The sequence below is a fragment of the Cryobacterium algoritolerans genome, assembly GCF_004402785.1.
GTDB classification, from domain to species: Bacteria; Actinomycetota; Actinomycetes; order Actinomycetales; family Microbacteriaceae; genus Cryobacterium; species Cryobacterium algoritolerans.
On sequence record NZ_SOFP01000032.1, the window covers coordinates 1 to 85,361 of the forward strand.

The window sequence follows — 85,361 nt, forward strand, 5'->3', positions numbered from 1 at the left end:
CGTGGCGGCCGGGGCCGGCGTGGCGGCCGGGGCCGGCGTGGCGGCCGGGGCCGGCGTGGCTGGATCCGCCTGGGCGCCGTTGCCGAGCGACTTGTCGTCGAGGGTGAACGGCTGGTCGGTCTTCATCCTGGCGAAGAGTTCCGTGGCGAGCTTCTCCGACGGCACCAGTTTCGCCTTGTTGTCGGGATCGTCCACCGACGGGAATTGCACGAAGACGAGCTTGGCCAGGTCGATGTCCTTCAGCGCGAGTGCCATGCTCACCATGGTGGGGATGTTCGCCAGCGAGGTGGAGAGCTTGAGGTTCGTTCCGGCGGCGTTGGCCAGGCCGGTGATCTTGGACACGTCGGTGAGCGTCGAGTTGCTCTTCATCACCCGCATCAACGACGACATGTAAGCCTGCTGCGAAGAAATCCGGGACAGGTCGCTGCCGTCGCCGACGCCGTGGCGGCTGCGCAGGTAGGACAGTGCCGTCTGGCCGGCGACGACGCTCGTGCCGGCGGGCAGGTTGAGGCCGGAATACGGGTCATCGATGGCGTCGTTGAGGCAGATCGGCACGCCGCCGACGGCATCCGCCATCGCCACGGTGCCCTCGAAGGAGATCAGCCCTGCGTAGGGGATGTCCAACCCGGTGAGCGCGGCGACGGTCGAGACGACGCAGCCGAGGCCACCGCGACCGTAGGACGCGTTGACAGCCTCGGCATTCGCTGCGGGGGTGACCTTTCCGGTGGCCGGATCGGTACACTCCGGCTGGGCGACGACGAGGTCGCGCGGGATGCTGACGACGACGGCGCTCTTATGGTCGGCGGAAACGTGCAGGAGGATGTTGACGTCGTTGAGGGTTGCATCCCGCTCGCCGTAGGACTGGCCCTGGGCGGTGGAGTTGTCCACACCGACGACGAGCACGTTGAAACCCCCGGCAAAGGAGGCGGCGGTTGCGGCCTTCGCGGGCTTCTTGCCGTTGGAGATGTCCACCGAGTTCGCGGCGACCTTGGTGGCGAGCTGGCTCACGGCGATGGCGGCGACGGATGCCCCGCTCACCAGTGCGACAGCCAGGCTGATCGCGACCACCTTGAGCAGGGGCTGCCAGAATTCGCGCCAGCGTGAATGGCGCTTGTGTCGGACAAGTCCGGTCGCTTTGGCCTGGCGACGGGCGGCTCCGCGCCCGGTCGGCTTCTGCTCCCGCATCACTGATTCTCCCTGATTCCGATTTTTACACTAATTCGCCACCATATAGTCCGCACCCGTGTGCGCCCTGAAGATTCCTGTGGATGCCTCACAGAGTGCGGCCCGTGAGTTGCGACAGACGTGCGAAACTGCCGGGATGCGCATAAACGGAGTGCACCACATCGCCATCATCGCCAGCGACTACGAGTTGTCCAAGGCGTTCTACCAGGACGTGCTCGGCGCCACCCTCGAGGCCGAGTACTTCCGGGTCGAGCGGGATTCATGGATGGGCAAGCTCGCCCTGAACGGGCACTACCTGATCGAACTGTTCTCGTTCCCGGACACCCCGCCGCGGCGCAGCGGGCCGGAGGCGCTCGGCCTGCGACACCTGGCCTTCGAGGTCGACGACGTGCCTGCGGCGCACGCCGAACTCGCGCAGAAGGGCGTCAAGTGCGAAGAACTCCGGGTGGACCCGAACAACGGGAAGGCCATGTTCTTCTTCCGGGACCCCGATGGTCTCCCGCTGGAGGTCTATCAGAGCTGACGGGGCCGGCAGCAGGGGAGAGGCAAACACTGCCTCTCCCTGACCAGCCAGCGTGTCCCCCGCGCGGCCCGGTGGACCTATGCCGAACTTGCCGCTCGCTCGGCCTTGGCCGCGGCTCGCCGTTCGCTTTCGGCGGCCCTCTGCTCTGCCTCGATCTCGTCGATGAATGCCGTGTGCTTTGCTCCGGGTAGCCAGCCCTTGTTGACGACCCGAACCTGGAAGATGGATGCCCCGACGACGAGAACCACGCCGATGAGAACGGTGAGCACGATACCGACGACGGTGCTCCCGCTGAGCAGGCTGACGCCGATGAGAGTGCCGAACCAGCCGAAGTCTGCATCGCCGAAAGTGCTGTTGGCGAAGCCGAGCTGGCCGAGGACGAGCAGCAGGATGGCCGGCAGGATCGTAATCAGGATGCCGTTGACGAAGCCACCGACCACGGCTCCGATTCGGCCACCGGTCGCGTTGCCGTAGACACCCGCGCCGCCTCCGGTGAAGAAGTGCGGCACCATTCCGGGAAGGATCAGTGCCAGGCCGAAGACCGGACCGAGCCACAAGGCCAGAAGCCCCAGACTGAGGAGCCCGCCGGCGAAGGATGCAAGGAAGCCGATCAAGACGGCGTTGGCCGCGAACGGGAAGACGATCGGGATGTCCAGGGCCGGTCTGGCGCCGGGGACGACCTTTTCGGCAATGCCCTGGAACGCGGGGACAAGCTCACCGAGGATGGTGCGAACACCGTAAAGGATGATCGCGACGCCGACGCCGAACTGCAGGGCCTGGGCGAACGCAGCCATGATGTAGGCGCCACCGTCCGCCGATCCGAAGATCGCGAGGGCTTCCTTGGTAGGCAGGGCGATCAGTCCCCACACGGCGAACACCAGGTAGATCATGACCATGGAGAGCGCTGTCGCCACCATGGAGTCACGAAGGAACTTGAGATTCTGCGGGAAGTTGATGTGCTCGGTCGACTTGCTCCGCTGACCGGTGGCCTGGCCTGCCATCCCAGCGGCGATGTAGCCCAGGGTGCCGAAGTGCCCGATTGCAATGGTGTCATCGCCGGTGATCCGTTTTGTCCACGGCTGGGCAAGCGCCGGCATCACCACCATGATCACACCCAGTAGACCGCCGCCGATCACAATGACCAACCAGCTGAGGTTGGGACCGAAGCCCACCGACAGGACGACGGCGAGCAGCATGGACATGAAAACCATGTGGTGTCCGGTGAGGAAAACATACTTGAGCGGCGTGAAGCGCGCCAGGAGCAGCATCACGATGAATCCGACGACCAGGACGTACGCGCTCGTCGCGCCGTATTGCGCGGCCGCGAGCGCCGTGATGACCTCATTGGTCGGAATCACACCCTGGGCTCCCGTCACTTTGAGGATGAGACCTCCGAGCGGGGTCAGGGACGCCACGACGACTCCGGCGCCCGCTCCGAGGATTAGGAACCCAAGCGCGGCTTTGAGCGCTCCACCGATGACGGCGCCGGCCGGACGGCGCAGGGCGAGGAGCCCGACCGCCGTGATTATCCCCACCAGGTAGGCCGGTACGTTGAGCACCTGCTTGCCGAGGAAGTCAAGTATGACGAGGAACCATTCCATGTTGATACACCCCTTTTGCCTGTCGATTTTTCTTTGTCTGTCGATTTTTCGTGATCAGTGGTGTCGCTGTTCTCAATCGATCGCGGCGGTGAGCTTGTCCTCGATTTCGACGAGGTCGAAGAAATTGTCGATCACGATGACGGTGGCCGAGACGTCGCCGATCTGAGCCGCCAGGTCCTCCGACGTGAGAACGATCTCCGCGTCGCGGGCCATGCCGCGGGCCACACCGATATCGGCCGCTTCGACATCCGCGTCGATGCCGAGTTTGCGCAGCACCTTCTCGGTATTCATCTTGAGCAGGACGGAAGTCCCAATTCCCATTCCACAGACGGCGATGATCTTCATGAGTGCGCTTTCCTTTCGAGGGGTGGATCCTGACTGGACTTCTTATCGATGGCGGCCAGGATTTCGCGCACGCGGGCCGGCGAGTCTGCCTCGGTGAGCTGGCTGAGGGCGTCAGCGTCGGCGAGTACCAGTGCGAGGGCGGACATGATGCCCAGATGGCTGGCATGATCGGGGGCAGCGAGTCCGATCACGAGCGAGACCGGGTCATTCTTCTTATTGCCGAACATGACCGGGGTAGCAAGGCTGACCCAGCTGAGACCGGCGCGGAGCACTGCCGAGGATGGTCGAGAATGTGCAATCGCCAGTCCTGGCGCGATGACGATGTATGGACCGAGGTCTTCGACAGCGGCCACCATCTCGGCCGTGTAGTTGTCGGTCGTAACTCCACTGGCGACAAGGGCCTGTCCGGCGAGGGTTATCGCTGCCCGCCAGTCGGCCGCTGTCGCATGGGTCAGGATGGCGACCTCGGGGAGTTCTTCCGCAAGTTTGACTGATGTGCTGACCGTCATGCCCGGAGCGCCTCCTGGTTGCAGCCCCGGCTCCCCGAGACCCTTACGTTGGCTCCGACGGCGTCGATGCCTTGCGTAGATCATATCCGAAGAAAACGTCTTTTGTCCATAAGTAGACGAAAGTTTCGTTGAGGAGCTCGCGCCCACCCTTAGCCGGAAACAGGACGCGCTGCTCGGGTCAGCAGACTGATCCGTTCGGTGGCGAACAGTGCATCCTGGGCCACAAGCGATGCCCCGAGCACTCCGGCCTTCTCACCGAGTCGCGACGAAGAGACAATGAGGCCCTTGCCGGAGAAGGCGCTGCACCGAGCCAGAAGCGTGTCCCTGATCGCCGAGAAGAACGGCTCGCCTGCCCCGCCGAGCGTTCCGCCGATGACGATGACCTCCGGGTTGAGTAGCCCGGCGACGTCCGTCAGGGAGTCGCCAATCTCGATTCCCGCCTCGGTGAGGAGCCTGACGGCGTCCGGGCTTCCCATTCGTGACAACTCGACGATGTCCGCGCTGGTGCGGATCCGGTAGCCCAGGGCGTTGAGCTCGCGACGAATCGCATACCCGCTGGCCACGGCTTCGAGGCAACCGGTGCGGCCACAACTGCATGCCTGTGAGCCGTGCCGGTACCTATGCGAGAAGTCCCCTGCGCCTCCCCGGGCACCCCGATAGACGCGATCATCGAGGACAAGTCCGCAACCGATGCCCAGACCCATCTTGAGCACGACCAGGTCACGGTATTCGGGCCACCCCAAACGTGATTCGGCCACCGCCATGGTGTTCACGTCTCGATCGACGGCAAAGACGGCATCGTATTCGCTCGGAAAATAGTCCCTGACGAGCACGTCCGCCCACTGCTCGTCGAGCTGCGGCGAGGCCAGGCGCCCCGTGGCGGCATCCACTGGCCCTGGGACTCCGACGCCGATTCCTCGAACGTCGGCGCGGGACTTACCGAGTCCAGGGAGCAGATAGTCGAAGACTTGGCCAGCCCAGGTGAAGACGGTGTCCGGCCCCTCCCACAACCCGATATCGGCCTCATCCTCGACGAGCACCTCCGAGATCAGGTTCGTGACGGCCACCCGGGTGTGCGACCCGCCGATGTCGACACTCAACAGAATTCCCGCGTCCTTATTCACGGCGAAGTTCTCGGACGGTCGACCCCCGCCCGAGTCTCGCTGCCCGGCCACGACGATGATCTGCGACGACAGCAACTCGTCCAGACGTCGGGCGAGCGTAATCCGGGACCACCCCAGTCGCTCAATCAGCTCCGACCGCGTGGTTGCGTCTCCCGACCTGATGAGGTCAAGCGCCACACCGGACCCCGTGGACAGTATGTGCGCCACAATTGCTCCCATCGATTGACTTAAGTCTATAAACATACCAATGTGAGCACCATGACTTCCGTCAGCGCACTCCCCCACCACACCGACGTCGTTTCCGAAACAATGGCGGTGGCCGCGGCCATCGCCATCCCAGCACACATCGTGCAGTCAAAAGGACATGGCCACGCCGGAACAGCCATGGCGCTTGCGCCACTCTCGCACGTGCTGTTCTCCCGGGTGATGCGCCACAGCCCCGCGAATCCACTGTGGCCGGCGCGCGACCGATTCGTGCTCAGCGCCGGTCACGCGAGCCTGCTCCTGTACACGCAGCTGTTCCTCACCGGCTACGGCCTGACCCTCGACGACATCGCGGCCAACCGCAAGCTTGGTTCCCTCACACCGGGCCATCCGGAGTTCGGGCACACGACGGGCGTCGAGATGACAACGGGGCCGCTGGGCCAGGGTGTCGCTTCGGCCGTCGGCATGGCGATAGCCTCCCGGCACGAGTCCGCAACCTTTGGCGGAGGGTCACCGTTGTTCGAGCGTACGGTGTGGGTCGTCGCGGGCGACGGCTGCCTGCAAGAGGGCGTCTCCAGCGAGGCCTCAAGCCTCGCCGGCACTCTCGGCCTGGACAACCTCGTACTCATCTGGGACGACAACGGCATCACAATCGACGGACCAACCTCGGCCGACTTCACCGAAGACGTCAGGGCACGCTATCGCGCCTATGGCTGGCGGGTGCTCTCGATTGCCGACCCCACCGATCTCGGTGAGATCGAGCGGGTCCTGCGCGACGCCGGAAACCGCACCGCCGCCGCCGGTCGTCCCACCCTCGTTGCCCTGTCGAGTGTCATTGGAGCGCCCTCCGTCGTGTTCGGCGGAAAGGCGGCGGCGCATTCCGGTGGGTTCGGCGCCGAGGAGCTCGCCGCCGTCAAGCGCACCCTCGGCTTCCCGCCCGATGCGACACTCGAGCAGCTCGTCACTCCGGAGGCGCTCACCTTCTGCCGGCGAGCGATCGCCCGTGGCCGCACCCTGGAGGCGGAGTGGGCCGACGCGTTCTCGCTGTGGGCGGCCGCCGAGCCGGAATCGGCGCAACGATGGCTCACCGCACAGTCGGAGATCGACACCGCCCCGGCGTTGGATGCCCTGAAAGAGCTCGCACGTGGACTGCCCGGACCGGGCACTTCAATCGCGACACGAAAGACAAATGGACACGTCATTGCGCTCCTGTCCCCGGTTTTGCCGATCTGGGGCGGTTCAGCCGACCTGGCAGGTTCGACGAACGTTGCCGTGCCGGGCGAAGCATTCGCGGCGGGAAACCCGGCGGGCGAGTTCATCCGCTTCGGGATTCGCGAGCACGCCATGGCCGCCATCCTGAACGGCATCGCGCTTCAGGGAATCTGGCGCCCATTCGGCTCGACCTACCTGGTCTTCAGCGATTACATGCGCCCGGCCATTCGTCTCGGCGCGCTGATGAACCTGCCCGTGCTCTATGTCCTCACCCATGACTCGGTCGCGGTCGGCGAAGACGGACCGACGCACCAGCCGGTCGGACAGATCGCCTCCCTGCGCACTGTGCCGGGACTCGCGGTCGTGCGCCCCGCCGACGCCGCCGAAACGATCGCCGCGTGGAGACGATTGGTCGCCCGACCGGAGGGACCCGTCGCTTTGATCTTGTCGCGACAGGATGTGCCTGTGCTCGCGCCGAGATCCGGGCTCGACCGCGGCGTCTGGAATGGCGGCTACGTCGCGTGGCAGAACGGCGGCGGACTCGACGTTGCCCTGATTTCGACAGGGAGCGAAGTGACCCTCGCCATCGAGGCCGCCGAGCAATTGGCAGCCGAGGGAATCTGCGCACGGGTCGTGTCAATGCCGTGCGTCGAATGGTTCGCCAACTCGGGCCAGGCCTACATCGACACCGTGCTTCCCCCTGCAGTGACCGCCCGGGTCGCCATCGAGGCGGGGCGGGGCGACGGCTGGTGGCGTTGGGTCGGAACCGGAGGCGAGGTCATCGGCATTGAAGAGTTCGGGCAGTCCGGCAGTGGCGCCGAGGTGATGAGTCTGCGCGGGATCACCACGAGTAACATCGTCGCGGCGGCCCGGCGGAGCGCCGAAGTGGCGGCCACCCGCCGGAGGTAGCGCCGGACGAGGCTAGGCCGGCAGCAGTTCGACCCTGACCCCGTCCTCCTGCACCAGGATGCGAAGCCGGTCCAGGCTCGGCACGACGATGTCGGCGATCAGGTCGGCCGCGGCGTGGGTTCCCTCGACGCCGATGGTGCTGCAGCCCGCTGCATGGGCGGCCTCCAGGCCGGCCGGGGCGTCCTCGACGACGAGGCAGCGGGCCGGATCGACACCGAGGCGCTGAGCGGCCGCCAGGAACGGTTCGGGGAACGGCTTGCCCCGGCTCGTGTCCTCGATGGTCACGACCGTTGCGACCGTGGGAACGCCGGACGCGGTCAGGCGAACGCGGCAGAGCGCGCGGGTGGCCGAGGTGACGATCGCCCGCCGGTGCTCCGGGATGCTCGTGAGTAGTTCTCCTGCGCCGGGAAGGATCGTGATGTCGGCGGTGTCGGCCAGCTCGAACTCGGTCAATCGGTTGACGGCCTGGTTGACCTGGTCGGCCGGGACCAGCGTGGCAAGCATCTGGCGGGCCGGCACCCCGTGGCGGGCGCCGCGGAACGATTCGCCGAGGCCGGCTTCGTCGGCCCAGCGTCGCCAGGACCGGTTCACGGCACTGGTCGAGTCGACGAGGGTGCCGTCCATATCGAACAGCACGGCCTCGAAAACCCGGCCGAGGAGGGTGTTCGAGGTGCCGGGAGACTGTCGGGGTCCGGTCAGGTCGGTCGGGGCGTTCGTCATGGGTGTCCTTTCCCGGGACCGCGATTGTCGGCTCCGGTCACCCTGCAAGTCTCCCTCACCACCGCGCGGATCGTTTCCCTGGCCTCACCTGCCGGCTCCCCCGCGGGTGCACCGGGGCCCGTGACACGGCCGCCCGAACTACGCTGGACCAATGACCACTCCTCCCCTCGCGGCGAAGAAGCCGACCCGGCGCGTGCACCACGACGATGTGTACATCGATGACTATGAGTGGCTGCGGGACAAGGACAACCCGGAGGTTCTCGCCCACCTCGGGGCGGAGAACGACTACACGGATGCCCGCACCGCTCACCTCGAACTGCTGCGGGAGCAGCTCTTCGAGGAGTTCAAGGGCCGCACCCAGGAGACCGACCTCAGTGTCCCGGTGCGCGAGGGCAGGTGGTGGTACTACACCCGCACGATCGAGGGGCAGGAGTACGGCCTCCACTGCCGGGCCCCGATCGCCGGGCCGGACGACTGGGAGCCACCGGTGATCATCTCCGACGCCGACCGGGCCGCAGCCGGGCTCCCGGGCGAGCAACTGCTTCTCGACGACAACGCTGAGGCGGCCGGGCACGAGTTCTACTCGCTCGGCAGCTTCGATGTGAGCGGCGACGGAAGCCTCCTGCTCTACGCGGTCGACACCGAGGGCGACGAACGGTACACGATCCGGGTTCGCGATCTGGCCACCGGGCAGAACCTCCCCGACGAGATCCTGGACACGGCCGAGGGCGCCCTGTTCGATCCGAGCGGGCGCTACCTCTTCTACACCACGGTCGACGACGCCTGGCGGCCGGACACCGTCTGGCGGCACGAGGTGGGCGGGGCGGCATCCGTCGACAGCGAGGTGTTCCACGAACCCGACGAACGGTTCTGGGTGGGCGTCGGTGTCACCCGCAGCCGCAAGTACCTGCTGATCGAGGCAGGGTCGAGCGTGACCACCGAGGCCCGTCTGCTCGCCGCGGACGATCCGACCGGCGAGTTCACCCTGGTCTGGCCGCGCCGCGACGGTGTCGAATACGACGTGGAACACGCCGTCGTCAATGGCGAGGACCGGCTGCTGATCGTGCACAACGACCACGCGATCAACTTCGAGCTGGTCAGCGTCGCGGCGGCAGATCCCCAGGGCGCACAGCGGATGCTGCTGCCTCACGACCCCGCCGTTCGGCTGGAGGGAGTCGACGCGTTTCGCGACTTCATCACCGCCGAATACCGGCGGGAAGGACTCACCCGGGTGGCCATCGCCCGCACCGACGCCGGTGCCAATGGCGGCGTCGAAGCCGACGTCGACGCCGACGGACTCGACTTCACCGAGCTTGCCTTCGACGAACCGCTCTTCACCGTGGGTACCGGCGCCAACCCGGAGTGGGACCAGCCCACCGTGCGGTTCGGCTACACCAGCTTCATCACCCCGTCCACCGTGTACGACCACGTCGTCGCCACCGGCGAGCGTCGCCTGCTCAAGCAGCAGCCGGTGCGCGGCCGCTACGACCCGAGCCTGGTCGAGCAGCGCCGCGAGTGGGCGGTGGCCGGCGACGGAACCCGCGTGCCGATCTCGCTGGTCTACCGCCGCGACCTGGTCACCCCCGGGATGCCGGCCCCGACCGTGCTCTACGGCTACGGGTCGTACGAGCACAGCATCGACCCCGGCTTCAGCATCCCGCGATTGAGCCTGCTCGAGCGCGGCATGGTCTTTGCGATCGCGCACGTGCGCGGCGGCGGCGAGCTGGGCCGCTCCTGGTACGAACAGGGCAAGAAGCTGCACAAGCGCAACAGTTTCACGGACTTCATCGACTGCGCCAGGCATCTGGTCGATCTGGGCTACACCTCCCCCGATCGGCTCGTCGCCGACGGCGGCAGCGCCGGCGGGCTGCTGATGGGCGCGGTGGCGAACCTGGCGCCGGAGCTGTTCGCCGGCATCCACGCCGCCGTGCCGTTCGTCGACCCGCTCACCTCGATCCTCGACCCGTCGTTGCCGCTCACCGTGATCGAGTGGGATGAGTGGGGCGACCCGTTGCACGACCCCGAGGTCTACGCGTACATGAAGGGGTATTCCCCGCTCGAGAACGTGCGCGCGACGCGGTACCCGCGCATCCTCGCCGTGACCAGCCTGAACGACACCCGGGTGCTCTACGTCGAACCGGCCAAGTGGGTGGCCAGGTTGCGCGAGGTCGGGGCGGATGCCCTGCTGAAGACCGAGATGTCGGCCGGCCACGGCGGGGTGTCCGGCCGCTACGCCGCCTGGCGAGAGCGGGCCTTCGACTTCGCCTGGCTGGTCGACGTCGCGGGCGCGCATCCGACCGGGGAGACCCAGTCGACCGCAGAGACCCAGTCGACCGGGGAGACCCCGCTTCCCGGGTAGCACGGCCGCCGAGGGGCGCGATCGCGTGAGAGCATGGAGCCATGTCGCGCTCCGGGCCTCCAGCGGCATCCGCAGACTGGAAACGGATCATGGGCACTCCGGCCGGGGCAGCGGCCGAGGCCGAAGGCTCCCCCACCGGCGGTGGCTCCGCGCCCGTGTCGATGGGCCTGCAGTTCGAGCTGCGCGAGCAGACCCCGCGCACGAACGAGCGCTGGCGCGGGCCGACGGCTCGAACGGTGACGACGGTGCGGCCGGGGCACGGCGAGTTCCGGCTCGGGGTGCGGCCGGTCATCCTGAGCGCGCGGGGCAGCTGGGTGCGCACCAACGTGGCCTGGAACCAGCTCGGGTTCCACCTGAACCGGCTGAATCTGAACCCGGAGCACCACCGTTGGCTGAGCCAGCTACTGGCCCTGCACCGGGCCGTGCGCGGCGTCTATACGAGCCAGGAACCGGACTGGCTCTACCTCGACGACTTCACCAGCCCGCTGCTCTGGAACCTCCTCGACGAGGCGGGGGCGATCGGCCTTCACCTGGTCGGCAGCAAGAAGGACGCCCGGGTCACCGTGGGCCGCATCGCCGGCCTGGGCCTCGACGCCAGCACCGTCGGGGTCGACGACGGTCTGCGCCTCGCGACCCGGTTGCAGATCGACGGCGAGACGTACCCCGTCGAACACGCCGGCGCCATCGGCAGCCACGGCCTCTACGCCTGGGACCTCGGCTCCCGGCCGGTGTTCACCCTGGCCCCGGCCGCCGGCCCGCTCAGCCCTGAACAGCTCCGCTTGCTCGGGCAGCCGGGCACGGTCGACGTGCCGGAGTCCGACGTCGCCGAATTCCTGACCGTGTTCTACCCGGCGCTGCGGCACGCGCTCCCGGTGACCAGCACTGATGCCTCGGTGCAGTTCCCCGCGGCCGACCCGCCCGTGCTCGTGCTCACCGCCCGGTTCCGGCCGAAGCAGGCGCTGGAGCTCGAATGGCACTGGGACCACCGGGAAGGTGCTCGCGTCGCCCGGGTCCCGCTCCGGCCGGCGACCGTCGCCACCGGCGCCACCGACGTCACCGACACCATCGCCGCCACCGACGTCACCGACGTCACCGACGTCACCGGCGCCACCGACACCATCGCCGCCGCCCCCACCCCCGAAGCCACGATCCTCGCCGCCGCGGCCGACGCCCTCCGGTTGGACGGGCACCCGGCACCCGGCCCGGCGCCGCGCATTCTGCACGGCGTTGAGACGGCCGAGTTCGCCGGGCAGACCCTGCCGAGTCTCCGCCTGGTGCCGGGCGTGCGCGTGGACGTCATCGGCGACCAGCCTGACTACCGCGAACTCACGGAGGTGCCCGAGCTCACCGTCACCACGATCGAGACCGATCAGCGCGACTGGTTCGACCTGGGCGTACTGGTCACGGTCGACGGCCGGAGCGTGCCGTTCGGCCCGCTCTTCAAGGCCCTGGCCACGGGCAAGGCGAAGCTGCTGCTCGTCGACAACAGTTACCTCTCGCTGCGCCAGCCGGTGTTCGAGCGCCTGCATGAGCTGATCGACGAGGCCCGTTCCCTGCAGGAGTGGGACACCGGGTTGCGGATCAGCCGTCACCAGGCCGCCCTCTGGTCCGAGTTCGAGGACCTCGCCGACGAGACCGTGCAGGCCGTCGCGTGGCGGGCCGCCGTGGCCGGGCTGCTCGCCCTCACCACCGGCAACCGGCACGGCGGCGACCAGCCCGGCGACCAGCCAACCGGTGAGCCGCACGCCCTTTCCGAGCCGGGGTCCGTGCCCCTGCCCGCGGGCCTCGAGGCCACCCTGCGCCCCTACCAGCTGCACGGTTTCGCCTGGCTGGCGTTCCTCTGGGAGCACCGGCTCGGCGGCATCCTCGCCGACGACATGGGCCTCGGCAAGACCCTGCAGACCCTGACGCTGCTCGCGCACGCCACCGCACAGCCGCGTACGCCCCTTCGGCGGCCGTTCCTCGTCGTCGCGCCGACCTCCGTCGTTTCCAACTGGCTCACCGAAGCCGCCCGGTTCACGCCCGGCCTCGCCGTGCGCGCCATCACCGCAACCGAGGCGGCGGGCGGGGTTCCAGTCACGGATGCCGCGGCCGAGGTCGACGTCGTCGTCACCTCGTACGCGCTTTTCCGCCTCGACTTCGACGCCTACCAGGCCGCCGGCTGGGCAGGGCTGATCCTCGACGAGGCCCAGTTCGTCAAGAACCGCGCCTCGAAGGTGCACCTCTGCGCCCGGAACCTGGACACCCCCTTCAAGCTGGCCCTCACCGGCACGCCGATGGAGAACAACCTACTCGAGCTGTGGGCCCTGTTCGCGATCGTCGCCCCCGGCCTGTTCCCCTCGGCCCGCCGGTTCACCGAGGACTACCTGCGACCGGTCGAGGCCGGCGCCAACCCGGCCTTGGTCGCCCGGCTGCGCCGCCGCATCCGGCCGCTGATGCTGCGCCGCACCAAGGACGTCGTCGCGCCGGAGCTGCCGCCCAAACAGGAGCAGATCCTGCAGATCGACCTGAACCCGCGGCACCGACGGCTCTACGACACCTTCCTGCAGCGGGAACGGCAGAAACTGTTCGGCCTGATCGAAGACCTTGACCAGAACCGGTTCATCGTCTTCCGGTCGCTGACCCTGCTGCGCATGCTCAGCCTGGACCCCTCCCTGGTCGACGAGAAATACGCCGGGGTGCCGTCGAGCAAACTCGACGCCCTGTTCGAACAGCTCGACGACGTCGTCGCCGAGGGACACCGGGCGCTCGTCTTCAGCCAGTTCACCTCCTTCCTCGGCAAGGCGGCGGCCCGGCTGGACGCCGCGGGCATCGCCTACTGCTACCTCGACGGGTCGACGCTGCACCGTTCAGCGGTGATCGACCGGTTCAAGCTGGGCACCGCTCCGGTGTTCCTGATCAGTCTCAAAGCGGGCGGGTTCGGCCTGAATCTCACCGAGGCGGACTACGTCTTCCTGCTCGACCCGTGGTGGAACCCCGCCAGCGAGACCCAGGCCGTCGACCGCACCCACCGGATCGGCCAGACGAAGAACGTGATGGTCTACCGGATGGTCGCCACGGACACGATCGAGGAGAAGGTGATGGCGCTCAAGGAGCAGAAGGCGGCGTTGACGGGCTCGGTGCTCGACGGCGGCGGGCTGGCGGGCGACGCGGGCTTCAGCGACGCGCTCACGGCCGACGACATTCGCGGCCTGCTCGAGCCCTGAGCTCCGGCCGGGGCGCAGACCACCAGATCAACCGGCCGCGAGTTCCTCGGCGATCCCGGCCGCCCACTCGTCAATCGCGGCCCAGTCCCGGAAGTCCCCCTCGGGCAGCAGTTCGCACCCGGACGGGATACGCCGCACCAGCCGGTCCCGGCGCCCGAGCACGCTCGGGTCGAGGGCGCCGAAGAACACCTGACGCCCGCGCGGACTCAGCGCCTCACCGAACTCCTCGAACTGCTTGGGTTCGGCTTCCTTTATCTTGTCGCGCCCCTCCGGATCCTTCGGTTCGGTGCCGAGCGGTCCACTGCTGAACAGCCAGACCGGTTTGCCGACCAGCTTCGCCAGATTTTCCCGCACGAATTCGGTTGCCTCCTTGCGCCACGAACCCATGTAGACGGCGCTGCCGAGCACGAAGGCGTCGAAGTCCGCCGGGTTGTCAACGGATGCCAGCGGCCGCGCAACGGCGTCACGTCCGGCCTCCCGCAGTTTGCGGGCGATGCGCTCGGCGATCCCCTCGGTCGCACCGTACTTACTCGAGAACCCCACGAGTACCGTCATGATGAGTGCCTCCTGCTTGTCTTGCGTTGGCTTTGCTTCAATCGTAACGACCGGCGCGGGGCCAGGCTGGCCCCGGCCGATCCAGTGGGACGCATGATGATCTTCACCGTCGCGCTCGTCGTTGCGACGAAGCAGGCGGTCGAATTCTTTTCGGAGATCATCCAGACGGCACCCGGATCTGTGCCCGGCAGGTGGCATTTCCTCCCCGCTGGGGCGGCATCCCGCTGCTACGCTGATCAAACGCCAGGCCGGGAGCTACATGCAGTTGAACAATTTCGCACGTCATAGCGGTCCGGTACTGAGGTACTTCGGTCGCTCCGGAATGTGGCTGGTGTGGGCCATGGGCCTGCTCGTCGCCGCCTACACCGGCGCCCTGCTGCTGCACGGCCAGGGTTTCAACATGCTCGTCGACGGCATCCTGTCAATGCTCACCCAGCTGGTGTTGCTGGCAGTCTGCTGGCTGGCGGTCGCCCGCGCCGGGCGCGGGCATCGCGAGCTGCTGCTGGCCGCGGTGGCCGTCACCGGCGTCGTGGCCGCGAACGTCTACGCCCTCTCCGCGCACAGCCGCGGCGAGGAGCTACCGTTCCCCTCCCCGACCAACGTCGGCTACCTGGTGTTCTACGCCCTGATGACGCTCGTGATCGGGATGCTGGTGCACCGCAGCGCGCGCGGCCTGGCCTGGCCTGTGCTCCTGGACAGTGCCGTCGGCACCCTGGGCACGGCATCCGTGCTTGCGGCGCTCCTCACCCCGTTCCTGAACTCCATCGGCGACGCCACGCCGGATGCGACGGGCAGCATCGCCGTTGCCTACCCGCTGTTCAGCCTGCTGCTGGCCCTGGCCGTCGGCGGAGTCGCCGCGTCGCAGAGCTCGCATGCCGACCGCCGCTGGATCCTCCTGATCTTCGGCCTGATGATCTTCGCGTCCACCGACATCGTGTTCGCGATCATCGGTGACCGGTACGTCATCGGGACCCCGCTTGATGCGGGCTGGATGATCGGCCTTGCCCTCGTCGTGGTCTGGCTCGACTCATCCACGCGACCGGATGCCGTGCTCGGCCACGCGGCGAACAGCGCGGCCGCCCTCGCGCTACCCGCGGTGTCGACCGTCGCCGCACTCGGTGTCCTCGTGCTCTCAAGCCAGGTACCGGTCTCCCCCGTCGCGATCGGCCTGGCGGCCGCAACGCTGGGGCTCGCCGCACTTCCACTGATCTCCCGGCAGCTGGTCCTCAGGCGCCAACTGCGCACGGACGACCTCACCGGCCTGCCCAATCGACGGGCGCTGTATACCGCCGTCGCCGGACGAATCGCGATCGACCGATCGCAGCCGCGCGCGCTGATGCTTCTCGACCTCGACCGATTCAAGGAGGTCAACGATAGCCTCGGCCATGACGCCGGCGACCGGCTGCTGATCCAGGTCGGCTCTCGCCTCACCGCGGAGCTGGCTCCCGGCGACTTCCTCGCCCGGCTGGGCGGCGACGAGTTCGCGATCCTGCTCAACGACTCCGGTCAGCTCGAGGCTGAGGCCGCCGCCCTGCGGCTGCGTATCGCGCTGGCGGCGCCCTTCACGCTCGAGGGAATCGCCCTGCAGACCAGCGCGAGCATCGGCATCGCGCTGTACCCCGACCAGGGCGACGACCTCACCGGGTTGCTGCGAAAAGCCGACATGGCCATGTACAAGGCGAAGTCCGGCCACAACGGGCACCATGTCTACCGCAGCGCGGACAACAGCCATGGCGCAACCCGGCTCCGCACGCTGCAGGAGCTGCGGATCGCGCTGACCGATGACCAGTTCGTGCTGCATTACCAGCCCAAGATCGAACTCAAGACCGGCACGGTGAACGGGGTCGAAGCCCTCGTGCGCTGGAACCACCCCACTCGGGGGTTGCTCTTCCCCGACCAGTTCCTCGCCATGGCGGAGGAGTCCGGCCTGATGCACACCCTCACCCAGGTGGTGATGCGGCAGGCTCTCGACCAGGCCGCGGTGTGGCTGGCCGCCGGTCGCTCTTTCACTGTTGCGGTGAACCTCTCGGCCAGTTCCCTGGTCGATGCCGAACTGCCCGAGCGGGTCGCGGCCATGATCGAGAGCCGTGGCCTGCCCGCATCCGCTCTCACCCTGGAAATCACCGAGGAGTTCCTGATGGCCGACCGGGACCGGGCCCGGGAGATCCTGGCCCGGCTGCGCGCCAGCGGCATCCGGATCTCCGTCGACGACTTCGGCACCGGTTACAGTTCGCTCGCGTACCTCCGCGACCTGCCCATCGACGAGCTCAAGCTCGACCAGTCCTTCGTCTTCCCGATGGCGGATGACGCCAGGGCCGCCGCCCTCGTCGCCTCCACCATCGACCTCGCCCATGGACTGGGACTGCGAATGGTGGCCGAGGGCGTCGAGAACGGCGTCGCCTACGACGAGTTGGTGCGCTACGGCTGCGACTACGCCCAGGGCTATTTCATCTGCCGGCCCATTCCGGCGGCGGACCTGGACCAGTGGCTGGCCCGGCGCGAGATCTCGGCGAGCACCGAATGAGCGCCCGGAGGCCGGGAGGCGTCGCAGCCGGCACCACGGCGAAGCCCGGAGTGGATGTCGGCAGGCCGGGCGCCGCCGTCGGCGCCAGGCCGATGCGGCAGCGCTGGTCGCTCTGGCTGATGGGGGGTCTGGTGCTCGCCTACGTGGTCGGCGTCATGTTGCCGGATTCCGGCTTCAACCCGTTCGTCGACGGGTTCCTGGCCCTGGTCTCCGTGTGGGCCTGCGTCGCCGTGTGCTGGGCCGCCGCCTATCGGACGGGTCGGGGCCGGCGTTTCGGTGGGGGGCGGCGGGAAGGCCATGGACGCCCTGAGGTGCTCCTCGCCGCTGCCGCCGTGACCGCCAACACCCTCGCCGACACCGTGGAGCTGATCCAGCGCGGGACCGGCTTTTCCACCTTTCCTTCGTCGGCCGACCCGGCATACCTCCTCTTCTATGCATTCTTGCTGGCCTCCCTCGGCGTGCTCGTTCGGCGGCAGCTGCGCGGCTCCGCAGGGGCGATGATCCTGGATACCATCGTCGGTTCCCTCGGCGCTGCCTCGATTCTGACGGTGTTCCTGTCCCCCGTGCTCAACGCCGCTGCCGCCGAACCGGCGTCCCTGGGCACTGCGGTGGCGATCGCATACCCCATGCTCGACCTGCTCATCCTCGCGGCCGTCGCCGGAATCGTCGCGTCCCACGGGTCCGAGCCGGGCCACCGCTGGATCCTGCTCATCTCTGGATTGCTCATCTTCGCCGGCGCCGACCTGGTGTTCGCGCTGGCCCCGCTCAGCTATGTCATTGGCACCCCCCTGGACGCCACCTGGACAGTCGCGATCGCCCTGATCACCCTGTGGGTCGACCGCTCGGGTGCCCCCCGGTCGACTTCGAGCCGTGCCGGCGGCAGCGTCTCGGCCGTCGCCGTGCCGGCTGTCTCCATCCTGGCCGGGCTCGGCGTGCTCATCCTGGCCAGCCAGGTTCAGGTCTCCGGCCTGGCCGTCGTGCTGGCCGCCTTGACGCTGGGCGTGGCGACCATCCCGCTCATCGGCAGGCAGCAGGTACTCCGGGTGCTCTCCCGCACGGATGACCTCACCAGGTTGCCCAACCGGCGCGCGTTCTACGCCGACGTGCCCGGCCGGCTCGGCGCCATCGACAGCGGCCGGCGCAGCGCCCTTCTCCTCCTCGACCTCGACCGGTTCAAGGAAGTCAATGACAGCCTCGGGCACGATGTGGGCGACCGCCTGCTGGTGCAGGTGGGCGTGCGCCTGGCCGGACAGTTGCGCGCCACCGATCTGCTCGCCCGGTTGGGCGGTGATGAATTCGCCGTGCTGCTCGCGAACTCCGGCCACGACGAAGCAGTCGTCGTCGCCGGCAAGCTTCGCGCGGCGCTGGCCGAGCCCTTCCTGCTCGAGGGGATCACTCTGCATTCCAGTGCGAGCATGGGCATCGCCGTGCATCCAGACCAGGGCAACGACGTCACGTCGCTGATGCGCAAGGCGGACATGGCCATGTACAAGGCCAAGTCGACGAGAAGCGGGCACCACGTCTACCACAGCGACGACGACAGTCACGGCGACGTGCGCCTGCGCACCCTGCAGGAGCTGCGTTCCGCCATCGCCGACGACGAGCTCGTGCTGCACTATCAGCCGAAGGTCGCCCTGGCCACGGGGAACGTTCAGGGCGTCGAGGCCCTCGTGCGCTGGAATCATCCCACCCGCGGACTGCTCCTTCCGGAGCATTTCCTCGAACTGGTCGAAGAGGCCGGGCTGATGCACGCGCTCACCCAGATCGTGTTGTCCAAGGCCCTCGACCAGGCGGTGCTCTGGCGAGCCCAGGGCGAACCGCTGACGGTCGCGGTGAACCTGTCGGCCGGCTCCCTGGTCGACCGTGATCTCCCCGACCGGATCGGCGCCATGATCACGTCCCGCGGGCTGCCCGCATCCGTGCTCACCCTCGAGGTCACCGAGGAATTCCTGTTGAACGACCGGGAGCGGGCCAGGGACATCCTCACCCGGTTGCGAGCCCTCGGCATCCGCATCGCCGTGGACGACTTCGGCACCGGCTACAGTTCGCTCGCCTACCTGCGCGACCTGCCCATTGACGAGCTCAAGCTCGATCAGTCCTTTGTCTTCCCGATGATCAACGATGAGCGGGCCGCCACCCTGGTCTCCTCCGCGATCGCCCTGGCCCACAGCCTGGGCCTGCAGATGGTGGCCGAAGGAGTCGAGAACAGCGTCGCCTACAACGATCTCGTGCGCTTCGGCTGCGACTCCGCGCAGGGATATCTCGTCTCCCGCCCGGTCCCCGCTGAGGAACTGGGAGCCTGGCTCGCCGACCGCAAGGTCACGACAATGGTCCGCGGCGACTCCTGAGCCGACTGGCGTCCGCGGCGTCGCACCCGTCGACCGCGACGGGGGCCGTTAGACCTTGTGAATCCTGACCTGCGGGAGTAGACCGCGACTAGAACGGTCCTATCGAGCCGACCACCTCCACGCCCACCAGCACAACGCCCGGCACCCCTCCGTTGGACCAGACCGAGCCGCCGCAATCCGGCGACACGGTCGTCTCATCGCGGCTTGCCCACGACGGGGCGTGCCCCGGCCCGTCCCAACCGATACCCGATGCCCGATGCCCGGCACGAACACGATCCTGCGCGTCGTCTTCCACACCGTGCAGGCCCACACCGAGGATGGACAGTCGAGCGTGGTCTCCTCACCGCCGGCGTTCGTCGGCCATAAGGCGATCACGAGATATGCGCCCGCCGGCGATTTCGAGGGCTACGTCAGCTATGGCATCGGCGTCGGCCGACCGAAGGCTTCCACCCCGAACACCCGGGTGCGGGTCTACGAGGTTGAGAGGATCGAACAGGAGCTGCGCGCGCTCGGCTGGGGCGCAGCTCGCGGCTCACCTTAGAGAAGCGGGCGCACGCTCTACTGTGCGCCCTCTTCCCGCACCTGTGCCGAGACGCGCGGCGCCCCGCGTATGGCAGACTCGAGCGCATGAATCCGAACGGGCAGAACGCGGTGGTGTCGGTGAGCCGCGATGACCGGCACCGGTTCAGCAAGCCGGCCGTCGAGAGCATCCGTCTGGTCGCGGGTTTCGGCGTGGAGGGCGACGCCCACGCCGGCGCCACCGTGCAGCATCGCTACCGCGTCGCCAGGGACCCGACCGCCGCCAACCTCACCCAGGTGCACCTCATTCCGGCCGAGCTTTTCGCGGAGCTGACGACGCTCGGCCACCGGGTTGCCCCCGGCGAGCTCGGCGAGAACGTCACCACCCTCGGCATCGACCTGATTCACCTGCCCCTCGGTGCCCGCCTTCACCTCGGCACCGACGCCGTAGTGCAGATCACGGGACTGCGCAGCCCATGCTCTGAGATCAACGGCTATCAAAAAGGCCTGATGAAAAAGCTCAGCGGCACGGATTCCGCCGGCCAGGTCGTGCGCAGGGCCGGCGTGATGGGAATCGTCGTGCACGGCGGCACCGTGACCCCCGGCGACGAGATCCGGGTAGAGTTGCCGGCCGGGGACCAACTGCCGCTCGGCGTCGTCTAACCGGACACGGGCGCGCACGCCCGACTCTGCCCGCCGTCGCCACTAGGGTGAAACACATCGGGGGGAATCCAGTGCGACCGAAAGTACAATCCATGACGAAGTCCGCGCTGGCCGCCGCCTTCCGCTGGCACGCCAGCTGGCCGGCCTGGCTGCTCGGGTCCCTGGTCGCGGCGTACACGGTGGGCCTGATCCTGAAGGGCGACGCCGACAGCGAGCTCTTCGATAACGTGTTCGCGACACTGACCCGCTGGGTACCGGCCATCGTCTGCTGGCTGGCGCTGCTCACGGTGGACGGGCGGCGCGGGGAGATGTTCCTCGCCACCGCCGGGATCACGGTGAACGCCGTCGCCGACAGTTACTTCTACTTCGTCGTTCACAACAGCGGCGTCCCGCCGTTCCCGTCACCTTCAGACGCGGGCTATCTTGTCTTCTACACGCTGATGCTCGGGGCACTCGGCGTGCTGGTTCACCGGCAGCTCCAGGGGCTCTCGCGCACCGTGCTGCTGGACTGCGCCGTCGGTGCGTCCGGCACCGCCACCATCCTGGTCGTGATCCTCGGCCCCCTTGCGGAGTCCGCGACCAAAGGGCCCGAAACGCTCGGCGGCACGATCGTGACCGCCTACGCCGTGCTGGACATCCTCCTGGCGGCCACCCTCGCGGGCCTGGCCACCTCGCGCGGCCTCTTCGTCGGCCGGCGATGGATGCTGCTGGTCGCAGGCCTGGCCGTCTTCACCGGCGCCGACATCGTCTACTTCCTCACCGATTCGGGCGCTCTCTCCCTCCCGCGCGCCCCGCTGGAGATCTGCTGGGCCGGCGGTCTCGCCCTGATCGCGCTCTGGGTGTACGCCTCAGTTCGCCCGGAGGGTTCCCGAAGCCGCACTCCCCTCGCCGGCTCCGCCCTGCTCATGCCGGGCCTCGCCACGGCCGCCGGGCTCGCCGTGCTCATCCTTGGCACCCGCACGCACGTGTCGACGCTCGCCGTCGTGCTGGCGGCGCTCACGATGACCCTGGCCACCGTGCCATTGGCCTTCCGGCAGCGGGTACTGCGTCACCAGGCTCGCACCGACGAACTGACCGGGCTGCCGAACCGGCGGGCGCTCTACTCTGAGTCGACGGTGCGGCTGGCGGCTGCCACCAGGTCCGGCACCGCCCTGCTCCTGATGGACCTCGACCGGTTCAAGGAGGTCAACGACAGCCTCGGCCACGACGTCGGAGACCGCCTGCTGATCCAGGTCGGCCTCCGGCTGACCCGCCAGCTCGGCCCCGGCGACCTGCTCGCCAGGCTCGGCGGAGACGAGTTCGCCGTCCTCCTCGCGAAGGCCGACGCACAGGACGCGATCGTGACCGCGAACGTACTGCGTGCGGCCATCGCCGAAATCTTCATGCTGGAGGGCATCGCCCTGCACACCAATATGAGCATCGGCATCGCCTGCTACCCGGACCAGGGCGCCGATCTCAACGGTCTGCTGCGCAAGGCGGACATGGCGATGTACAAGGCCAAGTCCTCGCGGGCCGGCTACCACGTCTACACGAGCGCCGACGACAGCGACTTCGGCACCCGGTTACGCACACTGCACGAACTGCGGGTGGCCATCAAGACCGACCAGCTGGTTCTGCACTACCAGCCGAAACTCGAGCTGAAGACCGGCGAAGTGCGCAGCGTCGAGGCACTGGTGCGCTGGAACCATCCGTGTCGCGGCCTGCTCCAGCCGGTGGACTTCCTGCCACTGGTCGAAGAGGCCGGGCTGATGCACGAAATGACCCACGTGCTGCTCGCTCAGGCCCTCGACCAGGCCGCCGTGTGGATGCTGCGCCGGATCCGCCTGTCGATCTCGGTCAACCTGTCTCCCAGTTCCCTGCTCGACGCGGCACTGCCCGAGCGGATCGCCGCCATGCTCGAGGCCCGCGGGCTTCCTGCCTCCGTGCTCATCCTCGAGATCACCGAGGAGTACCTGATGCAGGACTACGACCTCGCCCGGGCCAGCCTCACCCGCCTGCGGGCGACGGGCGTGCGCATCTCCGTCGACGACTTCGGAACCGGGTACAGCTCGCTCGCGTACCTGCGCGACCTCCCGATCGACGAACTCAAGCTCGACCGGTCGTTCCTGACCCCGATGCAGGATGACCCGCGCGCCGCCGCCCTGGTGGCCTCCACGATCGACCTGGCCCACTCCCTCGATCTCCGCATGGTGGCCGAGGGAGTAGAAACCGCCGACGCGTTGACCGAGCTCTCGCTTTACGGCTGCGACCAGGCCCAGGGGTACTTCATCTCCCGGCCGGTGCCGGCGGGCGAGCTGGTGACCTGGCTCGCGGACCGCGGCGCGTCCTTCCGGACCGAAGACACCGACGACACCGAGGACACCGAGGACGACATACGCGTCTCGATCTGACGCAGCTGTGCCGGGTTGACACCGGCGCACCAGGTTGACGAAGGGGCACTGTCGAATTGACTCCTGTCACTTCCGCCCCTAGCCTGCCAGTGACGGGTCACCCCCGTTCGGGCGACAGTACGCGAACGGGTAGAGATGCCGGCGCGGTCCGAGCAACGACGCGCCGCACCGATCGCTCAAAGAAGAGAGACTCTCCGTGACCTCCGTCCTGCCCGACACCCACACCGAAAGAGGACTGGCCCGAGTGGCCCAGGTCCTCGCCCGCTGGACCGAGAAATGGTTCCCCGACGCCTACGTCTTCGCCCTCGTCGGCGTGTTCCTGGTGGCCCTGGCCGCCCTCGCCAACGGCTCCAACCCGCAGACCATCGTCGAGTCCTTCGGCACCGGGTTCTGGGACCTCACCGCGTTCACCCTGCAGATGGCTATGGTCGTGCTCACCGGCTACGTCGTCGCCACGTCGCCACCGGTGGCCCGGCTGATCGGCACCCTCGCCGCAGTGCCGCAGTCCGCAGCCAGTGCCGTCAGTTTCGTGGCCCTGCTCTCGATGTCGGTCTCGTTCGTGAACTGGGGGCTCAGCCTCGTCTTCGGCGGCCTGCTCGCCCGGGCCATCGCCCGCCGCACCGACCTCCGGGTGGACTACCGGGCGCTCGGCGCCGCCGCGTTCATGGGGCTCGGGGCCGTGTGGGCGCTCGGCATGTCCTCGTCGGCCGCGCAGTTGCAGGCGACCGCCGCGTCGCTCCCGCCGGCCCTGCTCGAGGTCACCGGCATCCTCGACTTCGGCAGCACCATCTTCACCTGGCAATCCCTCACCCTCTGCGCCGTCATCATCGCCCTCACCGTGGCCGTGGCGCACTTCTCGGCCCCGCGCGGCGACGCCATCCGCACCGCGCACGACCTCGGCGTCGACCTGGACGACAGGCCGGAGCCGGCGGCGCCGCGCACCCGCCCGGGCGAATGGCTCGAGTACAGCCGCATCCTGCCCGTCCTGGCCGGCCTGCTCACCCTCGGCTGGCTGGTGTCCCAGCTGCTCACCCTGCCGATCCTCACCGTGGTGAGCAGCCTCAACGGCTACCTGCTGGTGTTCCTCATGCTCGGCCTGGTGCTGCACGGGACACCGCGCAACTTCCTCCAGGCCGTGTCCAAGGCGGTCCCGGCCACCGCCGGCATCCTGGTGCAGTTCCCGCTCTACGCTGCGATGGCGGCGATCCTCACCCGGGCGGTGGGCAACGGCGGCCTCACCGTCTCGCAGCACCTGGCCGAGTTCTTCACCTCGATCGGCGGCGACGGCGGTTTCGCCGTGATCATCGCCCTGTACACCGTGGTACTGGGCGTCTTCGTGCCCTCCGGCGGCGGCAAGTGGCTGGTCGAGGCACCCTACGTCATGCAGTCGGCGACGGATGTCCAGATGAACCTGGGCTGGACGGTGCAGATCTACAATGTGGCCGAGGCGCTGCCCAACCTGGTCAACCCGTTCTTCATGCTGCCCCTACTCGCCGTTCTCGGGCTCAAGGCCAGGGATCTCGTCGGATTCACGTTCCTGCAGTTCATCTTCCATCTGCCGGTCGTGCTCGTGCTCGTCTGGCTGCTCGGCGAGACGTTCGCGTTCGTCGCCCCCGTTCTGCCCTGACCGGGCCGGGGCGCCGAACGCATGGGCTACAGCGCGGTCGCCGCCTCCGCGGCGTGGAACCACGGCGGGTACACGGCGACCTTGGGCCGGTGCGCCGAGGTAGCGAGAATGCCCCGCACCTCATCGCGCACCTTGTCGTTGGCAACGCCGACGAGAGTGACCAGGTCGAACGGGAACGTCTCGGCGACGAGCAGTTCGGCGCGGAGGATCGCATCGGATTCCGCATCCGCGCGCAGACGGCGGAGCAGGGAGTCGCAGCTCTCCGGTGTGGCGCCGATGCGGGTCAGGGTGCCGGCGGCGTCGCCGTCAGTCACCACGACCGCAGCGACAGCCTCGGCCTCTTCCTCGACCGCGGCCGCGACGTGGGCGTCACGGAGCTTCTTGACCGTGCTGACCAGGATGACGAAATCGAAGATCTCGGCAGTGTGAGCGTCGGCGGAGAGGCGGGGATCAGCCGTTCCAGTGAGGAGCCCATCCCAGAGCCGGGCATTCGGCGAGAGGAAGAACGGCACGTAGCCGGCCACGCTCGCGCTGCCGTCACCCGCGACCAGCACCGTGCGGCGGGTGTCCCGGTTCGGCGCCGATGAGATGTCGACGGCCGGGCGCGTGGTCCAGGCCTCACTCGTATCGGCCAGCAGGGCGCCGCTCTCGAGAATGCCGGCCAGGTTGCGAATGTGGGTGAGGTGATAGATGCGCTGCTCGCCGACACTGTCGGCGACGGCCCTGGCCGTGGCGGCCACCTTGACGGACCCGACCGGCTTCGGCGCTCCCAGCGTCACCGTGCGCGGTGACGGCGAGCTCCGCAGCGACGGGGCGCGGGATGCCTTGGCCCGGCTGGCCCGGGGCGCCGGCGCGACCGCCGTGATTTCAGGGGCGGCCTTCGGGAAACACAGGGCGCAGAGCCCGCCTTCAAGTCCGTGGATACATTCGTCGCTCAAGCGCAAAAAACCTTTCGTATTTCGTGGCCCCCACCGCTTCAAGACCCATGCTCGAAGACCACATATCAACGGTACGGGGGTTTCGGGCCGAATGGTGACCGATCTGGGCAATTGGCGGGCAGCACGGGCCGACCCACCGCATCCGGCACCTGTACCTGCTGGCCTGAACCGACACACTCGGTCGCATCCAGACCACAGCGGAATACGATGGGGTCAACACGCCGCGCGGGCAAGGTTCGCGGCTGCGGCACTCCACACCGGAGCGTCGTCCGGGCGCGGTGGCCAACGAAGGCCGGGCAGGAGGCATCGGGTGTCTGAAGCTGAGGTGCCCCTCACCCGCAGCCTGCGCTGGGAACAGTCGACCGACCGACCGCTACTGGTGCTCGGCTTCGCGTTCCTGCTGGCCTATGCCGCGCCGATCGTGGCTCCGGAGATCGGCCCGGGCTGGCGACTGCTGCTCGAGTGGATCGAGATCGGCACCTGGGCGGCCTTCGCCGTCGACTTCATCGTGCGTTTCTCCCTCGCGCACGACCGGCTGCGATTCGTGCGCACCCACCTGCTCGACCTGGTCGTGGTGGCGCTGCCGCTGTTCCGTCCGCTGCGGGCCCTGCGCGTGCTGTCGATTGTGATCCTCTCCGCCCGCCGGGTGAGCAAGAAGCTCAAGAACCGGGTGATGACCTACGCGGCCGTCACCGCGGTGTCGGTCTGGTTCATCGCCGGGCTCGCGGTCACGGATGCCGAGCGCGGCGCCGCCGGGGCGAACATCCACTCGGTCTGGGAGGGCTGGTGGTGGTCATTCGTCACGATGGCCACCGTAGGATTCGGCGACCTCTACCCGGTGACGGCCGAGGGACGGCTCGTCACGGTGGGGCTCGTCGCCACCGGGATCGCCCTGATCGGCACGCTGACCGCGTTCATCGCGGCCTGGTTCGCCTCGGCCAACCGCGCGGCCGAGGAGGAGATCAAGGCCGAACTCGACGTCAGCGAGGACAAACTCGACATCCTCGCGGCCGAAATCGCCGAGCTCAAGGCCATGGTCGCCCGCCTCGCCGCCGGGCGCGGCGGTGAGTCCGGGCAGGCAGCCGACGGGGCGCCCGGCAGGGCCGGCACGGCGAATCCGAGCGCCGATACCGACTGAGACGGAGGCCGAACGCCTCTGGACAGGAGGTTCCCGGTCTGCCTATCCTGAAGATGAGCGAAAGTCCGTTACGGTCTGGGGAGTCGCGGTCCGTAACGAAATTGAGCGACTCTATGCACCCCGATGAACTGTTGCCCCGACCAACCTGCATCTCCTGCTTCGAGATAATGGAGCCTGTGGGCGGTTATTGGTGGTGCAGCAGATGCAAGGAATTCGCCGCCTGACGCGCACCGCACGGCTGGGTACCGACCCGGTTGCGCCAGCATGGTTGCGTGCCGGCACGGCTGCGTGCCAGCACGATTGGGTAGTCTGTGGGGATTCCCCGACCGCCTGCTGAGGCGAAGATTTGGAGTTCCATGTCGACTACCGTTCACGGCGTCATCGCTCGGTCGAAGGGCGCACCCGTTGAGCTCGTCGACATCGTGATTCCAGACCCCGGCCCCGACGAGGTCATCGTCGACATCGAAACCTGCGGCGTCTGCCACACCGACTTCCACTACAAAGAGGGCGGCATCAACGACGACTTCCCCTTCCTGCTCGGCCACGAGGCTGCCGGCCGGGTCAGCGTGATCGGTGCCGGCGTCACCAATGTGGAGGTCGGCGATTTTGTCGTGCTCAACTGGCGCGCCGTCTGCGGAGAGTGCCGGGCCTGCAAGCGGGCCGAACCCTGGTACTGCTTCAACACGTTCAACGCGGCCCAGAAGATGACGCTCACCGACGGCACCGAGCTCAGCCCGGCGCTCGGCATCGGCGCGTTCGCCGAAAAGACCCTCGTGCACGCGAAGCAGTGCACCAGGGTCAACCCGGCGGCGGACCCCGCGGCGGTGGGCCTTCTCGGCTGCGGCATCATGGCCGGGATCGGTGCCGCCATGAACACGGGCCACGTGAGCCACGGCGACTCGGTCGCCGTGATCGGATGCGGCGGCGTGGGCAACGCGGCGATCGTAGGGTCCCGGCTGGCCGGGGCATCCGTGATCATCGCGATCGACCGTGACGCGAAGAAGCTCGTCACCGCTCAGACCCTCGGCGCGACGCACACCATCGACTCCGCCAACCTTGACGAGGACGGCGTGGTCGCGGCCGTGCAAGCGCTGACCGGCGGCTTCGGCGTGAACGTCGCCATCGACGCGGTCGGCCGCCCCGAGACCTGGCGGCAGGCCTTCTACGCCCGCGACCTGGCCGGCACCGTCGTGCTGGTGGGCGTGCCGACCCCCGAGATGATGCTGGAGATCCCGCTGCTCGACGTGTTCGGCCGCGGCGGGTCGCTCAAGTCGTCCTGGTACGGCGACTGCCTGCCCGAGCGGGACTTCCCCATGCTCACCGACCTCTACCTGCAGGGCCGGCTGCCGCTGGACCAGTTCGTCAGCGAACGGATCGGCATCGGTCACATTGAGGAGGCCTTCGGCAAGATGGCCCGCGGCGAGGTGCTGCGCTCCGTGGTCGTGCTCTGATGCCCGCCCACATCGAACACCTCCTCACCTCGGGCAGCTTCAGCCTCGACGGCGGCACCTGGAACGTGGACAACAACGTGTGGATCGTCGGTGACGACGACGAGTGCGTCGTGATCGACGCTGCCCACGATGTTGATGCCATCCTCCAGGCCGTCGGCGACCGCAAGCTGGTGGGCATCCTCTGCACGCACGCGCACGACGACCACATCGGCGCCGTCGCGGGGGTGAAGGCCGCGCACACCGCGCCGACCTACCTGCATCCCGACGACATGGTGCTCTGGGACCGGGTCTACCCGGATGCCCCGCCGAGCCGTCCGCTCGAAGACGGTCAGCACATCCATGTGGCCGGCATCGATCTCGACGTGCTGCACACGCCCGGACACTCCCCCGGCGCGGTCTGCTTCTTCGCGCCGGCGCTGGGCACCGTTTTCAGCGGTGACACCCTGTTCCACGGCGGACCCGGCGCGACCGGGCGGTCGTTCAGCGACTTCCCCACGATCATCGAGTCGATCACGGGCAGGCTGCTGACCCTACCCCCCTCGACCGTCGTGCTCACCGGCCACGGCGAGTCCACGACGATCGGCGAAGAGGCCGGGCACCTTGCCGAGTGGATCGCCCGCGGCCACTAACCCCGGCTGGGTCCGAGTGGATCGCCCGCGGCCACTAGCCCCGGCTGGGTCCGAGTGGATCGCCCGCGGCCACTAACCCCGGCTGGGTCCGAGTGGATCGCCCGCGGCCACTAGCCCCGGCTGGGCAGGGCCGCGGGCGCGAGGCTCACTGCCGCACGATCGACCGCAGGAGCCGCAGTGCAACCGAGAGCGACGCCATGTCGTCCTGCCCGAGCGCGTTGACCTCTTCGAACACGCTCCGGGCCCTGGCGAGCTTTTCGGCGTTGAGCGCCTCCCAGGCGAGTACGCGTTCCTCGGCACCGCCGGCATCCGTTGCGGCGAGCACGGCCGTCGTCATGTCGGCCACCGTTGAATACAGGTCGTCCCGCAGCGCGGCGCGGGCCAGCGCCTGCCACCGGTCCTTACGCGGCAGCAAGGTGATGCGTTCGAGCAGATTGTCAACGCCGAACCGGTCGTACGCTGCGTAGTAGACCGCCGCGACATCCGTCATCGGGGCCTTTTCCTGGGCGGAGATCTTCGCCACGTCGAGCAGCGCGAAGGCCTCGAAGAGTTCGGTCCAGCGGTGGCTGAGGTCCTCGGGGAGACCCCATTCGTGCGCCTTGACCAGCATCGCCTTCAGGCGCAACAGGTCCCCGCCCTGCACATAATCTCCCAGGTGGGCGCGGATCAGGTCGATCTGCGGCTTGTACTGTGCGACGACCTCGGCCACCGGCTGGCTGCCGCCGTGACTGACGTGCCAGCGCACGGCCCGGTCGAGCAGCCGGCGGATGTCCAGGTGGATCGCCGTCCAGTGCTCGGTCGGGAACGACTTCGGCAGGGCGTTGAGCTCGTCGACCATCACGTCGAGTTCGAAGATCTCCCGCAGGGCGACGAACGCCCGGGCGATCGCGGCCTGGTTCGCCGACGTCTCCTCCATCGCGCGGAACGCGAACGTCACCCCGCCGAGGTTGATCATGTCGTTGGCCACGACGGTCGCGATGATCTCCCGACGCAATGGATGCGTGTCGAGCTCGGCGTCGAATCGCTCCGCCAGCTGCTTCGGGAAGTAGCGACGCAGGGTGCCGCCGAACCACGGGTCGTCCGCGAGGTCGCTGTCCCGCAGCGCCGTCGCCAGTTCGATCTTGGCGTAGGCGGCGAGCACCGAGAGCTCGGGCGAGGTCAGCCCCTTGCCGACGCCCTGGCTCGGATCGAGGCGTTCCCGCAGGGTCGCGGTCGTCGGCAGTGCCTCCAGTTCGCGTTTGAGGTCGCCGGAGGCCTCCAGCCAATCCATCAGGCGTTCATAGCTGGGGCTCCAGCTGGCGACCTTCACCCGGTCGTTGAGCAACAGGATGTTCTGGTCGACGTTGTCTTCGAGCACGAGCCTGCCGACCTCGTCGGTCATGTCGGCGAGGAAGCCGGGGCGGTCGGCCGCGGTGAGCTTGCCCGCCGCGACCATCCGGTCGACGAAGATCTTGATGTTGACCTCGTGGTCGGAGCAGTCCACGCCGGCGGAATTGTCGATCGCGTCGGTGTTGAGGATGACGCCGTTCAGGGCGGCCTCGATCCGGCCGAGCTGGGTGAGCCCGAGGTTGCCGCCCTCACCGACGACCTTGACCCGCAGGTCGCGGCCGTCGACGCGGATGGCGTCGTTGGCCTTGTCGCCGACCTGCGCCGCCGTCTCCGCGCCGGCCTTCACATACGTGCCGATGCCGCCGTTGTAGAGCAGATCGGCGGGCGCCATCAGGATCGCGCGCAGCAGTTCGGGTGGGCTCAACTGGGTGGTGTCACTCGGCAGCCCCAGCGCGGCGCGCACCTCGGCCGAGATCGGCACAACCTTGGCCTGCCGCGGGATGACCCCGCCGCCGGTGCTGATCAGCCTCGCGTCGTAGTCCGCCCAGGAGGAGCGCGGCAGCGCGAACAGCCGCTGCCGTTCGGCGAACGAGACGGCCGGGTCGGGGTTCGGGTCGAGGAAGATGTGCCGGTGGTCGAAGGCCGCGATGAGTCGGATGTGCTCCGAGAGGAGCATCCCGTTGCCGAACACGTCGCCGGACATGTCGCCGACCCCGACGACGGTGAACTCCTCGGATTGGGTGTCGACGTCGAGTTCACCGAAGTGCCGTTTGACCGACTCCCAGGCGCCGCGGGCGGTGATGCCCATCGCCTTGTGGTCGTAGCCGACGGAACCGCCGGAGGCGAACGCGTCGCCGAGCCAGAATCCATACTCGGCGGCGAGACCGTTGGCAATGTCCGAGAACGTCGCTGTGCCCTTGTCGGCGGCCACGACCAGGTATGAGTCGTCGTCGTCGTGGCGCACGACGCGAGCCGGCGGCACGAGCTGCTCGCCGGCATCCGTCAGCACCAGGTTGTCGGTCAGGTCGAGCAGACCCCGGATGAACGTCTTGTAGCTGGTGATGCCCTCGGCCAGCCAGGCCGCACGGTCGACAGCGGGATCGGGGAGCTTCTTGGCGAAGAACCCGCCCTTGGCGCCCGTGGGCACGATCACCGCGTTCTTGACCGTTTGAGCCTTGACCAGGCCGAGCACCTCGGTGCGGAAGTCCTCCCGCCGGTCCGACCAGCGCAGACCGCCGCGGGCGACCTTGCCGAAGCGCAGGTGCACACCCTCGACCCGCGGCGAGTACACCCAGATCTCGTACATCGGCCGCGGGAACGGCAGCGCCTCGATTTTGGACGGGTCGAGCTTGATGCTCAGGTAGGGCTTGGCCTGGAAGAAGTTCGTGCGCAGCGAGGCCTCGATCAGGTTGATCAGGGTGCGCAGCACCCGGTCGGCGTCGAGGGTGGCGACCTGCTCCATGGCTGCGGTGAGCTGCGCGCGCACCTCCGCGGTGCGTCGGCCACGCTCGTCCTCAGACAACTCCGGGTCGAACCGGGCCTCGAAGAGCGCGACCAGGGCCGCGGCCACGATTGGGTTGTCGACCAGGGTGTTGCCGACGAAGCCGAACGAGTTGGTGTTTCCCATCTGGCGCAGGTACTTGGCGTAGCTGCGAAGAATGACGACCCGGTGCCAGGGCATGCCCTCGCGCAGAACCAGGCGGTCCAGGCCGTCCGATTCGATGGCCCCGCCGATCGCCGCCCCGAAGAACTCGGCGAGCAGCTCACCGGTTTCGACCGGGTCGACCCCCGCCGGGTAGTGCAGGCCCAGGTCGTAGAGGAAGAACTGCCGGCCGTCGGCGGTCTCAATCTCGAACGGAACCTCATCGAGCACCTCGATGCCCAGATTCTGGAAGAATGGCAGCAGCTGGCTGAGGCTCTTCGGCTCCATCAGATAGAGCTCGACCCTGGCGTGCTCGTCCGGCCGGTCGGCGGCATTCTTTGAGAGGTACACGTGCAGGCCGGGGCGGGCCGTGCCGGTGACGGATGCCCCGGCGTCCGTCGTCGCCGCAGTCGTCACACTCGCGGCGCACGCCTCGAACCGGCCGATGTCGACGAGGGCGTCGCCGACCTCATAGTCGACCCGGTAGCTCGGCGGGAACGCCTCGGCCCAGAGGTTCGACAGGCGCTCCGCCTCCTCGAGCGGGTACTGCTCGCGCAGCTGCTCACTGATGCCCTCCGGCCAGGACCGCACGGCCATCGCCAGGCGCCGCTCGAGCGCGGCGGCGTCGACCGGCACCGTGTCGGTCGCGCCGACCATGGCGCCCTTCGGCAGCCGGATCCGGTAGAACAGGCGGGCCAGGGTGGACTCCGTCATGCGGGCCTCGAAGTCGAGGGACTCCGCGTTGAAGGTGTCGGTGAGTTCCTTCTCGATGCGCAGCCGCACGGCCGTGGTGTACCGGTCGCGGGGGAAGTAGACGAGGGCGGACATGAAGCGTCCGAACGCATCGGGTCGGAGGAAGAGCCGGGTGCGTCGGCGCTCCTGCAGCCGCTGGATGGCCACGGCCGTGGTGACCAGGGTGGGCAGGTCGATCTGGAAGAGCTCGTCGCGCGGGTAGGTCTCCAGGATGCCGAGCAGGTCCTTGTCGCTGTGCGATCCGGGCGGGAAGCCGACCTCGGCCAGCACGGCGTCGATTTTCTCCCGCAGGATCGGCACGTCCCGCACCGAACTCGTGTAGGCGCTCACGGCGAAGAGGCCGATGAAGCGCTGTTCCCCGTTGACGTTGCCATCCGCGTCGAAGCTCTTGATGCCGATGTAGTCGAAGTAGGCGGAGCGGTGCACGCTCGAGCGGGAATTCGCCTTCGTGATCACGAGCACGCGCCGTTCGCGCGCCATCCTGCGCCCGGCCTCGGTGAGGTGCTGGATCTCGTGCCCGTCCTTCGGGGACCGCAGCAGGCCCAGGCCGCTGTCGTCGCGGATGGTGAGCACGTCCTCCCCGTCCACGGACTCGAGGTCGTACTCCCGGTAGCCGAGGAAGGTGAAGTTGTCGAGGTCGAGCCAGCGCAGCAGATCCTGCGCCTGCCGGATGTCCTGGATGCCCTCGGCGTGCGGCAGCCGGTCGAGCGCGTCGGCGATCGCCATGGCCTTGGCCTGCATGGGCCGCCAGTCGTCGACGGCGGCGCGCACATCGCCGAGCACCCGGATCAGCCCCTGGAGAAGTCGGCCGTGCGCCTCCTCGCCGGCGCGTTCGATCTCGATCGCGATCCAGGACTCGAGGTGGGGCGAGTCCTCCTCGGTGCCGAGCAGATGGGAGATGTCCGGCATCGCGGAGGTGTCGCCGCTGGAGACGCCCACGTTGGCCGGCATCCGGGTGACGCTGGCAAGCTCGTGCGTTTCGCGGTTGCGGGTCACGACGAGCAATGGGTGCACGACCAGGTGGATGGCCGCGTGCTGGCGCACGAGTTCGGCGTTGACCGAGTCCACTAGGAACGGCATGTCGTCCGTGATGATGTAGACGACGCTGCGGTCGGCTTCATCGCGAATCTCGATGTTCGCGTGCCCCGGCCGCCGCGTGCGGGCGACCTGCCAGTGGTTCTCGGCGCGTGTCCGCAGCACCGCGGGGTTGTAGTCGAGCGCGTCGTCACCCGCCAGGTGCTCGTAGTAGTCCGAGATGAATGCCTCGAGGGTGGCGTCCGCGAGGGGCGCACCGGCTCCGCTGGATTTCGACGACATGGATTCTGACGACATGGATTTTGACGACATTGACAAATAGCCCCCATCAATTCTTGATCTACGCTCGCTGTTGAACGTGGAGACCGCTTGAACTTCCATCGTAGTTTCGTTGACGGCAGTCTGCACACCAGGTGCCCGGCGAGGCGCGGAAACCGCCGGCGGTCGAGCCCGCCGGGACCCTGTCCCGCCTGTGGTCGAGCCCGCCGGGACCCCGTCGCCTGATTTCGACAAGCTCAATCATCGGTGGTCGAGTCCGTCGAGACCCCGCACCCCGGCCCTCAGACGACACTGAGATCGTCGAGCAGCGTCGACAACACCGATTCTTCCTCCACTCGTAGGCGCAGTTCATCCATGGCGATGGCGAGTTCGAGGTCCCACGTCGTTTCAGCGACGACACCGGTGAACTCCGACGTCGAGGCACTCGCCTCGCAGGCAGCCCGATAGTCCTTTGCGCGGAAGCGCCACGGTACCCACGGGGCGCTCCGGGCGAGGGTGCGGGCGATCGCCAGCCCGCCCGCATCGAAATCACCGTGGTATCGCAGTGTTGCGCCCCTATTCACCAGGCTGGTGAGAAGACGGAGGACCGCGGCTCCCGGTTGCCCGTTCACACAGACGAGCGGCGAAGCGGCCGGACCGAATCGGTCCGCTGCTGCTGCAACGACCGCCGGGTTCTCGCAGACCGAGACGAGCGGCGGCACCATGCCGACATCATCCACCGCAAGCTGCCGATAGGTGAGGACGGCTGGTTGGCCGGCCACGGCGAGTGCCGCCAGCGCCCGAGCGGTTGGTGAGCCCGTGCCTCCCGGCAACCCGACAGCAAGCACGGTCGACGAGAGTTCGTCCACCACGACGCCGCAGGCCAGCCAGGCCGAGCGCCGCCAGCCTGCTCCGTTCCCGGCGGGCAGGCCAGCAACCGACGCCGCGAGTCCGGTGGCGATCGAACCGAGCGGCGTCCGGGCGTCCAGGGCGTGGGCGTCACCGAACAGACGTGCGGCCAGCACCCCCAGCACCTCGCCCTCGGCCGGGAGCTCACCGGCCAGGGCGGCGAGACGAAGTGCCAACGCATTCGCGGCATCCGCTGTCGTCGTCGCCCGCCGGAGTGCACCCGATCTCAGCGTGCTCTCCACCCAGGAGGTCAGCGCCGGGCGCTCGGCGGCGACGTCCCGGAGGATGTCGGCGACCTGCTGCCAGCTCTCCCGGCCCGCGCGGCGCGCCGCTGGTCCGATGACCGGACCGACGAGGGCCACCACAGCCGATGCCAGCCCGTCGGCCCACGCGTCGCGTCGCAGAGCCTCGTCGAGCTGGTCGAGGGACACCGTCGCCGACGAACCGGACCGGACGGTGCGCCCGACCAACCGAGCCACAGCCATCCGCTCGGCCGTGCTCGCGTTCTGCTTGCTGACCGTGCCTTCGAGCGTTCCCTTCTGGTCGAGCCTGGACCGCATCCGTTCGAGCAGCCAGGCGGTTTCGGGGGTGCCGAGCAGGCGCCGGATTCGTTCGAGTCGATCCGTGTCGGCGCTCACCACAGGCTCCCGGACGCCGCAACAGTGTCGGCGGCGACCGATTCGGCCACTGCGGTTCGCTGTCGACCGTCCCAGCGCCACCGCTGCACATGAACGGCGTCCGCGCCGTCGAAACGGGTCAACTGTGCGATCGACAACCCCGGCACTTCGGCGTAACAGCCCCATTCGCGCTCGCTGGTCATCACCACGTCGAGGTCGAACTCGGCGAGCAGGCCGAGGCAACTGGCCCGGGAGTTGTCGTCGACTCCGGCGAAGGCTTCATCGAGCATGATCATCCGCGGTGCATGCGGGTTCGCCGCCGTCCGGTAGTGAGACGAGGCGGCAGCAAACAAGGGGATGCTCGCGGCAAGTACCCGCTCACCACCCGACGCCGGACCGGTCGCCGGCTTCCAGGCCCCGCCCTGTTGCCGTTCGACGGTGAAACGGTGCCAGCGCCGGTAATCGAGGGCGTCGCTGAGGTGGTCATACCAATTGCCGGCCTCGTCGGCGTCACGCACCTCCGCGATGCGCGCCTGCAGGAATTCTCCGAGCGCCAGCCGGTCGGCTTCGTTCCACACATCGGCGGTGGTCGCGAGCACGCGGCGCGCCTCGGCGAGGCCAGTCGGACCGTCGAGTCGCGGCTTCCAGAGCACCCGCAGGGTCATGCCGGTGCTGGTCGGGCGGGTGCGCAGTTCGTTGTTGAGCTGCACGATCTGCCCGTCGGCTTCGCCGATCAACTCGGACAGCTGGGCACCGACCTCGGTGACCAGATGCGACTGGATGATCTCCCGTTCTTTGGCACTGAGCAACCGCATGTGCTGGTCGATCTGATCGCCCAGCTGGGCGGCGAGTTCCACGAGCAGCATCTCTCGGCCACGGAAGGTCACCACCACCCGCACTCCGTCGTCGCCGGGAATGTACGCCGCTTCGTGTCCGTGGCGGCCGAGCGAGCGCTGCAGATCGGTGAATTCGGAGAACACCTGTGATTGCAGGCGGTTGTAGCGCTCATCGGACGCGTCGATCTCGGGCAGGGCCGCGTCGAGCGCGCGTGCGAACTGCACACCCCGCGTCACGGTCCACTCCCGGTCGTTCGATTCGTCCGGCTCGGTGACGGCAAGATCGGCGACCCGCACCAGGCCGAGGGCCGTGGTGCGCTCCAGTGTGGCAACGGCAGCCACCCGCGCCGATTGGGTGCGTTCCTGGTCGGCACGGATGCCCCGGAGGCGTTCTTCGAGCACCGCCTGTTGCTTCTCGTCGTGTGACTGATCGCGGCCGAGCCCTGCCAGTTGGCCTTTCAGTTCCGTCAAACGCGCGATCACGGTCGCGACCCGTTCCCGGTAACCCTGCACGTCGGCCCCGAGTTGCTCCCGCAATGATTCGGCGTAGCTGCGGAGCCGGGTGACGTCGTCGTGCGCCGTCTCGCATTCCCCGGCAGCGCGTTCATGCTCGCTCTGCGCCTCCGCGAGCCGGCTCACGGAGCGTGCCAGCGAACGTGCAGTGTCGGCGCGGCGCTCGACGGCCCGCCAGAGCTGTCCTGCCTGCCGTTCGTAGTCGCTGACGGCGGCGCCGAGACTGCGAATCGTGGCGGCGTCCGTGGGCAGGTGCAACGACGCGGCGTCAGCGGCGAGGTCGGCGGCAACCTGACCCCTCTGTTCGTGGGCCGCGGCGCTTCGGATTCGAGCGTCGTCCCGGCCGTGCTCTCGGTCCGCGTAGCGATCGGTGGCCTTGGTTGTCTCACGGTCGGCGGCCTCGAGGGCCAGCGGGTGCGGAACCGCAGATTGCTCGCGCTCGACGACACCCTCCCGGGCAGCCATGCGCGCCACGTCCGCGGCCAGCGCGGCCTGACGTTCGACCATCGCCGCGAATTCGGCCTGCGCCTCCCGCAGTCGTCGCTCGCGCTCCGCCGCCCGGGCGCTCTCCCCCACATACCGGGCCGCGGTCTTGGACCACGCGCCGTGGGCGTTGCCCAGGCGATACCGCCCGGTCGTGCTCACCCACACCGCGGCCGACTCCTCGTCGCCGCCATCGTCGGTGCTCCCGTCGGCGAGGGCGATGCCGCGCAACACCGCCTCAATCGTGGCCGCGGTCACCGGCGAGTCCACCGCAGGTTCCGCCACGAGGAGTGAGCTCAGGGTGCGAGCGGATGCCGCGGCATCCGCTGGTCTCAGGATCACCTGGCCGTCGCCCGGTCGGCGCAGATCGCCGTCAGGAAGAACCAGGGCTGTGAGCAGGCCGCTCGCCTCCAGCGCTGCTTCGAGCCCGGCCCGAGATGGGGCGTCGACTTCGGGACGAAAGCTCACGGCCTTCCACAGCGGAACGGTCCCGGGGTGGGTGGCGATGCGCGTGGCAACGCCGGGCGGCTCGACCGACTCACCGTGCTCCAGGGCGGAGATCTCCGCGCCGAGCGCCGCCTGTTGCGCATGGAGAACCTCCAGTTGCTGATGCGCGGCGGCGCGTTGGGCGTGAAGATCGGAGAGCACGCGTTGCGCGTGGATTCGGAGCGCACGCGTCGCCGGGTTTTCGCCCGCACGCACCCGCACCCACTCCGTGAAGATGGCGAACGCGTCGTTCGACACCGCGAGTTCGGTCAACCCTGCAAGCACGATCTCGACCTCGGAGATGTACCCGTCGACGGCGCTCTCGACCGCAGTGTCGGCGGCGGCGCGTTCCGCTGCGGCGTCCGCAAGCCGGGTCTCGGTCTCCGCTTCCCGACGGTCGGCTTCGGCGACGGCGGCTTCGGATCGCTCGAGCGCGGAGATCAGCTCGGTTACCCGCGCGAGTGCCTCCCGGGTGCCAGCAATGCGCGACGTCGTGGCCGTGCGGTCGCTCCTCAGCGCCTGCTCGTCTGTCGGGTCGCCGTGACCTGCCGGGAGGACGGTGAACACATCGTGCTCATGGTCGAGTCGTGCCTCGCGTGCGGCGGAACCGGCCGCGACCGCCGCCTCGCGCACGTGCCTGTCGGCGTCGTCGAATGCCCTCTGGTCATCCCCGGTTTCCTTCTCGCTGCGCCGCAGGGTCGCGGTCGCGTTCGTCAGGGCCTGCTCGGCCGATTCGGCGCGGTCCGCGGCAGTCCGGGCCCCCGCATCTGCCAGCTCGAGCAGTCGCTCGCTCTCGGCGTGGGCGCTATCGCGCAGCGCCTCCCGTTCCGCCTCCAGTGCGGTTCGTTCGTCGCGCAGCAGGCTTGTCTGGGTCGCGAGGCGCCCCAGCGACTGCTGTAGCTCCTCCAGCTCCGCGGTGGTCTCGATCACGGCACGCCCGAACTTGTCGTATTCGGATTGTTCCCGGCGTGGTCCCTCGGCCTGGCGCTTCAGCATCACTCGCGCGTAGCCGCGGTAGTGCTCGAGGAATCCGTGCACGGCTTTTTGGGCGGCGGCCAGCTGCTGCACCTCATCGCGCTCCTCGTCGAGGGAGCGCAATCCGTCGGCCACCGATTTGATCACGGCGTCACCGACGGGCGTGAGCGCGCGGGTCAGCGCCTCGCTCAGCGCGGCCTCGCTCGGCTTCTTCGACAGCTGCGGAGCGCGGATTTGCAGAAGCAGTTCGATCAGTTCCGCGTAGCGGCGTTCGCCGAGCCCGAACAGCGTCGCGTCGACCGCCCGCCGATACTCGCCCTTGGTGTCGTAGACGTGGCCGTTATCGGCCAGAGCTGCGGCCAGCCGGTCCCGACCGAGCGCGAGCCGGTTACCATCGACGAGTTCGAGGTTCTCGCGCACGCGTTGCGAGGTGAGAAAGAACCAGTGCTTGGTTACGCCGCGACCACGAGCGGCCTTCATCCCGGCGCCGATCGTGATGAAGAGCGCCTGGCCGTTCGCATCGATGCGACCGAATTCGAGCCAGCTGTAGCCGAGGCGTTCGTTGTTGGGGTGTTCGTTGCCGAGCAGGAGGTTCCACTCCATGTGCTTCTGCCGGTCGCCGTCAGGTTCGACGCGTTGCGGGGACAGGTCACCGTCGAGCAGAAAGGGAAGCGTCAGGGCGAGCACTTTGGATTTGCCTGCACCGTTGTTGCCGCGCAGGAGCAGACGACCGTCAACGAAGGGGAACTCCTCGTTGTCGTAGTAGAAAAGGTCGACCAGACCAAGTCGCAGCGGTTGCCACCGTTCGCTGGTCGGAACGGGCAGCACCACAGTGTCGGTGTCGTTCGAGAGCTCAGCGGAATGCTCGGCCGTCGGGTCAGCGGTCGGCGGGAATGGTGTGAGGGTCACGGCTTTCGGCCTCCGAGAATCGTGGGTTCGGCAAGTGCGAAGCGGGCGAGAGCGGGCAGCACCCGCACGATGTCGCCGGTGCGAGTGATGAGGCGGAGGGCCGAGAGCCGGCCGAGGGACGTCGCGACCAGGTCGGCTGCGGCATCCGCTTCGAGGGCACTGGCCCGCCAGTACTTGGCGAAGTCGGGCGCGATGGAACGCACGTGGGCGACCAGGCTGGCGACGAAATGCTCTGCGACGCCGGAACGAGCGAGGAACTCGGCGACGAGCAGGGTGACGTGGCCCTCAGTGCCCTTCTCGGGCATCCGCACGTCACTCAGGTCGTCGTCGAGGTCGACCATGGCGATCCCCTCGCGGCGAATCTCGGCAACCAGCCCGGTGAACTCGGTGATGCGGCGGCAGAGGGCCGCCCGCTGGGATCGCAGGTATGCGGACTCCTCGTCATCGAGATCAGCAAAGTACAGCACCGGATCGTCGATCAGGCGCCGGGTGAGCGTGTGCCGGAGGCGGAGGTTGCGCAGCTCCGTTGTGGGGGCGGCGCCACGGTCGCGCATCGCGACCATCCGGTCGTCGAGCGTCTGGGCCGAGATTGTGCTCGGCCCACGCCGCGTGACAAGCAACTGTGACAACACCCTCCGGGACACGTCGTAGAGAGCATCGCCGGTTTTGTGCACGAAGTCCTGCTCATCACCGGCCACCCGCACGAGCACGCCCCATTCGAGTAAGAGCTGCACGGCTGCAACCAGGTCGCTGCGTTCCTCCCGCGTGCTGAGGTCGAAGGAAAAACCGGCCGCGGCGAACTCCGGAGCGGTTCCCGCTGCAATCACCTGCTCGGCGAGACGACCGAGTGCTACCTGCGAATCGCTGCGCTCGAGCACCGAAAGACCAAGCATGAGGAGGACGTAGCGGCGACGCGAAAGGACCGCGCCTCCGCGGCGGGTCGCAAACGGATGCGTCGGATCCGCCACCGTCGCCGGTTCACGTTCGAGGCGCACCACCTCGCTGTCCGCGTGCATCGCCCAACCGGTGTTGATCTCGAACCATTCTTCGAGGTCGCTCGAGTAACGGCGGACGAGGCGATAACGTTCCTCATCGGTCGACCGGATCAACGGGTGGCGCAGCAGTAGCCTCGCCGCCCGCTGGCGGTCGTCGACGCTGGAGACGCTCACCGGGCCCTCGCATAAGTGTCCTCAGGAACGACGTTTTCGGGAACGTCGTTTTCGGGAACGTCGTTTTCGAGAACGTCGACCTCGGGAAGGTCGGCGCCGGAACCGCCTGGTTCCTCGAGGACCAGGGTGAGATCGCTGATCCGCACGAGGTGGTTCGGCCCCCACAGGGTGCCCCGCTCGGTTTCGAGCGCAACCGGTTCGCCGCCGGGTAAAGGAGTCATCTCGATCGTCATGGTGCCGTCAGTGGATGCCGTGCGAACGACGCCATCGTGCGGTCGCCTGGCCACGAGTGCATCACCGAGCAGGCTCAGGAACAGCCCGAAGGCGGTGCTGTCGAGCCCGGCAAGCGCGCTGAGTTCCACCTCGCCGTCTGTGGCCAGGCGGCGCCGGGCGGCCGCGATCTGTTCGGCCTGCTGCCGCACCTGCAGGGCGAGCATGGCGCGGGCGGCGGATCGGTCGATCACCTGGTTCGGTCGTCCCTTGCGTTCATAGCTGCCGGTGCGTCGCAGCTGCGGGGAGATCTCAAGCGGCGGGGAGTCCGCCCAGGGCGCACCGGTCAGGGACGGATCGTCGCTCCAGCGCTGCCAGGTTTCCGGGTCTACCGTGAGATGCCGGGCGGAGTACAGTCCGAACGTTGCGCGTGCCAGCCGGTGTCGGTCCTCGTCGGTGGGAGCCTCCTGAAACCACAGTGCGAGCCGCAGATAGTCGGTTGAGCGATCGGACCGCCCTGAGCGACGCGCGTTGACCGCCTGCACTGCATCAAGCAGCGCAGGGATCGCGGCGAGCGCAGCCATTCTCAGCAACTTCGACTGACTGTTCCGTCCGTCACCAGACAAGAACCAGGCCCGCAATCCCTCCCAGCGGTTGGCCCACACGCCGAAATGGCGCGCCGCTTCAACCGATGAGTCTGGGTCATCCGGGTCCGGTGCTTCCGCCGCCGCGTCGCGATGGGCGAGCGCGCGCAGCGCTCGCTCCACCTGCTCGGCCTCGGCGTTCAGCAGTAAGGTTGCGATCTGCGGACCCCGCACGGCGAGATCTTGGATGAACCGATCGAGATAGTCGACCAGGCGCGACTTGTACGCCACGAAGGCGTCTTCATCGGTGTCGGTCAGGTCGATCGTTCGCTGCAACGACCCCATGAAGGCGCTGGCGTTGTCGGCGAGCTCGGTGAACCGTGCGGTGAGCGCGGTGAGGCTCTGATGCAGCAGCCCGAGGTCGAGCGGGTCGGCGTCGATCAAGGTCAGGAATTGCCGCAGAGTCACCGTGATGTCCTCGAGCGCGACCGCCTGAAGAGCGCCGCGCCGCCCGAGCATGTCGTCGAAACGCTCCAGCGCGCGTTCGGCGGCCTCGCCCGGTTGACTCAGCTGGAACAGGTGCCGCTTACGATAGAAGTCCTCGACCTGCATGACGCGGCTGGTGTCAGGGGACGCGCCGAGGTTGCCCCAGCCGACCAGTGAATCAAGCGCGTCCGTGACCGTTTCAATCGTGAGGGTGTCGGGGACGGCGCTCACGTCTGAGGGGAGACGACGGAGTTCGGCGAGCACATCATCCGGGCGCAGATGCACTTGGAAACGTTCCTTCGCTTTGACGAAGACACCCAGCACCCGGCGGTAGGCGTCGGCGTTCGGCGCGTTCAGATGGCTGAACACGCTGAAGGATGTTGGCACCGGCTGCGAAGTCACACTTCTTGTCTAGCAGGTGCCGCCGACTTTCGCGCTCACTCTTCCAGACCCCGCTGTCGGCCGGGCCTGTGCCAATCCGCTCTCACTGAGTTCACTCCGCGCAGACGTTCTCCACACGCGCACGCCCTGTCTGCCGGGCAGCTTTCCTTCTCAAATCCTTGCCGAAATGGTGACGATAGTGACACCGCAATTCATGCCTTCGATTCCGAGCATCGTCGTGAAGATGCGCGATGGTCCTCACAACGTCGACTTCGAAGACCTACTCACAGTCTGCGCGAAGTACTTGCGCACCATGCAAACAAGGCACAAGTCACGCGGTTTTCAAGACACCCTGGGCGGGCGATCCCCGCGTGAACATTCACGACGATCACGGCAAAGCAGAGGCCCACGGCGTGCGACAAGTATGGCGATCGAGACCCCCATCCCGAAGCCCAATCGCCGACGAATACTTACGCGTCAACGCGTCCCGCGATCGAAATGGCGGGAATCAGCTGGAATCCTTCCGCCGCCGCGGCCACTCGAAGCTGGTCGTCGAAGGCCGCGAAGCTGCGGCAATCCGGCTCGATCTCGCGTGCCGTTCGGGCGGAGGCCAGTTGTACGGCGTCGTACGCGCGCAAGCCATAAGACTCCACGAGAGTCGCGGCATCGTCGAGAATCGCGGAGGAGATCCGAAGCGGAACCAGCGGCCCGTCCGCTCCGAAGAGGTCGTTCTCAAACGCCCGCACGAGCACGTGGGCGTCGCGCTGTGTCAGCGCGTTCATCCGAATCTTCCGCCACAGCACTGCCGGCACTTCAACCCGGCAGAGCTGGCTGACCTGCATCGCCTCCAGGGAGCGGATGATCTCGCTCCCCTCTTCATCGGCATACAGTTTCACAATTGCTGAGGTGACGGCAAAGGCGATCATTCCCGTAGGCCGGTGACGACGTCAGACAGGGCGATGCCTTCTCCTGCGGCCGCCCGGGCCCGCGCGAAGTCTGTTTTGCTCGGGCGTGGCCCCGTGGGCGCGCCCTCGGCCAGCATCCCGGCGGCCCGCAATCGATTGCGCAGGCGCAGGACCAGCGGATCGCTCTCATCGCTCTCCGTCGCCAGGGTGAGAACGCGCGACAGGAACGCATTCATGCTCACACCCTCCGCGGCAGCAAGATGCTGAACGCGCTCGATCAACGCCTCTGGCGCTCTCCAGGTGACTTGTCCCATGGCAGCGATTCTAGCCGCGTGCAGGCGTGCCTGCACGGGAGAGTGCTGCCTGGGCTTGGTCCATCCGCCGCGCATCTGTCACTGAATCTTCTATCCCGTGATCAACGCCTCCCCTTTCTCTTCGTCGGCCACTCCGGTCGAACGGTGAACACGTCGAGGCGGCGCTCCAGAACGCTCCCGACGGGAATGGGTGCCGCCAGCGCCATGAGGTCGTCGACGAGGTCGGCCACGGGGCTGGTGCAGCAGCTACACCAGCCGTCGGCGTCAAAATTCGCCTGCAGCGCCAGTTCATAGCTGCTCTTCGTCAACCCGGCGACCTCCTGTACCCGAGCCGTTGTCGTCGTGCCGTGAGAGTTCATTCCCGAGAACGACCGCCCACATCCGCACGCGCCATACGGGTAGCGTCTGCCTGCCGCGCACGGTGCAAGCGTCCAGACGAGCTCCCCCTCGATGCAGCTGTTGAAATCACTCGAGCGCCCGCCCTGCGTCGCCCTGGTGGCCACAAAAACCTTCATAGTCTTTCTCCTTGTTCTCGGCACGAGCGTCAGTGAGTAGATACGGAGGACGCTAGCGGCAGCCCCCGACATCGCGGCTATCAGGTGGGATTCAGGCGACGTGTGTTTGTCACGAATGCGGGAACAGACGAATTCATCGCATCCTCTCGACTTGCCTTACGCCGTATGGTAGCGTGGCGGCAGAACCTTACACCGTATGGTGTCGAGGAAATGCCCGGGGCCGACAGGAAGAGACCAAGCACCATGACCGACTGGACCACCGCCCACCTGCCCGACCTCGCCGGCAAGACCATCATCGTCACCGGCGCGAGCAGCGGCATCGGCCTCGAGACCGCCCGCGCCTTCGCCGCGCACCGTGCGCACGTCGTGCTCGCCGTCCGCGACGAGACGAAGGGACGGGCCGCCGCCGCCACGATCTGCGGCGACACCGAAGTGCGCCGCCTCGACCTGGCCGACCTCGCATCCGTGCGACGGTTCGCCGCAGACTGGAACGTCGACATCCACGTGCTCGTCAACAACGCCGGAGTGATGCTGCCGCCGTTCGGGCACACGACCGACGGCTTCGAACTGCAGTTCGGCACCAACCATCTCGGCCACTTCGCCCTGACCAATCTGCTTCTGCCCCACATCACTGGCCGGGTCGTGACGGTCGCCAGCAGCGCGCACCGCTCCGGTCACCTCGACTTCGACGACCTCAACTTCGCCGACCGCCCCTACCGCAGTGGGTCCGCCGGCTACGGCCAGTCCAAGCTCGCGAACCTCCTGTTCACCCTCGAACTGCAACGCCGCCTCGAGGCGAGCGGCAGGCCCGTGATCGCGACGGCTGCCCACCCGGGCATGGCCGCGACCAACCTCAACTCCAGTTCCACCAATGCGCTGCTCAGGGTGGTCGGGGCCGTCGCGGTGCGCCTCCTCGCCCAGAACGCCGCGGCCGGGGCCGAGCCGACCCTGTTCGCCGCGACCGCGGAGATCCCCGGCGGCAGCTATGCCGGCCCGAGCCGCCGCCGCGAAATGGCCGGGCCACCCACGCTGGTGAGCCGCTCGGCCGCCGCCGGTGACGCCGGCGACGCCGCCCGGCTGTGGACAATGTCGGAGGAGCTCACCGGCATCCGCTACCCGTTGCCGACCGCTGCCACACGGCTCGAGACAACACGGCTCGAAACACCACAGGGAGGCAAGTGAGATGACCAAGTCAACGGATGCGGCGAGCCACGAGACCACGCGACCGACCACCCCAACAGCCCCAACCACCCCGACCATGCGGGCGATCGTGCACCACGCCTACGGCACCGCCGACGTGCTGCATCTGGAGCACATCGAGCGGCCGGCCATCACGCCCGACGAGGTGCTGATCCGGGTGCGGGCGGCCGGCGTCAACCACGCCGACTGGGTCTACACGAGCGGCCGACCGCTGATCGCGCGCTTGGCGTTCGGGCTTCGAAAGCCGAAGCAGCCCGTTCGTGGGCGGGACGTCGCGGGCGTGGTCGAGGCGGTCGGCGCGAACGTGACCCGGTTCAGACCGAATGATGCGGTGTTCGGCGAGGTCGACGCGGGCAGTTTCGCCGAGTACACGGCGGCCCCAGAGAACCAGCTGGCCCTGAAACCGGCCACCCTCACCTTCGAGCAGGCCGCCGTCGTGCCGGTGTCGGCGCGCACCGCGCTGCAGGGACTTCGCGACACCGGCAGGCTGCGGTCCGGGCAGAGCGTATTGATCAACGGCGCATCCGGTGGGGTGGGCACCTTCGCCGTGCAGATCGCCAAGGCGCTCGGCGCCGAGGTCACCGGCGTCTGCAGCCGCCGTAACGCCGAACTGGTGCGTTCCCTCGGCGCCGACCAGGTGATCGACTACACCCGCGAGGACTTCACCCGCAGCGGGCGCCGCTACGACCTGATCCTCGACTCGATCGGCAACCACTCGCTGATCGACCTCCGCCGGGCCATCACCCCGACGGGCACCCTCGTGCTCTCCAGCGGCACCGGCGGCCGGGTGCTCGGACCGATGGGTCGCATCATCAGGGCGCGCCTGACGTCGCTGTTCGTCGGCCAGACCCTGACCACCGGCATGCTCGCCCGTAGCACGGAGACGCTCGACGAGCTGCGCGAGCTCATCGATTCCGGGGCGGTGACGCCGGTGCTCGAGAGAACCTACCCGCTGAGTGAAACGGCGGATGCCCTCCGCCACTTCACCGAGGCACACGCCCGGGCGAAGATCGCGATTACGGTCTCCTCCTCCGCCGACGCGGCCGAGTAGTCACCGACCTCATCACTCAGCGTCGGATTGGCCTGGGTGAACGCGCCGTGTGCGCACGGTCCGGGCGATCGCATTGACCGTGTCGAGAAGGGGGGGAGAGTTCTCGTGCCCATCGGTCGAATCATCGGGGCCTCTGCGTGGTCGATGTTTGTCGAACAGACACTCCGCCCGCTGGTGGCCACGGCAAGCCCCGCTGATCGTGACGTGCTGCGGGAGCACATCGAGGCCGGCAGAGTCACCCGGCGATCGAGCGCACCTACCCGCTCGCCGAGACCGCACCGGCGGTGAGCCATCTCATCGAGCACCACGCCCGGGGCAAGGTCGCCCTCTCGGTGTGACGTCTCGCCGCCGGACTTGCCCGCAGAGTACCAGCGTCACGCCCGTCCTCCCCTCCCCCGGTGAGCGCCGCGTTGCGGGGGTGGGGCGCCGCGCTGCGCGCCAACTGCGCCGCTGCGCGCCAGGCATGCCGGGCGCGCAGCGGCTCACCTGGCGCGCTACGACGCATCCTCGCGCCCAGTCGCACCGAATAGCCCTGAACGGCCCCGCGACCTGCCACACTCCTGGACATGTACAACGTCGACCTGATCTGGTCCTTCCTGATGATCGCCATCGTGATCGCCTTCGTGCTCGGATTCGGACTGCTGCTCTTCTGGATCTTCCGGGTCGCCGTGGCGGGCGGGATGCGCGATCACTACACCTGGGTGGAGGAGAATCACCCGACCGCGCCGCAGACCTGACGCCCGTTGCCCTGAATCTACGATGGAATCCCTCTGGTACGCATCACCCAGAACACGACGGAATTCGCGATGGCCGCGGCGTCGACCGTCGCGTCACTGCTGCCGGGCCTCCGGGCGGCAAGGGTGGTTCATGCGGCGGAGTCGCTAGAACTTCGCGACCCGCTCGGCCCCAGATAGCTCTCCAATGCATCGGCGATGACGGCAGCATCCCGGGGGAAGCCGACGAAATTGCCCGAGGAGCGGCGAATCAGCCAGCGCAGGCCCACAAACCAGACCCCGGGAGCCGGCGAGGCTGGCCCTCGGCGCAACGGTAGCCCGTGAGGGTCAGTCAGGTCCTCCCCGAGCCAGTGGAAGTCGCCCGCGTACCCGGTGCACCAGATGACGCTGCCAATCTCCGCGCGCCGAGCGACAGTTCCCGCGGTGGCTCCAGTACGAGGCGTGGTCTCCGAGGTTCCGGTGCCGGTACCGGTTCCGGGGCCATCACACCGTGATCCTCTGGGCGCTCCCGACGGCCAGAACGGCCCCGCCCGGCAGATCACCGGGATTCGTGTAGGTCGCCGCATGACGCTGTACGATCCGGTCGGGCAACAAGGCCGCCCATTACGGGGTGCGGCGAACATTCTCCCCCCGCCACTGGAGACCACAACACTACGAGCCTCGATGGGACCGTCGCTCGTGCCCAGAATCCAGCGTTCGCCGGCCCGGGTCAGACCGTGAACGGTGAGCCCGGTGCGAAGCGGCGCCGTGGATGCCAACACCTCGAGACGCTCAACGACCTCGCCCGCGGTCAGGTATGTGTTGGGCTTCTGCTCCCCCAACATCAGATTCATGAACCCGGGGTTGTTGACACGCAGCGAGTCCCAGCGCTGGGTGCGCCACGACTCATCCACTCTGGCCCGCTCCACGACGACGTGGTCGATGCCGCGTCCCGTCAGCTCAGCACCCGCGGCGAGCCCGGCCGGGCCTGCCCCGACCACCACACAATCGGGGACCATCTCGCACCTGTATCTTTCTGGATGCCGTACTCCCCGTTTGGCAGGATATTACCGAGTCTCCTGATTGCGAAGGCCCAACCGCGAAGGCCCGACCGCGACCTGAGAAGATAAGACCATCATGAAGACCCTCCTGAACATCATCTGGTTCGTTTTCTCGGGCTTCTGGCTGTTTCTCGGCTACATGTTCGCGGCGCTCATCATGTGCGTGCTCATCGTCACCATCCCCTGGGGAATCGCGGCGGCGCGGATCGGCGTCTACGCGCTCTGGCCGTTCGGGAAGATCGTGGTTCCCACGCCGAACGCCGGCGTCGGGTCGTTCCTCGGCAACGTCGTCTGGGTGGTGCTGGCCGGCTGGTGGATCGCCCTCGAGCACCTGATCTCGGGCATTGCGCTCTGCATCACGATCATCGGCATCCCGTTCGGGATTGCCAACTTCAAGCTGATCCAGGTCGCGCTCATGCCGCTCGGCAAGCAAATCGTCGACCTGCCCTAAGCGATCACCGAAGCCTTGCCGCGATCCGGTGCCGCCCGCGACCCTCCGAGCCCGCGCGGCCGTGGCCCGCGGAGCCGTGGCCCGCGGAGCCGTGGAGGCCGGCCGCGGCGACGCTTGGTATCGTTGGGAGGGACTCGATGGTCGCGTGGTATCCGTTGATGAATTCGGCGAGTCCGCTAGCGGCCCTGATTGCTGCGCTGCCGCGGCATCCACCTCGATGAGGTCACCGCCGCCGCGCCGGAAACCCTCACCGGCACCTCGCCACGCCGCAGAGCTCCCCCGAACTCGTCACCAACCAAGGACGCACCTCATGACCGCTCTCTCCCCCGAAACCGCCGGCGTCGCCCGCCAGATCGACCACACCCTGCTCACGCCCGAGGCCACCGCCGCAGACGTGACGGCCCTCATCATCGAGGCCATCAGGCTCGGCACCTACTCCGTCTGTGTCTCGCCGTCGATGCTGCCGCTCACGATCCCCGCCGACGCCGACCTCAAGGTCGCGGCCGTCTGCGGCTTCCCCAGCGGCAAGCACCACAGCGTCATCAAGGCCGCCGAGGCCGCGCTCGCCATCGAGCAGGGCGCCGACGAGATCGACATGGTCATCGACATCGGTGCGGCTGAGGCCGGCCGCTTCGGCGACGTTCAGGCCGACATCGCCGCCGTGCGCGCGAGCATCCCGGCACCGAAGGTGCTCAAGGTCATCATCGAATCCGCAGCGTTGACGGATGCCGAGATAATCGCCGTGTGCCAGGCCGCCGTGGCCGCGGGCGCCGACTTCGTCAAGACCTCCACCGGCTTCCACCCCGCCGGCGGGGCGACCGTGCACGCCGTGCGCCTGATGAAGCGGACCGTGGGCGACCGAGCCCAGGTGAAGGCGTCGGGCGGCGTGCGCAGCTACGATGAGGCCCTCGTCATGCTCGACGCCGGTGCGACTCGCCTCGGCGTCTCCGGCAGCGCCGCACTGCTCAGCGGCGCCACACCCCCGGTGCTGACCGGCGCTTACTGACCGGCGGCGCCGGCGCCGCCCGCCGGCGCTGGGCGATCGATCACCCCGCCGAAACGTCGATCAGCACCTTCCCGATCGCTTCGCTCTCGACCAGCGCATCGGCGGCCGCCGTGTGCGCGAGGTCGGTGCGCTCCAGGGCCGGCCCCGCCACCTCCCCACCGCGAGGGGGCGCCCCGATCAAGTACATGCCGATAGGCTCAGCCTGTATCTAGGCTTGGGGGAGCGCATGTCGGCAGGCGGATCGGCATGGAGCGAAGCGACGCGTCAACTGGCGCTCTCAGAAGCGCACGCACTCGCCGCTGAATCCTCGCGGGCCAAGGCCGCCAACTACTTCGCCGCCGCCGACAGCGAGAAACGCATCGCCCACGTTCTCGCCCCTCTCGCTGCGGCTGGCTACCACTTCCTGCCCGATCGTCAGTGGCCTGGCAGCCGTCGCGCTCAGGTCGACATGGTCGTCGTCGGGCCGGGCGGCCTGTTCATCGTGGACACCAAGGCATGGAAGGACCCGATCATCGCGGCGGGCCGGGTGTTCCGCGGGCAAGCCGATGTCACCGACGAGTTCGACGGTCTGGCCGACCTCGCCTGGAAGACGGAGGCGGCTCTGGCCGAGATCGGCCTCGCCCCGGGCGAAGTGCGACCCGTTGTCGTTTTCGCCGGGCACAAGGGCGTCAACGCGTCGGTCGGCGGAGTCGAGATTGTCGGAGAAGGTGACATCGTGCGCCACATCGCCCGCCGCGGGCAGCGACTCACCACCTCTGCCGTCGAGCAGGTGTTGGCCGCCGCGATCACATACTTCCCCTTGATCGGCGCGCCGGCACCGCTCGATGTGACCCTGCCCGAACCGATCATCGGCCCGGAACCGGCTCTCGATCTGGACCATCTCCCGAGCGAGAGCGACATCGAGGCCGCGATCCTCGAAGGCCTCCTTGCGCCTCCGATCGAGGAGTGGATGACGTTCCTGCATCCCGACCAGGCCAAGTTGGTGCGCCGCAGTTTCAACGGGCCCTCTCGCATCCGCGGGGCTGCCGGCACCGGCAAAACCGTCGTGGGGCTGCACCGTGCCGCCTACCTGGCACGGTCACAGGCGAACGCCCGCGTGCTCGTGACCACTTACGTGCGCACGCTGCCCGACGTGCTGAGCAACCTGCTCGGCCGCATGGCCCCGGATGTCGCGGGTCGCGTGGAATTCAGCGGCGTGCACCAATTCGCCCGCAGGGTGCTCGACGAGCGCGGCATCGACGTGCGCGTCAACACCAAGCAGGCCGATCTGTCATTCGACGAGGCCTGGAAGCAGACCTGCGGCCCGCTGACGAAAATCGACACGAATTCCCGTTACTGGCGGGAGGAACTCGACCACGTGATCAAGGGCCGCGGTCTGACCACCTTCGACGAGTACGCCGACTGTGCCCGCATCGGCCGGCGCCGCCGCCTCACCCTCGACCAGCGCCGCTCGGTCTGGGCGCTCTACCAACGCTACGAATCGCTGCTGCGCACTCGCGAGGTGCACGACTACGCCGACCTGATCCTGCTCGCCGAAGCGGCTCTGCGCGCCAAACCGATGGTCGGATACACAGCCGTCATCGTCGACGAGGCTCAGGACCTGTCGTGCGCAATGATCCGCATGCTCGCCACCGTGGCCGGTGACGGCGCGGATGCCTTCACCCTGATCGGCGACGGCCAACAGACCATCTACCCCGGCGGCTACACCCTCGCCGAGGCCGGCCTCTCTGTCGCCGGCCGCGGAGTCATCATGGACGTGAACTACCGCAACACCGCCGAGATCCTCGCCCTGGCGGCCCGCGTCGTCGACGGGGGCAGCTACGTCGACATTGAAGGCACCGCAGCCAGCGCCGCCGCGATCACCTCGCCGCGACACGGCGAACGTCCCCTCTTCGCCCAGGCGCGCACCCGAACCGAGCACGACGGCAAACTGGTGCAGCACATCCGCCGGGCCACGCAAAGCGTGAGTGTGGGCTGGGGTGACGTGGGTGTGCTCTGCTCCACCACTTGGCAGGTGCGTGACGCGGTGACGCTGCTCCGCACCGCGGGAATTCCCGTGGTCGAACTCACCGATTACGACGGTAGGCCAACGGATGCCGTGAAGGTCGGCACGATCAAGCGCGCCAAGGGGCTGGAGTTCAAGCAGGTGCTGCTGCCCTGGATCACCGAGCGCCTGATGTCCCCGGGCGTCATCGGAGAGGGGTGGACCGATTCCCAGATCGAACGCGACGAGCGCGACCGCCGCGAACTGTTCGTGGGTATCACCCGAGCTCGCGACGGCGTCTGGGTCGGCTGCATCACGGCGCAGGGATCGTCTGCGTGACCCGCCCAATCCCCAGCTGAATCCCGCGCTACTCGTACACGTCCCGGCGATGGCCGACGGTGACGACGACCACCACAAGGATGTCGTTGCGGATGGTGTAGATAATCCGATAGTTGCCCACCCGCACGCGATAGCCGTTCCGTCCGTGCAACGCTCTCGCCCCGGGCGGGCGAGGGTCTTCGCCCAGCAGGGCGATGGCGCCTTGTACCCGGCCGCGATCCTGCGGATCGATGCGCCGCAAAGCTTTGACCGCTGCCGGGCGCACTTCGATCCGGTACTTGCTCACGTCCAGCCGAGGTCCGCTTTGACCTGCTCCCAGGGAATGTTGTCGCCTTCGTCGGCCATCGCCGCATCAAACGCCGCGACATCCTCAGCATCCTCAAGCGCTTCTTGCATGCGCGCATATTGCTCGGGGCTCACCAGCACGGCAGCGACCTTCCCGCGACGCTCCAGGAAGACGGCTTCTGAGCGGGCCTGGGCGATCAACTCGGGTAGGCGCGCCCTGGCGTCGGTGACACTTGACTTCGACATGCCGCAAATGTACATCAACGTGATCGCGATGTACATGTGCAGTGTCGGTCTGCAGCTGACAGCCGTCCACCCGCTTGCGGGAGCACCCATCGCGGATGCGCGAACCCTTGGGTTTGCCCGCGACGGTCAACTGAGTATCACCGGAGGCAGAGTCCCAAAGTTCACCCCACCGACACGTCGATGAGCACCTTCCCGACCGCTCCGCTCTCGACCAGGGCGTGGGCATCCGCCGTGTGCGCGAGGTCGAAGCGGTGCAGCGCCAGCCCCGCCTCCTCCCCCACGGCCAGGGCGCCGTCGGCGAGCGCGGCGTTGATATCCTCGGCCGCCGCCCGGATCACGTCGGCCCCCACCGTGTAGAGCAGCACGAACTGGTAGCGCACGTTGAGGCTGAAGTGCCGGCGCACGTCGAGCGTCATCTGGTCGCCGCCGTTGTTGGCGTAGACCGCGATCGACCCGCGGTTGCGGATGACGGCCAGGTCGAGCTGCGCGTTCTGGGCGGGTGCGACCTCGACGATCTGGTCGACGCCCTCGGGCGCGATCGCTCGGATCTGGGCGACGATGTCCGGGTCGGTGTAGGTGAGCACGTGCTGCGCGCCGGCCGCCGTGGCGAGCGCCGCTTTCGCGGGCCCGCTCACGGTGGTGATGACGGATGCCCCCGCCCACCGGGCCAGCTGGATCGCCGCGTGCCCGACCGCACCGGCTCCACCGGCCACGAGCACGACCTTGCCGGCCAGGGCGCCCGGCTGCAGCCGGCGCGGTCCGTCTTCGGCCACCGTCAGCGCGCGGTACGCCGTGATCGCCGGCACCCCGAGGCTGGCGCCCTGGTCGAAGCTCGCGCTCACCGGCAGTGGGAACACCCGCTCCGCGGGCAGCACGGACTGTTCCTGTGACGTGCCACTGTTCGCGCGCTGGTATGCGGCCAGCAAAAGCCACACCCGGTCGCCCACCGCGACGTGCGTCACGCCAGTGCCGAGCGCCTCCACGATTCCGGCGCCGTCCTGGCCGGGCACGACGTCGGCGAAGGCGAGCGCCTCGCCCGGCGCCGAGCCCCGGCGTGACTTCCAGTCGGTGGGGTTCACTCCGCTGACCACGATCCGCACCCGCACCTCGCCGGCTCCGGGTTCGGTCGCCGGCCGATCGACGAGGTGGAGCACGGACGGGTCACCGGTCTGGCTGTACACAATGGACTTCATGTCAGGGGTAACGCGGGCGGGGGGTTGAATGTGTGTGTGATCAACTCTTTGTAGGCCGTCTCGGCGCTGGGCATGGGCCCTGGCAAGGTCCGTGCTTGGGAGAGCGATTGTGTACAAGCAACGCCGCCGGAAACCGCTAAATCACGGGAGTCTTTGCCGCAAAGTACTCGTAGAGACTCGACTCGATTGGACTCGCCAGACCAAGCGTCATAGAGACAACGTCATGCCCACTCTTTCCGGACATTTTCGTCTGGCGAGCGTCTTGCGATGTCGCTCTGCCGAGATAGTAGAAATCAGTGCCTTCTGCATCGTCCTTTTTGGCGAACACATGCAACGGGAGACGATTCTCAACAATCGCCTTCACCTCCCCACTCGCGAGTGTTCGTCTGCTCCGGGTGTGCCAAGTGAGGGTTGATGGGTTGAGAAACTCGTCCTCGTACTTCGTGCTCTCGGAGACCGCTGACCCCTTGTGGTACGTAACGAAAATGGGGCAACTGTCTGAGAAGGTGTCGACTTTGTATCCATAGATGGTGCTCTGCTGATTCGACTGCCAGTTGAGCAGCCGGCAGACATCCTTGCGAGAGTATCGTCGCCCGACCTCAAGCTGACCGCTCCAGTTGTAGCGGTGGCGCGCAAGGTACAACCCGGTATCGACGACATCGCGGACGTGCATTCTGAAAATCGTGTCCGTGTCCCATGCCATAGTGATTTTCTCGACGAGGCTGTAGGCCCCGTCCCGAAGTATGACGATCGGTTCCGCGCCGTACTTGGCGGCTTCTGCTTCGGTGAAAAACGTTAGGTCCAATACGGCCTGGACGGAATTGAGCGTCGGCGAATCGTTGACCAGCCCGCTCGCCGCGAGCAGATTCTGGTATCGCTCAACCGTCACGCCCTTGGGGTGCGAGAGAAGCGTTTCGAGTAGGAGTAGCTCATGCGGCCGCTTGCCGTTGAGTAGTTCTCCGGAGAGGAATGTCAGGACCGCGCCCTCGAACGCTCCCGCCTGGACGTCGAGTGCTCCGACCTTGTTCAGAAATGTCCAGTAGTTCTTCTGTTTTGTCGCAATGACAGTTGGGTCGACGGTGTCGAAGCGGGCGAAGTCGATGAGCTGCGGCGATCGACCCAATCGGTTCTTGAGATCAACGAAGGATTTCTTGAGGTTTGACATGCTGTCGAGAGTTGTTGTCGCTAGGGAAGCGAATATCTTCTGCCTCGAAATCGCGTCAAAGTTGACACTCGAGAGTCCCGCAATCGCTCCAGCTTCTTGCGCATCGATGATCTTTTTGCGGATCGAATCTTTGTTCAGGGTGCTGTCGCCGAACAGCGCGATGGGGATCAAATAGTTGTTGGCATAGTTGCCGATGAAGTCGATCACTACGAGGTGGTCTTTGCCCGCGGCTTTTCGCAGTCCTCGACCCAACTGCTGGGTAAACACAATGCTCGACAACGTCTGCCGAAGCATTACAACCTGATTGACCGAGGGGATATCGATACCTTCGTTGAAAATATCAACGGTCGCGATGTAGTCGAGTTCGCCGCTTTCCAGCATCTGTACAGCCCGCTCGCGTTCCTCGACCGAATTGGCGCCGCTCAAGGCACGTGTTCGAAGGAGTTGCCCGTGGACAGCACGCTGATTGAGAATTCTGGACAACTCTGCAGCTTCGTCATTCTTGCTGCAGAAGATCAGCCCCTTGACCGGAGCACCTGCGTGGCCATACTTTTCAATCTGAGCAATGAGGTGGTCTACACGCTCGGTCGCGACCAGCCGGCTCAGATCCGCGACTTGATCAATGACCTCTCCATTTTTCACGTAGTCGGTGACGCCGTAGTAATGGAATGGCGCCAACATGTCTGCCTTAAGGGCCTTCTGCAAACGGATTTCATACGGCACGTTGTAGTCAAAGAGCTCGAACACGTTGAAGTCGTCAGTGCGCTCGGGGGTCGCGGTCATCCCGAGCAAGAAATCCGGCTGAAGGTGATCGATCAGCTTCCGGTAGCTCGCGGCACCCGCCCGGTGGACTTCATCAATCAAAACGTAGTCAAAAGTATCGGGGCTGATCTCGCGAAGATTCTCGGGCCGAGAAAGCGATTGAATCGATGCGAACACGTAGCGTCGATCGAGATCCCTCTTCGACCCGACGAACTTGCCAAAGTCGCTGTCTGGGGCATTGAGCACCAGCTTGAACTCGTCGATTGCGCGGTCCAGAATCTGCTCGCGGTGCACGACGAAGAGCATCCGCTTGGGCGCGTATGCCCGAACGTCGAGCGCGGAAAGGATCGTCTTTCCTGTTCCTGTCGCCGATACGACGACTGCGCGATTCTCGCCTCCGTCGCGCAGGGTCTGTATCTCGGCCAGTGCTTCGACCTGCATTGAGTTCGCGACAATCATTCCCCTCGGCGGCAGATCGCCAAGCGACTCCATCGATGCGGATGCTTGAAGCGGCGGCCGAGGCTGCAGAGCCCAAGTCAGCTCATAGTCGTCGATCCATTTCCGGGTCAGGGCAGTCGATGCTTCGATATGTGCGTGGGCCGCGGACTTCAGCTGGTGAACAATGTCCCCATCGGGGAGCGCGGAAAAGCGCAGATTCCATTCGTGGTTTTTCAACAGCGCTTTTGCGGTCAAGTTGGAGCTGCCGACAATCGCTGTGGTGCTCTCCTCCTGCTCGAAAATGTATCCCTTCGCGTGGAACCCAGCTGTGGAGTCTGGATGCACGTAAACATCCACGCCCTTGAGGTTGAGGAGCTCACGGAACGCGGCAGGCGAGTTGAATCCGAGGTAGGTGGACGTGATGATCGTGCCGGTTCCTCGGTAGTCGAGGAGTGATTGCTTGAGCAACGCGATTGCATTCGGTGTGATGAAAGCGACCGAGAATACGAAATTGCGCGATCGCTTGAGCTCATCGAGGATCGCCTTGAGCATCGTCTGGCCATCGGAATTTGAAATCAGAGTGGGGTGGAAAACCTGATCAGCGTTGACGTGTGAGTTCAAGAAACCGAAAGTGTTGTCGAGCGTGAGCTGACTAGCGGTGTCACTCAAACGAGAAAGTCCTTCATGACGCGCTCGACTGCAGGAATGTCGGCGGGGGCCCAATCAAGCTGGTCAAGCTCAGCGGCATCTACCCAGCGAAGCTCCGCGTGCTCTGTCAGTCGAGGTTCCTTGCCGACGAGCGAGCAGTAGTAGGTCGTGAGGACGACAATGCCGAAGTCGTACTCGTGCTCGGTGGTCGCGACATGATCGCCAATTTCTGCGGAGCAGAGCAGCTCTTCATCGAGTTCGCGGAGCAAGGCCTGTTCCGGTGACTCGTTCGGCTCAATCTTGCCTCCCGGGAACTCCCACATGCCGGGCAGAGACATCGTCGAACTGCGCTGCGCCGCAAGAATTGTCTGCCCCCGAGTGAGGACAGCACCGACCACATTGATTCTCTTTTTCAAAGCGTGTCTCCCCATTGCGTGGCCGTCGATTCGTATGGCCAGCTTAGCTAGCGGCGGTGAGCCGATGCCTGCCCCTTCTATCCTCGCGACATAGCACTGGCCCTGCTCACGTCGCTGGCTTCTAGGCAAACCGCACGCGCTCCGCGACGGTCGCCCGCAGGCGGTCAAGCTGCCATGTTGCACCCTCGTCCACACCGGGCAGTCCCTGCACCAGTGCCGCAGCCAGATGACTGGCCCCGACGACAAAGGTCGGCATCGCTCCACCACCCAGTTGCTGGAGCCGGGTCTGGAGCAGTGCTGAATCCGCATAAACGAGGAGGGTCGCCGAGGCACCACCGATCCCCAACGTCTTGCCAACCTCCGCCAGGCGGGGCCGGAGTGTGTCGCGCACGTCGAGAACAGCGCGGCCGCCGTGCCGCAGTGAATCGTGCTCCACGGTCACCGGCCCCGCCTCGGCCATGGATTCGATCACGATCAGACCCTGCGGAGCGACTACTAAGTGATCGAACCGTGTGTGCCCCGCACCAAGTTCTACGTCGTGCCAGATCGAGAAGCGCGGGCCGACGGAAGCCAGCTCGCGGGCGGTGTTTTCCTGCGCCATGGCCCGGTCTAACCACACACGGATGCTCGGGGGCGCTACTCGCACGGCGTCCTCCGAGTACGGCGCCGCCAAGAGTGGTGCGGTGTTGGACGGCCGGGCACGGAGATCAATCTCGAAGGCCCTTTGCGCACGGCGGAAATCTGCCTGGGCCGCGGCAAACGTCGCGGCCTTTTCCTTCGCATATCGGATGAGTTCCCGGCGGTAGGAATCCCGACGCATCCGAAGTACTGAAACGGGCACGGAACTAATCGCCCCGGCGAAGCCGCCGAATCCGGCCACCAGGAGCAGCGGCATCCAGATTGCGGCGATGCCCTCCACGAGATGTCCCTGTCTCCAGGCAAGGAAAAGGACGAGGCCCGCTCCGACCGCAGCAAACGATGTCGTCATCTGCGCGCCCAGTCGCAGCCCTTGGCGGAGGAACCTGCCGCGCGCCGTGCGCGCCGGAACCCAGGGCACAGGCGGCGACGGAGGGGTGGGGTTGACCAGCCAGACGAGCATCAAATCACGGTATTTCAGGCGGAAACTTCCTCCGGGATGCCCCTGGCTGTCCGCACGCCGCGCTCGTGGTCGTTCCTCGGCTGTCGATGGCCGAGTCGGTGTGCGGGACGTCTGACTCGTCGGTCCGACCCGCGGCTCAGCCGCACTGTGGTGAGCCGAACCGGCGCTCAGCGCACGGTCGTAGGCCGCGCGCCTGTCGGGGGTGCCCAGCGCGGCCCACGCGTCCTGCACAATGCGGAACTGCTCTGCGGAACCGCCGGTGTCCGGATGGCTGGTGCGCTGCATCCGTCGATAGGCACGCTTGAGCTCGTGCGCGCTGACGGATGCCGCCACGCCCAGCACGCCGTAATGGGTCGCTCCGGAGGTGGTCACGTGAGCTGGGCAGAGACTCGACGCACCAGCTGCCCTATCAGCGTCTTCATGCCGCCGCTCACCGTTTCTTCCAGAGGAGCTTCGTCGTGCGAATGACGAAAGCGACTGCCGCCAGCAGGGTCGAGAACGTCAGCAGCATCTGTGCGACGGTTCCCATACTCACCAGCGTCGTCGAAGGCAGGGGCGGGTTGGTAATCCCGTACTGCCAGAGAAGGTATCCGCCGAGCGCGACGAGCACTGTCATTGCGAGAGCGGCGAGGAAGAGCTTCAGACCGTTGCTCCGAAGCACCTGCACCACGCCGTCCAGGAGAAACGAAGCAACAAACGGCAGCGGTACGGTCATCACAAGAATCCCGCCGTATGCCGCCAGCAGCGACCCGAATCCGGTTATGTTCATGCGTCAGTCCCCCAACTGTTAGTTCGTGTCTTTCTTGCGTTTGGTTTAGCCGCCGAGATGCCAGGTGCACGATCCGTCGTCCCAGTTCATCGTCGCCGAGAACTGGTAACCGCTCGAGGTCCCGTCGGCATTCTCCTTATTGATGGCCATGCAGGTGAAGGTCGTGGTGATGGCGGTGAGGTCATCCGTTGATCCACGGCCAACGGCGTACAAGACGATTTGGTGATCGGGTGCGTTGTCATTGCCTCGCGAAGAATCTTCGTCTGACGTGTTGCCAGCCTATGGGCGCTTCGGGGTGCAAAGTCGCCTGTGGTCTGGCTATCTGTCCCCAGTTCAGGGCAAATGGGCGGCCGAGGTCACGCTGAGGACAACGCAGACATATCGGTTTGCCGGCCGGTCGGACCTCGTCGCCCGAGGGGGCTGGTCTCGACAGGCTCGACCACCGACGGGCTCGACCGGCCGAGGGGCACTGGTCTCGACGTAGCTCCAGCGGGAGTCGGGCGCCATCGCGAACGCGACCCGGTTCATCCGTGCCGTTGTCGCCGTGGCGGTCACGTTGACGCGGGCAGGGGCGCGATGTTCTGGTTCAGCCGGAAGAAGTTCTCCGGATCCCAGGTGCGTTTGAGGGCCCGGAGCCGGGTGTACTTTGCCTCGCCATACGCCTGCCGAACCCGCTCTTCGCCCTCGTCCATCAGAAAGTTCACGTAGACGCTGGTGTGGAAGGGCTCGAGGTCCGACCAGAAGTTGCGCACCCAGTCGCGTTCCCGGTCGAACCCGTCGGGGCCCTCCGTGGCGGCGGTGATGTTGAACGTGTGGCCGGCGGCTCGCCCGTGGAACGCTGTGTCGTCTGCGGCCACGCGGGCCGAAGCTCCCCCGCCCTGCCAGATCGGGAATGCGGTCAGCGGCGACGTGATCCTGGCCGCGTGATCGGCCGTGATGTCGATGACCTCGTCGGTGAGCTCAGCGACATCGCAGGACCGCATGTAGTACCACCGGCCGGGCGGGTAGCTGGGGTCGAACATGGCCTGATGCTCCAGGAACGGCTTCGGCCGGCACAGATCCAGTACCGGGTGGCCGAACGCCTTCAGCGGCTTCATCACTTCTTCGCCGTCCTCCACCGACCCAGCGAAGCAGCTGACGACGGCGACGACGGGCTGTCCGCGCAGGTCGGCTGGCATCCAGTCGACGTCAGGGGCGCGGCGGTGCACCACCATGGTCATCAGGTCGTCGGGCGCCTCGGCAATCCACTCGCGGTAGAACCGCAGCACCTTCGCCGACTCGGTCCCGGGCCAGAAGACCGGCCCGGCCATAAGGATCGGGCCGACCGGGTTCAGCCGGAACTCGAACTCGGTGACGATCCCGAAGTTGCCGCCGCCCCCGCGCACTCCCCAGAACAGCTCGGGGTTCTCACTGGCGCTCGCCCGCACGAACTCGCCGTCGGCCGTGACCATGCCGACCGACAGCAGCTGGTCGATGGTCAGCCCGTGCTTGCGCATCAGCCAGCCCAGGCCGCCGCCGAGGGTCAGCCCGGCGACACCGGTGTGGGTCACGATCCCCGACGGCACCGCGAGCGCGTGCTGCTGCGTGGCCCGGTCCAGATCTCCGAGCAGCGCCCCGGCCTGCACGCTCGCCGTGCGAGCTTCGGGATCGACCCGGATGCCGTTCATCGGCGACAGGTCGATGACCAGTCCGTCGTCGCAGACGGAGTGTCCGGGAAAGCTGTGCCCGCCACCGCGCACCGCCACCAGCACATCATTGCGTCGGGCGAAGCGGACCACGGCACTCACGTCGTCGCGGGAGGCGCACCGGGCGATCAGGCCGGGGAATCGGCTGATCGAGCCGTTCCACACCCGGCGCGCCTGGTCGTAGGCCGCGTCGCGGGGTCGGATCAGCTCGCCGCGCAGGTGCGCGGCGAGGTCGGCGACCGCGCGCTCATCGACGTCGACGCGGCCGCCGCTGATCGTCGCCAGCATGGTCATGGCGTCGGCCTCTTCGCGTCCACGGAGTACATGGTAGAACCGGGTTAGGTAATGCGATAGTGCCGGGTAGCTGGTGCTCCGGCTGGAAGTCGGCCTCGGCCGCGAAGACGGTCAGGATCTTGCCCGACGGCTGCCGGAACGTGCCGCGCCCGCGCAGCGGCACGTCGGGAGCCGGCACACCCATCTCCTCCGCGAATTCCCGACGGGCGGTCTCGAGCGGATCCTCGCCCTTGTCGTGCTCGCCCTTGGGAATGGTCCACGCGCCGGAGTCTTTTCGGGCCCAGAACGGGCCGCCCCTGCGCGCCAGCCAGACCTCCGGGGCGGCGTCGGCCGCGACCCGGTACAGCAGGATTCCCGCGCTCCGCTGGGGCATCCGAACCTCCGATCGCCGGGGCGGTCACCACGCTGCGCACCCGCCGGAATGCTACCGCTGCGGGTGGGTGCTGGCGACGCTTCCCCCACCTCGACTCGCACGCCAACGCGCCCCGCGGGCTCGTGCGTTCCGCTCAAGCACTATCGCAGCGACGCGCGGGTGCGTTCGGTGATGCTCGAGATTCGCCGGGACGTCTACCTGGATAAAGCCACGGTGACGCTCAAGCCGGAGGGGTTCGGGTTGCTCCGTCGCTGCAGTGGCTGGTCGACCGGGTTGGGCGGGCGTGAATGCCGTCCGACTGAGTTGGGGCGGCGTTCCGAACTAGACGTCGTGGGTTTCGGCCGCCCGAGGGAAGGCATCCCCCTGGCGGCTCATCGAACGAAGACGATCTGTCATCACCGACCCACGGGGCATAACTCCTGCAGATTGGGTGGCGCGGCGGCCGGACCCGCGTGTTTCCGAGGTCTCCGGGCCAGCGTCTGCGAATCTGCAGGAGTTATGCACATGTGCGGGGTGATGAGCCTGCCGGTGAGGTCACCCGAGGGGAAGGGGCAGCCGTTAGGCGAGGGCGGAGGAGAGTTCCGCCTTCTTCGCCTTTCGGATCTCGTGCAAGATCGGCTCGGTGTAGCCGTTGGGCGAGGATGCGCCGTCGACGATGAGGCGGCGCGCGGCCTGGAAGGCGAGCCCCGGCCCGTTGTGGCCGATCAGCGCCTCGTAGGTCGGGTCGCCGGCGTTCTGCGCGTCGACGACCGGGGCCAGCCGAGCAAGGCTGGCGTCGACATCCGTCTCGGTGATGACGCCGTGGGTGAGCCAGTTGGCGAGCAGCTGGCTGGAGATGCGCAGGGTGGCGCGGTCCTCCATCAGGGCTACGCCGTGGATGTCCGGCACCTTGGAGCACCCGACCCCCTGATCGACCCAGCGCACGACGTAGCCGAGGATCGACTGCACATTGTTGTCCAACTCGGTCAGGCGCTCCTCGCGGGTGAGGTCCCGCTCGCCGAGCGGGAGAACGAGAATCGGGTCCAGCGCCTGAGGAATGCGCCCGGCCAGTTCCCGCTGGCGGGCGGCCACGTCGACCTCGTGGTAGTGGATGGCGTGCAGGGTCGCGGCCGTGGGTGACGGGACCCAGGCGGTGGTTGCTCCGGAAAGGGGATGTGCGATCTTCTGCTCGAGCATGTCGTGCATGAGATCGGGCATGGCCCACATGCCCTTGCCGATCTGGGCCCGGCCGGGGAACCCCGCGGAGAGGCCCGCATCGACGTTCGCGTTCTCGTAGGCCGCCATGAAGGACAGGGCGCGGATCGCGCCCTTGGTGGCCACGGGCCCGGCGTGCATCGACGTGTGGATCTCGTCGCCGGTGCGATCGAGGAACCCGGTGTTGATGAAGACGATGCGCTCCGCGGCGACGGCGATGCAGGCACGGAGGTTCAGCGTGGTTCGCCGTTCCTCGTCCATGATCCCCACCTTCACGGTGAGCGGGGGCAGGCCCAGGAGCTGCTCGACCCGGGCGAACAGGTCCACTGTGAACGCCACCTCCTGCGGGCCGTGCATCTTCGGCTTGACGATGTAGACCGAGCCGGTGCGCGAGTTGCCACCGCGGGTCTCGCCGGCAAGGTCGGGGATGGATCCGAGCACGGTGAGCACCGCGTCGAGGATTCCTTCGAAGACGTCGGCGCCGGACGCATCCCGCACGGTGTCGGTTCCCATCAGGTGCCCGACGTTGCGCACCAGCAGCAGGCTGCGGCCGGGCAGGGTCAGCGTGCCACCGCCCGGAGCCGTGTAGACGCGGTCGGCGTTCATGGTGCGGATGAAGGTGCCGCCGCCCTTCCGCACGGTCTCGGTCAGCGTGCCACGCATCAGTTCACGCCAGTTGCGGTAGCCGAGCACCTTGTCGTCGGCGTCGACCGCGGCGACCGAGTCCTCGAGGTCCATGATGGTCGTGACCGCCGACTCGAGCACGATGTCCTGGATGCCGGCGGTGTCCTCAGCCCCGATCGGTGCCCCCCGGTCGAAGATCACGTCGAGGTGCAGGCCGTGCTGACGGAACAGCACAGACGTCGGCGCCGCCGCCTCCCCGGTGTAGCCGACGAACGCCGAGGGGGCGGCCAGGGCGACGGATGCCCCGTGCCCCAGTTGCACGACCAGCCGGCCGTTGTCGACCTGGTAGGCCACGGCATCGGTGTGCGAGCCGCCCGACAGCGGAGCGGCCTGGTCGAGCAGGGCCCGGCCGCGCGCGATCACCCGTCGGCCGCGGACGGGGTTGTAGCCGCCCGCCCGGGTGGCGCCGTCGTCTTCGGGGATGGCGTCGGTGCCGTAGAGCGCGTCATAGAGCGAACCCCAGCGGGCGTTCGCCGCGTTGACCGCGAACCGGGCGTTGAGCAGCGGGACGACGAGCTGAGGCCCGGCCTGGGTGGCGATCTCCGCGTCGACATTGGCGGTGGTGATGCTGAAGCCGGCGGGTTCGGGCTCGAGGTAGCCGATTCCGGTGAGGAAGGCGCGGTACTCGGCCGGGTCAGGCTGACCGGGGTATGCCCGGTGGAAGTCGTCGATCTGGGTCTGCAGGTCATCCCTGGTGCGGAGCAGCTCGAGGTTGCGCGGGGTAAGTTCGCTGATCAGCGCGCTCAGGCCCTGCCAGAAGAAATCCGCGGCGATGCCGGTGCCAGGCAGAGCTTCGTTCTCGACGAACGCGGCGAACGCGGCGGCGACGTCGAGGTCGGCACGGTCGACCCGGGATTCGGCCCCAGACCCGGCCCTGGCGGAGAGGCCGGCGGCCGTAGCGGAAACTGGTGCTGAGACGGGCGTGTTCATCGGTGAGCTCCTTGAGCTAGTGCGGGTACGCCCGCGTTCCGGCTGTGTCCGCTCAGTCTCTCACCCATCCGTCTAAAATGGAAACGTGATTCCGCATCACGGAATCGGTCGGTCGTACGTTTCTGGGTGCCCTGACCTGCGGTCCGGCGCCTGCGGTTGAGGCCGCGCGGTTCGTGGCCGGCAATTGAGGCCGCGGTTCAGGACCTGCGGTTGACGTTCTCGATGTCGGCGGCGATCGCGTGGGCCGCCTCGGTGAGGATCGGGATGGCCCGCGCGGCGAACTGCTCGTCGACCCGGGTGAGCGGACCGGAGACCGAGATCGCGGTCTGGCTGGGCATACCGGGCACGGCCACCGCGTAGCACCGCACGCCGCGTTCCTGCTCGTTGTCGTCGATGGAGTAGCCGCGGCTGCGAATCCGGGCCAGATCCTCGAGCAGGGCGTCGACGTCACCGATGCTGTGGTCGGTCGGCGTCGGCATGCCGGCGCGACCGACGATCCGCCGCACGTGTGCGTCATCGAGCTGGGCCAGGATCGCCTTGCCGACCCCGGAGGTGTGGGTGTGCACGCGCCGGCCGACCTCGGTGAACATCCGCATCGAGTGCGCCGAGGGCACCTGCGCGACGTAGGTGGCCATGTCGCCGTCGAGGATCGCCATATTCGCTGTCTCCCCCAACTGTGCCACGACACCGGCCAGGTGCGGCCGGGCCCAGGCCCCGAGCTGCCGGCTGGCGACCTCGCCCATGCGAATCAGGCCCGGCCCGAGGCCGTAGCGACGATTGGACAGCTGCCGCACGTAGCCCAGCGACACGAGGGTACGCAACAGCCGATGGATGGTGGGCAACGGCAGATCGGCGAGCTCAGCGAGCTCGGAGAGGGTGACCTCGTACCGCGCGTTCGTGATCAGTTCCAGCAGCTCGAACGCACGCTCGACCGATTGCACTCCCGTGCTTGCTCTTTCTGCCATGTGCGCGCTCCCTCGGTTGTCTGTGACAAATTATATCCACATCGCGGAAAACTTGTCGACAGGCCCTTGACGCACAATCCGCGGTCTGCGTATGCTTTCCACCAAACAAGAAGTAACTTCCACCATTCGGAAACATTCGAGGGGCGGAGAGGTGACCGGTGAAGGGATGTCCGATGACGTACACGGTGAATTGCTCGATCATGCTGACGGAGTTTGCACTGCTCGAGCGCCCAGTGATCGCCAAACACGCGGGCTTCGATGCGGTCGAGTTCTGGTGGCCGTTCGCGAGTTCGGTTCCCGTCGACGCCGAGGTCACGGCGTTTGAGAGGGCGATCACGGATGCCGGGGTGCAGCTCACCGGGCTCAACTTCAACGCGGGCGACATGCCCGGCGGTGACCGCGGTCTCGTCTCCTGGGGTGCCCGGTCGACCGAGTTCCGGGACAACCTCGACGTGGTCGCCGGCATCGGCGCGAACCTCGGCTGCCGCTCGTTCAACGCGCTCTACGGCAACCGGATCGCCGGGGAGACACCGGCCGGGCAGGATGAGATCGCGATCGAGAACCTGGCTCTTGCGGCATCCGCTGTCGCCCGGATCGGGGGGACGGTGCTACTCGAACCGGTCAGCGGCGCCCCGGACTACCCGCTGCGGACCGCGGCTGACGTGCTGCGCGTGATCTCCCGCGTCACTGCGACCTCCGGCGCGGAGAACGTCACGCTCTTGGCCGACTTTTACCACCTCGCGGTGAATGGCGACGACGTCGACGCGGTCATCGAGCAGCACGCTGCCCACTTCGGCCACATCCAGATCGCCGACAGCCCCGGCCGAGGCGCGCCGGGAACCGGCGACCTCCCCCTGGAGCGGTGGATCGCGCGGAGCCGTGAACTCGGCTACGAGGGCCCCATCGGTCTGGAATACAAGCAGCCCGCGGAGACCGCCTTCGAATGGATCCCGCAAGAATCCCTTGCCCGCTGATGCCCGGTCACCCGCCAGACCCAACGACAGTTCCCACGTCGTGAGCATCGTCAGTTCCCACGTCGTCACCATCGTCAGCAAAGGACGCACAATGAGCAACGTCTCCGTCATCGGCCTCGGCATCATGGGGCTACCCATGGCCGTCAACCTGGTCAAGGCCGGCCACACCGTCACCGGCTTCAATCGCAGCCCGGCCCGCATCGAACGACTGATCGCCGCCGGCGGGTTGGGCGCGACCAGTGTCGCCGACGCCGCCCGCGGGGCCGACGTGATCCTCACCATGCTGCCCGACTCCCCCGACGTCGAAGGCGTCGTCAGTGGACCGGACGGCGTTTTCGCCCATGCCGCCCCAGGCACGCTCTGGATCGATGCCAGCACCATCCGACCGGATGTGGCCCAGCGCCTCGCCAACGATGCCACCGCCGCTGGCCTGCGCGCCCTCGACGCGCCGGTCTCCGGCGGGGAGCGGGGCGCCATCGACGGTGTCCTGTCGATCATGGTCGGCGGAGACGCCGCCGACTTCGACGCCGCCGGCGAGGTGCTCGGCGCGGTCGGGAAGACCATTGTGCACGTCGGTCCGGCCGGCTCCGGGCAGACCGTGAAGGCAGCCAACCAGCTGATCGTGGCCGTGAACATTCAGGCGCTGGCCGAAGCCATCGTCTTTCTCGAGGCCCACGGCGTCGACCTCGACGCGGCGCTGACCGTGCTCGGCGGCGGACTGGCCGGCTCCAAGGTGCTCGAACAGAAGGGCCGGAAGATGCTCACCCGCAGCTTCGACCCCGGCTTCCGCCTCGCCCTCCATCACAAGGACCTGGGCATCGTCACCGCCGCCTCTCGCGAGGCCGGCGTCGTCACCCCCCTCGGCGCGGTCGTCGCCGGGCTCGTCGCGAACGCCGTCAACCACGGCGACGGGGCACTGGACCACTCCGGGCTGTTCAAGGGGGTTCTGGAGCTCTCCGGCCGCGACTGACCGCGCTCGGGTCGCCCCCGAGCTCACCCCCGCCGCGCCGAGGCACGACCGGAACACCGTCGGCCGGCCTTTCCCGGCCGCCAGCCATCCCCACAGCCGCTCAGCGGCACCCGTATCGCACCGAAACCACAGACTCTCCTCGAAGGAGCACCACATGACTCGCATGCGCACGGTTGACGCCGCCGTACTGATCCTGGAGAAGGAGAACGCCGTCGAGGCGTTCGGCCTTCCCGGCGCGGCCATCAACCCGTTCTACTCCGCCATGAAGGCTCACGGCGGCATCCGCCACACCCTGGCCCGCCATGTCGAGGGTGCCTCACACATGGCCGACGGGTACTCCCGGGCGGTCGCCGGCAACATCGGCATCTGCATCGGAACCTCCGGTCCGGCCGGCACCGACATGATCACCGGCCTGTACGCGGCCTGGGCCGACTCGATCCCGATCCTCTGCATCACCGGGCAGGCCCCGGTGGCCAAGCTGCACAAGGAGGACTTTCAGGCGGTGGACATCGAGACCATCGCCCAGACCGTCACCAAGATGGCGATGACAGTGCGGGAACCTGGCCAGATGCCCGGCGCCTTCCAGAAGGCCTTCCAGCTCATGCGCTCCGGTCGCCCCGGACCGGTGCTGCTCGACCTGCCGATCGACGTGCAGCTTGCGCAGATCGAGTTCGACATCGACGCCTACGAGCCGCTGCCGGTGGAGAAGCCGAAGGCCAGTCGCGCCCAGCTGGAGAAGGCCCTCACCCTGCTCACCGCATCTGCCCGGCCGATCATCATCGCCGGCGGCGGCGTGATCAACGCCGACGCGAGCGCGCAACTGGTCGAACTGGCCGAAACGCTCGGCGTGCCGGTCGTGCCCACCCTGATGGGGTGGGGTGCGATCTCCGACGCCCACCCGCTGATGGCGGGCATGGTCGGCCTACAGACCTCCCACCGCTACGGCAATGCGACCCTGCTCGCCTCGGACTTCGTGATCGGGATCGGGAACCGCTGGGCCAACCGCCACACCGGCGGCCTCGACACCTACACCGCCGGGCGCACCTTCGTGCACATCGACATCGAGCCGACCCAGATCGGCCGGGTGTTCTCGCCGCACCTGGGGATCACCTCCGACGCCGGCGCGGCCCTGGACGGGTTGCTCGAGCTGGCCCGGGAACGGCAGCAGGCCGGCACTCTGCCGGACTACTCCGAGTGGGCCGCCGAGTGCGCCGAACGCAAGGCCACGATGCACCGCAAAACTCACTTCGACACCATCCCGATCAAGCCGCAGCGGGTCTACGAGGAGATGAACAAGGCGTTCGATCAGGACACCGTGTATGTGACCACGATCGGCCTGTCGCAGATCGCCGGCGCGCAGATGCTGCACGTCTTCGGGCCCCGCAAGTGGATAAACGCCGCTCAGGCCGGCCCCCTCGGCTGGACCCTGCCGGCCGCGCTCGGCGTGGTGCGGGCCAATCCCGGCGGCACCGTCGTCGCCCTCTCCGGCGACTACGACTTCCAGTTCATGATCGAAGAGCTCGCGGTCGGCGCCCAGTTCAATCTGCCCTACATCCACGTGGTCGTGAACAACTCCTACCTCGGCCTGATCCGCCAGGCCCAGCGCGGCTTCGACATGGACTTCCACGTCTCCCTCGCGTTCGACAACATCAACTCCCCCGACACCAACGGCTACGGCGTCGACCACGTCGCCGTGGCCGAGGGACTCGGCTGCAAGGCCGTGCGAGTGACCGACCCGGCCGAGCTCAGGCAGGCGTTCGCCACCGCCCATGCAATGCTGGACCAGTACCGGGTGCCGGTCGTGGTGGAAGTGATCCTGGAACGGGTCACCAATGTCTCGATGGCAGCCGCCGAGATCGACGCGGTGAACGAGTTCGAGGAGATCGCGTTGACCGAGGCCGACGCGCCGACCGGGAATCTCCCGGTGTGGGTCTAGAGGGCATCGTGCGCGTCGTCATCGCCCCGGATAAGTTCAAGGGCTCCCTCTCCGCACCAGAGGTCGCAAGCCATCTGGAGGCAGGGCTGCGAGCCGCAGCCGCGAGCCGCGGCTACCCGATCGACGTGCTCTGCATTCCCGTGGCCGACGGCGGCGAAGGAACCGTCGACGCCGCGGTCGGCGCGGGCTTCGAGCGCCGCATCGTCACGGTCAGCGGTTCTACCGGCCAACCGGTTCCGGCGGCCTTCGCCGTGCGCGGCGCCGAAGCAGTGATCGAGATGGCCGCCGCGTCGGGCCTCGATCAGCTGCCCGGCGGCATCCGGGACCCGCTGGGTGCGACCAGCCGGGGAACCGGGGAGCTGATTCGCGCCGCGCTGGACGCGGGATGCCGGCGCATCATTCTGGCGATCGGCGGAAGCGCCTGCACCGACGGCGGCTCGGGGCTGCTGCGCGCGATCGGGGCCCGCTTCCTGGGCGCCGACGCAGCCGACCTCGCTGAGGGTGGTGCCGCCCTGGTCGGGTTGCAGCACATCGACCTGTCCGGGCTGGACAGTCGCCTGTCCGAGACAAGCATTCTGCTCGCCAGTGATGTCGACAATCCGCTCCTCGGCGAGCGTGGCGCCGCCAGGGTCTTCGGTGCTCAGAAGGGCGCCTCCCCGACTGACATCGTTGTCCTCGAAGCCGCCCTGTCCCGGTTCGTCGTCGTGCTGACGGATGCCGGCGGGCTGGCGGCGGACGCCGAGAACGCGCCGGGCGCGGGTGCGGCGGGTGGGGTCGGCTATGCCGCTCTGGCCGTTCTCGGCGCCACTCGGAGACCCGGAATCGACATCGTCCTGGAGCTCACCGACTTTGAGAATCAGCTGGCAGGTGCGGATCTCGTCATCACCGGCGAAGGAAGCCTGGACCACCAGAGCCTCGCCGGCAAGACTCCCGTCGGTGTCGCCCGCGCCGCCTCCCGTGCGGGAATCCCCGTCGTCGCGGTGTGCGGTCGAACGACCCTCAATCAGGACGAACTCCAGCGCGCGGGGTTTCACGAGGTCTACTCGCTCACTGACCTCGAATCCGATCCCGCCGTCAGCATGAGCAAGGCGGGGCCGCTCCTGGAGCGTATCGGTCACCGCATCGGCTGGCGCCACGCATCCGGCGAGACCGAGCCTCGGCACGCCGCCGCAACCTCGGTCACCGGCTGAACGACGCCAGCAGCGAAGGGCTGCGATCCGAGGAATAAAACGCTGCGGCAGCAGCATCCAGACCGCATTCAACCGCTCCACCCCGATTCACTGGACTTGCTCGACGGAACATTCCGCTTGACGTGCAGACGGCGAATCGGGTCATCGCTCAAGAACAACAAAGGAGTTATCGTGAGCCCTTTCATCCAAATCCTCGACCCCGTGTGGGGATCCCTCGCTTTTTCCGCAGCCTGCGCCGCCCTGCCGCTGGTACTACTGTTCGTGCTCCTCGGAGTGTTCCGCGTGAAGGCCGCGAAGGCGGCCCTTGCCGGCCTTTCCCTGGCGCTTCTGCTGGCCATCTTCGTGTGGCGAATGCCCGTCGACCAGGCGCTGAGCGCCACCGCAGCCGGGGCGTTCTACGGGCTGTTCCCCATTCTCTGGATTCTGATCAACGCCCTGTGGGTGTACAAGCTGACGGTGGCCACCCCCTGGTTCGAGGTTCTCGGTCGCACGATCCGTTCGATCTCCAACGACCTGCGCATCCTGTCAATCCTGATCGCGTTCTGCTTCGGCGCGCTGCTGGAGTCCCTCGCCGGCTTCGGCGCCCCGGTCGCTATCACCGCCGCCATGCTGATGGCCGCGGGAATGAAGCCGCTCAAGTCCGCCATGGTGTCGCTGCTGGCCAACACGGCCCCGGTGGCGTTCGGCGCCATGGCCGCCCCGATCATCGCCCTCAACGGCGTCACCGGCCTTCCGATCCAGGAGCTCGCCTCGATGGCCGGCCGTCAGACGCCGTTCATCGCCGTGCTGGTTCCACTGGTCCTCGTCTTCATCGTCGACGGCAAGCGCGGGGTCAAGCAGACCTGGCCGGTGGCCCTGGTCGCCGGTGTCGTCTTCGGAGTGGCCCAGTTCGTGACGGCGAACTTCTTCGCCGTTGAGCTGACGGATGTGGTGGCCGCCGTCACCACCGTATCTGTCGTTCTGGTCATGCTGCGCTTCTGGCAGCCGGACGAGGCCATGGGCCTGAACGACGACGTCGAACTGGTCGGTGCCGAGAGTCTGGTACGCACGACCGTGGATGCCGCGGTTCCCGCAACCGCTCTGCGCAGCACCCCCACGACCGCGATCAAGACGGCGCGACGCGCCGCCGGCGTCCCCGACCTGACCGACAACACCCGCCCGGAACCGCGCCAGGTGTGGAAGGCCATCGCCCCCTATCTGATCATCATGGCCATCTTCTCGGTCGCCCAGATCCCGGCCATCAAGGCCTGGCTCGGCGTCGTGGGCAGTGTGACCTTCGCCTGGCCCGGACTGGACGTGACCAACGCGGCCGGAGCCCCGGCGCCGGCCACGATGTTCAAGCTCGACCACCTCAAGGCCACCGGCACCCTGCTGTTCTTCTCCGGCCTGATCACCATGGCCCTCTACAAGGTCTCCCCTCGCCAGGGCCTGACGATCTATAGGGACACCCTCGCGCAGCTGCGCTGGACGATCGTCACCGTCACGTCCGTGCTGGCCCTCTCGTTCGTGATGAACCTGTCCGGCCAGACCGCCTCCCTGGGCGCCTACCTGGCCACCGCCGGCGTCTTCTTCGCCGTGATCTCACCCCTGATCGGCTGGATCGGCGTAGCCCTGACCGGCTCCGACACCTCCTCCAACGCGCTCTTCGGGCAGCTGCAGGTCACCGCCGCCAACGCGACCGGCCTGTCGCCGGTACTGATGGCCGCGGCCAACTCGTCGGCCGGCGTTCTGGGCAAGATGCTCTCACTCCAGAATCTGGCCGTGGCGGCCGCCGCCGCCGGTTTGCAGGGAGCGGAGAGCGCGCTGTTCCGCAAGCTCGTCGGCTGGAGCCTGGGTCTTCTCGTGCTGATCACGATCCTGATCGTGCTGCAGTCCACACCGGTGCTTTCCTGGATGGTCCCCGGCTCCTAACGGTTCCGGTTCTGCCTTCGGGCCCAACCACAGGTGTTCCCCCTGTGGTTGGGCCTTCGTCGTCCCCGCCCACCGTGCCCGTCGGTCCGGCCCGATGCACCTCCGCCCCCAGCCCGGGTCCAGCCCGCCGAGCCCCGCGATGGTCGAGCGTGTCTCGTGCTCCCCGTGGCGCAGGTTGCGGAGGCAGGCGCAGGTTCTGGCGTGCGCCGGCTGCTCCAGCCTGAGCCACGAGCCTCGCAGCCCGGCCACCGGACGGGCCCGAACACCGGGAGGCAAGCGTGCTTCTCGTGGCGCAGGGTGCGGAAGCGGGCGCATGTTCCAGCGCGCGCCGGCTGCTCCAGCCTGAGCCAGGAGCCACCGACCGCCTCACGGCGTGCTGCTACCTGGAGACTCGCGTCAGCTGCGCGGACGCCTGATGGCGCGCACGGTCAGTTGCGCGGCGACCGCCGTCAGGAACACGGCGAAAACGACGCTGCCGACGAACGGATCGATGGACCTGGCCAGCCACACCCCCAGCGCGGTGGTGGTGCACGCGGCGAGGCCGATCAGGCCGGCACCGATGAGGTTCACATTCAGCCAGCGCATGTTGCCGATGGTGCCGGAGATCGCGGCGGGGATCATCATCATCAGAGACGTGCCGCGCGCCACCAGGTCACTCGCCCCGAACAGCAGCATCAGCGCCGGAACCACGACGATGCCGCCCCCGACCCCAAGGAGACCCGACAGCACGCCGGTGCCCAGTCCGAGCACGGCCAGCGCGATGCCAGTGACCACGGTGGTCTCGAACGGTTGCCCGCGGTCGGGGATCGCAAGGAACAGAACGACGATCACGACGGCCAGGAAGGCCACGAAGGCGAATTGGAGGGCGCGCACCGGAACGCGCGGCAGCAGCCAGGTTCCGCCCTGTGCGCCGATCACGGCTCCGCCGGCGAGAATCAGCGCTGCGATCCACGCGACATTGCCGGTGACCCCGTAGGAGAGGGCGCCCACGGTCGCGGTGGGCACGATCGCCGCGAGCGAGGTCCCGGCGGCGAGGCGCTGCCCATAACCGAGCATCAGCACCAGGGCCGGAACGATGAGGACACCGCCGCCGACGCCGAACAACCCGGAGAGCAGCCCCGCGACGAGGCCGACCAGCAGGTGCAGGATCACTCGGCGAGGGGTCCAGGTCTTCTCGGTCATGGGTGTCGTCCTTCCTGTGGCCCGGCCGCGGTCAGCGGCCGACCCGTCCGAACAGGGCTGCAATCGGGGCGATGACGAGCGGACGTGCCGCGAAGACGCCACCCGCGATGACGAGGAGCGAGACGGCGAAGATCCCAAGGCCAGTCCAGTTCACGACGTCCTGGCCGGCATACATGTGGTTCAGGTTGCGCAGCGCACCGGTGGCGAGAACCAGGGTGATGTGGAAGGCGATGAAGACCACGAAGTAGAGCATCACGGGGAAGTGCACCGCCCGGGCGACCTCGATCGGATAGATCTTGTTCGGCCTGGTGGCGCCCTTCGGCCACAGGCCCGACATGCGCACTCCGGTCGCGGCGGCCAGCGGCGCGGCGAGGAACACCGTGCCGAAGTAGGCCAGTTGTTGCAGGCCGTTGTAGTTGACCCAGCCGTTCTCGGTGGGCCAGTCCAGCGACACATATTGCAGGCCGGCCGAGATGGCGTTCGGGAACACGTCCCAGCTGGTGGGAACGATCCGTACCCATTGTCCGGTCGCGAACAGCAGCACCACGAAGACAACACCGTTCAGGAACCACAGCAGGTCCAGGGCCTGGTGGAACCAGATCGTCAGGCTGATTTTGCGTTTGGGGTTCCACTTGGGGGTCCAGAAGACCGTGGGTCGCTTCTCCGCGCGGGTCTGCAGACCAGACCGGATGATCAGCAAGATCAAGAACACGTTGAAGAAGTGCGCCCAACTCAACCACCAGGGGATGCCGACTGGTGCCCCGTCGGGCAGGCGAGACTCGCCCGGGTAGTCGGCGAGGAAGTCCTGCAGCGGCTCGGTGCCGAGAAGCCAGCGCACGAACAGCATCGCCAGCACCCCGAACACCAGAACCGCGGCGCCGGCAAGGACCCCGATGCCTGTCCACTGCCGGAGGGTGCGGCCGCGATAGCGACGGCGTTCCGGCGCGGGAGGTTGGGCGGGCCCGGGAAGCTGTGACGGCTCTGCTGACTGCGCGGGCCCGGGATCCTCGGCCTGCCCAGAACTCGCGGCCAGCCGCTCCGTCGGCTTCTCGACCGACGCGGCGGCCGTGGCCGCGGACGCCGACGCGGCGGCGGTGACCGAGGACGCGACCGTGGACGCGGTCTCGCTCCCCACCACTGTGGCGGAGTCATCGAGAGGGGCGACGGCGACGACCGAGGTGACAGCGTCGACCGCGATCACCGGCACCGCGCGCGGCGGCGGCCACGCGTCGCTGCCCACGGTTCGCGGCAGGCCGCGCCGTTGGAGGATCGCGTCGACGCCGAGCTCCGCTGCCTGCGCAGGGGGAACCGAAGCCGTGACCTCACCAGCGACCGGGCCCGTGGCGAGCCCGGTGGCCGCACCCGGAACCGAGCCCGTTGCGGAAACCACCGCCGGAGCCACCTGAGCCACGCCCCCTGCGAGACCGGTTGCGATGCCCGCAGCGCGCGCGGCGGCATCCGTCACCCGCGGCAACCCGCGACGGATGCCGTGGGTTGCCACGGAGGACGCCGGCGCCTGTGTCGGCGCCTGGGCCTGGGCCTGGGTCTGGGCCTGGGTCTGGGCCTGGGTCTGGGCCTGGGTCGTGCCCTGGGCCTGCGCTTGGGTCAGCGGCTGTGCCGGCGTCGCGAGCACGTCGGTGCCGGCATCGGCTTGGGCCGGAGAAGCCGGGCCAGCGGGCAGCGCGGCCCCTGCCCGCGGCGGCGGCCAGGGTGCTCCCGCCCCGCTGACCCGGGGCAACCCGCTGCGCCTGAGACCTGCCGGCGTACGGGACTCCATGATCTCTACCCCTTCTGCGCGGCCAGCGCCGAGATCAGCTGGGGTACCACGGTAAACAGATCGCCGACCACGCCGATGTCGGCGATCTCGAAGATGGGCGCTTCGGGGTCCTTGTTGATCGCGACGATCGTCTTTGCGGTCTGCATGCCTGCTCGATGCTGGATGGCCCCGGAGATGCCGAGCGCAATGTATAGCTGTGGGGAGACCGACACCCCGGTCTGCCCCACCTGGCACGAATGCGGCACGTAGCCGGAATCAACGGCCACCCGCGATGCTCCCACCGCCGCGCCGAGCACGTCGGCGAGCTGTTCGACCAGGGCGAAGTCCTCGGCGGAGCCGACCCCGCGGCCGCCTGCGACCACTCGGGCCGCGCCGCGCAGCTCCGGCCGCGACGAGGTCGACCCCGTTGGCGCGAAGGATTCGATGGTGGCGGCCGGCCGGTCGGCGGCGGGAACGTCGAGGGTGTCGATCGTTGGGGTCACAGCGGCGGCTCGGTCTTCGACCGCGCCGACGCGCACGGACACCACCGGGATCCCGAAGGTCACCGTCGAGACCACATCCCAGACACCACCGTAGACCGAGTGGTGGGCGATGATTCCTTCGGCGTCGCGGTCCACCCCGACGGCATCCACCGCGAGTGCGTTCCGGGTGCGCACGGCGAAGCGTCCGGCCACGTCGCGGCCGTCGATCGTGTTCGCGATCAGCACCGCGGCCGGGTTGACCTGCTCATACGCGGCGACGAGGGCGTCGACGAGCGGCGCGGTCAGAACGGTGAGCAGAGCGGATGCCTCGGCCACCAGCACCCGTTCGGCGCCCAGGGCGCCGGCCGCGACTGCGGCCGCCTGCCCGAGCCCCGCGGGTGCGACGACCAGGGCGACGGGCGTGCCGACGCGTTTGGCTGCGCCGAGCAACTCGGCGGCGCTCGTGGGGAGCGCACCGGACGGCAGGACCGGCAGAAGCACGAGAATGGGGTCACCGGAGTGTTCGGACATGTCACACCAATCTGTTCTGCAGGAGGTAGTCGGCGAGCTGAGTGCCCGCGTCACCGTCGTCGACGATCTTGATGCCCGCGCTGCGGGTCGGTTTCTCGGAGACCGCGATCATGATCGAGCGAGGCTGATCGGCATCCGCGTCGACGCCGAGTTCGGCGAGGCTCGCGGTGTCGATGGCCTTCTTCTTCGCCGCCATGATGCCCTTGAAGCCGGGAAAGCGAGCGTCAGGGAGCCGCTCGCTGATGGAGACGATGGCGGGCAGCTGGGCGGTGATGGTGATCACGCCCCCGTCGGTTTCACGCTCGCCGCGAATATCGGCGTCCGAGATCACGAGCCTGTCCAGGCTTGTCGCGTGTGCCACCCCGAGTCGCTCGGCCATCATGGCCGGAATCGCGCCGGCGTTGCCGTCGGTGGAGACGTCTCCGGCGATGACCAGATCGAAGCCGATGCGTTCAACGGCTTTCGCGAGCACCTCGGCCGTGAGGGTGAGATCGGCGCCCGACAGGCCCGCGTCGAGCACGTGGAAACCGCTGGTCGCGCCCATCGCCAGCGCTTTGCGCAGCGCGGACGGAACGGACGCCGGCCCGACCGACAGCACGACGACCTCGGTGCCCGGATTCGACTCGGCGAACGAGACGGCCGTCTCGGTGGCCCGCTCGCTGATCTCGTCGAGCACTCGGTCGTTGGCCTCGCGATCGACGAGTCCGGTCTCGAGGTTGAGCTTGCGTTCACTGTAGGTGTCGGGAACTTCCTTCACCAAAACGACGATCTTCATCTTCGAGCCTTCCGTCTATCAGGTCGATCTGTCTGGTTCATCTGTGGGGTGACCCGGTGAGGCGGCCGCTAGGCGGCCGGCACCGGGTCTGCGCCGAGGGCGTCCAGCACGGCCGCCGCGATCTGGGCATCCATCGGAGGCGGGCCCCCCGCGACACCGAGACCGCCGACGTGGATGCCGTCGAAACCGATGGGGACGCCACCGGCCACGCCGGTGAGCAGCCCGCCGGTTCCGTGCTCGAGAGGCACGGCCAGGGCGGCGGGCACCAGCGAGCTCGGGCGCCGGGTTGAGGCACCCGTGTTCGCCTTGCGCCGGCTGGTCTCCACGCTGTGCGGCGTCGTGCCGTCGGCGCGGCCGTAGGCCACGAGGCCCAAGCCGGGGTCGACCACCGTCGCGGCGACGTTCACGCCCACCTTCGCGCCCTCTTCGATCGCCAGGGCAATCGCGCGGGCTGCGGTCTCGTAGCCGATCGTGGGAATCGCCGTATAGGTCGGGGTCGTGGTGTTCGTGTGCGGCGGCATCAGCGTGCTGCGTGATGTTCGAGGACGGCCCCCGGGTTGAGAATGCCCTGCGGGTCGAGGGCGTTCTTAACGCGGTGGTTGAGTTCGAGCACGTCCGGGCCGAGGTACTCGGCCAACCAGGGGCGCTTGAGCCGGCCCACGCCGTGCTCGCCGGTGATCGTGCCGCCCAGCCGGATCGCGAGGTCCATCACCTCTCCGTAGGCGAGGTGCGCGCGCTCCTGCTGTGCCTCGTCGGTCGGGTCGAGCAGAATCAAGGGATGCGTATTGCCGTCGCCGGCGTGCGCGATGACCGCGATCGTTACCTCTCGGTTTGCGCTGATCTCCGCGATGCCGGTGACGAGATCGCCGAGGCGTGGCAGCGGGACGCCGACGTCTTCCAGGAGCAGCGCGCCGAGTTTCTCGACGGCCGGGATGGCCATCCGCCGGGCGACGATGAAGGCTTCGCCCTCGTCGGGGTCATCGGTGGAATAGCACTCGGTGGCGCCGAATTGCGTGCAGATGTCCTCGATCAGCCCGATCTCCACGGCGGCGTGCCCGGCGGGCTCGTCCGATTGGGCGATGAGCATCGCGGCGGCGCCGCGGTCCAGCCCCATCCGGGTCAGGTCCTCGACGGCGTTGATGGTGACGCCGTCCATGAGTTCGAGCATCGAGGGCCGCATCGAACGGGTGATGGCGAGCACGGCATCCGTTGCGCTGTCCAGAGTCGGGAAGCTGGCGACGAGCGTGGTCGGCGGGCGCTGCGCCGGAATCAGGCGCAGGAGCACCTCCGTAATGATGCCGAGGGTGCCCTCGCTGCCGACGAACAGCTTGGTGAGCGACAGTCCGGCGACGTCCTTGAGTCGCGGGCCTCCGAGCCGCACGACACGGCCGTCGGCGAGAACCATGGTCAGGCCGAGCACATAGTCGGTCGTGACGCCATACTTCACGCAGCACAGACCGCCGGCGTTGGTGGCGACGTTGCCGCCGATCGAGCAGATCTCATAAGAGGAGGGATCCGGCGGGTACCACAGCCCCGCAGCTGCGGCCGCGGCCTTGACCTCCGCGTTCAGCGCTCCGGGGCCGGCGACGGCGGTTCTCGTCACCGGGTCGATCTCGATGGTCTTCATCCGATCCAGGGAGAGCACGATGCCGCCGGCAACGGCGGTGCTTCCGCCGGACAGTCCGGAGCCGGCGCCGCGGGCGACGACGGGGGTTCCAGTCGCGGCGGCGAAGCGGATGACCGTCTGCACCTCCTCCGTGGAGGCGACCCGGATGACGGCCAGCGGCACGCCCGCGTTCGGATCGTTGGCTCGATCCCAGCGGTAGGCATTCATGCTGGTCGGATCAGTGATGACACTCCCCGGGGGCAGTGCGCTCACGAGGTCTTCGAGAGTCGTGAGGTGATCGAGAGTTTGCGCGTCGTTGCGAGTCATCTTGTGCGGTCCTTCCTGACCGGGATAGCAAGACGGTATCACGAAGGAGAGGTTAAATGAAATTCTTTTTCCAGATTGTGGAATTAGTTGAGGCTTGGCCGGAGCATTGACGCACTCAGAGATTCACCCTAGGGTTCCACATAACAAGAATGTTCTTCCACGATTCGGAAGAATTGGTTGGTGGGAAACGAAAGCGGGAAACGTGCAGAGGAAAATCGGAGTGATCGGTGCCGGCGCCGTCGGCACGACCACGGTCGGCGCGTTGCTGGGCTCTGGCCAGTTGGATGCCGAAATCGTGATCGTGAACCGCAACCACGGGAAAGCGGTAGGTCTGGCCGAGGACATGCAACATGCCGCCGCGCTGAGCTCGACCGCCAGGGTTTCGGCCGGGGGCTACGACCTGCTCGACGGGGCCGACCTCGTGATCGTGACGGCGGGCGTGAATGAGAAGAACGGCGGCGCGACAGATCGGATCGACCCGCGCGGCCGGCGTGTGCTCATCCCCGACAACGCGAAAGCCTATTCGAAGATCATCCCGGCGGTCGCCGCGGCCGCTCCGACCGCGACGATCCTGGTCGTCACCGATCCCCCGGACCCGCTGGCCGACCTGGCCAGGGTGCTGGCGCCCGGGCAGCCCGTTCTGTCGACCGGAACCGTCATCGACTCGTTGCGGTTCCGGGCTCAGATCGCTCGTGCGCTCGGCGTGCAGGCGCGGGACGTGAGCGCCTACGTGATCGGAGAGCACGGCACCTCGAACGTCTACCTCTGGTCGACCGCGACCGTGGGCGGCGCACGGGTGCTCGATCTGCTCGCCCGCCGCGGCGACGACGTCGAGGAGCAGAAGACGCGCATCCGGAAGGCGGTGACCTACGGCAACATCTCGATCATCGAGGGCATCGGTGCCAGCCAGCACGGTATAGGCGCCGTCGTGGCCCGGATCACGGAGGCGATCCTCCGAGATGAGCGCGCGGTTCTTCCCGTAGCGTCGTACCTGCCGGAGTACGGCACCACCATCGCGCTGCCCTCGATTGTCGGCGCGCGCGGTGTCATCGACACGATTCTCCCCACACTCACGGACGAGGAGCGCGACGGTCTCGCCGACAGCGCGCAGATTCTGCGCGACGCCGGGCAGTTCGCTCTCGCCTCCGCCTGAGCCCGCGGCATCCGGTCGGCCCTCGCGGCGCAGTTTCGAGAACACGGCGGGTGGCGCACGGCGCGCCACGTTCCCACAGGCGCGCCACGACGTACCACCCGAGTGACGCTCGGCTTCGGCGGGCGGATGCGCCGGGCCGGGCACGCTGGTCGGACTCCACCTTGGCCGCGGCACTGCCTCGGCACCCGGTCGGCCGTCGCGGCGCAGGGCCAGGCGCCTTCGAGGGTGCCTTCATCCTGAGCCGGGCACGGTTAGACGATATGAGGGTGTCCGGCTCTTGAGGCTGGGGCCTCCGTTCAGATATACGTGGCCGCCTGGCACAAAGCCCAGCTCCCGTACGGTGCGGCGCGTAGCGCGGACAGTCGCGCAACCGGGCTTCCCCCTCGCGCGATAGTGAACTCTTCGCCGCGCTCGACGCGCGCCAATAACTCGGAGAGCCGCGTCTTCGCATCCTGAACATTTACTTGTTCGCTCATCTTGACCACGTGTAGTTGACCAACCGAGCGATGGGTACGACACAAAGGTTATTGAAGGTCATCGCGGGGGTGCCCAGAATCAGCTCTCCGCGATGCCCAGCTGCGCGAGAAGGCGCGGGAAGTCCGTGAGCAGGGCATTCCAGACGATCTGATAGTCCGTGTTCGCGTAGTCGTGGGCGAGATAGGACCGCATCGCGCGCAATTCCGCCCAGGCCACCTTCGGGTGCTCGTCACGGTACGCATCCGGCAAGCGTTCGACGGCGGTCTGCAGGTCGATCGCGATCGCCTTGGCCGCGAGTTGCTGGGTGCGATCCGTCCGATCGAAGAAGACCTCCCTGCCGCGAGCGGTGATGAGGCGTGCGTGTCGCACCAGGTCACGGATGTCCGCCAGCAGCGCATCCGTTCGGTCGAATTCGTGGGTCACCGGGTGTCACTCACAGCGGCACGGCTTCGGCGACGGCGCGGTCACGACTGCTGCCCTCTGCCCGATCGCTCATCACGTCGACAGGCACGCCGAGGAGGTGCAGAAGGTCAAGCACCAGGCCCGCTGCATCGAGGCCTCGGACGCGAAGGTGACGACGAGGTCGACGTCGCTGCCGACGGCATCCTCGCCCCGGGCAATGCTGCCGAAGACCCGCACGTTGCCGGCGCGGCGACGTCCGGCCAGTTCGAGCACGCGCTCGCGGTCGCGACGCAGCACGACCGAGGGCCGCTCGATGGTCGCGGCCAGGATACGAGCGAGGGTCTCCGGTCGGGGCTGCACCTGCCCGGCCACGTAGGCGGAGAGATTGGGTTGCGGCACACCGCACGTGCGGCGAGCTGGCTCTGCGACAAGCCGGCCCGTGCGCGCGCCTCGAGGATGCGGTTTGACGTGCTCATGCGGAGATCATAGCCCGCGGCTATACAGCGGTGCGGGTTCCAGTACGGCGGCGGCGACTGCCGTGTTGTCGGGAACTATCATCTGAGCCGACTCTTACTCGCGGGTAGTCGGCGGGGTTAGTGCGGCTCGGACTCAATCGTGTTGGGGACTCGATTCGACCGGGAAGCGGCAGCCCATCTCCTCGGAGCCCGGTCAATGCGACGCACCTGCTCAAGAGCATCGCCCAGAACGGCGCAGGAACCGCGCCGGAACAGCAGCTGGCCGAGTAAACATCCTCTTCACCGGCAGCACCGCTTGGTCGGTTGGAGCCTGGTGCACCACGCTTGGCGTGGGGCAATCCAGCTCTGAAGGGTCGAACTCTGACGGCGGGCTGGGATTCTGATGCCCCAGCGCGCCTACGCGAACCTCGGTCAGTTCTCGATCGCCAGTGCCGCGCAAGCCAGCAGCGTCGCCCCAGCTGACCCAACCCCACCCGGATACGACCTGCCCTGCAGCAGTGTGCCCGAACCGGCCCAGTCGAGCACATTGGCGGTATCACTCGCCGCATAGACTGCTGCGCCGTTTCCGTAGCGACCGCGCCCCTCGAAGCGCCACCCCACCATAGCGCTCAGCAGATCCAGCGAATCCCGCACCACCCGTGACGTCCCCGCCTCACCGGCCGCGACCAGCATCAGGAGCAGCAGGGCGACGTCGTGACCGTGCGTGCTCCGCTCCAGCGGCAGCCGCTCGGCCAGGTAGTTCCACAGGCCGAGCGGCGACTCCCGCAACTGGGCACCGCGCTTGGTCGGAACCAGCACACCGCGGTACTTCCGCACCAGGCCGAGAACCGTCACCACCTCCCGCAGGGCCAGCAGCGGCTGCGTCTGCGCTTCGCGATTGGCCTCGCCGAACCATTGCCGCTCCGGGTCGAGCTCGGCCATCAGAGCGCTGACGGCCTTGGGCGGCAGATACCCGGCCCCGGTCAGACGGATGCCGTCGCCGACCTGTCGCAGGAACGCGCGGATCACCACGGTCGCCTTCTCGGCCTCCACCTCACCGATCTCAACCGGTTCGCTCACCCGTGCGGCGACCAGGTAGCCGGCTAGGTGGCGCTGCGCCTCCTCCCCGACCCCGGCGATAAGGGTGGCGAGTGGCGAGGAATCGCGGCCGTGAACGCGCAGCCAGTCCAGCGCCTTCTCGGCGCCCATTGCGCGGTGAAGCCCCCGGTTGATCGCGTCGAGGTCGATCTCGTCGCTGAAGTTCCACAGGTCCAATGCGGCGATTTCGCCGATCTCCTCCCGGTACGCGGGGTGGCCGGGGGTTGTGGCCACGGCGATCAGACGGTCGTAATTGTGAATACCGCCGACGTCTTCCGGCGGCCCCAGGCGCGCGCCGTCGAGGCAGCGCACGGCCGCCTCACTCGGGTCGGGCGTCTGGCCGGGCACGGCAGTCTCGGGCGACTCGACCGGCGCCACGGCCTCGAGTGTGAGCGTGTGCTCCCAGTCGTCGCCGAAATCGTAGACGTAACGCAACGTGTCGCCCGCTTTCGCGAGGAACTGGTCGAGGCGCAGTTCGCTCTCGAGCGTGCCCTCGTCGCCTTCCTCCATGTCAAACGGGGTGAGAATGCCCTCGAATTCGTGCCCGTGCGGGTCGGCGGATGGGGCGAACTGGTGCAGGTGGCTGTTTGTCCAGCCGAACGCGGCCTGCAGCACGGCGTGCAGCCGATCGAGGGTCAGGCTCGACGGAAGGGACAGCCGTCGCCAGATCGGCGGGGTGGAGTCGACGAGGTCCACGCGGATGCGAAATTGCACCGGCGGCTCGGGCAGAGTCAGCAGTGGAAGCGACTTCTTGCGGCGCAAGCGGCGCGCGTCGGCGGCATCCGTCCTCCCGCGCAGGGCCTGGTTCGGCTCGAGGTCGGCGGCCCTAGCGAGGAAGCGTTGCCTGGCCACCTCGAGGTCGATCACGGTGTCGGACTCGGCTGCCGACGGCTCGGCCTTGGGGTACTCAATCATCCGACACAGTGTAGCGACCGCAGTCCGGGCTCACCTGGCCGCTGCGGCACACCGCAATGACCGGCGCGGACGCCTCCGTGGACACCCCCGCGTCGGCGGCACCTATGACGCCTTGGCACGGTTACATCACCGGGCGCACGCTCGCCCTCGACCTCGGGCGGCGGATCGTGCAGAGCTGGCGCACAACGGAGTTCGCCGACGATGACCCGGACTCCGAGATCGAGGTGCTGTTCGAGGCCGTCGACGAGGGCACGTGCGTGACGATTCTGCTTAGCCATGTGCCGGCCGGGCAGCGCTGGTATGAGGAGAGCGGCTGGGGAGACAGCTACTTCGTGCCGATGCGGGAGTACTTCACGGCGTTACGGCATCGCACCCGAGGCGGCCGTTCAGGCAGCGAAGTCGGCAATCTGGATCGAGGATCTGGACGACGACTCACCAGCCCGCCAGCTCCGATTGGGAAAGCACATGTTCGCTAATGTTCGACCATGAGTGATGACGTCCGAAACGCACTGTCCGCCCTGTCGAACATCTCGGAGCATTGGCAGCCGCACCGGCTGGCCAGCATCAACGATTACGACCTGAAGGTCGTAAAGCTTCAGGGTGAGTTTGTGTGGCACACGCATCCTGACACCGACGAACTGTTTCTCGTTCTCAGTGGCGAGCTGACGATTCAGCTTCGCGACCGCGACGTTATCCTTGGGCCGAACGACGTCTTCGTGGTTCCCAAGGGGGTCGAGCACTGCCCGAAAGCGGCTGCTGAAGTGCAGGCGATCCTCTTCGAGCCTCAAGGGACGGTCAACACCGGCCACGTCGGGGGCAGCATGACCTCAAACCTTCGCGAGCTCGGCTAACCAAACAACGGCCAATAAAATCGGCGCGTGCCCGTGGTGTGGATCGTCATACGGACCGTTTGTAGCCTCGGATGGCTGCCCGTGCCCGGTGACGTCGGCGGTGGTCGGTCTCGGGGGCTGTCCCCTCGCCCAGATCCCACACCAGCACTCAGCGGGACGTGACCCATGCCAAGGATGCCGGCGAGGCGTTGCCGAGGGCACGCGCGTCACCGTTCGGCACAGCAACGTGCCTGCCGGCCAACGTGGTTACGAAGAGGGCGGCGGGGAAGACAGCTACCTCGTGCCGTTGCGGGAATACCTCGCTGCGCTGTAGACGCGCTGGGGCCGGGCGCGGCCCAAAATGGGGGTCGCCGGGAATCGTCGGATCGGGCTGGGCGGTGCGAGTCTGGAGTCCCACGTTCTCGGCCTGCGCGTGCGGAGGGCAACCCCCGCGTGCGGGCAACACCGGGCGAGCCGAAGGAAGTCCGTGACCGTCCCCGCATCCCCCTCTGATTCCGGCACGTCTCAGCGCCCGGCCGTGACGAAGCGCGCCCGGGCGGCGATTGTCATCGCGGCGGTTCTCGTCGCTGGGGTGTTTGGTGCGTCGGCCCTCGCTGCCGTCCCTGGGCCGCAATCGGATGCTGCGGGCGGGCCGACGGCATCCGCGACCGTAGCAACGGCGTCACCGTCATTGACATTGACATTGGCATCGACGTCGGCATTGACGTCTGGCTCCGAACCCGCCGCAGCGCCCGCAACCGTGCGTCGGCCTGCTGCGGCGGTCGCCGGCTCCAGCGCGACCGAGGCCACCGCTCTGACACTGCTCGCGACCCTCCCGGTGAAGGGGAAGGCGCCCAAGACCGGCTACAACCGCACCGGCGACTTCGGCACCGCGTGGCTCGACGTGGACCGGAACGGGTGCGACACCCGCAACGACATCCTCGCCCGGGACCTCACCGCGATCGTGCGCGCCGGGCGCTGCAAGGTGCTGCGCGGCACCCTGGCCGAGCCCTACACCGGCAGGACCGTCGCCTTCGTGCGCGGCAACACCACCTCCTCCCTCGTGCAGATCGACCACCTCGTGCCGCTCGCCAACGCCTGGCAGACCGGCGCGCAGCAGCTCACGCAGGCGCAGCGGGTGTCGCTGGCCAACGATCCGCTGAACCTGCTCGCGGCGGACGGCCGGGCCAACGCGCAGAAGAGCGACGGCGACGCGGCCACCTGGCTGCCCGCGGTCAAGGCGTTCCGGTGCACGTATGTCGCCCGGCAGATCTCGGTGAAGGTGACCTACCGGCTCTGGGTGGCCCCGGCGGAGCAGGATGCGATGGCGCGCGTGCTGTCGTCGTGTCCGGAGCAGCGCGGCATGGCCTCGGCCCTCGCGCCAGGGGCCGGGGCAGGCGCGCCGGGGTCTGGGCCTGCCCCGGCTCCCGCACCGGCGGCGCCCGCTCCCGC

General features: G+C 67.7%; 68 protein-coding genes. 28 read left to right on the forward strand and 40 right to left on the reverse strand.

Annotated elements, in window-relative coordinates; genetic code table 11:
* A partial coding sequence (locus E3O19_RS06170; RefSeq protein WP_134566205.1) for an LCP family protein occupies positions 1–1,185 on the reverse strand: 1,185 nt, incomplete at its 3' end.
* Between the two features lie 136 nt (positions 1,186–1,321).
* On the opposite strand from E3O19_RS06170, the gene E3O19_RS06175 reads away from it, so the two are divergent.
* A complete protein-coding gene (locus E3O19_RS06175; RefSeq protein WP_134566206.1) occupies positions 1,322–1,708 on the forward strand; it encodes a VOC family protein in 387 nt (128 codons plus the stop codon).
* Between the two features lie 77 nt (positions 1,709–1,785).
* On the opposite strand, the gene E3O19_RS06180 is transcribed toward E3O19_RS06175, so the two are convergent.
* The 4 genes from E3O19_RS06180 to E3O19_RS06195 form a co-directional block, all read right to left on the reverse strand.
* Positions 1,786–3,309, reverse strand: a complete 1,524-nt coding sequence (locus E3O19_RS06180) for a PTS ascorbate transporter subunit IIC (RefSeq protein WP_134566208.1) — start codon at positions 3,307–3,309, stop codon at positions 1,786–1,788.
* Positions 3,310–3,381: 72 nt separating this feature from the next.
* Positions 3,382–3,654 (reverse strand): PTS sugar transporter subunit IIB, encoded by a 273-nt coding sequence (locus E3O19_RS06185; RefSeq protein ID WP_134566210.1) that lies wholly within the window; start codon positions 3,652–3,654, stop codon positions 3,382–3,384.
* Entirely contained in the window at positions 3,651–4,163 is a 513-nt protein-coding gene (locus tag E3O19_RS06190; RefSeq protein WP_134566212.1) for a PTS sugar transporter subunit IIA, read from the reverse strand. Before E3O19_RS06190 ends, E3O19_RS06185 begins: the two co-directional genes overlap by 4 nt.
* A gap of 149 nt (positions 4,164–4,312) precedes the next feature.
* The gene (locus E3O19_RS06195; protein WP_134566214.1) at positions 4,313–5,494 is read right to left on the reverse strand and encodes an ROK family protein; all 1,182 of its coding nucleotides are present in this window, start codon (positions 5,492–5,494) and stop codon (positions 4,313–4,315) included.
* 51 nt (positions 5,495–5,545) lie between these two features.
* Here E3O19_RS06195 and E3O19_RS06200 point away from each other — a divergent pair, with 51 nt between their 5' ends.
* Positions 5,546–7,612 carry a transketolase family protein gene (locus E3O19_RS06200; protein ID WP_134566315.1) on the forward strand — a complete coding sequence of 689 codons (2,067 nt, stop codon included), beginning with the start codon at positions 5,546–5,548 and terminating at the stop codon, positions 7,610–7,612.
* Between the two features lie 12 nt (positions 7,613–7,624).
* Here the strand turns inward: E3O19_RS06200 and E3O19_RS06205 are convergent, their stop codons facing one another.
* Positions 7,625–8,332: an HAD family hydrolase gene (locus tag E3O19_RS06205; protein WP_134566216.1), complete on the reverse strand. Its 708-nt coding sequence runs from the start codon at positions 8,330–8,332 to the stop codon at positions 7,625–7,627.
* A 151-nt stretch (positions 8,333–8,483) separates the two neighbouring features.
* Between E3O19_RS06205 and E3O19_RS06210 the strand changes: the two genes are divergently transcribed.
* Positions 8,484–10,691: a S9 family peptidase gene (locus E3O19_RS06210; RefSeq protein WP_134566218.1), complete on the forward strand. Its 2,208-nt coding sequence runs from the start codon at positions 8,484–8,486 to the stop codon at positions 10,689–10,691.
* A gap of 41 nt (positions 10,692–10,732) precedes the next feature.
* Positions 10,733–13,897: a DEAD/DEAH box helicase gene (locus tag E3O19_RS06215; RefSeq protein WP_134566220.1), complete on the forward strand. Its 3,165-nt coding sequence runs from the start codon at positions 10,733–10,735 to the stop codon at positions 13,895–13,897.
* Between the two features lie 27 nt (positions 13,898–13,924).
* On the opposite strand, the gene E3O19_RS06220 is transcribed toward E3O19_RS06215, so the two are convergent.
* A complete protein-coding gene (locus tag E3O19_RS06220; RefSeq protein WP_134566222.1) occupies positions 13,925–14,452 on the reverse strand; it encodes a flavodoxin domain-containing protein in 528 nt (175 codons plus the stop codon).
* A 259-nt stretch (positions 14,453–14,711) separates the two neighbouring features.
* On the opposite strand from E3O19_RS06220, the gene E3O19_RS06225 reads away from it, so the two are divergent.
* The 6 genes from E3O19_RS06225 to E3O19_RS06250 all read left to right on the forward strand — a co-directional run bounded on the left by E3O19_RS06225 (position 14,712) and on the right by E3O19_RS06250 (position 24,523).
* Positions 14,712–16,976: a putative bifunctional diguanylate cyclase/phosphodiesterase gene (locus E3O19_RS06225; RefSeq protein WP_134566224.1), complete on the forward strand. Its 2,265-nt coding sequence runs from the start codon at positions 14,712–14,714 to the stop codon at positions 16,974–16,976.
* The gene (locus E3O19_RS06230) at positions 16,973–19,324 is read left to right on the forward strand and encodes a putative bifunctional diguanylate cyclase/phosphodiesterase (protein WP_134566226.1); all 2,352 of its coding nucleotides are present in this window, start codon (positions 16,973–16,975) and stop codon (positions 19,322–19,324) included. The genes E3O19_RS06225 and E3O19_RS06230 overlap by 4 nt, the downstream gene beginning before the upstream one ends.
* Before the next feature lie 256 nt (positions 19,325–19,580).
* Complete coding sequence (locus E3O19_RS06235; RefSeq protein WP_134566228.1) at positions 19,581–19,865, forward strand: hypothetical protein; 285 nt, start codon at positions 19,581–19,583, stop codon at positions 19,863–19,865.
* Positions 19,866–19,951: 86 nt separating this feature from the next.
* Positions 19,952–20,506, forward strand: a complete 555-nt coding sequence (locus E3O19_RS06240; protein ID WP_134566230.1) for an MOSC domain-containing protein — start codon at positions 19,952–19,954, stop codon at positions 20,504–20,506.
* 92 nt (positions 20,507–20,598) lie between these two features.
* Positions 20,599–22,896: a putative bifunctional diguanylate cyclase/phosphodiesterase gene (locus E3O19_RS06245; protein WP_134566231.1), complete on the forward strand. Its 2,298-nt coding sequence runs from the start codon at positions 20,599–20,601 to the stop codon at positions 22,894–22,896.
* Between the two features lie 196 nt (positions 22,897–23,092).
* A complete protein-coding gene (locus tag E3O19_RS06250; RefSeq protein ID WP_134566233.1) occupies positions 23,093–24,523 on the forward strand; it encodes a short-chain fatty acid transporter in 1,431 nt (476 codons plus the stop codon).
* Positions 24,524–24,549: 26 nt separating this feature from the next.
* On the opposite strand, the gene E3O19_RS06255 is transcribed toward E3O19_RS06250, so the two are convergent.
* Positions 24,550–25,461, reverse strand: coding sequence for a DarT ssDNA thymidine ADP-ribosyltransferase family protein (locus E3O19_RS06255; protein WP_166804497.1), 912 nt, complete (start codon positions 25,459–25,461; stop codon positions 24,550–24,552).
* Between the two features lie 310 nt (positions 25,462–25,771).
* On the opposite strand from E3O19_RS06255, the gene E3O19_RS17745 reads away from it, so the two are divergent.
* From E3O19_RS17745 to E3O19_RS06270, 3 genes are all read left to right on the forward strand, one after another.
* Complete coding sequence (locus tag E3O19_RS17745; protein WP_166804498.1) at positions 25,772–26,599, forward strand: ion transporter; 828 nt, start codon at positions 25,772–25,774, stop codon at positions 26,597–26,599.
* Positions 26,600–26,955: 356 nt separating this feature from the next.
* Positions 26,956–28,050: an S-(hydroxymethyl)mycothiol dehydrogenase gene (locus E3O19_RS06265; protein ID WP_134566239.1), complete on the forward strand. Its 1,095-nt coding sequence runs from the start codon at positions 26,956–26,958 to the stop codon at positions 28,048–28,050.
* Positions 28,050–28,679 carry an MBL fold metallo-hydrolase gene (locus tag E3O19_RS06270; protein ID WP_134566241.1) on the forward strand — a complete coding sequence of 210 codons (630 nt, stop codon included), beginning with the start codon at positions 28,050–28,052 and terminating at the stop codon, positions 28,677–28,679. The genes E3O19_RS06265 and E3O19_RS06270 overlap by 1 nt, the downstream gene beginning before the upstream one ends.
* A 145-nt stretch (positions 28,680–28,824) precedes the next feature.
* Here the strand turns inward: E3O19_RS06270 and E3O19_RS06275 are convergent, their stop codons facing one another.
* The 8 genes from E3O19_RS06275 to E3O19_RS06315 all read right to left on the reverse strand — a co-directional run bounded on the left by E3O19_RS06275 (position 28,825) and on the right by E3O19_RS06315 (position 43,988).
* Entirely contained in the window at positions 28,825–33,720 is a 4,896-nt protein-coding gene (locus E3O19_RS06275) for an NAD-glutamate dehydrogenase (RefSeq protein WP_134566243.1), read from the reverse strand.
* Between the two features lie 278 nt (positions 33,721–33,998).
* A complete protein-coding gene (locus E3O19_RS06280) occupies positions 33,999–35,243 on the reverse strand; it encodes a TIGR02679 family protein (protein WP_198413871.1) in 1,245 nt (414 codons plus the stop codon).
* Positions 35,240–39,424 carry a TIGR02680 family protein gene (locus E3O19_RS06285; RefSeq protein WP_134566245.1) on the reverse strand — a complete coding sequence of 1,395 codons (4,185 nt, stop codon included), beginning with the start codon at positions 39,422–39,424 and terminating at the stop codon, positions 35,240–35,242. The genes E3O19_RS06280 and E3O19_RS06285 overlap by 4 nt, the downstream gene beginning before the upstream one ends.
* Entirely contained in the window at positions 39,421–40,593 is a 1,173-nt protein-coding gene (locus E3O19_RS06290) for a TIGR02678 family protein (protein WP_134566247.1), read from the reverse strand. The genes E3O19_RS06285 and E3O19_RS06290 overlap by 4 nt, the downstream gene beginning before the upstream one ends.
* Complete coding sequence (locus tag E3O19_RS06295; protein WP_134566249.1) at positions 40,590–42,275, reverse strand: TIGR02677 family protein; 1,686 nt, start codon at positions 42,273–42,275, stop codon at positions 40,590–40,592. Before E3O19_RS06295 ends, E3O19_RS06290 begins: the two co-directional genes overlap by 4 nt.
* 449 nt (positions 42,276–42,724) lie before the next feature.
* Positions 42,725–43,180: a type II toxin-antitoxin system VapC family toxin gene (locus tag E3O19_RS06305; protein WP_134566251.1), complete on the reverse strand. Its 456-nt coding sequence runs from the start codon at positions 43,178–43,180 to the stop codon at positions 42,725–42,727.
* Entirely contained in the window at positions 43,177–43,473 is a 297-nt protein-coding gene (locus tag E3O19_RS06310) for a transcriptional regulator (RefSeq protein WP_134566253.1), read from the reverse strand. The genes E3O19_RS06305 and E3O19_RS06310 overlap by 4 nt, the downstream gene beginning before the upstream one ends.
* Positions 43,474–43,574: 101 nt before the next feature.
* Entirely contained in the window at positions 43,575–43,988 is a 414-nt protein-coding gene (locus E3O19_RS06315; RefSeq protein ID WP_134566255.1) for a DUF7715 family protein, read from the reverse strand.
* Positions 43,989–44,231: 243 nt separating this feature from the next.
* On the opposite strand from E3O19_RS06315, the gene E3O19_RS06320 reads away from it, so the two are divergent.
* The 3 genes from E3O19_RS06320 (at position 44,232) to E3O19_RS17750 (ending at position 46,976) form a co-directional block, all read left to right on the forward strand.
* Positions 44,232–45,170, forward strand: a complete 939-nt coding sequence (locus tag E3O19_RS06320; RefSeq protein ID WP_134566257.1) for an oxidoreductase — start codon at positions 44,232–44,234, stop codon at positions 45,168–45,170.
* A gap of 1 nt (position 45,171) precedes the next feature.
* Positions 45,172–46,239: an NAD(P)-dependent alcohol dehydrogenase gene (locus E3O19_RS06325; protein WP_241981235.1), complete on the forward strand. Its 1,068-nt coding sequence runs from the start codon at positions 45,172–45,174 to the stop codon at positions 46,237–46,239.
* A gap of 566 nt (positions 46,240–46,805) precedes the next feature.
* The gene (locus tag E3O19_RS17750) at positions 46,806–46,976 is read left to right on the forward strand and encodes a hypothetical protein (RefSeq protein ID WP_166804499.1); all 171 of its coding nucleotides are present in this window, start codon (positions 46,806–46,808) and stop codon (positions 46,974–46,976) included.
* Between the two features lie 128 nt (positions 46,977–47,104).
* Here the strand turns inward: E3O19_RS17750 and E3O19_RS18810 are convergent, their stop codons facing one another.
* A complete protein-coding gene (locus E3O19_RS18810; RefSeq protein ID WP_134566259.1) occupies positions 47,105–47,971 on the reverse strand; it encodes an NAD(P)-binding domain-containing protein in 867 nt (288 codons plus the stop codon).
* Between the two features lie 118 nt (positions 47,972–48,089).
* On the opposite strand from E3O19_RS18810, the gene E3O19_RS06335 reads away from it, so the two are divergent.
* Positions 48,090–48,464, forward strand: a complete 375-nt coding sequence (locus E3O19_RS06335) for a YccF domain-containing protein (RefSeq protein WP_134566261.1) — start codon at positions 48,090–48,092, stop codon at positions 48,462–48,464.
* Between the two features lie 310 nt (positions 48,465–48,774).
* Positions 48,775–49,470, forward strand: coding sequence for a deoxyribose-phosphate aldolase (gene deoC / locus E3O19_RS06340; protein ID WP_134566263.1), 696 nt, complete (start codon positions 48,775–48,777; stop codon positions 49,468–49,470).
* A gap of 40 nt (positions 49,471–49,510) precedes the next feature.
* On the opposite strand, the gene E3O19_RS17755 is transcribed toward deoC, so the two are convergent.
* Positions 49,511–49,657 (reverse strand): hypothetical protein, encoded by a 147-nt coding sequence (locus E3O19_RS17755; RefSeq protein WP_166804500.1) that lies wholly within the window; start codon positions 49,655–49,657, stop codon positions 49,511–49,513.
* 39 nt (positions 49,658–49,696) lie between these two features.
* On the opposite strand from E3O19_RS17755, the gene E3O19_RS06345 reads away from it, so the two are divergent.
* Positions 49,697–51,793, forward strand: coding sequence for a nuclease-related domain-containing DEAD/DEAH box helicase (locus E3O19_RS06345; RefSeq protein WP_134566265.1), 2,097 nt, complete (start codon positions 49,697–49,699; stop codon positions 51,791–51,793).
* 28 nt (positions 51,794–51,821) lie between these two features.
* Here the strand turns inward: E3O19_RS06345 and E3O19_RS06350 are convergent, their stop codons facing one another.
* The 12 genes from E3O19_RS06350 to E3O19_RS06400 form a co-directional block, all read right to left on the reverse strand.
* The gene (locus E3O19_RS06350; RefSeq protein ID WP_134566267.1) at positions 51,822–52,079 is read right to left on the reverse strand and encodes a type II toxin-antitoxin system RelE family toxin; all 258 of its coding nucleotides are present in this window, start codon (positions 52,077–52,079) and stop codon (positions 51,822–51,824) included.
* The gene (locus tag E3O19_RS06355) at positions 52,076–52,360 is read right to left on the reverse strand and encodes a type II toxin-antitoxin system Phd/YefM family antitoxin (protein WP_241981236.1); all 285 of its coding nucleotides are present in this window, start codon (positions 52,358–52,360) and stop codon (positions 52,076–52,078) included. The genes E3O19_RS06350 and E3O19_RS06355 overlap by 4 nt, the downstream gene beginning before the upstream one ends.
* Positions 52,361–52,485: 125 nt before the next feature.
* Complete coding sequence (locus E3O19_RS06360; protein WP_134566269.1) at positions 52,486–53,517, reverse strand: NADPH:quinone reductase; 1,032 nt, start codon at positions 53,515–53,517, stop codon at positions 52,486–52,488.
* Positions 53,518–53,653: 136 nt separating this feature from the next.
* Positions 53,654–56,551 (reverse strand): DEAD/DEAH box helicase, encoded by a 2,898-nt coding sequence (locus E3O19_RS06365; protein ID WP_134566270.1) that lies wholly within the window; start codon positions 56,549–56,551, stop codon positions 53,654–53,656.
* A complete protein-coding gene (locus E3O19_RS06370; RefSeq protein ID WP_134566272.1) occupies positions 56,548–56,946 on the reverse strand; it encodes a (deoxy)nucleoside triphosphate pyrophosphohydrolase in 399 nt (132 codons plus the stop codon). Before E3O19_RS06370 ends, E3O19_RS06365 begins: the two co-directional genes overlap by 4 nt.
* 121 nt (positions 56,947–57,067) lie before the next feature.
* Entirely contained in the window at positions 57,068–58,417 is a 1,350-nt protein-coding gene (locus E3O19_RS06375) for a J domain-containing protein (RefSeq protein ID WP_134566274.1), read from the reverse strand.
* Between the two features lie 58 nt (positions 58,418–58,475).
* Positions 58,476–58,814, reverse strand: coding sequence for a hypothetical protein (locus tag E3O19_RS06380; protein ID WP_134566276.1), 339 nt, complete (start codon positions 58,812–58,814; stop codon positions 58,476–58,478).
* A 45-nt stretch (positions 58,815–58,859) separates the two neighbouring features.
* On the reverse strand, positions 58,860–59,027 hold the full coding sequence (locus tag E3O19_RS17760) for a hypothetical protein (protein WP_166804501.1): 168 nt from the start codon (positions 59,025–59,027) through the stop codon (positions 58,860–58,862).
* 338 nt (positions 59,028–59,365) lie between these two features.
* Complete coding sequence (locus E3O19_RS06385; RefSeq protein ID WP_198413873.1) at positions 59,366–60,793, reverse strand: FAD-binding oxidoreductase; 1,428 nt, start codon at positions 60,791–60,793, stop codon at positions 59,366–59,368.
* On the reverse strand, positions 60,747–61,166 hold the full coding sequence (locus E3O19_RS06390) for an NUDIX domain-containing protein (protein ID WP_134566278.1): 420 nt from the start codon (positions 61,164–61,166) through the stop codon (positions 60,747–60,749). The genes E3O19_RS06385 and E3O19_RS06390 overlap by 47 nt, the downstream gene beginning before the upstream one ends.
* A gap of 558 nt (positions 61,167–61,724) precedes the next feature.
* Positions 61,725–63,974 (reverse strand): malate synthase G, encoded by a 2,250-nt coding sequence (locus tag E3O19_RS06395; protein ID WP_134566280.1) that lies wholly within the window; start codon positions 63,972–63,974, stop codon positions 61,725–61,727.
* A gap of 197 nt (positions 63,975–64,171) precedes the next feature.
* Positions 64,172–64,939: an IclR family transcriptional regulator gene (locus E3O19_RS06400; protein ID WP_134566282.1), complete on the reverse strand. Its 768-nt coding sequence runs from the start codon at positions 64,937–64,939 to the stop codon at positions 64,172–64,174.
* A 173-nt stretch (positions 64,940–65,112) separates the two neighbouring features.
* Between E3O19_RS06400 and E3O19_RS06405 the strand changes: the two genes are divergently transcribed.
* The 5 genes from E3O19_RS06405 to E3O19_RS06425 all read left to right on the forward strand — a co-directional run bounded on the left by E3O19_RS06405 (position 65,113) and on the right by E3O19_RS06425 (position 71,920).
* Positions 65,113–65,913 (forward strand): hydroxypyruvate isomerase family protein, encoded by an 801-nt coding sequence (locus E3O19_RS06405; RefSeq protein ID WP_134566284.1) that lies wholly within the window; start codon positions 65,113–65,115, stop codon positions 65,911–65,913.
* Between the two features lie 91 nt (positions 65,914–66,004).
* Positions 66,005–66,883 (forward strand): 2-hydroxy-3-oxopropionate reductase, encoded by an 879-nt coding sequence (locus tag E3O19_RS06410; RefSeq protein WP_134566323.1) that lies wholly within the window; start codon positions 66,005–66,007, stop codon positions 66,881–66,883.
* A gap of 154 nt (positions 66,884–67,037) precedes the next feature.
* Positions 67,038–68,819 (forward strand): glyoxylate carboligase, encoded by a 1,782-nt coding sequence (gene gcl / locus E3O19_RS06415; RefSeq protein WP_134566286.1) that lies wholly within the window; start codon positions 67,038–67,040, stop codon positions 68,817–68,819.
* 8 nt (positions 68,820–68,827) lie between these two features.
* Entirely contained in the window at positions 68,828–70,009 is a 1,182-nt protein-coding gene (locus E3O19_RS06420) for a glycerate kinase (protein ID WP_134566325.1), read from the forward strand.
* A gap of 171 nt (positions 70,010–70,180) precedes the next feature.
* The gene (locus E3O19_RS06425; RefSeq protein WP_134566288.1) at positions 70,181–71,920 is read left to right on the forward strand and encodes an L-lactate permease; all 1,740 of its coding nucleotides are present in this window, start codon (positions 70,181–70,183) and stop codon (positions 71,918–71,920) included.
* A 396-nt stretch (positions 71,921–72,316) separates the two neighbouring features.
* On the opposite strand, the gene E3O19_RS06430 is transcribed toward E3O19_RS06425, so the two are convergent.
* The 6 genes from E3O19_RS06430 to E3O19_RS06455 form a co-directional block, all read right to left on the reverse strand.
* Positions 72,317–73,102: a sulfite exporter TauE/SafE family protein gene (locus tag E3O19_RS06430; protein WP_134566290.1), complete on the reverse strand. Its 786-nt coding sequence runs from the start codon at positions 73,100–73,102 to the stop codon at positions 72,317–72,319.
* Positions 73,103–73,133: 31 nt separating this feature from the next.
* Positions 73,134–74,879: a cytochrome b/b6 domain-containing protein gene (locus E3O19_RS06435; RefSeq protein WP_134566292.1), complete on the reverse strand. Its 1,746-nt coding sequence runs from the start codon at positions 74,877–74,879 to the stop codon at positions 73,134–73,136.
* 5 nt (positions 74,880–74,884) lie between these two features.
* Positions 74,885–75,871, reverse strand: coding sequence for an electron transfer flavoprotein subunit alpha/FixB family protein (locus E3O19_RS06440; RefSeq protein ID WP_134566294.1), 987 nt, complete (start codon positions 75,869–75,871; stop codon positions 74,885–74,887).
* Position 75,872: 1 nt separating this feature from the next.
* Positions 75,873–76,646: an electron transfer flavoprotein subunit beta/FixA family protein gene (locus E3O19_RS06445; RefSeq protein ID WP_134566296.1), complete on the reverse strand. Its 774-nt coding sequence runs from the start codon at positions 76,644–76,646 to the stop codon at positions 75,873–75,875.
* Between the two features lie 68 nt (positions 76,647–76,714).
* Positions 76,715–77,167 (reverse strand): GlcG/HbpS family heme-binding protein, encoded by a 453-nt coding sequence (locus E3O19_RS06450; protein WP_134566298.1) that lies wholly within the window; start codon positions 77,165–77,167, stop codon positions 76,715–76,717.
* On the reverse strand, positions 77,167–78,579 hold the full coding sequence (locus tag E3O19_RS06455) for an FAD-binding oxidoreductase (RefSeq protein WP_134566300.1): 1,413 nt from the start codon (positions 78,577–78,579) through the stop codon (positions 77,167–77,169). The genes E3O19_RS06450 and E3O19_RS06455 overlap by 1 nt, the downstream gene beginning before the upstream one ends.
* Positions 78,580–78,781: 202 nt before the next feature.
* Here E3O19_RS06455 and E3O19_RS06460 point away from each other — a divergent pair, with 202 nt between their 5' ends.
* A complete protein-coding gene (locus E3O19_RS06460) occupies positions 78,782–79,732 on the forward strand; it encodes a lactate/malate family dehydrogenase (protein WP_134566302.1) in 951 nt (316 codons plus the stop codon).
* Between the two features lie 296 nt (positions 79,733–80,028).
* On the opposite strand, the gene E3O19_RS06465 is transcribed toward E3O19_RS06460, so the two are convergent.
* The 4 genes from E3O19_RS06465 to E3O19_RS06480 all read right to left on the reverse strand — a co-directional run bounded on the left by E3O19_RS06465 (position 80,029) and on the right by E3O19_RS06480 (position 83,079).
* Positions 80,029–80,208 carry a type II toxin-antitoxin system Phd/YefM family antitoxin gene (locus E3O19_RS06465; RefSeq protein WP_134566304.1) on the reverse strand — a complete coding sequence of 60 codons (180 nt, stop codon included), beginning with the start codon at positions 80,206–80,208 and terminating at the stop codon, positions 80,029–80,031.
* A gap of 79 nt (positions 80,209–80,287) precedes the next feature.
* Entirely contained in the window at positions 80,288–80,632 is a 345-nt protein-coding gene (locus E3O19_RS06470) for a HepT-like ribonuclease domain-containing protein (RefSeq protein ID WP_134566306.1), read from the reverse strand.
* Positions 80,633–80,704: 72 nt separating this feature from the next.
* Positions 80,705–81,010: a nucleotidyltransferase family protein gene (locus E3O19_RS18075; protein WP_241981237.1), complete on the reverse strand. Its 306-nt coding sequence runs from the start codon at positions 81,008–81,010 to the stop codon at positions 80,705–80,707.
* A gap of 488 nt (positions 81,011–81,498) precedes the next feature.
* On the reverse strand, positions 81,499–83,079 hold the full coding sequence (locus E3O19_RS06480) for a plasmid pRiA4b ORF-3 family protein (RefSeq protein WP_134566307.1): 1,581 nt from the start codon (positions 83,077–83,079) through the stop codon (positions 81,499–81,501).
* Between the two features lie 104 nt (positions 83,080–83,183).
* Here E3O19_RS06480 and E3O19_RS06485 point away from each other — a divergent pair, with 104 nt between their 5' ends.
* From E3O19_RS06485 to E3O19_RS06495, 3 genes are all read left to right on the forward strand, one after another.
* Positions 83,184–83,555: an SRPBCC domain-containing protein gene (locus E3O19_RS06485; RefSeq protein ID WP_166804502.1), complete on the forward strand. Its 372-nt coding sequence runs from the start codon at positions 83,184–83,186 to the stop codon at positions 83,553–83,555.
* Positions 83,556–83,564: 9 nt separating this feature from the next.
* Positions 83,565–83,930: a cupin domain-containing protein gene (locus E3O19_RS06490; RefSeq protein WP_134566311.1), complete on the forward strand. Its 366-nt coding sequence runs from the start codon at positions 83,565–83,567 to the stop codon at positions 83,928–83,930.
* A 700-nt stretch (positions 83,931–84,630) separates the two neighbouring features.
* The coding region (locus E3O19_RS06495) for an HNH endonuclease family protein (protein ID WP_241981238.1) at positions 84,631–85,361 on the forward strand (731 nt) is incomplete at its 3' end.

Excerpts from the sequence above, each read along its gene's own strand:
- E3O19_RS06175 (WP_134566206.1), top strand. The coding sequence starts at position 1,322 with ATGCGCATAAACGGAGTGCACCACATCGCCATCATCGCCAGCGACTAC.
- E3O19_RS06180 (WP_134566208.1), bottom strand. The coding sequence starts at position 3,309 with ATGGAATGGTTCCTCGTCATACTTGACTTCCTCGGCAAGCAGGTGCTC.
- E3O19_RS06185 (WP_134566210.1), bottom strand. The coding sequence starts at position 3,654 with ATGAAGATCATCGCCGTCTGTGGAATGGGAATTGGGACTTCCGTCCTG.
- E3O19_RS06190 (WP_134566212.1), bottom strand. The coding sequence starts at position 4,163 with ATGACGGTCAGCACATCAGTCAAACTTGCGGAAGAACTCCCCGAGGTC.
- E3O19_RS06200 (WP_134566315.1), top strand. The coding sequence starts at position 5,546 with ATGACTTCCGTCAGCGCACTCCCCCACCACACCGACGTCGTTTCCGAA.
- E3O19_RS06205 (WP_134566216.1), bottom strand. The coding sequence starts at position 8,332 with ATGACGAACGCCCCGACCGACCTGACCGGACCCCGACAGTCTCCCGGC.
- E3O19_RS06210 (WP_134566218.1), top strand. The coding sequence starts at position 8,484 with ATGACCACTCCTCCCCTCGCGGCGAAGAAGCCGACCCGGCGCGTGCAC.
- E3O19_RS06215 (WP_134566220.1), top strand. The coding sequence starts at position 10,733 with ATGTCGCGCTCCGGGCCTCCAGCGGCATCCGCAGACTGGAAACGGATC.
- E3O19_RS06220 (WP_134566222.1), bottom strand. The coding sequence starts at position 14,452 with ATGACGGTACTCGTGGGGTTCTCGAGTAAGTACGGTGCGACCGAGGGG.
- E3O19_RS06225 (WP_134566224.1), top strand. The coding sequence starts at position 14,712 with ATGCAGTTGAACAATTTCGCACGTCATAGCGGTCCGGTACTGAGGTAC.
- E3O19_RS06230 (WP_134566226.1), top strand. The coding sequence starts at position 16,973 with ATGAGCGCCCGGAGGCCGGGAGGCGTCGCAGCCGGCACCACGGCGAAG.
- E3O19_RS06235 (WP_134566228.1), top strand. The coding sequence starts at position 19,581 with ATGCCCGGCACGAACACGATCCTGCGCGTCGTCTTCCACACCGTGCAG.
- E3O19_RS06240 (WP_134566230.1), top strand. The coding sequence starts at position 19,952 with ATGAATCCGAACGGGCAGAACGCGGTGGTGTCGGTGAGCCGCGATGAC.
- E3O19_RS06245 (WP_134566231.1), top strand. The coding sequence starts at position 20,599 with ATGACGAAGTCCGCGCTGGCCGCCGCCTTCCGCTGGCACGCCAGCTGG.
- E3O19_RS06265 (WP_134566239.1), top strand. The coding sequence starts at position 26,956 with ATGTCGACTACCGTTCACGGCGTCATCGCTCGGTCGAAGGGCGCACCC.
- E3O19_RS06270 (WP_134566241.1), top strand. The coding sequence starts at position 28,050 with ATGCCCGCCCACATCGAACACCTCCTCACCTCGGGCAGCTTCAGCCTC.
- E3O19_RS06275 (WP_134566243.1), bottom strand. The coding sequence starts at position 33,720 with ATGTCGTCGAAATCCAGCGGAGCCGGTGCGCCCCTCGCGGACGCCACC.
- E3O19_RS06305 (WP_134566251.1), bottom strand. The coding sequence starts at position 43,180 with ATGATCGCCTTTGCCGTCACCTCAGCAATTGTGAAACTGTATGCCGAT.
- E3O19_RS06310 (WP_134566253.1), bottom strand. The coding sequence starts at position 43,473 with ATGGGACAAGTCACCTGGAGAGCGCCAGAGGCGTTGATCGAGCGCGTT.
- E3O19_RS06315 (WP_134566255.1), bottom strand. The coding sequence starts at position 43,988 with ATGAAGGTTTTTGTGGCCACCAGGGCGACGCAGGGCGGGCGCTCGAGT.
- E3O19_RS06320 (WP_134566257.1), top strand. The coding sequence starts at position 44,232 with ATGACCGACTGGACCACCGCCCACCTGCCCGACCTCGCCGGCAAGACC.
- E3O19_RS06325 (WP_241981235.1), top strand. The coding sequence starts at position 45,172 with ATGACCAAGTCAACGGATGCGGCGAGCCACGAGACCACGCGACCGACC.
- E3O19_RS17750 (WP_166804499.1), top strand. The coding sequence starts at position 46,806 with ATGTACAACGTCGACCTGATCTGGTCCTTCCTGATGATCGCCATCGTG.
- E3O19_RS18810 (WP_134566259.1), bottom strand. The coding sequence starts at position 47,971 with ATGGTCCCCGATTGTGTGGTGGTCGGGGCAGGCCCGGCCGGGCTCGCC.
- E3O19_RS06335 (WP_134566261.1), top strand. The coding sequence starts at position 48,090 with ATGAAGACCCTCCTGAACATCATCTGGTTCGTTTTCTCGGGCTTCTGG.
- deoC (WP_134566263.1), top strand. The coding sequence starts at position 48,775 with ATGACCGCTCTCTCCCCCGAAACCGCCGGCGTCGCCCGCCAGATCGAC.
- E3O19_RS17755 (WP_166804500.1), bottom strand. The coding sequence starts at position 49,657 with ATGTACTTGATCGGGGCGCCCCCTCGCGGTGGGGAGGTGGCGGGGCCG.
- E3O19_RS06345 (WP_134566265.1), top strand. The coding sequence starts at position 49,697 with ATGTCGGCAGGCGGATCGGCATGGAGCGAAGCGACGCGTCAACTGGCG.
- E3O19_RS06355 (WP_241981236.1), bottom strand. The coding sequence starts at position 52,360 with ATGTACATCGCGATCACGTTGATGTACATTTGCGGCATGTCGAAGTCA.
- E3O19_RS06360 (WP_134566269.1), bottom strand. The coding sequence starts at position 53,517 with ATGAAGTCCATTGTGTACAGCCAGACCGGTGACCCGTCCGTGCTCCAC.
- E3O19_RS06380 (WP_134566276.1), bottom strand. The coding sequence starts at position 58,814 with ATGAACATAACCGGATTCGGGTCGCTGCTGGCGGCATACGGCGGGATT.
- E3O19_RS06385 (WP_198413873.1), bottom strand. The coding sequence starts at position 60,793 with ATGACCATGCTGGCGACGATCAGCGGCGGCCGCGTCGACGTCGATGAG.
- E3O19_RS06390 (WP_134566278.1), bottom strand. The coding sequence starts at position 61,166 with ATGCCCCAGCGGAGCGCGGGAATCCTGCTGTACCGGGTCGCGGCCGAC.
- E3O19_RS06395 (WP_134566280.1), bottom strand. The coding sequence starts at position 63,974 with ATGAACACGCCCGTCTCAGCACCAGTTTCCGCTACGGCCGCCGGCCTC.
- E3O19_RS06400 (WP_134566282.1), bottom strand. The coding sequence starts at position 64,939 with ATGGCAGAAAGAGCAAGCACGGGAGTGCAATCGGTCGAGCGTGCGTTC.
- E3O19_RS06405 (WP_134566284.1), top strand. The coding sequence starts at position 65,113 with ATGACGTACACGGTGAATTGCTCGATCATGCTGACGGAGTTTGCACTG.
- E3O19_RS06410 (WP_134566323.1), top strand. The coding sequence starts at position 66,005 with ATGAGCAACGTCTCCGTCATCGGCCTCGGCATCATGGGGCTACCCATG.
- gcl (WP_134566286.1), top strand. The coding sequence starts at position 67,038 with ATGACTCGCATGCGCACGGTTGACGCCGCCGTACTGATCCTGGAGAAG.
- E3O19_RS06430 (WP_134566290.1), bottom strand. The coding sequence starts at position 73,102 with ATGACCGAGAAGACCTGGACCCCTCGCCGAGTGATCCTGCACCTGCTG.
- E3O19_RS06435 (WP_134566292.1), bottom strand. The coding sequence starts at position 74,879 with ATGGAGTCCCGTACGCCGGCAGGTCTCAGGCGCAGCGGGTTGCCCCGG.
- E3O19_RS06440 (WP_134566294.1), bottom strand. The coding sequence starts at position 75,871 with ATGTCCGAACACTCCGGTGACCCCATTCTCGTGCTTCTGCCGGTCCTG.
- E3O19_RS06445 (WP_134566296.1), bottom strand. The coding sequence starts at position 76,646 with ATGAAGATCGTCGTTTTGGTGAAGGAAGTTCCCGACACCTACAGTGAA.
- E3O19_RS06450 (WP_134566298.1), bottom strand. The coding sequence starts at position 77,167 with ATGCCGCCGCACACGAACACCACGACCCCGACCTATACGGCGATTCCC.
- E3O19_RS06455 (WP_134566300.1), bottom strand. The coding sequence starts at position 78,579 with ATGACTCGCAACGACGCGCAAACTCTCGATCACCTCACGACTCTCGAA.
- E3O19_RS06465 (WP_134566304.1), bottom strand. The coding sequence starts at position 80,208 with ATGAGCGAACAAGTAAATGTTCAGGATGCGAAGACGCGGCTCTCCGAG.
- E3O19_RS06480 (WP_134566307.1), bottom strand. The coding sequence starts at position 83,079 with ATGATTGAGTACCCCAAGGCCGAGCCGTCGGCAGCCGAGTCCGACACC.
- E3O19_RS06485 (WP_166804502.1), top strand. The coding sequence starts at position 83,184 with ATGACGCCTTGGCACGGTTACATCACCGGGCGCACGCTCGCCCTCGAC.
- E3O19_RS06490 (WP_134566311.1), top strand. The coding sequence starts at position 83,565 with ATGAGTGATGACGTCCGAAACGCACTGTCCGCCCTGTCGAACATCTCG.